117 protein-coding genes, 10 pseudogenes and 1 other annotated feature (1 of these 128 running past the window's edge) are annotated in these 108,158 nt (G+C 66.6%); of the genes and pseudogenes, 61 read left to right on the top strand and 66 right to left on the bottom strand.

The genetic code is table 11. From position 1 onward, the window contains the following. From ACYCO6_RS17585 to ACYCO6_RS17565, 5 genes are all read left to right on the top strand, one after another. Window positions 1-742, top strand: partial view of an RNA-guided endonuclease InsQ/TnpB family protein gene (locus ACYCO6_RS17585; protein WP_459773270.1) — the 3' portion only. The gene continues 314 nt to the left of window position 1, outside the view; only the last 742 of its 1,056 coding nucleotides appear in the window; its start codon lies off the left edge, out of view; it ends in the stop codon at window positions 740-742. A 167-nt stretch (window positions 743-909) separates the two neighbouring features. Further along, window positions 910-1,173 carry a hypothetical protein gene (locus ACYCO6_RS17580; RefSeq protein ID WP_459773269.1) on the top strand — a complete coding sequence of 88 codons (264 nt, stop codon included), beginning with the start codon at window positions 910-912 and terminating at the stop codon, window positions 1,171-1,173. 77 nt (window positions 1,174-1,250) lie between these two features. Further along, entirely contained in the window at window positions 1,251-1,514 is a 264-nt protein-coding gene (locus ACYCO6_RS17575) for a hypothetical protein (protein ID WP_459773268.1), read from the top strand. A gap of 219 nt (window positions 1,515-1,733) precedes the next feature. Next, window positions 1,734-1,922, top strand: coding sequence for a zinc-ribbon domain-containing protein (locus tag ACYCO6_RS17570; protein WP_459773266.1), 189 nt, complete (start codon window positions 1,734-1,736; stop codon window positions 1,920-1,922). A gap of 1,032 nt (window positions 1,923-2,954) precedes the next feature. Further along, on the top strand, window positions 2,955-3,218 hold the full coding sequence (locus tag ACYCO6_RS17565) for a hypothetical protein (RefSeq protein WP_459773265.1): 264 nt from the start codon (window positions 2,955-2,957) through the stop codon (window positions 3,216-3,218). 215 nt (window positions 3,219-3,433) lie between these two features. On the opposite strand, the gene ACYCO6_RS17560 is transcribed toward ACYCO6_RS17565, so the two are convergent. Continuing rightward, window positions 3,434-3,973, bottom strand: a complete 540-nt coding sequence (locus ACYCO6_RS17560) for a hypothetical protein (RefSeq protein ID WP_459773263.1) — start codon at window positions 3,971-3,973, stop codon at window positions 3,434-3,436. Between the two features lie 354 nt (window positions 3,974-4,327). Here ACYCO6_RS17560 and ACYCO6_RS17555 point away from each other — a divergent pair, with 354 nt between their 5' ends. The 4 genes and pseudogenes from ACYCO6_RS17555 to ACYCO6_RS17540 form a co-directional block, all read left to right on the top strand. Next, window positions 4,328-4,789: a Ros/MucR family transcriptional regulator gene (locus ACYCO6_RS17555; RefSeq protein WP_459773261.1), complete on the top strand. Its 462-nt coding sequence runs from the start codon at window positions 4,328-4,330 to the stop codon at window positions 4,787-4,789. Window positions 4,790-6,198: 1,409 nt separating this feature from the next. Beyond that, window positions 6,199-6,441, top strand: a pseudogene (locus ACYCO6_RS17550) (IS110 family transposase); the annotation flags it as partial. Between the two features lie 61 nt (window positions 6,442-6,502). Then, window positions 6,503-7,687: an IS110 family RNA-guided transposase gene (locus tag ACYCO6_RS17545; RefSeq protein WP_459773400.1), complete on the top strand. Its 1,185-nt coding sequence runs from the start codon at window positions 6,503-6,505 to the stop codon at window positions 7,685-7,687. Window positions 7,688-7,986: 299 nt separating this feature from the next. Further along, window positions 7,987-8,772 (top strand): annotated as a pseudogene (locus ACYCO6_RS17540) (IS110 family RNA-guided transposase); the annotation flags it as partial. A gap of 187 nt (window positions 8,773-8,959) precedes the next feature. On the opposite strand, the pseudogene ACYCO6_RS17535 reads toward ACYCO6_RS17540, so the two are convergent. Then, window positions 8,960-9,247, bottom strand: a pseudogene (locus ACYCO6_RS17535) (hypothetical protein); the annotation flags it as partial. Between the two features lie 44 nt (window positions 9,248-9,291). On the opposite strand from ACYCO6_RS17535, the gene ACYCO6_RS17530 reads away from it, so the two are divergent. Further along, a complete protein-coding gene (locus tag ACYCO6_RS17530; RefSeq protein WP_459773259.1) occupies window positions 9,292-10,692 on the top strand; it encodes an IS30 family transposase in 1,401 nt (466 codons plus the stop codon). A 7-nt stretch (window positions 10,693-10,699) separates the two neighbouring features. Here ACYCO6_RS17530 and ACYCO6_RS17525 read toward each other — a convergent pair. From ACYCO6_RS17525 to ACYCO6_RS17515, 3 genes and pseudogenes are all read right to left on the bottom strand, one after another. Then, window positions 10,700-11,631, bottom strand: a pseudogene (locus tag ACYCO6_RS17525) (IS3 family transposase); the annotation flags it as partial. Continuing rightward, window positions 11,234-11,350 (bottom strand) — a sequence feature (AL1L pseudoknot). (Overlaps the previous pseudogene by 117 nt.) A gap of 56 nt (window positions 11,632-11,687) precedes the next feature. Then, a complete protein-coding gene (locus ACYCO6_RS17520; protein ID WP_459773258.1) occupies window positions 11,688-11,900 on the bottom strand; it encodes a hypothetical protein in 213 nt (70 codons plus the stop codon). A 125-nt stretch (window positions 11,901-12,025) separates the two neighbouring features. Beyond that, entirely contained in the window at window positions 12,026-12,154 is a 129-nt protein-coding gene (locus ACYCO6_RS17515; protein ID WP_459773257.1) for a hypothetical protein, read from the bottom strand. On the opposite strand from ACYCO6_RS17515, the gene ACYCO6_RS17510 reads away from it, so the two are divergent. The 6 genes and pseudogenes from ACYCO6_RS17510 to ACYCO6_RS17485 form a co-directional block, all read left to right on the top strand. Beyond that, on the top strand, window positions 12,149-12,391 hold the full coding sequence (locus ACYCO6_RS17510) for a hypothetical protein (RefSeq protein ID WP_459773256.1): 243 nt from the start codon (window positions 12,149-12,151) through the stop codon (window positions 12,389-12,391). The genes ACYCO6_RS17515 and ACYCO6_RS17510 overlap by 6 nt on opposite strands. 362 nt (window positions 12,392-12,753) lie before the next feature. After that, the gene (locus ACYCO6_RS17505; protein ID WP_459773254.1) at window positions 12,754-12,933 is read left to right on the top strand and encodes a hypothetical protein; all 180 of its coding nucleotides are present in this window, start codon (window positions 12,754-12,756) and stop codon (window positions 12,931-12,933) included. Window positions 12,934-13,341: 408 nt separating this feature from the next. Further along, a complete protein-coding gene (locus ACYCO6_RS17500) occupies window positions 13,342-14,046 on the top strand; it encodes a hypothetical protein (protein ID WP_459773252.1) in 705 nt (234 codons plus the stop codon). A 745-nt stretch (window positions 14,047-14,791) separates the two neighbouring features. After that, window positions 14,792-15,034, top strand: coding sequence for a hypothetical protein (locus tag ACYCO6_RS17495; RefSeq protein ID WP_459773251.1), 243 nt, complete (start codon window positions 14,792-14,794; stop codon window positions 15,032-15,034). Window positions 15,035-15,045: 11 nt separating this feature from the next. Continuing rightward, a pseudogene (locus ACYCO6_RS17490) lies at window positions 15,046-15,306 on the top strand (site-specific integrase); the annotation flags it as partial. A 93-nt stretch (window positions 15,307-15,399) separates the two neighbouring features. Beyond that, window positions 15,400-15,873 (top strand): annotated as a pseudogene (locus tag ACYCO6_RS17485) (tyrosine-type recombinase/integrase); the annotation flags it as partial. Window positions 15,874-16,125: 252 nt separating this feature from the next. On the opposite strand, the gene ACYCO6_RS17480 reads toward ACYCO6_RS17485, so the two are convergent. The 3 genes from ACYCO6_RS17480 to ACYCO6_RS17470 all read right to left on the bottom strand — a co-directional run bounded on the left by ACYCO6_RS17480 (window position 16,126) and on the right by ACYCO6_RS17470 (window position 17,045). Continuing rightward, window positions 16,126-16,323 carry a hypothetical protein gene (locus ACYCO6_RS17480; protein WP_459773249.1) on the bottom strand — a complete coding sequence of 66 codons (198 nt, stop codon included), beginning with the start codon at window positions 16,321-16,323 and terminating at the stop codon, window positions 16,126-16,128. 44 nt (window positions 16,324-16,367) lie between these two features. After that, complete coding sequence (locus ACYCO6_RS17475) at window positions 16,368-16,736, bottom strand: DUF6481 family protein (protein ID WP_459773247.1); 369 nt, start codon at window positions 16,734-16,736, stop codon at window positions 16,368-16,370. A gap of 99 nt (window positions 16,737-16,835) precedes the next feature. Next, on the bottom strand, window positions 16,836-17,045 hold the full coding sequence (locus ACYCO6_RS17470) for a cold-shock protein (RefSeq protein WP_459773245.1): 210 nt from the start codon (window positions 17,043-17,045) through the stop codon (window positions 16,836-16,838). A gap of 497 nt (window positions 17,046-17,542) precedes the next feature. On the opposite strand from ACYCO6_RS17470, the gene pqqA reads away from it, so the two are divergent. Further along, entirely contained in the window at window positions 17,543-17,632 is a 90-nt protein-coding gene (gene pqqA, locus ACYCO6_RS17465) for a pyrroloquinoline quinone precursor peptide PqqA (RefSeq protein ID WP_147727216.1), read from the top strand. 238 nt (window positions 17,633-17,870) lie between these two features. Here the strand turns inward: pqqA and ACYCO6_RS17460 are convergent, their stop codons facing one another. Further along, on the bottom strand, window positions 17,871-18,092 hold the full coding sequence (locus ACYCO6_RS17460) for a DUF6894 family protein (protein WP_459773243.1): 222 nt from the start codon (window positions 18,090-18,092) through the stop codon (window positions 17,871-17,873). A 633-nt stretch (window positions 18,093-18,725) separates the two neighbouring features. Further along, window positions 18,726-19,190, bottom strand: a complete 465-nt coding sequence (locus tag ACYCO6_RS17455; RefSeq protein WP_459773241.1) for a Ros/MucR family transcriptional regulator — start codon at window positions 19,188-19,190, stop codon at window positions 18,726-18,728. A 269-nt stretch (window positions 19,191-19,459) separates the two neighbouring features. Here ACYCO6_RS17455 and ACYCO6_RS17450 point away from each other — a divergent pair, with 269 nt between their 5' ends. Both ACYCO6_RS17450 and ACYCO6_RS17445 read left to right on the top strand, forming a co-directional pair. Further along, complete coding sequence (locus ACYCO6_RS17450) at window positions 19,460-19,714, top strand: hypothetical protein (protein WP_459773240.1); 255 nt, start codon at window positions 19,460-19,462, stop codon at window positions 19,712-19,714. A 4-nt stretch (window positions 19,715-19,718) separates the two neighbouring features. Further along, the gene (locus ACYCO6_RS17445; protein ID WP_459773238.1) at window positions 19,719-20,006 is read left to right on the top strand and encodes a hypothetical protein; all 288 of its coding nucleotides are present in this window, start codon (window positions 19,719-19,721) and stop codon (window positions 20,004-20,006) included. A gap of 131 nt (window positions 20,007-20,137) precedes the next feature. Here ACYCO6_RS17445 and ACYCO6_RS17440 read toward each other — a convergent pair whose 3' ends face one another. From ACYCO6_RS17440 to ACYCO6_RS17430, 3 genes are all read right to left on the bottom strand, one after another. Beyond that, a complete protein-coding gene (locus ACYCO6_RS17440; RefSeq protein WP_459773236.1) occupies window positions 20,138-20,377 on the bottom strand; it encodes a hypothetical protein in 240 nt (79 codons plus the stop codon). Window positions 20,378-20,609: 232 nt separating this feature from the next. Then, on the bottom strand, window positions 20,610-20,849 hold the full coding sequence (locus tag ACYCO6_RS17435; protein ID WP_459773235.1) for a hypothetical protein: 240 nt from the start codon (window positions 20,847-20,849) through the stop codon (window positions 20,610-20,612). Then, complete coding sequence (locus ACYCO6_RS17430; protein ID WP_459773233.1) at window positions 20,846-21,160, bottom strand: DUF5681 domain-containing protein; 315 nt, start codon at window positions 21,158-21,160, stop codon at window positions 20,846-20,848. Before ACYCO6_RS17430 ends, ACYCO6_RS17435 begins: the two co-directional genes overlap by 4 nt. A 420-nt stretch (window positions 21,161-21,580) precedes the next feature. On the opposite strand from ACYCO6_RS17430, the gene ACYCO6_RS17425 reads away from it, so the two are divergent. From ACYCO6_RS17425 to ACYCO6_RS17415, 3 genes are all read left to right on the top strand, one after another. Continuing rightward, window positions 21,581-21,814, top strand: a complete 234-nt coding sequence (locus tag ACYCO6_RS17425) for a hypothetical protein (RefSeq protein ID WP_459773232.1) — start codon at window positions 21,581-21,583, stop codon at window positions 21,812-21,814. 464 nt (window positions 21,815-22,278) lie between these two features. Further along, a complete protein-coding gene (locus tag ACYCO6_RS17420) occupies window positions 22,279-22,626 on the top strand; it encodes a hypothetical protein (protein WP_459773230.1) in 348 nt (115 codons plus the stop codon). 86 nt (window positions 22,627-22,712) lie between these two features. Further along, entirely contained in the window at window positions 22,713-22,943 is a 231-nt protein-coding gene (locus ACYCO6_RS17415; RefSeq protein ID WP_459773229.1) for a hypothetical protein, read from the top strand. A 57-nt stretch (window positions 22,944-23,000) separates the two neighbouring features. Here ACYCO6_RS17415 and ACYCO6_RS17410 read toward each other — a convergent pair whose 3' ends face one another. The 5 genes from ACYCO6_RS17410 to ACYCO6_RS17390 all read right to left on the bottom strand — a co-directional run bounded on the left by ACYCO6_RS17410 (window position 23,001) and on the right by ACYCO6_RS17390 (window position 24,402). Beyond that, on the bottom strand, window positions 23,001-23,126 hold the full coding sequence (locus tag ACYCO6_RS17410) for a hypothetical protein (protein WP_459773227.1): 126 nt from the start codon (window positions 23,124-23,126) through the stop codon (window positions 23,001-23,003). Window positions 23,127-23,348: 222 nt separating this feature from the next. After that, entirely contained in the window at window positions 23,349-23,570 is a 222-nt protein-coding gene (locus tag ACYCO6_RS17405; RefSeq protein WP_459773225.1) for a hypothetical protein, read from the bottom strand. After that, complete coding sequence (locus ACYCO6_RS17400) at window positions 23,567-23,809, bottom strand: hypothetical protein (protein WP_459773224.1); 243 nt, start codon at window positions 23,807-23,809, stop codon at window positions 23,567-23,569. Before ACYCO6_RS17400 ends, ACYCO6_RS17405 begins: the two co-directional genes overlap by 4 nt. Beyond that, entirely contained in the window at window positions 23,806-24,120 is a 315-nt protein-coding gene (locus ACYCO6_RS17395; RefSeq protein WP_459773222.1) for a hypothetical protein, read from the bottom strand. The genes ACYCO6_RS17400 and ACYCO6_RS17395 overlap by 4 nt, the downstream gene beginning before the upstream one ends. Window positions 24,121-24,129: 9 nt before the next feature. Further along, window positions 24,130-24,402, bottom strand: a complete 273-nt coding sequence (locus tag ACYCO6_RS17390; protein ID WP_459773220.1) for a hypothetical protein — start codon at window positions 24,400-24,402, stop codon at window positions 24,130-24,132. 27 nt (window positions 24,403-24,429) lie between these two features. Between ACYCO6_RS17390 and ACYCO6_RS17385 the strand changes: the two genes are divergently transcribed. Next, window positions 24,430-24,798 (top strand): hypothetical protein, encoded by a 369-nt coding sequence (locus ACYCO6_RS17385; RefSeq protein WP_459773219.1) that lies wholly within the window; start codon window positions 24,430-24,432, stop codon window positions 24,796-24,798. 257 nt (window positions 24,799-25,055) lie between these two features. Next, window positions 25,056-26,400: pseudogene (locus ACYCO6_RS17380) on the top strand (IS1380 family transposase). A 392-nt stretch (window positions 26,401-26,792) separates the two neighbouring features. On the opposite strand, the gene ACYCO6_RS17375 reads toward ACYCO6_RS17380, so the two are convergent. The 4 genes from ACYCO6_RS17375 to ACYCO6_RS17360 form a co-directional block, all read right to left on the bottom strand. Beyond that, window positions 26,793-27,329, bottom strand: coding sequence for a hypothetical protein (locus tag ACYCO6_RS17375; RefSeq protein ID WP_459773218.1), 537 nt, complete (start codon window positions 27,327-27,329; stop codon window positions 26,793-26,795). A 1,344-nt stretch (window positions 27,330-28,673) separates the two neighbouring features. After that, window positions 28,674-28,949, bottom strand: a complete 276-nt coding sequence (locus ACYCO6_RS17370; RefSeq protein ID WP_459773216.1) for a hypothetical protein — start codon at window positions 28,947-28,949, stop codon at window positions 28,674-28,676. A 159-nt stretch (window positions 28,950-29,108) separates the two neighbouring features. After that, window positions 29,109-29,342 (bottom strand): hypothetical protein, encoded by a 234-nt coding sequence (locus tag ACYCO6_RS17365; RefSeq protein ID WP_459773215.1) that lies wholly within the window; start codon window positions 29,340-29,342, stop codon window positions 29,109-29,111. A 108-nt stretch (window positions 29,343-29,450) separates the two neighbouring features. Continuing rightward, on the bottom strand, window positions 29,451-29,690 hold the full coding sequence (locus tag ACYCO6_RS17360; RefSeq protein WP_459773213.1) for a hypothetical protein: 240 nt from the start codon (window positions 29,688-29,690) through the stop codon (window positions 29,451-29,453). Between the two features lie 99 nt (window positions 29,691-29,789). Between ACYCO6_RS17360 and ACYCO6_RS17355 the strand changes: the two genes are divergently transcribed. The 4 genes and pseudogenes from ACYCO6_RS17355 to ACYCO6_RS17340 form a co-directional block, all read left to right on the top strand. After that, window positions 29,790-29,978 carry a hypothetical protein gene (locus ACYCO6_RS17355; protein ID WP_459773211.1) on the top strand — a complete coding sequence of 63 codons (189 nt, stop codon included), beginning with the start codon at window positions 29,790-29,792 and terminating at the stop codon, window positions 29,976-29,978. A gap of 70 nt (window positions 29,979-30,048) precedes the next feature. Further along, window positions 30,049-30,291, top strand: a pseudogene (locus ACYCO6_RS17350) (IS110 family transposase); the annotation flags it as partial. 61 nt (window positions 30,292-30,352) lie between these two features. Next, window positions 30,353-31,537 (top strand): IS110 family RNA-guided transposase, encoded by a 1,185-nt coding sequence (locus tag ACYCO6_RS17345; RefSeq protein WP_459773400.1) that lies wholly within the window; start codon window positions 30,353-30,355, stop codon window positions 31,535-31,537. Between the two features lie 299 nt (window positions 31,538-31,836). After that, window positions 31,837-32,622 (top strand): annotated as a pseudogene (locus tag ACYCO6_RS17340) (IS110 family RNA-guided transposase); the annotation flags it as partial. Between the two features lie 441 nt (window positions 32,623-33,063). Here ACYCO6_RS17340 and ACYCO6_RS17335 read toward each other — a convergent pair. From ACYCO6_RS17335 to ACYCO6_RS17325, 3 genes are all read right to left on the bottom strand, one after another. Then, window positions 33,064-33,411, bottom strand: coding sequence for a hypothetical protein (locus ACYCO6_RS17335; RefSeq protein ID WP_459773210.1), 348 nt, complete (start codon window positions 33,409-33,411; stop codon window positions 33,064-33,066). A gap of 1,186 nt (window positions 33,412-34,597) precedes the next feature. Continuing rightward, on the bottom strand, window positions 34,598-34,858 hold the full coding sequence (locus ACYCO6_RS17330) for a hypothetical protein (RefSeq protein WP_459773209.1): 261 nt from the start codon (window positions 34,856-34,858) through the stop codon (window positions 34,598-34,600). A gap of 801 nt (window positions 34,859-35,659) precedes the next feature. Continuing rightward, window positions 35,660-35,860, bottom strand: a complete 201-nt coding sequence (locus ACYCO6_RS17325) for a hypothetical protein (RefSeq protein ID WP_459773207.1) — start codon at window positions 35,858-35,860, stop codon at window positions 35,660-35,662. 95 nt (window positions 35,861-35,955) lie between these two features. Between ACYCO6_RS17325 and ACYCO6_RS17320 the strand changes: the two genes are divergently transcribed. Further along, window positions 35,956-36,324, top strand: coding sequence for a hypothetical protein (locus ACYCO6_RS17320; RefSeq protein ID WP_459773206.1), 369 nt, complete (start codon window positions 35,956-35,958; stop codon window positions 36,322-36,324). A 1,341-nt stretch (window positions 36,325-37,665) separates the two neighbouring features. Continuing rightward, complete coding sequence (locus ACYCO6_RS17315) at window positions 37,666-37,800, top strand: hypothetical protein (protein WP_459773204.1); 135 nt, start codon at window positions 37,666-37,668, stop codon at window positions 37,798-37,800. An 87-nt stretch (window positions 37,801-37,887) separates the two neighbouring features. Here the strand turns inward: ACYCO6_RS17315 and ACYCO6_RS17310 are convergent, their stop codons facing one another. Further along, window positions 37,888-38,442, bottom strand: coding sequence for a Ros/MucR family transcriptional regulator (locus ACYCO6_RS17310; protein WP_459773203.1), 555 nt, complete (start codon window positions 38,440-38,442; stop codon window positions 37,888-37,890). A gap of 237 nt (window positions 38,443-38,679) precedes the next feature. Beyond that, a complete protein-coding gene (locus ACYCO6_RS17305; protein WP_459773201.1) occupies window positions 38,680-38,919 on the bottom strand; it encodes a hypothetical protein in 240 nt (79 codons plus the stop codon). A gap of 286 nt (window positions 38,920-39,205) precedes the next feature. Between ACYCO6_RS17305 and ACYCO6_RS17300 the strand changes: the two genes are divergently transcribed. Beyond that, window positions 39,206-39,922: a carbonic anhydrase gene (locus ACYCO6_RS17300; protein ID WP_459773199.1), complete on the top strand. Its 717-nt coding sequence runs from the start codon at window positions 39,206-39,208 to the stop codon at window positions 39,920-39,922. A gap of 82 nt (window positions 39,923-40,004) precedes the next feature. Here the strand turns inward: ACYCO6_RS17300 and ACYCO6_RS17295 are convergent, their stop codons facing one another. Together ACYCO6_RS17295 and ACYCO6_RS17290 are read right to left on the bottom strand one after the other, a co-directional pair. Continuing rightward, a complete protein-coding gene (locus tag ACYCO6_RS17295) occupies window positions 40,005-40,214 on the bottom strand; it encodes a hypothetical protein (protein ID WP_459773197.1) in 210 nt (69 codons plus the stop codon). Between the two features lie 118 nt (window positions 40,215-40,332). Then, a complete protein-coding gene (locus tag ACYCO6_RS17290) occupies window positions 40,333-41,013 on the bottom strand; it encodes a glutathione S-transferase family protein (protein WP_459773195.1) in 681 nt (226 codons plus the stop codon). 297 nt (window positions 41,014-41,310) lie between these two features. Between ACYCO6_RS17290 and ACYCO6_RS17285 the strand changes: the two genes are divergently transcribed. The 3 genes from ACYCO6_RS17285 (at window position 41,311) to ACYCO6_RS17275 (ending at window position 43,260) form a co-directional block, all read left to right on the top strand. Continuing rightward, window positions 41,311-41,730 (top strand): hypothetical protein, encoded by a 420-nt coding sequence (locus ACYCO6_RS17285; RefSeq protein ID WP_459773194.1) that lies wholly within the window; start codon window positions 41,311-41,313, stop codon window positions 41,728-41,730. Window positions 41,731-41,906: 176 nt separating this feature from the next. Continuing rightward, complete coding sequence (locus tag ACYCO6_RS17280; protein WP_459773193.1) at window positions 41,907-42,107, top strand: hypothetical protein; 201 nt, start codon at window positions 41,907-41,909, stop codon at window positions 42,105-42,107. Between the two features lie 73 nt (window positions 42,108-42,180). Further along, entirely contained in the window at window positions 42,181-43,260 is a 1,080-nt protein-coding gene (locus ACYCO6_RS17275) for an HD-GYP domain-containing protein (RefSeq protein ID WP_459773191.1), read from the top strand. Window positions 43,261-43,953: 693 nt separating this feature from the next. On the opposite strand, the gene ACYCO6_RS17270 is transcribed toward ACYCO6_RS17275, so the two are convergent. Further along, complete coding sequence (locus ACYCO6_RS17270; RefSeq protein WP_459773189.1) at window positions 43,954-45,537, bottom strand: GGDEF domain-containing protein; 1,584 nt, start codon at window positions 45,535-45,537, stop codon at window positions 43,954-43,956. A gap of 165 nt (window positions 45,538-45,702) precedes the next feature. Between ACYCO6_RS17270 and ACYCO6_RS17265 the strand changes: the two genes are divergently transcribed. After that, window positions 45,703-45,918, top strand: a complete 216-nt coding sequence (locus tag ACYCO6_RS17265) for a hypothetical protein (protein WP_459773188.1) — start codon at window positions 45,703-45,705, stop codon at window positions 45,916-45,918. 273 nt (window positions 45,919-46,191) lie between these two features. Here ACYCO6_RS17265 and ACYCO6_RS17260 read toward each other — a convergent pair whose 3' ends face one another. Both ACYCO6_RS17260 and ACYCO6_RS17255 read right to left on the bottom strand, forming a co-directional pair. After that, a complete protein-coding gene (locus tag ACYCO6_RS17260) occupies window positions 46,192-47,067 on the bottom strand; it encodes a bestrophin family protein (protein WP_459773187.1) in 876 nt (291 codons plus the stop codon). An 820-nt stretch (window positions 47,068-47,887) separates the two neighbouring features. Continuing rightward, window positions 47,888-48,070, bottom strand: coding sequence for a hypothetical protein (locus tag ACYCO6_RS17255; RefSeq protein ID WP_459773185.1), 183 nt, complete (start codon window positions 48,068-48,070; stop codon window positions 47,888-47,890). Window positions 48,071-48,135: 65 nt separating this feature from the next. On the opposite strand from ACYCO6_RS17255, the gene ACYCO6_RS17250 reads away from it, so the two are divergent. Further along, entirely contained in the window at window positions 48,136-48,561 is a 426-nt protein-coding gene (locus tag ACYCO6_RS17250; protein ID WP_459773183.1) for a hypothetical protein, read from the top strand. 158 nt (window positions 48,562-48,719) lie between these two features. Here the strand turns inward: ACYCO6_RS17250 and ACYCO6_RS17245 are convergent, their stop codons facing one another. The 8 genes from ACYCO6_RS17245 to ACYCO6_RS17210 form a co-directional block, all read right to left on the bottom strand. After that, on the bottom strand, window positions 48,720-48,920 hold the full coding sequence (locus tag ACYCO6_RS17245) for a hypothetical protein (RefSeq protein WP_459773182.1): 201 nt from the start codon (window positions 48,918-48,920) through the stop codon (window positions 48,720-48,722). A gap of 1,139 nt (window positions 48,921-50,059) precedes the next feature. Then, on the bottom strand, window positions 50,060-50,539 hold the full coding sequence (locus ACYCO6_RS17240; RefSeq protein WP_459773180.1) for a cache domain-containing protein: 480 nt from the start codon (window positions 50,537-50,539) through the stop codon (window positions 50,060-50,062). A 124-nt stretch (window positions 50,540-50,663) separates the two neighbouring features. Next, window positions 50,664-50,966, bottom strand: coding sequence for a hypothetical protein (locus ACYCO6_RS17235; protein ID WP_459773178.1), 303 nt, complete (start codon window positions 50,964-50,966; stop codon window positions 50,664-50,666). A gap of 103 nt (window positions 50,967-51,069) precedes the next feature. After that, window positions 51,070-51,297 carry a hypothetical protein gene (locus tag ACYCO6_RS17230; RefSeq protein ID WP_459773176.1) on the bottom strand — a complete coding sequence of 76 codons (228 nt, stop codon included), beginning with the start codon at window positions 51,295-51,297 and terminating at the stop codon, window positions 51,070-51,072. Between the two features lie 124 nt (window positions 51,298-51,421). Further along, a complete protein-coding gene (locus ACYCO6_RS17225) occupies window positions 51,422-52,843 on the bottom strand; it encodes a hypothetical protein (RefSeq protein WP_459773174.1) in 1,422 nt (473 codons plus the stop codon). Between the two features lie 69 nt (window positions 52,844-52,912). Further along, window positions 52,913-53,359: a GtrA family protein gene (locus ACYCO6_RS17220; RefSeq protein WP_459773173.1), complete on the bottom strand. Its 447-nt coding sequence runs from the start codon at window positions 53,357-53,359 to the stop codon at window positions 52,913-52,915. After that, complete coding sequence (locus ACYCO6_RS17215) at window positions 53,349-54,311, bottom strand: glycosyltransferase (protein ID WP_459773172.1); 963 nt, start codon at window positions 54,309-54,311, stop codon at window positions 53,349-53,351. Before ACYCO6_RS17215 ends, ACYCO6_RS17220 begins: the two co-directional genes overlap by 11 nt. Before the next feature lie 474 nt (window positions 54,312-54,785). Beyond that, window positions 54,786-57,095, bottom strand: a complete 2,310-nt coding sequence (locus tag ACYCO6_RS17210; RefSeq protein ID WP_459773170.1) for a PAS domain-containing sensor histidine kinase — start codon at window positions 57,093-57,095, stop codon at window positions 54,786-54,788. 268 nt (window positions 57,096-57,363) lie between these two features. Between ACYCO6_RS17210 and ACYCO6_RS17205 the strand changes: the two genes are divergently transcribed. The 4 genes from ACYCO6_RS17205 (at window position 57,364) to ACYCO6_RS17190 (ending at window position 60,729) form a co-directional block, all read left to right on the top strand. Then, complete coding sequence (locus tag ACYCO6_RS17205; RefSeq protein ID WP_459773169.1) at window positions 57,364-57,762, top strand: hypothetical protein; 399 nt, start codon at window positions 57,364-57,366, stop codon at window positions 57,760-57,762. Window positions 57,763-57,786: 24 nt separating this feature from the next. Then, a complete protein-coding gene (locus ACYCO6_RS17200) occupies window positions 57,787-58,614 on the top strand; it encodes a DUF4344 domain-containing metallopeptidase (RefSeq protein ID WP_459773167.1) in 828 nt (275 codons plus the stop codon). A gap of 483 nt (window positions 58,615-59,097) precedes the next feature. Then, window positions 59,098-60,276 carry an AraC family transcriptional regulator gene (locus ACYCO6_RS17195; RefSeq protein WP_459773166.1) on the top strand — a complete coding sequence of 393 codons (1,179 nt, stop codon included), beginning with the start codon at window positions 59,098-59,100 and terminating at the stop codon, window positions 60,274-60,276. A 108-nt stretch (window positions 60,277-60,384) separates the two neighbouring features. Next, entirely contained in the window at window positions 60,385-60,729 is a 345-nt protein-coding gene (locus tag ACYCO6_RS17190; protein ID WP_459773164.1) for a GCG_CRPN prefix-to-repeats domain-containing protein, read from the top strand. Between the two features lie 81 nt (window positions 60,730-60,810). Here the strand turns inward: ACYCO6_RS17190 and ACYCO6_RS17185 are convergent, their stop codons facing one another. Both ACYCO6_RS17185 and ACYCO6_RS17180 read right to left on the bottom strand, forming a co-directional pair. After that, window positions 60,811-61,236, bottom strand: a complete 426-nt coding sequence (locus ACYCO6_RS17185; protein ID WP_459773163.1) for a hypothetical protein — start codon at window positions 61,234-61,236, stop codon at window positions 60,811-60,813. 115 nt (window positions 61,237-61,351) lie between these two features. Further along, window positions 61,352-61,789 (bottom strand): hypothetical protein, encoded by a 438-nt coding sequence (locus ACYCO6_RS17180; RefSeq protein WP_459773162.1) that lies wholly within the window; start codon window positions 61,787-61,789, stop codon window positions 61,352-61,354. Window positions 61,790-62,378: 589 nt separating this feature from the next. Here ACYCO6_RS17180 and ACYCO6_RS17175 point away from each other — a divergent pair. Together ACYCO6_RS17175 and ACYCO6_RS17170 are read left to right on the top strand one after the other, a co-directional pair. Beyond that, window positions 62,379-62,882, top strand: a complete 504-nt coding sequence (locus ACYCO6_RS17175) for a DUF892 family protein (RefSeq protein ID WP_459773160.1) — start codon at window positions 62,379-62,381, stop codon at window positions 62,880-62,882. Between the two features lie 223 nt (window positions 62,883-63,105). Then, window positions 63,106-63,720, top strand: a complete 615-nt coding sequence (locus tag ACYCO6_RS17170) for a hypothetical protein (protein WP_459773158.1) — start codon at window positions 63,106-63,108, stop codon at window positions 63,718-63,720. Between the two features lie 84 nt (window positions 63,721-63,804). On the opposite strand, the gene ACYCO6_RS17165 is transcribed toward ACYCO6_RS17170, so the two are convergent. Then, window positions 63,805-65,211 carry a TAXI family TRAP transporter solute-binding subunit gene (locus ACYCO6_RS17165; protein ID WP_459773157.1) on the bottom strand — a complete coding sequence of 469 codons (1,407 nt, stop codon included), beginning with the start codon at window positions 65,209-65,211 and terminating at the stop codon, window positions 63,805-63,807. An 88-nt stretch (window positions 65,212-65,299) separates the two neighbouring features. After that, the gene (locus ACYCO6_RS17160) at window positions 65,300-65,593 is read right to left on the bottom strand and encodes a hypothetical protein (protein ID WP_459773155.1); all 294 of its coding nucleotides are present in this window, start codon (window positions 65,591-65,593) and stop codon (window positions 65,300-65,302) included. A gap of 237 nt (window positions 65,594-65,830) precedes the next feature. Here ACYCO6_RS17160 and ACYCO6_RS17155 point away from each other — a divergent pair, with 237 nt between their 5' ends. Genes ACYCO6_RS17155 through ACYCO6_RS17140 form a run of 4 tightly spaced genes read left to right on the top strand, consistent with a single transcriptional unit; the run spans window position 65,831 to window position 70,025 of the window. Then, window positions 65,831-66,055 carry a hypothetical protein gene (locus ACYCO6_RS17155; RefSeq protein ID WP_459773153.1) on the top strand — a complete coding sequence of 75 codons (225 nt, stop codon included), beginning with the start codon at window positions 65,831-65,833 and terminating at the stop codon, window positions 66,053-66,055. A 4-nt stretch (window positions 66,056-66,059) separates the two neighbouring features. Then, a complete protein-coding gene (locus ACYCO6_RS17150) occupies window positions 66,060-67,031 on the top strand; it encodes a peptidyl-prolyl cis-trans isomerase (RefSeq protein ID WP_459773152.1) in 972 nt (323 codons plus the stop codon). Window positions 67,032-67,036: 5 nt separating this feature from the next. Further along, window positions 67,037-68,053, top strand: coding sequence for a HupE/UreJ family protein (locus tag ACYCO6_RS17145; RefSeq protein WP_459773150.1), 1,017 nt, complete (start codon window positions 67,037-67,039; stop codon window positions 68,051-68,053). A 22-nt stretch (window positions 68,054-68,075) separates the two neighbouring features. After that, window positions 68,076-70,025 (top strand): DUF3604 domain-containing protein, encoded by a 1,950-nt coding sequence (locus ACYCO6_RS17140; RefSeq protein ID WP_459773148.1) that lies wholly within the window; start codon window positions 68,076-68,078, stop codon window positions 70,023-70,025. A gap of 153 nt (window positions 70,026-70,178) precedes the next feature. Here the strand turns inward: ACYCO6_RS17140 and ACYCO6_RS17135 are convergent, their stop codons facing one another. Beyond that, window positions 70,179-70,331: a hypothetical protein gene (locus ACYCO6_RS17135; protein WP_459773147.1), complete on the bottom strand. Its 153-nt coding sequence runs from the start codon at window positions 70,329-70,331 to the stop codon at window positions 70,179-70,181. Window positions 70,332-70,473: 142 nt separating this feature from the next. Between ACYCO6_RS17135 and tnpA the strand changes: the two genes are divergently transcribed. From tnpA to ACYCO6_RS17120, 3 genes are all read left to right on the top strand, one after another. Beyond that, on the top strand, window positions 70,474-70,881 hold the full coding sequence (gene tnpA, locus ACYCO6_RS17130) for an IS200/IS605 family transposase (protein ID WP_459773146.1): 408 nt from the start codon (window positions 70,474-70,476) through the stop codon (window positions 70,879-70,881). 177 nt (window positions 70,882-71,058) lie between these two features. Continuing rightward, window positions 71,059-71,187: a hypothetical protein gene (locus ACYCO6_RS17125; RefSeq protein ID WP_459773144.1), complete on the top strand. Its 129-nt coding sequence runs from the start codon at window positions 71,059-71,061 to the stop codon at window positions 71,185-71,187. Window positions 71,188-71,190: 3 nt separating this feature from the next. Then, window positions 71,191-72,315: an RNA-guided endonuclease InsQ/TnpB family protein gene (locus ACYCO6_RS17120; RefSeq protein WP_459773142.1), complete on the top strand. Its 1,125-nt coding sequence runs from the start codon at window positions 71,191-71,193 to the stop codon at window positions 72,313-72,315. A 392-nt stretch (window positions 72,316-72,707) separates the two neighbouring features. Here ACYCO6_RS17120 and ACYCO6_RS17115 read toward each other — a convergent pair whose 3' ends face one another. The 5 genes from ACYCO6_RS17115 to ACYCO6_RS17095 all read right to left on the bottom strand — a co-directional run bounded on the left by ACYCO6_RS17115 (window position 72,708) and on the right by ACYCO6_RS17095 (window position 78,568). Continuing rightward, complete coding sequence (locus ACYCO6_RS17115; RefSeq protein ID WP_459773140.1) at window positions 72,708-73,757, bottom strand: patatin-like phospholipase family protein; 1,050 nt, start codon at window positions 73,755-73,757, stop codon at window positions 72,708-72,710. A 124-nt stretch (window positions 73,758-73,881) separates the two neighbouring features. Continuing rightward, a complete protein-coding gene (locus ACYCO6_RS17110; protein ID WP_459773138.1) occupies window positions 73,882-75,357 on the bottom strand; it encodes a GntP family permease in 1,476 nt (491 codons plus the stop codon). A 73-nt stretch (window positions 75,358-75,430) separates the two neighbouring features. Next, a complete protein-coding gene (locus tag ACYCO6_RS17105) occupies window positions 75,431-77,545 on the bottom strand; it encodes an alkyl/aryl-sulfatase (RefSeq protein ID WP_459773137.1) in 2,115 nt (704 codons plus the stop codon). 96 nt (window positions 77,546-77,641) lie between these two features. Continuing rightward, window positions 77,642-77,884 (bottom strand): hypothetical protein, encoded by a 243-nt coding sequence (locus tag ACYCO6_RS17100; RefSeq protein ID WP_459773136.1) that lies wholly within the window; start codon window positions 77,882-77,884, stop codon window positions 77,642-77,644. Window positions 77,885-77,956: 72 nt separating this feature from the next. Further along, the gene (locus ACYCO6_RS17095) at window positions 77,957-78,568 is read right to left on the bottom strand and encodes an HdeD family acid-resistance protein (RefSeq protein WP_459773134.1); all 612 of its coding nucleotides are present in this window, start codon (window positions 78,566-78,568) and stop codon (window positions 77,957-77,959) included. 715 nt (window positions 78,569-79,283) lie between these two features. On the opposite strand from ACYCO6_RS17095, the gene aqpZ reads away from it, so the two are divergent. Then, complete coding sequence (gene aqpZ, locus ACYCO6_RS17090; RefSeq protein WP_459773132.1) at window positions 79,284-80,018, top strand: aquaporin Z; 735 nt, start codon at window positions 79,284-79,286, stop codon at window positions 80,016-80,018. 606 nt (window positions 80,019-80,624) lie between these two features. Here aqpZ and ACYCO6_RS17085 read toward each other — a convergent pair. Continuing rightward, the gene (locus ACYCO6_RS17085) at window positions 80,625-82,610 is read right to left on the bottom strand and encodes an adenylate/guanylate cyclase domain-containing protein (RefSeq protein WP_459773130.1); all 1,986 of its coding nucleotides are present in this window, start codon (window positions 82,608-82,610) and stop codon (window positions 80,625-80,627) included. A 559-nt stretch (window positions 82,611-83,169) separates the two neighbouring features. On the opposite strand from ACYCO6_RS17085, the gene ACYCO6_RS17080 reads away from it, so the two are divergent. Both ACYCO6_RS17080 and ACYCO6_RS17075 read left to right on the top strand, forming a co-directional pair. Further along, window positions 83,170-84,534 (top strand): cytochrome P450, encoded by a 1,365-nt coding sequence (locus ACYCO6_RS17080; RefSeq protein WP_459773129.1) that lies wholly within the window; start codon window positions 83,170-83,172, stop codon window positions 84,532-84,534. A 352-nt stretch (window positions 84,535-84,886) separates the two neighbouring features. Continuing rightward, entirely contained in the window at window positions 84,887-85,279 is a 393-nt protein-coding gene (locus ACYCO6_RS17075; RefSeq protein ID WP_459773127.1) for a response regulator, read from the top strand. A gap of 20 nt (window positions 85,280-85,299) precedes the next feature. On the opposite strand, the gene ACYCO6_RS17070 is transcribed toward ACYCO6_RS17075, so the two are convergent. The 5 genes from ACYCO6_RS17070 to ACYCO6_RS17050 all read right to left on the bottom strand — a co-directional run bounded on the left by ACYCO6_RS17070 (window position 85,300) and on the right by ACYCO6_RS17050 (window position 90,301). Then, window positions 85,300-86,517 (bottom strand): RNA-guided endonuclease InsQ/TnpB family protein, encoded by a 1,218-nt coding sequence (locus ACYCO6_RS17070; protein ID WP_459773126.1) that lies wholly within the window; start codon window positions 86,515-86,517, stop codon window positions 85,300-85,302. 542 nt (window positions 86,518-87,059) lie between these two features. Beyond that, complete coding sequence (locus ACYCO6_RS17065) at window positions 87,060-87,320, bottom strand: hypothetical protein (RefSeq protein ID WP_459773125.1); 261 nt, start codon at window positions 87,318-87,320, stop codon at window positions 87,060-87,062. Window positions 87,321-87,975: 655 nt separating this feature from the next. Next, window positions 87,976-88,377 carry a cupin domain-containing protein gene (locus tag ACYCO6_RS17060; RefSeq protein ID WP_459773124.1) on the bottom strand — a complete coding sequence of 134 codons (402 nt, stop codon included), beginning with the start codon at window positions 88,375-88,377 and terminating at the stop codon, window positions 87,976-87,978. Window positions 88,378-88,506: 129 nt separating this feature from the next. Further along, window positions 88,507-88,959, bottom strand: coding sequence for a hypothetical protein (locus ACYCO6_RS17055; RefSeq protein ID WP_459773123.1), 453 nt, complete (start codon window positions 88,957-88,959; stop codon window positions 88,507-88,509). 928 nt (window positions 88,960-89,887) lie between these two features. Further along, the gene (locus tag ACYCO6_RS17050) at window positions 89,888-90,301 is read right to left on the bottom strand and encodes a thioesterase family protein (protein ID WP_459773121.1); all 414 of its coding nucleotides are present in this window, start codon (window positions 90,299-90,301) and stop codon (window positions 89,888-89,890) included. A gap of 241 nt (window positions 90,302-90,542) precedes the next feature. Between ACYCO6_RS17050 and ACYCO6_RS17045 the strand changes: the two genes are divergently transcribed. Continuing rightward, window positions 90,543-92,012, top strand: coding sequence for a short-chain fatty acid transporter (locus ACYCO6_RS17045; protein WP_459773119.1), 1,470 nt, complete (start codon window positions 90,543-90,545; stop codon window positions 92,010-92,012). A gap of 564 nt (window positions 92,013-92,576) precedes the next feature. Here ACYCO6_RS17045 and ACYCO6_RS17040 read toward each other — a convergent pair. After that, window positions 92,577-92,804 (bottom strand): hypothetical protein, encoded by a 228-nt coding sequence (locus ACYCO6_RS17040; protein WP_459773117.1) that lies wholly within the window; start codon window positions 92,802-92,804, stop codon window positions 92,577-92,579. A 434-nt stretch (window positions 92,805-93,238) separates the two neighbouring features. On the opposite strand from ACYCO6_RS17040, the gene ACYCO6_RS17035 reads away from it, so the two are divergent. Continuing rightward, window positions 93,239-93,433 (top strand): hypothetical protein, encoded by a 195-nt coding sequence (locus tag ACYCO6_RS17035; RefSeq protein ID WP_459773115.1) that lies wholly within the window; start codon window positions 93,239-93,241, stop codon window positions 93,431-93,433. A gap of 13 nt (window positions 93,434-93,446) precedes the next feature. Here ACYCO6_RS17035 and ACYCO6_RS17030 read toward each other — a convergent pair. Next, window positions 93,447-93,842, bottom strand: a pseudogene (locus tag ACYCO6_RS17030) (hypothetical protein). Between the two features lie 259 nt (window positions 93,843-94,101). On the opposite strand from ACYCO6_RS17030, the gene ACYCO6_RS17025 reads away from it, so the two are divergent. Together ACYCO6_RS17025 and ACYCO6_RS17020 are read left to right on the top strand one after the other, a co-directional pair. Continuing rightward, window positions 94,102-94,935, top strand: a complete 834-nt coding sequence (locus ACYCO6_RS17025) for an outer membrane protein (protein WP_459773114.1) — start codon at window positions 94,102-94,104, stop codon at window positions 94,933-94,935. Between the two features lie 881 nt (window positions 94,936-95,816). Next, entirely contained in the window at window positions 95,817-96,119 is a 303-nt protein-coding gene (locus ACYCO6_RS17020) for a DUF6894 family protein (protein ID WP_459773111.1), read from the top strand. 403 nt (window positions 96,120-96,522) lie between these two features. On the opposite strand, the gene ACYCO6_RS17015 is transcribed toward ACYCO6_RS17020, so the two are convergent. Both ACYCO6_RS17015 and ACYCO6_RS17010 read right to left on the bottom strand, forming a co-directional pair. Then, window positions 96,523-96,669 carry a hypothetical protein gene (locus tag ACYCO6_RS17015; RefSeq protein WP_459773109.1) on the bottom strand — a complete coding sequence of 49 codons (147 nt, stop codon included), beginning with the start codon at window positions 96,667-96,669 and terminating at the stop codon, window positions 96,523-96,525. Window positions 96,670-96,784: 115 nt separating this feature from the next. Next, a complete protein-coding gene (locus tag ACYCO6_RS17010; protein ID WP_459773108.1) occupies window positions 96,785-97,174 on the bottom strand; it encodes a Flp family type IVb pilin in 390 nt (129 codons plus the stop codon). A gap of 497 nt (window positions 97,175-97,671) precedes the next feature. Between ACYCO6_RS17010 and ACYCO6_RS17005 the strand changes: the two genes are divergently transcribed. Together ACYCO6_RS17005 and ACYCO6_RS17000 are read left to right on the top strand one after the other, a co-directional pair. Next, on the top strand, window positions 97,672-97,983 hold the full coding sequence (locus ACYCO6_RS17005; protein ID WP_459773107.1) for a hypothetical protein: 312 nt from the start codon (window positions 97,672-97,674) through the stop codon (window positions 97,981-97,983). Between the two features lie 846 nt (window positions 97,984-98,829). Then, entirely contained in the window at window positions 98,830-99,396 is a 567-nt protein-coding gene (locus ACYCO6_RS17000) for a lytic transglycosylase domain-containing protein (RefSeq protein WP_459773105.1), read from the top strand. Between the two features lie 739 nt (window positions 99,397-100,135). Here ACYCO6_RS17000 and ACYCO6_RS16995 read toward each other — a convergent pair. Next, window positions 100,136-100,357, bottom strand: coding sequence for a DUF6894 family protein (locus tag ACYCO6_RS16995; protein ID WP_459773103.1), 222 nt, complete (start codon window positions 100,355-100,357; stop codon window positions 100,136-100,138). A gap of 780 nt (window positions 100,358-101,137) precedes the next feature. Beyond that, on the bottom strand, window positions 101,138-101,383 hold the full coding sequence (locus tag ACYCO6_RS16990; protein ID WP_459773101.1) for a hypothetical protein: 246 nt from the start codon (window positions 101,381-101,383) through the stop codon (window positions 101,138-101,140). Window positions 101,384-101,634: 251 nt separating this feature from the next. Here ACYCO6_RS16990 and ACYCO6_RS16985 point away from each other — a divergent pair, with 251 nt between their 5' ends. Beyond that, the gene (locus ACYCO6_RS16985; protein ID WP_459773100.1) at window positions 101,635-102,822 is read left to right on the top strand and encodes a winged helix-turn-helix domain-containing protein; all 1,188 of its coding nucleotides are present in this window, start codon (window positions 101,635-101,637) and stop codon (window positions 102,820-102,822) included. A gap of 13 nt (window positions 102,823-102,835) precedes the next feature. Here the strand turns inward: ACYCO6_RS16985 and ACYCO6_RS16980 are convergent, their stop codons facing one another. After that, on the bottom strand, window positions 102,836-103,732 hold the full coding sequence (locus ACYCO6_RS16980) for a LysR substrate-binding domain-containing protein (RefSeq protein ID WP_459773098.1): 897 nt from the start codon (window positions 103,730-103,732) through the stop codon (window positions 102,836-102,838). A 108-nt stretch (window positions 103,733-103,840) separates the two neighbouring features. Here ACYCO6_RS16980 and ACYCO6_RS16975 point away from each other — a divergent pair, with 108 nt between their 5' ends. Together ACYCO6_RS16975 and ACYCO6_RS16970 are read left to right on the top strand one after the other, a co-directional pair. Beyond that, window positions 103,841-104,548 carry an SDR family NAD(P)-dependent oxidoreductase gene (locus ACYCO6_RS16975; protein ID WP_459773097.1) on the top strand — a complete coding sequence of 236 codons (708 nt, stop codon included), beginning with the start codon at window positions 103,841-103,843 and terminating at the stop codon, window positions 104,546-104,548. A gap of 260 nt (window positions 104,549-104,808) precedes the next feature. Next, entirely contained in the window at window positions 104,809-105,081 is a 273-nt protein-coding gene (locus tag ACYCO6_RS16970) for a hypothetical protein (RefSeq protein ID WP_459773096.1), read from the top strand. A 317-nt stretch (window positions 105,082-105,398) separates the two neighbouring features. Here ACYCO6_RS16970 and ACYCO6_RS16965 read toward each other — a convergent pair whose 3' ends face one another. The 3 genes from ACYCO6_RS16965 to ACYCO6_RS16955 all read right to left on the bottom strand — a co-directional run bounded on the left by ACYCO6_RS16965 (window position 105,399) and on the right by ACYCO6_RS16955 (window position 107,799). Further along, window positions 105,399-106,334: an NADP-dependent oxidoreductase gene (locus ACYCO6_RS16965; protein WP_459773606.1), complete on the bottom strand. Its 936-nt coding sequence runs from the start codon at window positions 106,332-106,334 to the stop codon at window positions 105,399-105,401. A gap of 89 nt (window positions 106,335-106,423) precedes the next feature. After that, the gene (locus tag ACYCO6_RS16960) at window positions 106,424-106,864 is read right to left on the bottom strand and encodes a cupin domain-containing protein (protein WP_459773095.1); all 441 of its coding nucleotides are present in this window, start codon (window positions 106,862-106,864) and stop codon (window positions 106,424-106,426) included. A gap of 293 nt (window positions 106,865-107,157) precedes the next feature. Continuing rightward, window positions 107,158-107,799: an HD domain-containing protein gene (locus ACYCO6_RS16955; RefSeq protein WP_459773605.1), complete on the bottom strand. Its 642-nt coding sequence runs from the start codon at window positions 107,797-107,799 to the stop codon at window positions 107,158-107,160. Window positions 107,800-108,158 lie beyond the last annotated feature (359 nt).

The following is a 108,158-nucleotide window of genomic DNA, read 5'->3' as shown; positions in this document are numbered from 1 at the left end:
CGTCGTGTTCGACGGCGAGGCCTTCGTCTTTCGCGGCGTCCGCTACGAAGCCATGCACCTGCGGGACGTACTGAGGCCGGTGATGCGGTTCGGCGCAGGCAGCTTCAACGCCGACGCCAAGGGCTGCTGGTACGTCAATCTGCCCGTCGAGGTGAAGTGCCGCGATCCGCGGCCTGAGAACGCGGTCGGGATCGATCTGGGCCTGAAGACGCTCGCGACCCTTTCGACCGGCGATCGGATCGAGATGCCGCGCTTCTACCGCGAGAGCGAGCAGGCGCTCGCCAAGGCGCAGCAGGCGCGCAAGACGAAACGGGCGCGGGCGATCCAGGCCAAGGCGCGCAACCGCCGCAGAGATTTCCTGCACAAGGCCAGCACGGCCCTGTGCGCGGAATACGGGACCATCGTCGTCGGCGATGTCAGCCCGTCGAAGTTGGCCAAGACCACGATGGCGAAGTCGGTGTACGACGCCGGGTGGGCGGGCTTCCGGGAGCAGCTTCGGTACAAGTCCATGAGGAATGGCCGAAGGTATCTGGAAGTCTCGGAGGCCATGAGTTCGCAGACCTGTTCGACATGCGGATCGCGAGATGCGCCGTCGCGGCCGAGAGGTATCGCGGGTCTGGGTCAGAGGAGCTGGCGCTGCGACGAGTGCGGAACCCTGCACGACCGGGACCACAACGCCGCGCTCAACATCCTCCGTGTCGGTCTGGACACGCTGGCAGCAGGAGCCCCCAATGCAGGATGAGGCGAAGAAGCCCCCTCCTTCAGGGCGGGGAGCAGTCACCTTTCCACCCTTCGCCAGACGGTCCATCGTGGCCGCGCGCCCGTTGCTGCGTGCGCAGATGGGCAAGGGCCGGCCGGTCGGCGTCGAACTCCCCCCCCTTCACGCCGTTGTGCCGGCGGAGGCGCACCATGGTCCCCATCCACCTCGCCGCGGCCGGCCTCGTCCTCACGCTCAGCCTCGGTGCGGCCCGGGCGTCCGATGATCGCGAGCGGACCGGCAGCATCGACGCGTCCCCGACCGTCACGGCGGACTCGGCGCGCAACGCCGCCGGCGAGACCGCATCGGTTATCCTTCCGGAGCAGAGCGTGACTGCGCCGGCACCGGCATTCCGGCCTCTGCCGCCGCTCAAGCCGTTGCCGAAATGGGATCCGCACGTCTGCATCGGCTGCTGATCGGCCACGGCCGGGCGGAACCTGGCGGGCCGATGATGCGTCGGCTCCGAGAGCCCCTCAATCGTCGAGAGCATCGCATGCGCATCATCACCCTCGTCGCGCTCGGCCTGTCGTGGTCCGTCGCGACGCCCGTCCTAGCACAGGTGCGGCAGGGCAACCCCAACGCCGCGAACCAGTCGATGGAGTACAACAGCCAGCTGCGCTCCCTGCGGCAGGAGCAGACGACCCGGAGCGACCAGCTCCGGATGGATGTCCAGCGAAACCAAGCCGCGACGCCGGCCCCGAATACCGGGCCGAACGCGATCGGCCCGGTCGGCGGGACGGGCGTGATCGGGCGCTGAGAGCACAGCCCGCGTGGAAGCCGTCCCCGCCGCGGGACGAGAGCTGCTGCGACGGGGAGCGACCGGCGTCGCGACGGCGGCAGGGCCTGCGCCCCGGCGCTCGCAGGGGCGCAGGCCCTGCCGGGCGCCTCCAGCAAGGCTCGACCGCATCCTGACAAGCTTCCGGCCACGGCCGCCCCATATCCCTTCGATCGCAGCTCGGGCCGAGAGGGCTGAGCCATGCCGAAGTGCAGGACCTGCGGCAATCCGATCCAGGCGACGGCCAGGATCTGCCGGCGCTGCGGTGCCCTCACCGGCGTCGGCATGCCGGCGAAAGAAGAGCCGGCCATCCTCAGCTGGCTCGCCTTCCTCCTCATCTACGTCGCGGTGGCCGTTTTCCTCCTGCTGACCGAGTGGCTTCTGCCGTGACGCATCGCCCATGCCGTCGCCCCGGAACGATACCCGCGTGGATCCAAGGGTGCGGATAAGTGCCGAACCAGGACCCCTTCCCGAAAGACGGCAACATCCTCAACAAACAAACGTTTTTATCCAGGGGTGGGGTCCCCATCGGCGCCGACCGGGACCCTGCTCCTCTCCCGATTTTGCTAGTGATAACAACGCGCTACCTTGACTTTGGCCGAGGTCCCGCTTCAACGCCGATCCACATCTCGTCTGCAAACACATCTCTCGGCCCTCATCGGGCCGCAACAGGTCGTTTCGGGCCGCCGCAAGGGCGTCCGGTCCACAAGGCAAAGCCTCATCGTCGCGGGAATTGGCGTTCCCGCTTGACGCCCGGGGGCGTCTCATGGCTTGTGAGGGGAGCTTACGGTCCTCACAGACCTTTCGATTTCGACGGCCCTCCAGTTTGGCGACTGGGGGGCCGTTGGCTTTTCAGGGGTCGACTTGCGGCGGCGTGGTCTCCTGATGGTGCCGGCGACTCGCGCGAGGCGCGCGCCAGCCGGACATGGCATGTCGGCCGGGCGGCACGGTTAAGTCAACGTCGGGGGGCGATCAGCGCGTCCATGGCTGCCGAACCTCGAACCGTCGCCGAAACTGCGCAAGGCCGGCACCATCAGCAGCCAGGAGGTCGTCGCGGCGATTGCCGCCTACATGCTCAATCCGGCGGCCGGGCCTTACCGCTTCATCAGCGGCCACAGCCTTGATCTCGCGGCCCTCGTGAACGCGTCACCGGCCTTGCGATGTTGGATCGATCCAAACCGCTTGAGGCTGCGTTCCGGATAGCGCTAGCCACCGTCATGATGGCAGCTCACCCGGTTGCGCCGTAGGTTGGCGATCCTTCAGCCTCTGCAACGTTTCCCGCACCTGCGCGACGGACGGCTTTCATGCTATGCTTGTCTCGTGCGAGCTTTCGGACGTTTGGCATCGCGTCCACGGCCGGTTCAAAGCCATGAGCGCCCAACTGCGAGCATCCGAGACACCCCTGTCGACCGGAGTGTCAGCATGACCGAGATGCACATCACCCATTTCCGCGTCCTTGAGGCGATGGCGGCGGTGGAGCGCGAGGTTGGAGACCGGCTCGGCTTCGGGCCAGCGCGTTCGCTCACGCAAGAGATGGCGGTGTACCTGGGCGCCGAGGCCGCGGTTGAGGCGTGGGCAACTGCCAAGCACGATCAGCCGGAGCTGGAGCCTCGTAACGATCTAGAGCAGCTGTGCTCCGAGTTCATCGTGCTCCACGACGCCGAGGCCGCGAGCTGGACGCACTAGCCGCATAGGCAGTCCGGCCGTTGAAGTCGCCGCGAGCTTCTCGCTTCAGCTTGAGGGCGAGGAGGATCATGGGCCGGCTCCGGCGCGGTGCGGCAAGCTAGGGCGGTATGCCGAATGACCCATGAATGCGAGCCTGTTTCTGTTTGCACAGGCCCCTCCTGCGAGCGTCCTGACCCGACGCCTGAGTTTCCGCAGCACCGTCCCGCAGCTGGGTATCACCCCACGTTCTCAGGCGCCTGCTGTAGACCCAACCACCCCTTCATCTTCGCAGGCAGAGAGGCAGGGCGCTTCTTCTCCGACTTGGCTCCGCCACGAGCTGCGTCCAGTCGGCTTGCCGCCTCCTCCATGCCGAGCGGATCCGCCTGCCGCCCGATAGCGAGCGCGCCTGCCAAAACCCACAGCCCTGTCTCGAAATCGAGATTGCCGAGGAACAGCTGCGTTGAGCCGATACGTGCGTCGATGTAGCGGGCCCGCCTTTGCTCAACCTCGGGCGTATCCGCACACGCCAGCCGCGTCACGAACGGCATCAGGCGCTGCCGCTGCGCATCCGTCGCCTCATCGTTCAACCGCATGGCCAATTGGCAGATCGGGCGCGAGAAGCAGGCTGGCAAGCGATGAACCGAGACGACGGGCCGGTACGGGAAGCCGCACGCCACGACCGCAGCCTCGTTGATACAGGTCCCTCCATCAGGTCCGGGGAAGGAATGCGAGCCGCGAAGAAGCTTCCAGTTCAGGATGTGATCGAAGTCGCCCATGGTGGCTATCTCCGTAGCCGCCCCCACACGGAGCCTCCTCCCGTGCGGGTGGGCCGTCAATCACTCCGACGCCGTAGTCTTGGAGGGAACTTCAGCATCTCCGTCTGTACCTGCGCGGCGTGCGGTGGCCCGCGGATGCTCTCGGGTATCCTCGCTGCCGCCACTCATTGGCTGCCCGAGACAAAATTATAATAAACTTAAAACAAATCCTTCCGCTTTCTAAGCACGCGTCGACGGTGTGCGGAGTTCATATCGATGACCTGATCGGTTGCGCGCAACTCGATTATCGGGCTTGCTTTTGCGGTACATTTGCATCATCGGCCAAAGCCTTGGGCAACTGCAGGAGCGAAAGCCTTGAACGCGGAAGAACAAGAAGCCGGCCTCAACTTCACCGATCTGGCCGCCGAGATCGTCTCAGCCTACGTCTCGAACAACCCTGTGCCACCAGCCGAGCTGCCGGCCCTGATCGCGAGGGTTCACGAGGCGGTTTCCAATCTCACCGCCACGGGCAGTGCGGGTGCTGCGGCTCCGGACGCCGAGATCGAGAAGCCGACACCCGCTCAGATCCGTAAGTCGATCCGAGACGACGGGATCGTCAGCTTCATCGACGGAAAGACCTACAAGACGCTCAAGCGTCACCTGAGCAGCCATGGGCTCGACCCGCGCAGCTACCGCGAGCGCTACGGCCTGCCTGCCGACTACCCGATGACTGCTCCGAGCTATGCTGCCCAGCGCTCGGCGCTCGCCAAGGCCATCGGCTTGGGCCAAGTGGGTGCCATGGCCGCGGGCAGCCGAAAGGGCCGAAAGGCTGCCTGATCGCGCCGCCTTATTGGCCTCGCTGCGGTGCACGGCCGAAGGTCTGGGCCCAGGTCAGTATGACGATATTGCTGACCGGGGCTTGCGACGACACTGCTGCGGGTTCGGCGAGGACATCCTGAGCCGAACCCAGACGCTTCCGGCCGGAAGCTCCGATCCAGCGAACGATCCGATCCACAGGCCGGCGACGCCACCTCACCCGGGCTTGACGGGCTGCTCTCGGCGGGCGGGTGCAGAGGGCGTCACCAGCGCGTTTCGCGTTAGCCATAAGCTCGCCCTCAGCCCCACTCACGATCCGCGGTGTGAGCGATGAGAACAGCCGCCCATGGACCCTGAGCGCAGCCTCGCACGTGCAGGATACCTCTGATACCCGACCCCAGACTTATCCCGGTGTTCCAGAGACTTGCATGCGCCCCCCAAACGGGAGTGGCGTCGGTGGCCTGGAGCCGCACCGGATGGGCGGGCGGCGTTCGTGATGGTGTCGCACGGTCTTTGCTAGGGTGGCAAAGTCGGGTTTCCTCCGACCTCCACGCTCGCCCCCAAGCTTCACGCCCCCACTAGGCTGGAGGCGGGCGTGGATGCTGAGATCCGGCTCGGCAAACCGGGAGATTTCCGGTTTGCGAAATCGTTTCGCATTTGACCCCGTGGGAGTAAGGTTTTGGGTGTCAGCGGGATGGGTCGCTGACCTCCACGCCCGCTACGCGACCTCCTTTGCCCAAAGGCCGAGCGGGCGGGCGTGGATGCTGTCACGGAGAAAGTCGCCAGAGAGCCGGCCGCCCCAGGTGCGCGAGCGGTGCAGGCGTGGCAGCATAGTTTCGAGCCCGGCTTATCCTGCTGGCTCGGAGGCATGGCATGATCGCCCTGACACCCCGGCGACGCTACATCCTGGAGTTCACCGGGGGCGCGCTGTTCGTCCTCTTCCTCTGTTTTATGGGCTGGCAGCTTGCGCCGGTTCACTGATCTGCCCAGCCTTGAGGCTCTCCCCATATCCAGGGAGCGCCGTTCGTGAGGGGCGGCAAATCCGCCACGGTGACGGATGCGACGGTTTCCGCGTAAGCCTGCCGGTGTCGGCGGCGGGATGGGTCGCTGACCTTCCACGCCCGCGCACCAACGAGGTGTCGCTCAACCCTTAACGGGCGGGCGTGGATGCTCTGATCCGCCCGAGCCCCGGCAGCAGCGCTGCCACCGGCACACCGTGAACCGCTCCGGGTTTTCCGGAGGCCGTTTGGTTTGGGTCAGGCGGCCAAGGCTTGGACCTCGGCCTGGGCATAATAGCGTGCCTCCGCCTCGGCGGGAGGGATGTGGCCGATCGGTTCGAGCAGCCGACGGTGATTGATGGCCTGGATGCCCCCACTCCGGCGGAAGCCGGTACTCTGGGCCCGGAGCTTTCACATCTGCCGGAGCAGTCCATGGATCCGATCGCCATCGTCGGCCTCGATCTGGCCAAGCGCATCTTCCAAGTTCACGGCGCACGCGCCGATGGCAGCGTCGCGCTACGCAAAAAGCTGTCGCGACCGCAGGTCCTCACGTTTTTCGCCCAGCTGCCGGCCTGCATCGTCGCCATGGAGGCCTGCGCTTCGGCACACGAGTGGGGACGTGCGATCCGTGAACTGGGGCACGAGGTCCGACTGATCGCGCCGGCGTACGTGAAGATCCCATGAGGAGGTGGCGATCAGGCGGCGCTTCAGCAGGATGGACGGCCTGACGCTCTTCATGGAGGTGAACGTGAGCCTTTCTCCTGATGTTGGCGGTGCGCCCGAGCCTATCCGGGTCGATCTCGCGGCGATCTTCGTCTCGCTCGAACTCAGCCGCGCAACGTGGTTGGTGACGTCGCTCTCTCCTGGAGCCGGCCAGAAGATGTCCCGGCACGTGGTGCGCGGTGGTGATGCCGCGGGCCTGCTCAGCCGACTGGCTGACCTACGGGCGCGAGCTCGGGCGCGCACCGGCAAGCTGTTCCCCGTCGTGGTGATCCAGGAGGCCGGGCTCGACGGCTTCTGGCTGCACCGCGTGCTCGAGGGCAAGGGCATCGAGAGCCACGTTGTTGACGCCGCCTCCGTCGCCACCTCAAGGCGCAGGCGACGGGCCAAGACCGACCGGATCGATGGCGAAGCCCTGGTCCGTACGCTGCTGGCCTACAAGCGCGGAGAGCCGCGCGTGTGCGCGATGGTCCGGGCGCCCACGCCTGAGGAGGAGGATCGCCGCCGGCTGTGCCGCGAACTTCGAACGCTCATCAGCGAGCGTGTCCGGCACGTCAACCGGCTCCGAGGCGTGCTGTTTGCGCAGGGTATCACCGACTACGATCCCCGTCGGTCGGACAGGCGCGAACGGCTTGAGGCGTTGCGGACCGGCGATGGCCGGCCGCTCCCGCGGTACCTCAAGGCGATGATCGAACGCGAACTCGGTCTTATCGAGCTGCTGATCGAGCAGATCGATGACGTGCGCGCCGCGCGCGACGCACTCGTGGCGGCCGAGCGTGCGGCCACACCACAGCGTGCGGCAGCGGCCATGCTTCTCGACTTGAAAGGTGTCGGTCCCGGCTTTGCCGGTGTGCTCTGGTCTGAAGGGTTGTTCCGGCGCTTTGAGAATCGTCGCCAGCTTGCCGCCTACGCGGGCTTGGCGCCAACGCCTTGGCAGAGTGGCTCGATTGATCACGAGCAAGGCGTGTCGAAGGCCGGCAATCCACGCCTGCGCGCGACACTTGTCGAACTGGCCTGGCTCTGGCTCCGCCATCAGCCAGGTTCGGCCCTGTCGCGCTGGTACCACGACCGGGTCAAGCGCACCGGCGGGCGCATGAAAAAGATCGCCATCGTGGCTCTCGCCCGCAAGCTTCTCGTCGCGCTCTGGAAGTATGTGACGGCAGGTGTGGTCATCGAGGGCGCTGCGATGAAGAGCGTCTGACCGAGAGCGACTGCAATCCCTCTCAATCCACCGAGGCACGAGAAGCCTTGGCGGATCCAGGTGGACGAACCGACGAACGGTATGGCCTCAGCCGCCGCAGTTAAGAATGGTCTCGTCCTCCTGAGCTCGGCCCGCCGGATGCGGGATCATGGTGCAGCCGAGATCGATCGGCGACCGCATGTGAGCTTGAGCGCGTCCGCTGCGGCCGCTTCACCCATCGGGCTCGGACCTGCGATCTGGAACACGCCAGGAGATCACTCATGACCGGATGAGATCCCTTGCACATCGACTCCTCATGTGAGCCGTTCATCAAGCGGCAGAAGAACGATGCCGCCGACGCGCAGGCGATCGCCGAGGCCGCCTCGCGCCCGACGATGCGCTTCGTTGCGATCAAGAGCGAGGCTCAGCAGGCGCGAGCCATGATCTTTCGGACGCGCGACCTTCTGGTCCGGCAGCGCACCCAGCTCATCAATGCGTTGCGCGGCCATCTCGCCGAGCACGGCATCGTGGCGCCGCAGGGAGCGACCAACGTGCCCCAGCTCGCCCAGGCGCTTGGCGACGTCACGACTTCGCTCGATCCGCTCATTGCCGATCTGAGCCGTCTCTACCTCGACCAGATCAAGGATCTCGACGCGCGGATCTCGGAGTTGGAGAAGCGGGTCGCGCGGGAAGCCAAGCGATTTGGCACGCCGTCCCGCCTCATGACGATGCCGGGGATCGGGCCGATCACCGCGATGGCGATCGAGACGTTCGCGCCGCCAATGGCGACGTTCAAGCGCGGACGCGATTTTGCAGCCTGGCTCGGCCTCGTGCCGCGGCAGTTCTCTTCAGGCGGAAAGCAGGTCCTGGGTCGCGTGTCCAAGATGGGTCAGCGCGACATCCGGCGTCTCCTGATCATCGGCGCCATGACGGTCATCCGCTGGTCGATCCGTAAGGGAGCGCCGGCAGGCTCCTGGCTGGCGCGGATGCTGCCACGCAAGCCGCGTCTGGTCTTGGCCATCGCTTTGGCAAACAAGATGGCCCGTGCAGCCTGGGCGATGCTGATGAAGAACGAAAATTACAAGGCTCCGGTGCCGGCGGCTTGATCAGGACATCAAGCCGCCGTCGCACCGGTGTGGCGGGCAGGAAGGTCGAAGAGAGGTAAGGACGGAACGATCGGTCAGATCGGGATCAGGAAAAGCAAGACTGGTTGACGAGCCACGAGCTCGCGTGTGTTGATCTGCACCTGATCCGCGCATCTCCATACTGGCCCGCGGCATGGACAAGGCCGCTTCATGAGGCCTGAGACATGACCGCACCCGATCCCCCGTCAGAGCCGCTCGACGCCCTCTTGCGCGACAGGGGGCATCCAGACATGAACCAGTCGACCCATTCGAGCGTGGCGTACTCGACCGCCTCAAAGGACCGCCACGGCCCGCGTCGATGGATGACCTCCGCCTTGAACAGGCCGATCACCGTCTCGGCGAGAGCGTTATCGTACGAATCGCCGACGCTGCCGACGGAGGGTTCGACGCCCGCCTCGGCCAGGCGCTCGGTGTAGCGGATGCTCACATATTGGGTGGATTCAAGTGGTCGTCGCAACAGCTTGGCGGAGGGCGGTTGCGATGGTGGGTCGACAGCGTTCGGAGTGCGCGCTGCGCGGTAAATTGAGGTCGCCCGGCCGACCCGGCGTCGCCTCGCGAGAGGCCCGACGACAGTTCTGGGCGTTCATCGCTGCGGGTCTGTGGAGTGAGGACGCGGCGATGAAGGTCGGGATTTCTCAGCCGGTCGGCTCGCGCTGGTTCCGCCGGGCCGGTGGGCTCGCCCCCTCCCACCTCGCGCCATCGTCCAAGCCACTCTCAGATCGCTACCTGTCGTATTCCGAGCGTGAGGAGATCGCGCTGTGGCGGGCGCAAGGTTTGGGCGTGCGGGAGATCGCGCGTCGCTCGGGGCGAGCGGCCTCGACGATCTCCCGGGAACTGCGGCGCAACGCGGCGACGCGCGGCGGCAACCTGGCCTACCGGGCGACGACGGCGCAGTGGCACGCCGAGCGGCCGGCGCGTCGTCCCAAGCCTGCCAAGCTCGCGGCGAACCCGGCGCTGCGAACCTACGTGCAAGATCGGCTCGCGGGTGCCGTCACCGCCCCGGGCGGTATCGCCCTGGCCGGACCGTCGGTGCCTTGGAAAGGGCGGCGGCACGGGCGACGCCAGCATCGGCGCTGGGGTATGGCGTGGAGCCCGCAGCAGATCGCAGCGCGCTTGCGGCTCGACTTCCCAGGCGATGAGACGATGCGCATCAGCCACGAGGCGATCTACCAAGCACTCTACGTCCAGGGTCGCGGCGCGCTGCGACGCGAGCTGACCGCTTGCCTGCGGACGGGGCGAGCGCTGCGGGTGCCGCAGGCACGAACCCGCAGGCGCGGCAAAGCCTTCGTCACGCCGGAGGTCCTGATCAGCGAGCGTCCGGTGGAGGCGGCGGATCGGGCGGTGCCGGGTCACTGGGAGGGAGATCTCATCCTCGGGCTGCGTAGTTCTGCGATCGGCACGCTGGTGGAGCGCGCGACGCGGTTCACGATGCTGCTGCACCTGCCGCCAATGGAAGGGCATGGGACGGGCACTCGGGAGAAAAACGGGCCAGCGCTGGCCGGACATGGCGCGGAGGCGGTGCGCACTGCGATCGCGCGCACGATCACGACGCTGCCCGAGCAACTGCGGCGCTCGCTGACCTGGGACCAGGGATCGGAGATGGCCGAGCACGCGCGGCTTCGGATCGACACGGGCCTGCAGGTCTACTTCTGCGATCCGCGCTCACCCTGGCAGCGGGGGACCAACGAGAACACCAATGGGCTGCTACGGCAGTATTTTCCCAAAGGCACCGATCTTGGCGCTCACAGTACGAGCGACCTCGCGGCCGTAGCCGCAGCTCTCAATAGCAGACCACGCAAGACACTCGAGTGGCGAACGCCCGCCGAGGCACTGGACGCCGTGCTCCGATCCGTTCAGGAGGGCGTTGCGACGACCAGTTGAGACCGGGTTGCGATCCGCGATCCGAGTGACAGACGAGGCCGCTGCCGGCGAAGGGGCGGCGCTCGTGCAGGGCCTGCTCCAGAGCATCGAGCACGAAGTCTGCCCGGGCCGAGCGCGACACACGCCAGCCCACGATCCGGCGGGCGAAGACGTCGATCACGAAGGCCGCATAGACGAAGCCGGCCCAGGTGGCGATGTCGGTAAAATCCGCCACCCATAGCCGGTTCGGGCATTCGGCCCTGAACTGCCGATTGACCCGGTCGAGCGGGCAGGCCGCCGCCGGATCGGGAACGGTGGTGCGAACCCTCCGCCCCCGGACGACGCCAGCCAAGCCCATCGTTCGCATCAGCCGGACCACCGTGCAGCGCGCCACAACGATCCCTTCGCGGGTGAGCTGCCGCCAGACTTTGCGCACGCCGTAGACCCGGAAGTTCGCCTCGTACACGCGCCGGATCTCGACCATGAGTGCCGCGTCACGCTTGGCTCGAGCCGGCAGCCTCTCGGGATCGGCTCGTCGCGCGGCATGGGCGTGGTACGTCGACGGGGCGATCGGCAGAACCTTGCAGATCGGCTCGACCCCGTAGAGCGCACGATGATCGTCGATGAAGGCGATCATGACCGGAACCGGCGGTCGAGCTCCGCCTGGGCAAAATACGCGCTCGCCTTCCTCAGGATCTCGTTGGCCTGCCGGAGCTCGCGGTTCTCCCGCTCCAGCGCCTTGATCCGCTCGCGCTCATCCGTCGTCGGTCCGGCCCGCACGCCCCGGTCGCGCTCGGCCTGGCGGACCCAGTTGCGAAGCGTCTCACCCGAGCAGCCGATCTTGGCGGCAATCGAGCGGATCGCTCCGTACTGCGTGTCGTGCTCGCCTTGGTGCTCCAGCACCATCCGCACCGCGCGTTCGCGGACCTCGGGGGAAAACGGTGGGGTATGCTTCGTCATGGCTCCATCCTCGCAAGATCTGGAGCCTCCGAAAATCCCGGTGCGGTTCACCGGGCTCAGCCGCTTTGCGCACTCTCCAGCGCCATCTCAGCCGTGCGGGCGAGGCTGCGCACGCGAGCCACCACATAGCCGGCCTCGATCAGGTTCTCCCGCGCGAGCGCCCGGTCGGTGATCGAAGTGGCCCGTGTCACGGCCCCGAAGGCTGCTTCGGCCACCTTGTGAGCAGCCTCGGCGATCTGCAGGGTCTCCAGGGCTTCCCTGTGCATCATGGCGATAGCGCGCGCGAGATGGGCCGCATCGGTTTGGGTTTGAGCCGCCTGACGCTTGGCCCGCCCGATCCGCGCGACGCAGCGACCGTCCTCTGTCGCAAGTCGAAGGTGCGTAGCCGGTCCAGTCACGCCCGTACCTCACCCTCATGAAGGTTGATCGTCACACCCGCCACGCTGGCGGCGCTCAGGAGCAGCGGCAGCACGTGCTGCGGGATGTTCTCGCGGCTGAAGCCGTCGAACGCCCTGACATGCACCGCGAGCCCTTCGGTCGTCGTGCCCGGAATGGCCCGGACGCGCGCTCGGGCCTCGTGCAGCTCGCGCGTCCGGTGCTGCAGGTGGGCGTCTTCGACCTGCGGGTCATACGCGTCGGCAATCGGCAGGAGCCCGCGCCAGCGCCGCAGGAGGTGCGGGGTTCGGCCCGCCGGCCCGAGATCCGCGACGGCATGCTCGATAGCCTTGCGGAGCGCAAAGCCGGTCCAGGCTGGTGGTAGACCCCTTCGGCCGCGGGCTTGCGCGAGGGGCGCCGGCGGAAGCGCCCGCCGAAGTGCAATCGGCCCACTTTATCCCAAGACCGGCACAGGGCATTCTCCTCGGCGTTGAGCATTAGCGCGTCTGGGATCGGGCCTTCATCGCTATGCGTTGCCCGATAGCCAGTGGGTGTGCTCAAGGCCAACGGCTACCAGAACGCTACGCTCGTGGTTCTCGCAGCCGCTCTCGTTGCTGGGGCCGTTGTCGCTGTCGTTGTGGCCAAGCGACGGTAGCCATCCCCCGCCTCGTTGACGGAGCGCTGAAGGCGAAGCGATCCTGACGCCTTGAACAGCCTCTACCCCCGGCCTCCCCGACAGGATCCTCCATGTCCGTACTGCCGCCCAACGCTCGCGGTCACTTGGCGACGAAGACAGCCAGGGACACCGCACGCCAGGAGAACGCGAAGCTCGCCTTGGTGGAGGTCGAGGCGGATCGGCAGGCGGCCGACGAGCGGACGGCGCAACTGCGGGCCATGCGGCTGGCGAGGGAGAAGTCAGCCCGCTGACCGTGCAACGGCCAGGGCCACCTGCGGCACGAGGACCCCAAAGGGACCAAATGATAACATCGAGGCTATCCAGGCTGGCCGTTTCACTTTTTCTTTTGATTGGTAGCTCTACGAATACGGTTCTTGCAAACTATTTCTCTGATTTTGAGCATCCGACAGCTCAGCTAAATCATGTGTACTCGCTTGCAGCAGGTACCCGCGTCTGCCGTGACGCGCAGACACCAGAACGTCCTATGGAGCGATGCTCGGTTCTGAAAAAATCTATTCCGGTCAGGGTACTATCCGCAATTCACAGGTTTGATAGATCCTACTATCTGATTAAACCACTCGACGGCCGGCTGCCGAACTATTATGTCTATCGTGAAACTCTCTCCGACTGAACTGTAGCCAAAGCAGGCGGGTCACCTCGTGGAAGAGACGCTGAAGGCGAAGGGGCCATCGACAAGCCGTGCTATATGGTTCCGCATGACAACCCTCGCTCTCAGACTTCCGCTGCCTGTCAGCATCAGAAAAGAGCCAGCGAGGCCCGAGGACGCCACCGGTCACAATACAGAGTACGCCTACTGGTCCAGCGCTCGCGGCTGCCGATCGCGTACAACCTATCACGATCTGATCGTGTGGGTTCTCGTGGTCTTCACTGCGCTTGGGCTCTCGCCCGTTTCCGCACTTGGGCAACATCTGGAGATCCCTGCCTCCGAGGTCGGGCCCCGTGTCGCCGCCGCATCGGCTCGCTTCGGCGAACCCGTCAGCTCGGGAGCGCCGACCTGTGGTGTGCCGCAGCATCAGTCCGGTACTTGCTCGTGGAACCTCGGCCCTCAGCTCTCCCTCACGGCGAATGCATACGACTCGCAATCAGCGGCAACGGTTATCGTCATCCGCTGGTCCCACGCGGATCCGAGTGATAGCGCCACGCGCAAGATGTTCGACCAAACATGCCGTGCACTCGTGGCTGCCCTGTTGCCTGAGTGGCCGGCCGCCAAGGTCATAGGGTTCGCGGACGAATTGATCGGTTCTGCGCAGCGGGATCGAGTGGCGAATGCCGAAGGGATCGAGTTCGCCCTCTACCTCTTCTCGGGGTGGACCACCTGCGAGGCGCAACTGGCGAATGACTAATTCCGAGCGCCAGCCTCGGTACCGCCATGCCGGTAGCCATCCCGTCGGAATAAGTTGCGCCCTCGCTGCCCAGGGATTTGCTATCGGAACGTCCAGCCCGTCCTCCGAGGGCGTGTGTCTCAAGCTGCCGGACGGCGCTCGTACCGCCACGCCGCGACTGCGTTCTTTCTCGCCTCGAAGGTCTCGCGAAGCCGCGTCCCCGGAGCGCCCTGGCGCTCTGTCCCAAACCCGTGGATCAGCACGGCATCCGGTCCAAAGGCCCGCCGCATCTCAGCGCGCCAAAGCCGGTCCGTAGTAGCGAGCATGCTCTCAGTCTCGGCCAAGCGGGTGGTGTCCATAGCGACCGTCCTAAAGCTCACCCCGCTAGAGGACAACGCGTCGATAGATCCGGAGGTCCAGCCTGTGATCAGACCGGGCGGCGGGGCCGAGCCGGTCTTCAGGATAGCGCCTGGGGATGCAGCGAGGGCGTGCCTTTGAACCGCGCTGGCAGAAGCGGACAGCCATCGTGGCCCCTGCGATGCACCAGCATCAGTCTGCCCTGTCCGGTGTAATTGCCGTTGATCATTACGAGCCCGTGGCAAGCCGGGCAGCGCTTCGGTATCGTTGCGTAGACGCCCTTCGCCTCGACGAGGCTGACTGAGCGCCAGACGCCTTCAGGACGCCAATCCAGAGACGACCGTAAGGCCACCCTTGTTTCGATCACCGGGCCCGGCGCAGCCTTGCTGCCTAATGATGGAGCTTCACCATGGATGTCGTCGTGACGCCGACCGGGTCTGAAGGCACGTCGTGGAGCCTGAAGGACCGGCTCGGCCGCCTGCTCGGCGCAATCGAGCTGTCCGGTCTCGCGACCGGGTTCGAGATCAAGCCCGAGTTGAGCGGCGGCTTGCGAGCTGTGCCAACTTTTCACGCGACCCTCAACGACGCCATGACGGCTATCGCGAAGCATATGCGTGGCGAGTGCTCGCTCGATAGCCGGGATTGGGATTGAGAGCGGTGCCCATGCTCCCCGCGATCATCGAACCTGTCGAGGCGATGCCGCCCACCCAGGCGGACGACGACGCGCAGATGATCCGGCTGTGGCTCGCCCGATCCGCGAGCCCGAACACCCGCCGCAACTACGCGCGCGAGGCGCGGCGCTTCCTGGCGCATGTCGGAAAGCCGCTCGGCTCCGTGCGGATGGGCGACCTTCAGGACTACATCGCAGGCCGGCCCGGCTCCTCGGCGACGGTGGCGCTCACCGCCGCAGCGCTCAAGAGCCTGTTCGCCTTCGCCCAGGAGGTCGGATACCTGCGCTTCAACATCGGCGCGGCCGTGAAGGTGCCGCCGATCAAGAACACGCTGGCCGAGCGCATCATGGCCGAGGCCGACGCGCTGCTGATGATCCGGCAGGAGCCGAGCTTGCGAAACCGCGTGCTGCTGACCGTGCTCTACGGCGGTGGCCTGCGCATCTCCGAAGTCTGCGGCCTGCGCTGGCGGGATCTCGCGGCCCGGGACGAGGCCGGGCAGGCGACGGTGTTCGGTAAGGGCGGCAAGACCCGGGCGGTGCTGCTCTCGGCCGCGACCTGGGAGGTGCTCTCGGCCCTGCGCGGCGAGGCGCCGGCCGACAGCCCCGTATTCCGGTCGCGGAAGGGCGGAGCGCTCGATCCGAGCGCGGTCCATCGGGTCGTGAAGGCCGCGGCGGCGCGCGCTGGCCTGCCGGTCGAGGTCTCGGCGCACTGGCTCCGGCACGCCCATGCCTCGCACAGCCTCGACCGCGGCGCACCGATCCACCTCGTGCAGGCCACGCTCGGCCACGCCTCGGTCGCGACGACGGGACGCTATCTGCACGCCCGGCCTTCGGAAAGCTCGGCGAGGTTCTTAGGGGTGTAGGCTGGTATGTCGCCAGGATCGCACGGAGCTATGGTGCTAGCACAGCAGCAACGTGCCGATCTGGCCCGGATCATGGACCAGTCTGGCCACCGGGATCCCCGGACCGTGGTCGGGTACATCCGGCGGGCGAACGCGTTCAAGGGGCACTCAGGGAGCAGGTTCCTGTAGGCAGCTTGGCCGCTCTACAGGAACCCGCTCGGCTGAAGCTGCTCAGGAGGCGAGAACGAGTTCGTCCTCTCGCACAGCACGCTCGCCGCTTGCAGATTTGATCCGATATGTCGGCTCACCGGCCCGATCATCCGGCATAAGCCGCACCACCTCGAAGCGGCCGTCGATGATCGTCTGCTTGCCGGCGTAGCTGGTCCCAAGCTGCCGGACGCTCTGGCCGACCTTGAATTTGTGAGACATCTCTCGTCCTCCAGAGTGTTGGCGTTGTGCGGATCGGGGCCGGCCTACCGGCGGGCCTTGGCCTTGCGGGCAGCAAAGCGTGCGTCGCGTGCAGCCTTCTGCTCGGCAGCGAGGGCCGCCTGCCGTTCCGCCTTCTCGGCAGCCTGACGGACGAGTTCGGCCTCTGCACGCTCCCTTGCAGCAAGGGCCTCGGCCTCACGTTCAGCCTCGGCTGCCAAACGGGCTATTTCCCGCTCGCTGATCCGCACGTCTCGCGCCTGAACGACAGCGCGTCGCGCAGCCTGCCGCGCGAGGACGGCCGGATCATCAGCTGCAGGGCGTGCGCGGAACTGGGCGAGTGTGGCCTGTCGCGCTTTGGCAATCGCCTCAAGACGATCAACGAACTGATTGGTTTTGAATTGGCCCACGTACATTCCTTATGCGCACCACGGCTCAGCCAGGGTGGCGAGAAAAAGATGAAGCCGCTCCCAGGGGAACGGCTTCGAAATTCGTCAGAGGCAGACGAGTGAGGCTCAAGCAGCCTGAAGGCTGCCGGCTGACTGCTTACCGGTGCGGCGGTCGGACTCCATCTCGTAGGAGACCTTCTGCCCCTCGACGAGGTTGCGCATCCCGGCGCGCTCGACAGCGGAGATGTGGACGAATACGTCCTTGCCGCCGTCATCCGGCTGGATGAAGCCGAAGCCCTTGGTGTCGTTGAACCACTTAACGGTGCCGATGCTCATAGGTATTCCATATCATTCTAGGCAAGAAAATAGGTCGAGCGCATGCACCGCACGCGCCCGGTCGCCGATGGTCGAAAATGGGAGAGATGCAGAGCGCCCGCCCTGTTGAGGCGATACGGCCGAATATCTGGCCAAAAGTCGATTTATCGTCTGTACGCCATCGGCGAGATAATCACAACCACAAATCGGCTTCAGGGAAAATCTCTCTGGAGGCTCCGATATCTCGCGCCGATGAACGGCAACGTGCTGGTGCGTCGGGGCAGGTGCTGGTGCACCCTACTCTTCTGGGGCCAGAAAGGCGCCCTATTCCACGAACCTTAACGGTTGAAAGCTGCGCCGGTCATGCGGGGCTCGGATGAGGCAAAAAGAGATACAAATTCCGATAAAATAAATATGTTGATTTATTAAAAACTTTGAGGCAACGATCAGAGATGGAAGTTGCGCCGCAGCTTCATGTTCTTATGATCCTCTTATGAGAATTTACTAGGAGAAACATTATGGCCTGGTCTGCCCCTATCGTTCAGGAAGTTTGCGTCGGCATGGAAGTCACCAGCTACGAGTCGGCTGAGATCGACACCTTCAACTAAGGGATCGGCGGAGGGCCGCGGGCCTTCACCATTTCGGTGCCGGAAAAGCCGCCTTAGGGCGGCTTTTTTCGTTCTCGCTGCACACGCTTCCTCGACAGGCTCATGACCATGAGCGCGCCGGGTCCACACGGTGAGGCGATCGACCCAGACGGCGGCTCGGTGACGATGCGGCGGGGTTAGCGCCCGAATGGGGCGGTCGGAGAGCGGACGTCTGGAGATCGTCAGGCCAGGAGCCGCTTCATCGCTTGATCGGCAGGCGCCCCACAATGGTTCCCGCTTCATCTCGCACGATCAGTGTCCAGGGCTGATCCGAATCGGCTTCAGCTACCTTGTCCGCCATGTCGGCGATGACGTTTCTCGCCTCGGCGAGTGCCTCATCGAGGTCCGCAGCCTCGACGCCCTCCCGATCCGAGATCGTTTCCACGCCGTTCGATACGTCGAAGAAGTAGCGCGGTGCCACGGCCAAGCTCCCTGATGCACGGTCGTCACGAGAGCGAGCGGTACGGCCGCCTACGTACTTTGACTTTACAATAGGAGGGTTGCTGCGAAGGGCAAAGGTATCCGATGGGCCGCATGGGTACGTATTCCGGCTTGTCAACACTATAAAAAAGCGGCCTATTCAATGTATCTGTGCGTCGGCGTCCCCGCATCACACCTATTTAGAGTGATGCACTGAGTAGCTAATAACTAACTTAGGGGATTACAATGCTTGCTACATTAGAGCAGCTGCCACAAGCCGTGGAGATTACGTGCGATGCGGGCAAGCATAAGTTGCGCGCGCACATCGCTAAAATGATTGCGAAAATCCCAAGCGGCGGACGTCCCTCGACAAACAATGGCAAGCAAGATGTTGAGCCCGGGTTAGCCTAGGCTACACATTACATCTCCGTTGAATACCGCAGCTTAATTCACGTATTGCGGCTTCTTCTCGACTTCTGCTCACTGCGCCTAGACTGACCTGCGCTGCGGCTGGATCGTTCGAGGGCGTCGCTTGCCGTACCGGCCATCGGCAAAACCGCAGCGGGCGCAGCTGCTTCGGCTACGCCCCTGCAGGCTCCGCAGCTTTCCCGGGCCGGCCGGCGCGCTTCGGCTTCTAAGAGATCGCCTCATTGGCAGCGGCAGCCTTCAGAGCCGCCTTCCGACGCAGCTGCCCTAGCCCGAAACTGTGCGCCAGCGCGGAGCGCGCCTCGGAGTAGCCAGCCGCCGTCATCGGGTAGTCGCGCGGTAGACCCCACTTCTCGCGGTACGCTTCGGGTGTGATGCCCCTCAGCGTCAAATGACGCTTGAGCGCCTTGTAGGGCTTGCCGTCCTCGAAACTGATCAGCGCCTCGTGCGTGATCGACTTCCGGATCTGCGCGGGCGTGAACTTCTGGGCGGGCGGAGCTTCGGTTGCCTTACGATTGCCGAGCCCGGCGAGCGCGGCGTGCGTGCTGGCGATCAGCGCCGGCAGTTCTGTCCCTTGAACGTTGTTATAGGCCACATAAGCGGCGACAATATCCGCTGTCAGCGCAATGTAATCGGGAGCGGTCGCCTCGGGAGCTGGAAACATCGCATTCATGGCGCACCTCTCTGTGATTAGGTAGCGTTATCTGTCAGTTTTGATACAAAAACAATACATATTTAAGGGGCTTGGCCAACTGAAGAATGAGAAATCTCAGAGATGCAGCCGGTCGATGTTGATCAAGCGGCACGAGGCGTCACCGAGAACGTCGTCTGGGCCTCTGGCATTAGCAGGAGTGACAGCACCTCGGTTTGGCGCGACACTCGGTTGAGCACATCAGGCGACCAACAGCCTGAGCAGTTCGGAAGGGGGCAGCGGAGTGCGCCATGCCACGCTACTGCTTCGATGCCCTGCTCGCCGTGTCGATGACGACGGCGCTCTCTAGTTCGCCAGCGTTCGCGCAGGTGATAGCGGATCCCCCTGTCGGCTCCTCAGAGGCCAGCGAAACCATGTCGACGGCCACGGACGCCATTCCGGAGCGCGTGCGGACCTATGATCCTGACGTGACCGGCGGCATCAAGGTCCGCAGCGACTTGGCGGATAAACCCCACAAATCGGCTCCGCGACCAAAGCCGCATTGAGACGATGCACGGACCCGATGCTGAGAACGCTGCAAAGGTGATCGCCGAGAACGTCGTCTCAGCTCTTGAGCGGGACCATGACGGGGCAGGGGCCTTTCTGGCGGGCGGCCGTGACATGGCCGTGGGCGGCCTGATGCGCGAGCTGTTGGGCGTCATGCCGACTGAGAACAGCGATGTGCTCGCCGCAGCCTGCAACCGCTTCCTCGACAGGGTGGCGACCATGAGCACGCCGGGCCCGCGGGTCGAGGCAGTCGATCCGGACGACGGCTCCGTGACGATGCGGCAGGGGTAGGCAGCCCCTCACTGCGCTCGGACCGAGCCGCACTGCGGCTGGATCGTGCGGAGGCGTCACTTGCCGTAGTGCCGTCTGGACGGCCTGCTCTGCCGGGCGACGATTGGCGCGGCAGAGGTTCGGCAACAGAGTTAGCGAGCCAATGACCCGGTCACCTCGGGCTCGGCCACCTTGGCGATGGTCCGGGACAGCTCGGCCGCAGGGACGAGGCGCGGTGTGGTCGCCAACTCAGAGACAGACCGCACAGTGGCCGTCGAGCGGGCCTGCTCGCGATAGAGCGGAGGCGTGATGTTGATGCGCTCATCGGCCATCACGGTGCCGATCATCGGCAGAGTGGCTAGAGCGGCGAGAATGAAGGTGCGAACGGTCATGGTGTTGATCCCTCATGCGTTTCGGGATTGATCCCGGCTTCAAGGGGATATGTGTGCTGCACTGCAGCATCATTCAAACAGGCGCAGTCAATAGTAGGCATCGATGGCGTCAATGATGTCGGCGAAGAGCCTGATAGTTGGAGGCAGGCTTCTCGGCCGGCAGCAGGCGCACGATCAGCCCGCCGGTTCGCGGGCTGCAGCTCTTCACGCGAGCTGAACGCCAGAGCGCACCTCAGTGCTCGGTGACGTACCGCGCCACCCACTCCTCGTCCGTCAACTTCGGGCTGGTGAGGTAGAGCACGCCGTTGCGGACACTGGCCTCGCCCTCCGCAACCAAGCGCTCCCAGTCCACCAGGGCGTCAGCGACTTCCCAATCGTCCATAGGACGATCCGCGAGAAGGACGGTCGGCGCACCGGTGCGGCGGCCAGTCTCGATGCGGGCGAGGCGCTTGATCAGGTCGGTGATCCTCATCTGTCGGCCCTCCAGAATGCTTCGATGACAGCCCGGGAGCGCGCGCGGACCATCGTGTTCGGGTCGGTGATCGGCGGTAAGGCGAACGGCACGTGGCGGTCCCGGCGCGGCGGGCACAACCCTGTCGAGGCACAGCCGCATGGCCGGGCCGTCACCGTCCAGCGCCATCTCGAGGCCTTGCGGGTCAGAGCCTCGGACTCGCCGTCTAGAAGGGCTTCCATGGCCAGCGTGGTGCGGTGCCGTGCGCCCTTGGGGCGTCCCGCGGGATTGCCGCTCCGCCCGGGCTGAAAGCCTGGTTCGCCCGTCGTCATGGCTCCGCTCTGGTGAGATCTAGGTCCGTTGGAAAAACAGCCGAACAACAATGTGCGCCGGCACCGCGTCACCTCTGTCTTAACCTATCAGTCTCGCCGGTTACCATAGATTTCGTCTATGATGGCACGAGACGACAGCGCACACATCGAGGCGGCAATGGCGAAGGGCACGACGGCGGACACGGTGACGGCAGCACAGGCGCTGATCGGTGCCGGGCTCGAGGCGGCCCTGGAGGGCGTGGTTCGGGAGCCTGGACGTCGGCCTGAGCAGGTAACGGGAGCGGTTCGTCAGCCCACCGGCAGAGGTGCAATGACGACGCATAAGCCGGCAATGCACCGCGATCACGGCTTTCGACTGCCCGCCGTACTTTCAACTGGTATACAGCTGATCCCGAGCTAATGCGGCGCAGGGACACGGCCATGAAGGGTCTGCTGCTGAACGCGCTGCTCAGGCTGGGACTGGGGCGCTTCGGCTCGGTCTGGTGGCTTCTGCTGTTTCTGCCGCTCGTGGCCGCCGAACTCGCCTACGGCGTCTATGTCCACCATCTCGGCCTGAATGCCGGCTTCGTACGGCGCGGCGCCGCCCTCCTAGTCTGCGGCCAACTCGGGTTCCTTATCGGAGCTCTCATGCGACCCATGCGCGGCGAAAGGTAGGGGTCGCCCGGAAGCCGCTCAGCGCATCAATTTTGCGTTCGAGACATACGGGTTTCAAAACTGTTTTGGACAGTCTCTTGCTTCTCGGCATGGAAGCAAAGAGCTGAGGTCATGAGCTCACTTCGGAGTAACACAGAGCCACCGCAGTCTCGGCCAACGGCTGTTTGCGCGCTACGGCTCGGCGGCCATCCTGATCGTGGTCTTGCTCCTGGTGATCGGCTGGATTGGCTTTCTTGGCTGGGCACTGATGTGGTTGCTCGGTCGACGGTAGCTACGGAAATGGCCGTGCGGCACAGCCCCAAGTGCTGCTCGCAGGAGGCTGAGCAGGCGATGGGCGGCCCGATCCAGGACGCCATCAGCCCGTCGGCGGCGCTGCACTGACAGCGGCCAGCGCGCGGATCCGGGCGATTGCAGCCGCGGCGCCCTACTTTCCGTCCTGCCGTCGGTGATCACGAGGAGGATGGGTGGCCACGATCAACCCAGGCGGCCTGCCGCCGATACTGGCGACACTGCTGTCTCCATGGCTGGACGCCATCGAGGCATCTGAACCCGGTTTGGGCGATCACGTGATGGCAATCGCGGAACATTGCCTTGAGACCCTCCAGCGCAGGATCGAGCTGACGCCTGCGCTGGAGCAGGCGTTCGTCGATGCGCGAGCGATGACCGATATGCTGGCAAGCGCCATAGACGGCGGGCGCGTCGTACCGCCCTGGGTCCGGAACGGAGCGCGCGGGGCGCTCGCCAGTTTGGCCGAAGCTTTGCAAGGCGCGGAGCCCAACGCGATCACCATAGAGTTGGGGCTCGGCTGGTAGGTAGCCGCTATTACGGTCGCGCTCGGCGGTGAGCCGGAACAGGCGCCTGCCGAGACTGTTGTCCGCTCGTTTATGGGAGATTGGCCGTGAAGCATCTTCTTGCAAGCACGCTGATCGCATCCGGTCTGCTCAGCATCCCCGCCCTTCCGGCCGTTGCACAAAGTATTGACGTCGGACCGGGCGGCGTGAGGGTCGATCCGCGCTCGCCGCGAGAGCGCGACCGAGACGAGATCCGTCGCGAGGAGTTCCGCGACGGGCGGGGCGATGCGATCCGCCGTGAGGAGCGCCTGCGCCGCGAGGACGACGACGATGATTGATCCCGCCTAACTTGCCTTCGGTGACGTACCCTGCGCCGCTTCAGCCCCCTCCAGCGCCTAGAACACGGCGCGGCCGATGACGTCGGCGAAGCCGCGGCGGGGCTCACCGTCCGGCATGACCAGGACGCTCTTGAAGCCGATGGCGGGCGGACCCGTTACGACGACCTGGAATACCTCGGGCATGATGGTCGGCGTCCGGATCGACCGACAGGGCGCCGACCCGACCGTAGGTGGTGACTTCCTCGCGGTCGGCCTGCGGCCTCAGCATCTGGGGTGAAGGCGAGGACGTTCATCATGACCGGGTCCTCCGACGGCGGGATAGGGCAGAGTTTCTAACGTAGTCGCTCATCTGCGGATCCCTTCGAGGTCGGACCAACGGCGTTCGAGGACAGTCCGGTGGTCGGCCTAGCGGCCCGGAATCGCGCTGAGGCGGTCCGTGGCGGGCGCGAGCGCTCCTGGGCCACTGGACTTCAGAATTTCGGCTCCGTGCCGCCGTGACGCCGATTTGAAGGCCCGAGCGGCACGTCCGGTCGCCGCGCCCGCCTCGATGTCAGCGAGCAGCTTCGACGTGGCCTCCTCGGCGAGCGAGAACCAGCCCTGGATCGCCGTGATCTCAAGGGGGCTCACAGGATGTGCGCCGTGATGCCGGACCACGCTGCGGCCAGGATCGCAGCGCGGGCAGCGGCTCGCCTTGGGTCTGTGGCCGTGATCTCGCGCCGTATGGCCTCAAGGGTTGCAGGGCCGCCGGCTGCATGCGCCTCGCGTCCCTTGCGGGTGAGGGCACTCCGGAAGGCGAGGCCGGCCGGGGCGTTGGGACCGTGGCGCTCAATGCTCTCAACGAGGGCGAGGATGCTGGCGGCGGTCATGCCTGGGCCTCCATGTGTGCTTCCAGCTTGGCCTCGAACGCGGCCACCTCCTCGTCGGTGAATGCGACGGCGTTGCACCACTGCATGTGGATCGCGAGCGGCATCGCGCAGGACGGCACCGTGTAGACCCCGAGCGCATCGCGACGGATCTCTTCGCCCTGTTCGACGATCAGGCCGGCGTCGAGCAGGTTGCGCAGCGTCCTCGGGGAGCAACGCGGGGGCTCACCGCAGCCGATCCGGTCGAGAGCGCGGCGCTCGGCGGACGTGCGGCCCGGATGAGGCATACGGGCGGGGTCGTGCTTGCGGGGCATGAGGCTCCTTCAAGCTGCACGGGTAAGGGCGGCGTAGCTCGCCAGGATCTGGCGGCGGTCGGTGGCGGTCAGCGCGTCGAGGACGCGGATCGCGGGCTCCAGCGCGGTCGGGTCCATCTCAGCCTGGGCGAGGAGCTGGCACAGAGCGGCGTCGCGCGGGCCGGTCTGGAGGTGGCCGGTCTGGCGCAGGGATCGGAGCCGTGCTCGCAGCTCGGCAGGGCATGACAACACCTCGACGCCCGAAGCCCGTCGGGATGCGTTGTCTTCTACGACAGGGCGCATCTGCCGCTGCTCACCCAGGATACCCCGATGAACATCATCAGTTGGTTGATCTCCAAGATTGTCCATTTCTTTCTTGGCAGCGAATATGAGCGAAGAAGCACCGCCATGGCTAAAGAGAAAGAGGCAGGGGCTTACGTGGGCGAAGCCGCGACAAAGGCCAGGAATTTCGAAGACGACTATCATGCCGCCACAATTATGCTGAAGGCGCGAATGGATAAGAGCTTCCCGGACAACTACCACGCAAGGCTGAGTTCCGGCGAGAACAGCCCCTACGATTACGGAGAGGATCGCGCACTTGCCGTTGACACTACGTCGACCGCGATAGCTATGGCGCTGCGGGACGGAGCCACAGTGAGGCAGGCGGCTGAGGCGGGCGCGGCGAGCGTGGGTATCTAACCTAGCTAGCAGGCAGCGCCTCGGCTGCGGCACTCCACCTCCTGTGGCTGGTCAGCAGGCGCGGGACGGGGCGCAGGCAGCGGAGACGGGCCTTGCGCTCGGGCGGGGTCGAGGTTGGGCGCGAACGGGCCCTAGCCCATCTTATTCACGAGGGCAGTGGATCTGAGGTGGCGAGCGTAGCGTAAGACATTGATGTGGCTTAGGGATTGGGTGCTGACGCCAAGGCCTGTGACCCCATCGAGCCCGCCACGCCCGCCATGTCCAATCTTGACGCGCTTCCGTTCGGGTTTCCATCCGTCCGGGGCAAGAAGCTCACAGCCGCCTTCGACGGCGGACGCCTTACCTCGGACGGTGGCATCCTGCTGTTGGCTCAGGCCGCCCGACGGCTCGGCATCGCCGAGAAGCTCGCCGCCGTGATCCCGGATCGACGCGATCCGAGCCGGGTGCTGCACCCGCTTTCCGAGATCCTTCTGGCCCGCATCCTGGCCATCGCCTGCGGGTATGAGGATGCCGACGACCTCGACCACCTGCGCGCCGATCCGGCGTTCAAGCTCGCCTGCGGACGCCTGCCCGAGAGCGGCGCGGACCTGATGAGCCAGCCCACCGTCTCCCGGCTGGAGAACACGCCGGGCCTGCGTGACCTGATCCGGCTCGGGCGGGTGCTGGTCGATCTGTACTGCGCCAGCTACGCCAAGCCGCCAGCCGCCGTCACCCTGGACATCGACGATACCTGCGACGTAGTCCACGGCCAGCAGCAGCTGTCGCTGTTCAACGCCCACCACGATGACCGCTGCTTCCTGCCGATCCACGTCTACGACACCGCCACCTCGCGCCCGGTGGCGGTGATCCTGCGGCCGGGCAAGACGCCGTCGGGCCGCGAGGTGCGCTCTCATCTGCGCCGCCTGATCCGGGCGATCCGCCGCCACTGGCCGACGACCGCGATCACCATCCGCGGCGATGGCCATTACGGCCGGCCCGAGGTCATGGTAAGGTCGCGAGGACAACGGCGTGGCTTACGTCTTCGGGCTGACTGGCACCAAGGCGTTGGCGGCCAAGGTCGAGGCGACGGCCGATCACATCCGGGTGGTGCGGGCCGTCGACGACATGGATGCGGTGCGCGGCTTTGCCGAGACCACGCATGCGGCCAAGTCCTGGCGGCAGCAGCGCCGCGTCGCCGCCCGCATCGAGGCGACCCGGCTCGGCCTCGACATCCGCTACGTGGTCACCAACATCACGACCGGCACGCCCGAATGGCTCTACGCCGAGCTGTACTGCGCCCGCGGACAGGCCGAGAACCTGATCAAGCTGCACAAGAGCCAGCTCGCCTCGGACCGCACCTCCTGCCGGCACCCCGCCGCCAACCAGATGCGGCTGGTTCTGCACACCGCCGCCTACTGGCTGATGCTCACCGTGCGGGACGCCATCCCGAAGGCGCACCGCCTGGCCTAGGCCGAGTTCGCCACGATCCGGCTGCGGCTCCTGAAGCTCGGCGCTCGTATCCGAGAGAGCGCTGCCCGCGTCCGCCTCGCCTTCGCCGCCGCCTGCCCGGAGGCTGACTTGCTGCGCCACCTCGCAGGGGCTCTGGGACCGGCACCGGCTTGAGCCACGGGGCTGGGACGCCCCGACGAGCCCGCTCCCGTTCCTCCAGCCCTGCCGAAACAACCTGGATCCACAGCGTCGAAGGCGCAGCGATCACGCGCGGCCACATCGCAAAAACTCGATCCGTCGCATGCCGGATGAATAAGAGGGGCTAGGCGTCGGCGGTGGGGATCATCGGGCAACCCCACTTTGGGCGCGATAGGGGTTTGACGGGTTCGAGGGGTTCGTTTCAGCCACTACCGGTAAACTGTCGCGTGCGCTCGCCTGTTCAGGCGGACGAGGTTCACTGACAGTTCCCCGCGTTAGGATGAAACAAACCCCTAAAACCCCGCAAACCCCTATTTCAGCGCCGCGCGCGCACGCGCTGGTGCCACTGGGGCGGCCGCAGCGCACGGTCAGAACTCCGACTGAGCGCGTGCGTCAGACGTCGAGACGACATCGGAAAAGGGGTCGTTAGCTTCAGCGCCTTCGACCCTTCGGAGGCTGAACCTGCTACCGTTACTGCTATCGGCCTTCATCTCGATCCAATATCCGCCGACGACGCGGCCCTTGATCCGGGACAGCCACTTGCCGAGGCGCCGGCTGTTCACCGCGCCGCCGTCGCCGGCCTGCCGTAGCGGCAGGTCGCGAAACTCCGGGGCCCGGAACTCCTGCACGTTGTAGTCGAAGCTCGACCCTGGTCCCTTCTCGCAGGCGGTCTTGATGATGGCGTTCGCTGTGTAGCCGCTCGACAGGCTCAGGTGCTCGCACCAGTGCTCGAACAGCTCGCGGATGGCGGACAGTTCCGGGTCCTCCTCGCGTGCAGTTTCCATGCTCACGACCGGATCGGCATGGCCGAGCCAGACAAGCGGCGAGCGCACCATGGCGGACCAGTCCTCGTAGCTTCCGAGCGAGCCGCAGACGGTCGGCGAGCCGGCGACTTGGTAGGCCACGCATCACGGTGAGCGCGGCGGCGACGTAGCGGGCGGGGCTATCCGGTACTCAGTCCACTTGAGCCCGCCCGGTTCGCCGAGGCGGGCTTCTTTATGTCAGCCACTCTCATAGGAGGTCGAGCGCCCACGCGATGCCAAGCACCCCGACGGTGCCGACTAGCAGCACGGCTACGAGGTACGGCGCAGTGGAGTCAGCGAGTCCATCTGACATCCTGTCCTCGCATCCCACCCCGCGCGCCCACCCTCGCGGCGCAGGCATCCGCACAAGCGCCCTCTTGGCACTCCGGGGGCGGCCCCTATCACGGCATCAGATTTCCGACCGCAGGGCCAAACCTGACCGCCATCGCAGCCGCGAGCAGGGCATACATTGCCCAGCGAAACCCGAGATCGGGATCGTGAGGCGGTGGCAGTAACAGTCGCCGGTCCATAGTCCGGCCTCTTCGCTCAGCAATGCAAAGGTGGCCGGCCGGGAACAAGGTCCCGGAGCCGGCTATTTGCCTCGTACGGGGCAGCATGGCGTGCTGCCCCGCGTGCCCTCATGGGCGTTTCCTCCCTAGACTCGGGCCGCTCATTTTGGGCGGTCCTTTTTTGTCCAGGTCTACATTAACTTGTGAGAATTCGATTGGTTCTTGACAATCGTGCGGGATGGCCAGGCTTGGCAACACATTTAGCTGCCCGCGATCATTCCCCTGCTCACGGCAAAATGGATCACTTCAGCTTCTGTCATTGTGAAGTCGCCCATTTTCCAGTGCTGAAACTCATCACCGCATGGGGTGATCGTAATCCCGTAGGCACGTAGGGCCGCCACAGCAGCCAGGACAGAGGTAAGGTTGGCGGCCGGCGGTCGCCCCATCCTTATAACGTGGAAAGGATTCCAATCCCGTCCGCGAAGCCAAGTGAGCAGGTGCTTGTACATGGCGGCTACCGGGATCGGTTCAGCATCACCATGAGATAGGGCGCGAGCGGGGGGCGGATCAGGCGGCCTGCTGCTTATCCCCGGGATGAACTCCGCCCTGCTTACGCTCGATGGCGCCGTTCGCATCGTCTGCGCACTGCGCCGGCCACGGATACGTTGATGCTGAGCGGGACGCCCGCCCAACCCAGATGAGGCGCGAAGTGACAAAGCGCCCTCGGCCGATGGTGAAGCCGAGGCCGGGCGGGTGACCGCTCGGTTGGGCCATGCGGTCGGCGGCGCATCTGGCGCGAGCGGATGACCGCTCAACGCGGCATCCGGCCGCCCTCTCGGGAACCGTTCGTCCGCAGGCGGGTCTACGTGGCATTCACGGGATTACTCCACCTTCAGCCCGCCCGGTCCGCCGCAGCGGGCTTTTTCGTGCGCGCCCGTCACACGTCGTTCGCCGCGTCCACCGCGTCCAGGAGATCGGCAGCGTCGCCGGCTACCCCGGCCCCACGCCGCTCCAACTCGACCGTCAGGGCACGCGCGATGACCCTGGCCGTCGTGACACCTTCGTCGGGCGACAGGCGCTTGGTCTGCAAGCGCCGCTCGCGATCGATACAGGTGTAGACGTGCGCCGCGACCCGGCCGCCCGCGTCGATCACCTTCACAGCCCCCTCCAGGACGAAAATGCGGAGCGGGAGCTGGAGGTCGAGGTCAGACATACATCTGGCTACAGCTGGACGTGAGGGTAGGGAAGTGCCCCACGCCCCTCCGGGAACCGTTCCGCCGCCTTCCGCGTCGATATGGCGACCCTGATGAGAAATGAGATGCGCGGTGCCCGCCCGGCCGATCCGGGCGGGCTTTCTTGTGACGGTCGCCGGTCAATCTCGGTCTCCGTCAGGAGCAAGACGCATCTCGATCAGTCCGATGTGCGCACGCACTTCCATCGCGCGAATGCGGTGATCCCGTGCGAGGATCCGCAACAGCTCGGCCTCGCCGTAGCGCCCGTCTTGCTCGAAAGTCTCGGCCTTGCGCGCACCCCGCGCCGCTAGATCCTCGTGCGTGGCGATCCGGCAGTAGAGGGCGCGCACCAGTTCTTGGACGTCGCGCGGCATATCGGACCCCATAGGCGATCCTATAGGAGCAACGTCGCGCGAGATGATCAGGTTCACAGGAGCCGCTGGCCCAATCCAGGTTCGACGCAGCAAAGCTCCGCGAACTGATCAAGCTTGGCTTTCTCCAATCAGCTCAGGGTAAATGCGCGCAATGAAGCTGTAATCCCACAACGGGAGACAGCCCTCGGAGCCGACGATGTTCACCGCCAGCTCGCCGCGCCCATCTTTCTCGACCTGAACAATCTCGGGCAGATCGCCTTCCGCGCATGCGGCAGGCTTCGCTACATACCAACCGGGCTCTGTAGGCGTTTCTCCGGCGGCGATGGGGACAACGGCGGGGGAGGTCATCGGTGCGGACCCTCGAGCAAGTCTGACGCGATCCTGGCGATGAAGATCAGCCGCGTGGCATCGTGGCGGCCTGACCAGTGACGCGATCGGAGACGCGCCATGGCTGAGGCGAATTCTAACTCGGTTGTCCTCTTCGCGGAATATTGGACCGCGATTGAGCGGCAGGCGTTCCTCACCTGCGGGCTGGCCGAGAGCCTGAAGTCGGTCGCCTGGTGCGGCGGCAGTCTATCTGCGCTCGACGTCGCCGGGATCGTGGAAGCGCTGCAGGTGCACGCCGGCGGGGCGTGATGGTGTGGACGCCCCCGGCGGCATCAGCGTGCCAGAGTGGTGGTGTTAGAGCCCACTCCAGGAGGCGCCCATGAACCAGGTGAGCACCGTCGGCCTCGACCTCGCCAAGCACATCTTTCAGCTCCATGGGGCTGACAGCGCAGGCGCCGTGGTCTTTCGCAAGAAGCTGCGCCGTGGCCAGGTTCTCGCCTTCCTGGCAACCCTCCCGCCTTGCACGGTGGCCCTGGAAGCGTGTGGCAGCGCTCACTTTTGGGGACGCGAGATTGCCAAGCTCGGCCACGGGGTGAAGCTGATCGCGCCGGCGTACGTGAAGATCCCATGAGGAGGTGGCGATCAGGCGGCGCTTCAGCAGGATGGACGGCCTGACGCTCTTCATGGAGGTGAACGTGAGCCTTTCTCCTGATGTTGGCGGTGCGCCCGAGCCTATCCGGGTCGATCTCGCGGCGATCTTCGTCTCGCTCGAACTCAGCCGCGCAACGTGGTTGGTGACGTCGCTCTCTCCTGGAGCCGGCCAGAAGATGTCCCGGCACGTGGTGCGCGGTGGTGATGCCGCGGGCCTGCTCAGCCGACTGGCTGACCTACGGGCGCGAGCTCGGGCGCGCACCGGCAAGCTGTTCCCCGTCGTGGTGATCCAGGAGGCCGGGCTCGACGGCTTCTGGCTGCACCGCGTGCTCGAGGGCAAGGGCATCGAGAGCCACGTTGTTGACGCCGCCTCCGTCGCCACCTCAAGGCGCAGGCGACGGGCCAAGACCGACCGGATCGATGGCGAAGCCCTGGTCCGTACGCTGCTGGCCTACAAGCGCGGAGAGCCGCGCGTGTGCGCGATGGTCCGGGCGCCCACGCCTGAGGAGGAGGATCGCCGCCGGCTGTGCCGCGAACTTCGAACGCTCATCAGCGAGCGTGTCCGGCACGTCAACCGGCTCCGAGGCGTGCTGTTTGCGCAGGGTATCACCGACTACGATCCCCGTCGGTCGGACAGGCGCGAACGGCTTGAGGCGTTGCGGACCGGCGATGGCCGGCCGCTCCCGCGGTACCTCAAGGCGATGATCGAACGCGAACTCGGTCTTATCGAGCTGCTGATCGAGCAGATCGATGACGTGCGCGCCGCGCGCGACGCACTCGTGGCGGCCGAGCGTGCGGCCACACCACAGCGTGCGGCAGCGGCCATGCTTCTCGACTTGAAAGGTGTCGGTCCCGGCTTTGCCGGTGTGCTCTGGTCTGAAGGGTTGTTCCGGCGCTTTGAGAATCGTCGCCAGCTTGCCGCCTACGCGGGCTTGGCGCCAACGCCTTGGCAGAGTGGCTCGATTGATCACGAGCAAGGCGTGTCGAAGGCCGGCAATCCACGCCTGCGCGCGACACTTGTCGAACTGGCCTGGCTCTGGCTCCGCCATCAGCCAGGTTCGGCCCTGTCGCGCTGGTACCACGACCGGGTCAAGCGCACCGGCGGGCGCATGAAAAAGATCGCCATCGTGGCTCTCGCCCGCAAGCTTCTCGTCGCGCTCTGGAAGTATGTGACGGCAGGTGTGGTCATCGAGGGCGCTGCGATGAAGAGCGTCTGACCGAGAGCGACTGCAATCCCTCTCAATCCACCGAGGCACGAGAAGCCTTGGCGGATCCAGGTGGACGAACCGACGAACGGTATGGCCTCAGCCGCCGCAGTTAAGAATGGTCTCGTCCTCCTGAGCTCGGCCCGCCGGATGCGGGATCATGGTGCAGCCGAGATCGATCGGCGACCGCATGTGAGCTTGAGCGCGTCCGCTGCGGCCGCTTCACCCATCGGGCTCGGACCTGCGATCTGGAACACGCCAGGAGATCACTCATGACCGGATGAGATCCCTTGCACATCGACTCCTCATGTGAGCCGTTCATCAAGCGGCAGAAGAATGACACGGCCGATGCGGAAGCGATCTGTGAGGCTGCCCAGCGCCCGACCATGCGGTTTGTGGCCCTCAAGAGTGCGAACCAGCAGGCCGACGCCGTTGTATTCCGCACGCGGGACCTGCTGGTTCGCCAGCGCACGCAAACCATCAATGCGCTCCGCGGTCACCTGGCCGAGTTCGGGGTGATCGCCGCCAAAGGGCCGGTCCATACCTCCAAGCTCATTGCGGCCATCGAGGATCCCGCCTCCGATCTGCCCCAAGCGGCGCGAGGGATCCTGGCCGTGCTGGTCGAGGAGCTCAAATCTTTGGACGAGCGCGTCGCCGTGCTCGACCGCGAGATCGCCCGGCATGCGACAGAGAACTCCGTCGCGCGTCGGCTGATGACGGTCCCGGGGATCGGGGCTGTGACAGCCGCAGCTCTCACGGCGCTCGCCCCACCGGCCGAGACGTTCCAGCGCGGTCGCGATGTCGCGGCTTGGCTCGGGCTGACCCCGGTTCAGCGCTCCAGCGGGGGCAAGGAGCGGCTCGGCCGGACATCCAGAATGGGCGAGCGTACCCTTCGGCGCTTGCTGATCATCGGTGCCAGCGCGGTGGCACGCTGGGCCGCGCGCAAGGGCGTCCCGGCAGGCTCGTGGCTGGGGCGCATGCTCGCCCGCAAGCCGCCGATGCTGGTGCGGGTGGCTTTGGCCAACAAGATGGCCCGCATCGTCTGGGCGCTGCTGGCGCGCGGCGGAGTTTATCGAGCTCCGGTCACGACGGTGTAGGCGTCGTCGCGACCGCGAGGCTGTCGAGGCGTGGGAGGGTCACAGGAGAGGGATGGCGCTAGGGTCACGGAGACGGGATCGGGAAAACCAGCTTTGCGACAGGCGCCTCGAGCGCGTGGGCGTGCATTGGACCTGATCCGCGAACTCCCATCCGGGCCTGCGGCGTGTGAGCCGCATCACAGGCCGCACACATGTCAGCACCTGACCACGTGCCACACCGCTCTCGAAGATTTCTCTTGCTCCTCAAGGGGCGTCCACACATGTCGCAAAAATTTTTGCCATAGAAAATTGTGCTCCCGGCACGGGCGTACCCCGGTCCGATGGGACGATCTCAGGCCCGGCAAACCCCTTCGCCGACCTGGTCGAAGTGGGTGAGCAGGCATTCTAGCGCCTTGTTCAGAGGAGATTTTTTCGGCCGTTGAACGTTTGCGACACGCCCCTTCAGCCCGCCCGGTTCGCTGCGGCGGGCTCTTCCTTTTCGGCTATTCGACGATGCGCCGCATCCCAGGCGGCAGGTCCGGCCTCGGCGTCCGTGGGCTCTCTTGAAAGGGCCGCTGTTGAGCGCGTCCAGGATGTCTCTTCTCCAGCGGAACAGAAGGTCCAGCTGATCAGGGATGGCGGTAGGCCAAGGCGCAAGATGTCCAGGCCGCAGCGAGGTTTCTGTGTCTCGCCCTGGACCAGACGCGTCAGCGCGGTGGTCGCCGTCTCATAGCAGCCGAGCAGATCCTGCTCGAAGAGCACGGCGAAACATCCCCGCTTGCCGATCCGGGTCCATTCGATACGGAACACCCCCTGATGTGTCTCGTACAGCCAGCAGCCTCTCAGCATCAGCGGTTCCTCCAAGGTTTTATGGAGAAACGATGAGCCCAGGAGCGCGGATCCGGATCGGGCTTCAGTCAACCTGATCAGCTCTTGCGCGCAATAGCCGCCTCGTACCGCTTAGCCTGAAGCCGCATCAGCCCGGTAATGACTGCGAGGGAGCCTCGGTAGACAGTCCAAGTGCCATCGTGCGTTGGCAATAGCCGGATCATGAGCGCTCCCCCGTAGTTGAATTACGCAGAAGCTTAACCATTCGTTAACCGTTGGCAAACGGGGGTCGCCGGCTACGGATCCCCTGAATGCCAGCCCATGGTCACGGGGCCGCGCGATCGCAACACCTCCGCAGGTGAACGGCTCCAAAAGGTGTCCGAAGCGTCCGCAGTCCGCGCGGCAGCCCGGGTCGCCAGGCGGCCTTCTTTACGCCCTCAGGCGGCGAGATCGGCCAGCCCAACGGCCTCGCAGTGTCGGATCGCAGCCGCCAATCGCTGATGCTGGCGGCCTCGCAGAACACCGCCTTCGCGGCATCAACTGCAGCTTCCTCGGAGAAGGCGGACACGACGACCTGCCGCTGCAGGACGTAGTGGTCGTGGCCGCGACCATCTGGAACGACCTTGTGAAAGGTGACGAGGAACGTGCGCATGTCTCCGGGGCGCTAAGCACGCGAACGGGCCGCCCCCATGGGCAACATGAGGGCAGCCCCGCGTTGTAGTAGGAAATTTGGTGCGCTCCTCCTTCTAGCCAGATAATCGGTCAAATCTGGCAGATCACACCATGTTCCCGTCCGCTTTCGTACAGAAAACATCGCAGAACTATCCCGCTTCTTGCTGTCAAATGCATCTTTGCCGTTAGCTGAGCTGCATCAAGGCGCGTGTGCCGGAGCACCTCTGCCAGCAGTGAGTCGTGACAGCTTACCTCCAGTCGGTGAAAACAATGCTGCTAGGAGGAACGACAATGGAATGGCTCGTGATTTCTGCGTTCTCGACCATCGCCTCAATGGCTGTAGTGACGACCGTGCTGACGCTGATGGCGCTTTAGCAGCAAACAGCCGCCCCTCTCGGGAGCCATCCGGCTTCGGGCGGGTCTACCTATCGTCAGTCCGGAGAAACCTCTTCAGCCCGCCCGGCCCAACCGCGGCGGGCTTCTTCGTGCGCACCCGTCACGCCTCGGTCGCCGCATCCACTGCGAGCAGGAGATTGTCAGAGTCCCCGGCTACCCCGGCGCCGCGCCGCTCCAGCTCGACGGTCAGGGCCCGCGCGATGACCTTGGCCGTCGCGACGCCCTCCTCGGGCGACAGGCGCTTGGTCTGGAGCCGCCGCTCGCGCTCAGCCGCCGTGTTAACGTAGGCGGCGACACGGCCGCCTGCGTCGACCACCTTCACGGACTCGTCCATCACGACGATGCGGAGCGGGAGCTGCAAGCCGAGATCGCACATACGGCTGAGCTACAGCGGAACGTACGGGCGGGGAAGGCTCGTGCCCCTCCGGGAACCGTTCGACTGCAGGCGGGTCTACCGGTGTATCTCCTCTCAGACGAGACCACCTTCAGCCCGCCCGGTTCGCCGCGGTGGGCATTTCTTTAACCGATGCGCGGCATCATCCGCTCGGATCCGGAGTCACCCTCCCTCCGACAGTCGGATCTGAAGAAGCCCGCCCGGTTCGCCGCGGCGGGCTTTCTTCGATCCGGGCGAGGCAGCCTACGGCACGCCGTCGCACCGTCTGGTAGTCGACCGTAACTACCTAGGTATCGCCTCGTCCCACCCCCGGTGGGGCTTATCCGACCTGATTGCTACTTGGCCCGCCCGGATCGGCCGGGCGGGCTATTTGCGCGCGCCCCATCGTTGCGCGGTTGCGCAGTTGCATGCTTTTCCGATGCTGCACCTAGGCGAGCCCCGAAATCGCGCGGCCCTGCGTCCTTGGGGTGGCGTTATAGGGACCCATGCCGCCGCCCATCCCGTCCGCCCGTCCGTTGTATAGCTAAGCTCACGGCAGGCGAGGGCGGGCGGCGGGCCTCAAGCCCGCCTGATCTGCCCGCGGGCGTCAGCGGGGCGTTGTGGCGATCTCAGGGGCACCCCATGGGCACTCCAGGCTCCCCATACGCCACGGGTCCCCTTCAGACGGGGAGGGCCATGCGGGGCCGCGCGAGCGCAACACCTCTCCAGGTGAGCGGCTTCAAAAGGTGTCCGCATGTCCGCACTGTCCGCACGGCGGTCCGCCAACCGTTAGGCCGAGGCCCCGACCATCCGAGCGCGCGCCTCCGTCAAGCGCTCTTGGGTCGTGCGGGTCGGCATGTCGGCGAGGACCTTCTCGACAATCTGCCGGGTCGCCGTCCGAGTTAGGCCGAGGTTGCGCGCGAACCCGTCGAGGCGGTCCATCATGTACTGCACCTCACCCTTGACGTTGCTGTTTGCGGGATCGGTCACAGCCTTTCCCTTCGCCGGAGGCGCCAGCAGGATCGCCGGGGAACGCCGATAGGGCATTTCCGTTTCGGCAACCGTTCGGCCGTACGGCCACCGGCATGTCCCACCTCCCGCCCGCCGTCGCCTCCTGGCGCGACCAGATCGAGCGCCTGTCCCCGCACGCCTCGCCCTGCCGGCATCTCGCGCCGACCAAGTGGACCGGGATCCGTGAGAGCGCGCTGGGCTTCTGCGACCAGTTCGGTGCCGAGGCGTACCGGCTCGGCTGGACAGCGCCGCAGCTGTTCGGCGTCCACCCGCAGCACGGCACGATCCGGGTGGACTATTGCGGCGCGCTGATGATCGGTGCCGAGCCGGTGCGCAGCGTCGAGGCCAACCGGATCCTGTTCGAGCGAACCTCAGCCTATCGGAACGGACCGGGCCAGCAATGGGGCGTGCCGGTCTGGAAGTTCGCGGCGAAGAGCGGCTGAGCCACGCGACCATCAGCATGCCGATCCGGCGCGAGCACCGCTTCTTCTCTCCAGATTGCCGGACGGCAGCAGCTCGCGCGGGCTGGCTCCTACTTCGAAGGCGTACTGGCCGGCGCAGGTGTCGATGTTGTGCCCTGCGGTGGTACGTCTTTAACCCTAGTCTGCTCGCTTGCCGGATCGACCACGCCCCGATCTTGGTAGAATGCAAATATCCCAATTCCAGCGACAAACAGCAGCAATGCCATTATCACTGTAATGCTGATTTTTTGGTCTTTTTGTCCAATTGATCGTGCCACTTAGCGTTCCTATTCGACACACAAAATTGCAGACCTGTAGGACGTGATCGCGGAGGTCGAGATGGCCGTCGGTGCGGAGGATGGCTGATGCGTATCGAAAGAGCCCCGCAGCTCGACAGCCGCGGGACTGAGCCTTCCGACCGACTGCTGCAGGGTCGGCATACGCGCTGCTACATGCGGGAGTGCCGCCCGTGATGGCGCCGGGACCGGCGATGGTGCCGAGTAGCATGCCGCCTGCCCATCAAACCGGTCTGGCCACCCATGGCTTTCTCGGAATTGCTTTTCACGCTGCCAGGGTTGTTCATGTTGCCTTGTGCGCTGCCGCCACCGCCGGGGGTCTGGGCGAGAGCTGCCCCTGCCATGGTGAGAGAGAGTGCGGCAGCGCGAGCGATTGTCTTTATCGACATGGCGTTTTCCTCCGACTTATCGTTATGATCGGCCGCGCGTGTAACTCCACGGCGTTTGATATTGTTCATCCACCCGGGGACCGCAGGCTTCCCGAAGGGATAGCCGTGAAATGAGCGAGGGGTGCACCGTTGTTCCCGGCGCACGAATGAGCGGCCGTTCGTCAGATCGCAGCTCAGCGACAAAGTCGATCGAGCGTTGGCAACGTATGAAGGCGAAATACTCAAGCTTCGGCGGCCTTGAACATCAGATCCGCCAATCCGCGATGTAATATGTTTCGCACGAGTGACAAATCTTTATTTGATTTACGCGACCCAATGGAACCAAGATTTCGAATGGAAAATTTTACAACGTCTATGCGCGCTCGCTTGAGCAATGTTGAAGGATGGGAGGCATGCTGATGTACATCGCCACCATTTATAACTCTGTCTCCGGCGAGCGGCCGCGGCGACACGATGTGCTTTTAATTACATGAGAGCTTGTAATGCCTAGGGCTACGAAGCTTCCAGCATGGCTTTCACGTCGTGGCTACCGAGATCGTCTGAAGCAGCGCTTAGCAATGACACTGTCTCAAGAGCGGAATGCCGAAACTGTGGCGCCGGAGCTTCTCTCATCTGAGGAACAATCTGCGGACGAGAACGTGCTTCTCTTTCCTCTGAGCCGCATTTTTGGCCGTCCTGCCGCGGCCTTGCTGCTCGGGCTCTGCCTGAGGGTTGCCTGCGAACTGGAGGGCGCTCAGGAGAGCACCATCCTGCAGATCACCGGAGCGGCCTGATCCGAAAGGCAATCTCCGAGACCCGGTAGCTGCGCAACGCGGAGGCCCCGACAAGGCTCGGGCCTCCGCGTTCTCACGAATGCCAGCTCACTCAGCAGCTGCGGTCATCGTCTTTCTCGGCTTGCGTGCCTTGGCGGGCTTCGCGGCAGGCTCAGCAGTCTTGTTACGGCCTCTGGTCTTCGGGGCCTCTGTGACGGTCTCGACCGTGGTCGCCGCCTTGGCTGCCGCCTTCTGACGCTGCTGGCCGAGCCCGAGGCTCTTGGCCAGCGCTGAGCGCTGCTCGGAGTAGCTGGCAGCGACCGACGGGTAATCCCGAGGCAGGTCGTAGCGCTCACGGTACTCTTGGAAGGTCAGACCATGCGTGCTCAAGTGCCGCTTGAGCGTCTTGTATGGCCTGCCGTCGATGAAGGAGATCAGCGCGTCGGGCCTGATCGACTTCCGGATCTGAGCTGGCGTGAGTTTCTCGACGGCTGGGGCTTCGGATGCGTTACCCTGGCCGAGGCGGTTTAGCGCGGAGTAGATGCTGGAGATCAAGGCCGGCAGCTCGGCACTCGGAACGCTGTTGTTCGCCACGTAGGCCGCCACGATACTCGTGGCCAGTTCCGTACGATTGTTTGTCGGGGTTACGGTGTTTTCGTCCATGTAACGCTCCTTTACGAGGTGAGCACACGAACGAGACAATTTGTTCCTAGAGTCAAGTGGTTTGCGCTAAATTCCGGAGCATAGCTCAAGTTTTTACGTTCGTCAGCCGACGCATCTCTAAGGATCGGGCGTCGGTCACCCCGTATTACGCCCGATTGGCCGCGGTACGACGATGAGCGCGCTCGATCTGTTTCTCTGCCGAGCCTAGGTCGGCTCGGCAGAAGTTCGTTAGCTCCATTAGCGGGCGAGCGATCCGGTGACCTCGGGCTCGGCGACCTTGGCGACGTCCTGAGGCCGCTCGGCCGCCGGGACGAGGCGTGGCGTGGTCACCAGCTCGGAGGCGGGATGCACGGCAGCGGTGGCGTGAGCCTGCGCACGATAGATCGGCGGGAATACGTTGATGCGCTCGTCAGCCATCGCAGTGCCGATCATCGGCAGGGCGGCGAGGGCGGCGAGAACGATGGTGCGAATGGTCATGGTGTTGATCTCTCATGCGTTTCGGGATTTGACCCCAGCGTCGATGGTCTATGTGTGCTGCACCGCAGCATCGTTCAAACAACTGCGGTCAATAATCGGAATCAATGACGTCAATGATGGCGGCGAAGAGCCTGATAGTTGGAGGCAGGCTTCTTAGTCGGCAGCATGCGCACGATCAGCCTCGCCGGGTCGCGGGCTGCAGCTCTTCACGCGAGCTGAACTCCGGCCCGCAACCAGAATTGACCCACACCCGTTTGGGCATTCTGATCCTCTCGGGAGGAGACACATGACCCAGCTCAGCCGTCGGCGCTTCGTCACCTGCGCTTGCTGCGCGTCAGTTGCTGACCTGACAGGCATGAGCATAGGCATGACCCCAGGATGGGCGGCCGCTGGCAAGCACACGGACTTATCCCCCGAACAGGCGCTCGCTCGGTTGAAGGAGGGCAATCAGTCCTTCATCACCGACGCGCCCTTCCGGCGCGAGAGCACGGACCGCGACCGGCGCATTGAGATCGCGCGCGGTCAGACGCCGTTCTGTGTGCTGGTGGGCTGCTCCGACAGTCGGGTGTCGCCGGAGCTGCTGTTCGGCCGCGGCCTGGGCGAGCTGTTCATCGTGCGCAATGCCGGCAACACGGTCGACACCACCGCGATGGGCTCGATCCAGTATGCGGTGGTGGAGCTGGGTGTGCCGCTGATCGTGGTGCTTGGCCACGAGAAGTGCGGGGCGGTGCAGGCGGCCGTCAGCGTGGTGAAGGAGAACGCCACCTTCCCCGGCAGCATCGGCCAGATGGTCGAGCCAATCGTGCCGGCGGTGCTGAAGGTACAGGGCCAACCGGGCGATCTGCTCGACAACGCAGTACGTGAGAACGTCCGCCGTACCGTCAATCGGCTCCGCACCTCGGAAGCTTTGTTCACGGAGCCGCTGAAGGCCGGCCAGCTGAAGATCGTCGGCGCCCGCTATGACCTCCGCGATGGCAGCGTCGACTTCTTCGACGAGGGCTGAGGCGTGAGGGCTGCGGGGCCGCCGCTACCATCGCCGACGCTATCACCGCTGGTATCGCTGAGCCCCGGCTTGTCCGGTTAGTTCAGCCCACGGCGCGGCCTCGGGTCCCCAACCGCTCTGCCTCGGCCCGCCACGCATCACACTCGATCTGCACCGCCTCAATGCGGGCGTACAGGTTTCCAGCGTCGATTGCGGTCTCGACCAGCATGTCCTGGGCGGCTGCTAGCTGCTCGCGCAGCTCGATGTTCTCCCGGGCCAGAGCGACGAGCAAGGCGGTCACGTCATCGCTCATCCCCGCCCCTGTGCACCGGATCCGAGCGGGCGCCGAACTCGCCCGCTACCCTCAAGCGCCGGGGTCCACGATTGATCCGGAGGCCAGCTCGCGCAGCAGCGGCGCGCACTGGCCTGCCTTAGGTCGCTGGGGCGAGGTGCTTGAACATGTGAGCGCGCGCCTCATCGTCCATCTCAGCCTTGAAGCTGAAACGATCCTTCAGGCTGAGAGCCCTCTGAGCGGCAGGTCGCGCGGCGATCTCGTCGTGGAGGCGCTTCACGTTGGGCAGCTTGTCCCAAGCGTCGTCTCCGAGCACGAACGGCAGCATCCGCGCCCAGCCCCACACGCCCATGTCGACGATGGTGTAGGTGTCGCCAACCATGTACTGGCGGCCGGACAGGTGGCTTTCCAGCACGCCGTAGTGGCGACGTGCCTCGTAGGCGTAGCGCTCACGGGCGTAGGGTACCGGCTCGGGTGCGAAGTGCCGGAAGTGCACAGCCTGCCCGGAGAATGGCCCGATCCCTGTGGCCACGAACATCAGCCACGACAGGAGCGGTCCCCGTTCGGCGGCATCTGCGGGCAGAAAGCGTCCGGCCTTTTCGGCGAGGTAGAGCAGGATCGCGTTGCTGTCGAAGACGGTGACGTCGCCGTCGACAATTGCGGGCACTTTCCCGTTGGGGTTCACGGCAAGAAATGCTGGCTCGAACTGCTGGCCGCGGCGGGTGTCCACCGGCATGGGCCGATAGTCCAGGCCAAGCTCCTCCAGCAGGAGCGCGACCTTGGTCGGGTTCGGTGACAGGTTGAAGTAGAACGTGAGCACCGCGCGCCTCCGCATCGCCAGCCCACTTCACTGCAGCGCCACGGGGGCGGTCAGAGGATATGGGGTCACGAGGACCTGAGCTTGTGCCGATCCGGTAACATCGGGGCAGCCCAGGCAGTCAGCGGGGTGTGCCAGACCTCTGGTGCAAGCGGAAGAGGGGTTCATCCCAAACCCTGGTGATGGGACGCGATCCGAGCGCGATCTAGAAACCGAGGGACGCTGCAATCGGCGCCGTGGATGCGGATCTAGCCGGAACTGCTACGCTTTCTTCACGGCGAGTGGCACAGTGCTACCACCATGCCGATCCGGCCCGAGCACCGTTTCTTCTACCCCATCGACTGGCCGCAGCTCTCGGGCGTGATCCGGTTCGGCCGGGCTAAGGGCCGCTGTGACGGCTGCGAGCGGCCGCATGGGCAATTGGTCTACCACCTCGACGATGGCCGCTGGTTGGACGCTGGCCGCTGGCGCGACGGCTGGGGCAGGCGGATCCGGATTGCTTCGGAGACTGACATCCTTGGCCTCGCCCGTCGGACCCGGGTCATCCTCGCCGCGGCCCATCGGGATCACGACACCTCGAACAACGCGGACGCCAACCTCGCGGCCTTCTGCCAGCGATGCCATATTATCCACGACCGGCCCGAGCACCGGAAACGGCGGTGGGCGACGCTGTTCCGACGCAAGGCGCTCGGAGATCTATTCGGCGGGCCATATTCCTAAACGAATGCGAGTGCCAAGGCTGTTTACCGATGTATTTACTACTGTTGATCGCCGTATTTTTACCGCGCTTTCGATAATCGGTAGCCGGGCCGGATCCTAATCAGATTTGAGCGGCTCCGTACGGTCTCGTTTACCCGCACCGGGCATACTAATCCTCGACAAAACGGGAGGTGAGTATGCCTAAGTTCAAATTTGCCGTGATCGCCGCCGCTCTCTTCGGGATGTTCGGCGCCACGGCTGACGCTGAGTTGTCGCTGGCGCAGCGCGGCGTCTTCACGGTCGAGGATGTATACAGCCAGATGGGCGGTCTGCCCTTCGAGCTGAGCACCGCCGTGCCGAACTCCCCCATGCCCCAGCGCCTCGCGGCTCGGTCGTAACGCTCGCCAAAGCTGCAGCTCGCACGCGGTCGCCTGCCGCACCGGCGAGACCATCACGCGCGTGGAGGAGCAGATGCAGGACGGACACGATCTGCGCGCCGTCGTGCTCGACGACGGCGAGTTGAACAATCTGGTGATGGTCGCCGCCCTGCAGCCTATCGCCGGCTGCGCCGCCCACGCCTTCACAGTGCCGGCCGAGGCGCTCGCCTTCGCCGCCGCTCATGCGGACGAGATCGGTGTATTCATCACCGACTATGAAATGCCGGGCATGAACGGCGTCGAGGTCATTCACGCGCTGCGCCGTAATCCGGACCTCGCGAGCCTGCCCATCATCATGGTGACGAGCTACGACGCACGGTCCGTGCGGCAGCAGGCGTTGGTGGCCGGCGCGACCGACTTCCTCAGCAAGCCCGCCGACCCCGTGGAGATCCGTGCCCGGGTGTCGAACCTGCTGGCCCTGGCGCGGGCCCACAAGGTCCAGCGCGATCACGCCGCGCACCTCGCTCGCGAGGTCGCTGCGGCAGTGGCCTTGGTTGAGGAGCGTGAGCGCGAGATCGTCTCCACCTTGATGCGAGCTGCCGAGGACCGAGACACGAACACCGGTAACCACATCGCCCGTGTCTCGGCCTACACCGGTCTGATCGCGGAAGCTCTCGGACTACCGGCAACCGAATGCCGCCTCCTGAGCCTTGCAGCGACCATGCACGACGTCGGCAAGATCGCGGTGCCCGATTCCATTCTGCTCAAGCCGGGGCCGCTCACGCCCGAGGAGCTGCGAGAGATGGAGCGGCATACCGAGCGCGGCGGGCGCATCCTGGGCGGCAGCACCTCTGTGGTCATGCGTCTGGCTGCCGAGATCGCGGTAAGCCACCACGAGTGCTGGGATGGGAGTGGTTACCCGCACGCGCTGAAGGGTGAGGCGATCCCGCTGGCTGGCCGCATCGTCGCGGTGGCCGATGTCTTCGACGCGCTCACAACGGAGCGGCCCTACAAGCGCGCTTGGTCGTCGGAGGAGGCGCGGGCCTACCTTGCTGAGCGTGCAGGCGCTCAGTTCGATCCGCAGGTCGTCGAAGCCTTGCTGCGCCAGTGGTCACAGGTCGAGGCGAGCCGGCGAGCGATACAGGGCCCGCAATCGGTGCCGAAGGTGGCCTGACGGCGGCGTAGTCCAAGACAGCACATCGATACACCGCCAGGGCCACCGGGCAGCGTCGTCAAGGGATGCAACCTCCTCGGCCCTGACGAACAAGCCGCTACGTGCCATCGTCTGCCCGCCCCGACAATCCGGCGAGAAATTTAGAACAGAAAAAGAACATGGACAGGGTTCACGTTCTGGTAACCATGCCGCAGCAGGCTCCCGGCAGCGACGGGAGCGCGACCCCCGAGCGCCGGCAGAGCAGCATCGACCCGGTACACCGGTGCGGCCTCGCTGTTGCAGTCGCTGTGGGCCCGCTCCGTCTACACCGGGGCGGGCCTTCTCGTTCTGGCGTTAGCCCCGCCTCAGCGGGCCACAGCGATCAAGCTTGAGGCACGCTCTCGGCAGTGGACGATTAGAGTTGCTGGACGCGTCGGGATGTGTCGCGATTGCGGTAAAAGTCCCAGAGCAGGAAGGCGGGGAACGGGAGCACGATGGCGAAGAAGATCCAATCGAACATCCGTGGCATGGGCGAGCCTCCTGAGGTCTATAGGCCGCCAACCCCCATCGGGCGCAGCAGATCCGACATGGGTCGCTACAGCCAGACATCGCCCAAGCGCAGCGACCAGATCACGTGCCCATTAGGGGGAGTGCGCAGGGTAGAGGTGAACCGCTGAGCGAGAACAGCGCTACATCACCCTTCAGGCGGCTTGATCAGCTCACGAGACGCAGGGTTTTCTTGCTCCGTTCAGCGGCACGAACTTGGTTCCGGCCTGCTCCTTTGGCCGCGTACAGCGCCGCATCCGTCTCCGCGATGAGTGCTGATGCGTTGTGCGCCAAGACCTCAGGAACACTGGCTACACCGCAACTCACCGTCAGCACCGCGTGCGGGCCTGCTGCGTGAGGCATCCTCCAACCCACCACCGCCATTCGGATCCGCTCGGCCACGACTATGGCGCCCACCAAGTCAATCTCGGGCAGGATGACTGCGAACTCCTCGCCGCCGATGCGACAGGCCATGTCACTGGAGCGGTTGGCGGCCGCCCGGATCGAGCCGGCGATCAGCCGAAGTGCCTCGTCGCCGCGCTGATGGCCGTAAGTGTCGTTGAAACCCTTGAAGCAATCCGCATCGATCAGGATCAGCGACAGCGGCCGCCGGCCCCGCACTGCACGGTCCCATTCCTGTGCTAGCACCTCGTCGAAGCGCCGTCGGTTGCCGAGGCCGGTCAGCGCATCGGTGGTCGCCTGCGCCGCGAGATGAGCATTGGCAGCGACCAGCCTCGTCTCGGCCAGTTCACGACGGCTCAACTCGCGGCGAAGAAGCCATGTCAGGCCGACGGTGACACCGCACAAGCTGAGCAGCACCATTCCAAGGCCGAGGGCTTTCTGCCACCATTCGGCGTAGATCGCGGACGGTTCGACGGCGATGCTGAGGGTGAGGGGCTCCAAGCCGAGGCGTGCGAAAGTGAAGTGACGCTCGCCATTCCCGAGCATCGCCGGCCCGACGAAGCTGCCCTCTCGCACTGCGATCATGCGGCGGTAGCTCGGAGTATCAGCCACACTCGTGCCGATTGCGCTCTGATCGAAGGGCTCGCGCATCAGGACGATGCCCTCCGGTCCGTAGAGCGTCACGGTTCCGGCATGCTCGGCGTCGACCGAGGCGAACAAGCGGCGCAGGTAGTCGATCTTGATACCGCCGACGACGACGCCGGCAAAGGAGCCGCCCGAGTTCAGCAGGCGCCGGGAGAGCATGATCATATGCTGGCCGCTCACCCGCGAGACGGCGGGCGGGCTAATGTGCAGACCGTCATCATCAGGATGGGCGAGGAAATGGCGGAAATACTCGGTCTCAGACCGGTCGAGCCCCTTCGGCACCAAACGATCCGAGCCGGCGACGACGACGCCGTGTGTGTTGAGCAGCAGCAGGAACGCAAAGCCCGGTGCCGAGGCGGCACGATCAAATAAGATCAGTTGGCGCAGCTCGGGCGAGGCTTGTGCGACATCGGTTCGACCGAAGCTCTCGACGACGCCCTGCAGCGACAGGTCGTAGAGTTCGACGTTGCGGGCGATATCGCGGCCGAGCACCTGCACGAGGCTGCTTGCGGTCAGCTGGCTACGACGCTCGGCGTCCGTGCGCATCTGCCAGAGCAGAAGCGCGGCCACGCTGATCAGGCCGGCGATGGTGAGGAAGTTGGCAAGCGCCAGCCATCGGGCCAACGACGACCCGAGCCACGAGCGGTCAAGGTGCCCTGGCGGGCTGGTCTCAACGTGCACCACCTCGGGCCTGCGCGGCTTCATCTTTCCAGCGCAGCAAACCATGAACCGGTTGCCAATCGCTTAGCGCGACAAGGGCAATTTGTGCGATAGAAGACGACAGGCTCTGCGGCGCCCCTGCGCGTGTTGGCAGGACATGGCGACAATCGCGCGAGGTTCGCGAGGAGCCGCCGAGATCGGGTACGTCCTATGGGCAAGATCGAGGAACAGCGGCATGTGCTGCTGCGCAACCTCGCGACGCATGCTGGTCCGGCGAGAGCCCGGCTGCGTCTATCCCTCCCCGACGCGGCACGTCTGGCCGGCCTCGCACCGGAGGACCTCGCCGCCATCGAGAATGGCAGCGGCTGCACGCTGCCGCTCGCGACGCTGACACATTTGGCTTTGTCCTTGGCCTCACCGAGGTAGGTGTGCCACGTCGTCAGCCGCCTGGGATGCAGTAGCCGGTTCACGAGTGGTGGAGATCTCTACCGACGTGCGCAAGCAGGTCGACGCTGCGCTGTTCGCCATATCGGTCCGGTCGTATGACACCACAGCACAGCTCAGCCCGCGCCACCACCCGCGAGAATTCTCGTTCGGGCTGATCGGTTGAGGTCGCCCGCTGCCCCTCGGCAGCCTTTTTCCTTCCATCGAGGTGGCTCCGGCGCGGCGCCCTCAATGAGGGCCGCACGGCCGGGTCATCTATGGGAGGACACCGTGGCGGGCGCGGATCGGCTTGGGTGCCGGCTCGCCGATTGATTGAAGAAGGTCGATCTCGATGGTGCGGGTCATCGCGAGCATCGGCAGCGCGTGTGGGCTGTCTGCGAACGGGTCCTCCAGATCCAAACCGATCTCGTCCAGGGCCAGGAACAGAAATCCGACTACGGTCGAGCCCAGCGGGGTGATCCAACCCAGTTCCTGCACCATGGACAGCGGCAGCAACAGGCAGAACGCCCGGACCAGAACGCCCGGCACGGCCGAGAACTGGATGGCCAGGGGGGTGTTGCGGATGCGCTCAAGCCCGCCCTGCGCATTGGCCATGTCGGATAGGATGCGGTCGGCGGACGCGAGCAGCGCGGGGTGAACCGCGCGCTCCTCGGCCAAGTGTCGCAACTGCCCTTCGATCTGTTGCAGGATCGCGTTGGGGACGTTTCGGCGCCCCTGGATGCCGGCGGCCAAGTCCGGTGTGAGAAGCCGCTCAAGGTTCGCCGCAACGTCATTTCCGTGCAGGGCGCCGCGCAGCGCGTGGCCATAGGCCACCATGGCTCGGGTCAGGTCGGGCGCGCCGCCGAACAGCGTCTCCATCTCGCGCGAGAACGAGCGGGCATTGTTGGTCACCGCGCCCCACAGGGTGCGCGCCTCCCACCAGCGCGCATAGGCAGCGTTGTTGCGCACGCTGAGAAACAGCACGAGGGCGGAGCCGATTAGCGAGGTTGGCAGGCTGGGCTGATCCATCCAGGGCCGGTGCGCGGTCTGGAAGACGACCACGACGAGCACATCCCAGGCGAAGAGGACGAGGAGCGCTCGCAGGCCCTCGCGGAGCAGCTGGATGAGCCCAGTACGTCGATCAACGATCATGGCCGTCGCGCGAGCTAACCGACAGAAGGCGGATAAACTAACAAGCTTCGCGGCAGCGGCACCCAGGAAAAGGGCCTTTGGTTTCGCACGATTGGCAACGGTAGGGGATTGCCGCCCGCCATCACGTGCTTGCTCGTTCCCCGATCCTGCCGTGTTCGTTCTTTCGTCCGGCCGCAGACCATCAGCGCATGCCGCGATCCCCTTGAATTCTCGACAGGGCTGATCGGTCGAAGCCGCGGTTGTGGAATGCCCCTTGGCAGTAAATGGCTGCCCTGCAGGGGCTTTGCTCCCAGCCCGTGGCTGTCCTGACGATTTGCTGTTGACGGGACAGCTACACAGGCTGGCCGAGACCGAAGCTTAAGCATATACGTAAATTGCATTCGTGACGCGGTCATGCCCCAATTCGGGAAAAATTAATGACTTGTTAACCATTGCCGGCGCTGGTTCGGCTGGTTCAAAGGAGCCTGTTCCATGATCTCAACCGGTCTCCTCGTCGTGATCAGTGCAGCGCTCAGCGCGGCTGCGGCGGGCGCTGTGAGCGACCCCAACGCGCGCGACAGATAGCGCCTCTTTGGTTGACGTGGCGGGGTGTGACGCCCTCGCGACAGGTCCGATTTCTCGCATTCAGGGTCGACGATAGCCCTCGAACCGGCACAGTTCAGCTGCCACACTGACCGGACTGCACGTCGCCTCCGGTTCTCGCGATGCTCATCACAGCCCGCACCTTTTTCCTTCAGAACCGCGAGGGTAGCGCGGTGCTTGGGTCCTCCGCGCTGTTCATCACAGGGGCTACGATGCTCATCATGCTGCTCGGCTGAGGTTAGAGGTCCTGCCGTCGCCGCAACCGCAGCGCCAGGATCAGCGCACCGGGCCAGAACACGAGGCTGAGCAAGGCGACTGGCACAACGGCGCGACCCTTCCACCATGTGATCGCAACGGGCAGGAACAGCCCTAGCGCCGCGACCGCGAGGAACGCCCAGAACTCAAGGTCGGACATGTCCATGTGCGTTCCGTAGAGCACTTCCACCGCTACGCTTTCTTCACGGCGAGTGGCACAGTGCTACCACCATGCCGATCCGGCCCGAGCACCGTTTCTTCTACCCCATCGACTGGCCGCAGCTCTCGGCCGTGATCCGCTTTCGGCGCGCCGGCGGGCGCTGTGAGGGCTGCGGACGGCCGCACGGGCGGCTGGTCTACCACCTTGGGGACGGCCGCTGGTGGGACGCTGAAGGCGGCCGGTGGCGTGATGGATGGGGCAGGCGGATCCGGATCGCTTCGGGTGCCGATATCCTCGGTCATGTCCGCCGGACCCGGGTTATCCTAGCCGCTGCCCATCGGGATCACGACACATCGAACAACGCCGACGCCAACCTCGCGGCCTTCTGCCAACGGTGCCACATGATCCATGACCGGCCGGAGCACCGACGTCGTCGATGGCTCACGCTGTTCCGGCGGAAGGCGCTGGCCGACCTATTCGGCGGGCCCTACGCTTGAGCGAGCCACTACGCGACCCGGTTGATGGCCGATAGTGGCCCGATGATTGGGACAGGCAGTGAGGATGCCGATGCGGTGCTCGTTCACGGACACCACATCGAGCAAAGCGTTCATGAAAGCGCTCGCATCATCGCTACCATGAACCGCTAAAAGGGGTTCTAGGCTGCGATTTTCCTCAAAAGCGACGTCACTTTATCGAGCGAATTCCCGATCATATCAGCGTGATATTTTATCTCATCAACGTTTAATTTTTTATTCGAATGTGAAGACCACCAAATACCACCGTCAATCGAGCGCATGAGGTCGGTAAAGCGCTGCTGTTGCAGCGCCAGTGCGTCTATGGCGTCTTGATTTGTCATGGCGTTTACCTCCGGTTGGCCCTGAACATACGCCTGCTGAAGCAGGCGGGCGAGGATCTCGCGGACAACCGCGGGCTGCTGTTTCTTCCGGTGAGCACATGCGCAGGAGCGGGCAACCGCCTAGGGGCTCAGGCAGATCGCGCCGTGTCGTTCGGCATACCGCCCGCCCACAGACCTTCAGCGCATAGCTCTACCCGCGCCACCACCCGCGAGAGTTCTCGTTCGGGATGATCGGTCGAAGTCGCCCGCTGCCTCTCGGCAGCCTTTCGACGGTTTTGTATCCACAACCTGCCTCTGTGGATTTCTCCTATCCGTGGGGTGCAGCGTTTTGCACCCTATGCTGCCCAAGAGCACCGGGGCCGCGGAGCGCCCTGCCCGCCTGAGCCAAGCCAGCCACTCCCGGCTGACGATCCGGAGCACGTTCGGGTCTGATTTTCGGCCCTGGTGACGCCGCTCCTGGATGGTCAGCAGCCCATCGCCCTCGGCCAGCCGGATTGCTCCTTGAGCCAGTCGCCGGCAGACACCGGCCCGCGCCGCGATAGCGTCGATGCACAGCCTACAGGCCCCGTTCCGGGCCACCTCGTCCCCGACGATCCGCAGCACCGCCAGTTGCCCCTGCGTGAACCTGCTGGCGAGCGCGGGCGGCATCGGCCCGGAGCAGGCGAGCCGACGGCGCCGCTCAATGGCCTTGGATCGCTCAGGAGCCCGCTGGGGGTGCGGATAAGCGCCGAACCGGGACCCCTTCCTGAAAGACGGCAACATCCTCAACAAACAAACGTTTTTATCCAGGGGGGGGCCCCCATCGGCCCCGACCGGGACCCCGCTCCTGTCCCGATTTTGCTGGTGATAACAACGCGCTACCTTGACTTTGGCCGGGGTCCCGCTTCAACGCCGATCCACAATCAAGGGCATTGCTCACCGGCTCGTGATCGCCCGGACCGATCCGGAAACATTCCCGCGACCTTGGCCCGGCAGGGTCGACCGCATGCCCCTTCCCGCCGCACAAGCCGTCGTCGTCCTGTCCTGCGCCGTCGCAGCCGCAGCGATCTACCTGAGGGCGCTCCCGCAACAGGTCAGGACCCGGGGCGGCTCCCCTCAGCGGCGATAGGCAAGGCGTTCCGGCCTACCGGAACGCGGGGTCAATCGACATAGACGCCGGCGCCGATGAGCGCCTCGACGTCCCCGACCCGCGTGGCGCAGACGTAGCTCCATTTCACGGTCGGGACCGACTGACCGGGCTTGGGGAACATGTAATCGACCCAGCCGGATCCGAACCGGCTGACGACATCCACGAAGTCCCTGTGGAAGCGTTTCCCGTCAGCGTCGCGCTCGTCGAGCAGGTCCCGCCCCTCGCGGTTCGGATGGGCGGCGTTGAACAGCACGACTCCCCGCATGTCGACGACGAACAGGTAGACGTCGCCGTAGCGCCACGGGCTGCCCTTCCGCCGGAACTCTTCGAAGGCCCGGCTGCCCTGGTCTTCCAGAACCTCGGCCGCCCGCGCGACCAGGGTCTCGATCTCCGAGGCCTGATGTGACGCCGGCGGGTTCCTCTTCCCGAAGGCGGGAAACGTTGCGCTTAGAGCCAGTAGAACCGGCCATATCAGCAGGGCCTTGAACATGCCGTGCCTCACCGACTGAGCAGAGCGCCTGCGCGATAGGCCCGGACCGTGGATCGGGAACTCCGTTTCCGGCGCCCCATCGCGACCGGAGCGTGCTGCCGTCACACGGGACCAGCCGCGCGCGTCAGGGGCGGACCTCGAAGACGCGATCCTGGCCGCCGGCACGCGGCCGCAGGCTCGGCCACCACTGGCGTTTGCGAGGGGCGGGCGGGCTGACCGTGCTGGGACGCACATCGAACGCGAGGCGGTTGCGGTGCCGCTCGATGATCCGGCCGAGATGCCTGAGCGCCACGAGCCCTTGCATCGCCATCAGGCGACGCCCTTCGCAGGCGCCATCGCGGTCCAGCCGATGAACGGTCTCCTCAGCGCGCGCGATCAGCTCCTGAGCCTCTAAACAATAGCGTTCCACCTCGGCGAGATCTGGCATCTCATCCTCCACTCCGATCGCATCTCAGAGTTCGGAGGCGGGTGGTTACCGCCGCTGATGGCGGGGCACATCATCCATTTGGATGGTGGTGACAAAATGCCCGCTACACGTCCGGCAGGGGCCGCCCCTTCACGACCACCCGCGGCCACCGGTCGAGGCCGATCGGCATCAGGACGGCGATCTGAGGCGGCACCTCGGCCTCGCCCAGGAGGCTCTTGAGCGAGATCCGGCAGACTTCCTCAAGCTCGGCCCGGGTGCGTGCGCCCGAGGTCTTGATGTCGGCGATCAGGAGTGCCGCGATCTCGCGGGCGAAGGCATCGCCATCCAACATGCCACGCTCCAGTTTCGACCGGGCTGAGCATAGTCTCCGGCCGGCACATCGGGCATCAGGACAGAATTGCGTATCCACATACCGATTGTGGATGCTTGACCGCAGGGCAGGGGGCGCAACCCGATCAGGGACTGCCCCGCCCTCGCCGGGCGCCATCGCGCAGGGCGACGAGGCAGAGCAGCGCGGCCATGGGCAAAAGCCACATCACGCGCGCTTGGTAGCGGTCGAACACGCCGGAGAGCGTCGCGCAGACGAGGGTGTCGCCCAGGATGCAGGTCGCGAAGAACAGCGGCAGCGCGGCGAGCGCCCGATCGCCCCGGGCGATGGCCGCCATGCAGGTCGCCGCCGCCAGGACCCAGGCCAGGGCGACCACGATGGCGTCGACCGTACGGATCAGGCCGTGGGGCACGGCGTCGCGCATCTGGGCGCTCGCCTGGAACGCCGCGCGCGCCTGCGGGCCGAACTTCAGCCCGATGATCTCCGAGATCGTCGTGTAGGGCGGGAAGGCGGAGGACACGTCGGTGTCTGGGGCGTGGGCGCCGAGGGCGCGCCAGAGATTGCCGGCGATCATCGCCGCCACGGCGCCCGGCCGCGACAGCAGGGTGGCGCGGACGATGACCGGGGATTCGGCGCTCATGCCGGCGAAGCCCCCCAGGCGGTCGAGATGGCCGGCTTCCCAGAGGAACTCGTTCGCGGTCGCCGGCAGCGTCTCCACCTGGGCGCAGATCCTGTACCCGGCCCCGGGGCAGGCCTCCCGGAGATAGGCCCGGGCGGGTCCGTACTCGATCAGGTTCGCCAGGAAGAAGGTCTGGCCCGCGGGCGAGACCGCCAGCGTGTGGAACACCACCCGGTTGTAGGCGCCGTAGGCGCAGACGGTCAGCACGACCGGGATGCCGAGGATCGCGCTCCGCAGACACGTCCGGCGCCAGGGCTGCCGCAGCCACCGGCTGAGGAGCGCGAAGACGGCGATCGCCCCGCAGGCGAGCACGAGGTGCGAGAGGTGGACCGCCACGGCCACGCAGGCGAAGCCGACGAGCCCCACCTGCAGGGGCCGGCCGAAGCGTTCGAGATGGAAGCCGATCAGGTAGAACGCGAGGAACAGGTACGCCGTGAAGATGTCCGGCATCAGGAACCCGGCGAACCAGGGCAGCGCCGAGAACGCGCCGAGGAACAGGATCAGGCCCGCGAAGGTGAGCGGCCGATTCCGGAGCGGCAGGACCTGCACCAGCAGGTGGATCAGGACGCTGCCGATCAGGGCCTGCGCGATCACGGGGGCCCAGACGAACCGGTTCAGATGGAAGCCGAACAGGAACAGCCCGTAGAACGGGCTGCGATAGAGCCGCGGCGTGAAGATCAGGTAGTCCGACGTATCCTGGAAAACGAACGGGAAGCCGTTCAGGAGCGCCGGCACGAGCAGGACCAGCATCCCGGCCGGGATCAGGATCCAGGGCGCGGCGGATGCGGCCCGCAGGCGGCTCATGTCGGGCGGGGAGGCCCCGGCTCCCGGCGCGGCGGCGAGACCGGTGGACCGGGATTGAAGCGGCATCGATGGCACGGCGTCCCCCTTGTACGGTCCTGCGGGTGGGCGGGCGGTCCGGGCGGCTCCGTCATCGTCTCACCGGGGCCGATCCGCGAGCGGCAGGGCGGTCCGGGAGAAGACGAGGATGCGGGCGCCCGCGTAGTTGAGGGCGAGGGCGACCGCCGAGGCCAGCGCCAGGGCCGCCAGGGGTGCGGAGAAGGGTGGCGGCAACCGGAAGATCGCCAGGGCGAAGACCAGCATGTTGCAGGCGAATCCGAAGGCCTGAACCATCAGGTAGCCGACGAAGGCCGGCAGGATCGGCCTGCCCCGGCGGTCGGCGAAGCTGATGCTCCGGTTCAGCAGGAACGTGACCAGCACGGCGAGGGCGAACGAAATCCCCCGGGCGGGGATCGGCCCCCAGCCGAGGCCGCGGATGCAGAGCGCCATGATCCCCGCATCGGTGATGAAGCCGATTCCGCCGACGAGGCAGAACCGCGCGAACCGGTCCGCCTCGTTGCGGGGTGCCCGCGCCTCAGGGGACATCGAGCTGCCGGGCCACGGAGAGGTAGAGCAGGCGCTTCAGCTCCTGCCGGGTCCGGGTCGTCAGGTCCAGGATGATCCCGGTGAAGAAGGTCAGCACGCTCAGGATCACGATGCCGAGGCTCAGGATCGCCGTCGGCAGCCGGGGCACGAGCCCGGTCTGGGCGAAGGTGACGAGGATCGGCGCGACCAGCACGAGGGCGGCGAGCAGAAGGGCCACGCTGAGCGCGCCGAAGAACTGGAGCGGACGCTCGTCCTTCATCAGGCGCAGGATCAGGTAGAGGATGCGGGCGCCGTCGCGATAGGTGCGCAGCTTGCTCACGGAGCCGGCCGGGCGCTCCGCATAGGCCGTCGAGACCTCCGCGGCGGGCATGCGCAGCTCCAGCGCGTGGACCACGAGTTCGGTCTCGGTCTCGAAGCCGCTGGACATCGCCGGGAACGACTTCACGAAGCGGCGGGACATGACCTTGTAGCCCGAGAGCATGTCGCGGAACTCGCGCCCGAACACGCCCTGCACCAAGCCGGTGAGGACCCGGTTTCCGAGGCGGTGGCCCGGACGGTAGGCCTGCTGCGAGACCTCCACGCGGGCGCCGTTGACGAAGTCCAGATCGTCCTTGAGCACGCGGCCGACCAGGAACGGCGCCGCCGCGGCGTCGTAGGTCCCGTCCCCGTCGACTAGGATGTAGATGTCGGCCTCGATATCCCCGAACATCCGCCGGACGACGTTGCCCTTGCCCTGCCGCGCCTCGACCCGGACGATGGCGCCGGCAGCCCGCGCGACCTCGGCGGTGCCGTCGTTCGAGTTGTTGTCGTAGACGTAGATGTGGGCCGTCGGCAGCGCCGCCCGGAAGTCGCCGATGACCTGGGCGATGGTCAGGCTCTCGTTGAAGCAGGGGATCAGAACGGCCAAGCGGGGCGGGCGTTCGGTTTCGGCGACGAGGCCAAGAACGGACATGGCGCGGCTCCGGCGCTTCCTGTGAGGCTCGCCACCAGCGTGCGGCCCGCCCGGATCGGCCACAAGCGACCACGAATCCGGATCGGGCAGCGATTTAGGCGTATCCTCGCCCCCCGAACCGGTGAGGGCTACGCCGTTGGGGGTAGCGTCCCGGCGGCTCGAAGCGCCCCCGCCCCCTCGGGCGCGCGGCGTTCCGGGCCGACGCCACGGGCCTCGTGAACGGCGGGCAGGCGGCCGTGCCGATCTCGGTCTGCCTCGGCTCGGTGATGAAGGGGCGTCCCTTCGTGGACCGCGCGGGCTCCTGGAGGTGGCCCCCGCGCATGGCGGAGGCCTCGGCGGACGTCCCGCTCGACCGGCCCGATCCTGCCGCGATCCCAGTGCGCGGCGACCAGCCGGCGGCCGCGCAGGTTCGGACAGGGGTCGCTTCGCTCTGTGAACGAGCGGTGCCCGTACGACACCGGCGAACGCGCGCGCTTACACCGGGTGAGAGACCGGCATCTCCATCCGGCAGCGCACGCCGTCCGGTCCGAGCGTGTACTCGACCGTGGCCTGCAGCGCGTAGGCCAGCGCCTCCTGGATCAACTCGGTCCCATAGCCGCGCCGCTTCGCACTGTCCGACTGCACGGGCACGCCGCTCTCGACCCAACACAGCGTCAGGCGGCGGCGCTCGCGCCGATCGAGCACGATCTCCCAGGTGATGCTGAGACGGCCCGTGTCGTCTCTGAGCGCTCCATGCTTCACCGCGTTGGTCGTCAATTCATGAACGGCCAGGGCGAAATTCTGCACCTGCCGCACGGTCAGATGCACCTCTGGACCGGCGACGCTCACGCGACCGGACCCCGCGTCCACATGGGCCGCCAACTCGGCCCGCACCAGCGCCCCCACCTCGACCGTGTCGCTGCCGAACTGGCTGAGCAGCCCTTGCGCGCGACTGAGCGCATGCAGCCGCTGCTCGAACGCCTCGACCGGACTGCCTTGCCGCAGCGTTCTGCCCAGGATCGCGGCGACGACGCCGAGCAGGTTGCGCGAGCGGTGCTGCAGTTCGTTGATCAGCACGTCCTGGCGCTGAGCCGCCTGCTTGGCCTCCGTCGCATCCTCGGCGATGCCGCCCACCCTCTGAACGCGGCCGTGTTCGTCGAAGAGCGGAAAGGCGGTGACCCTGACCCATCGGAGCGTATCGTCGGCAGACCGCTGGATGCGGAACTCGTACACGCCCACCCTGCCGCTGCGCGCCTGCTCCATGTGCGCCAGGGCGGTATCGCGGTCCTCCGGCACGATCAGCGCGGCCCAACGCTTCACGTCACCCAGGAGGGACTCGACCGGTACGCCGTAGATCGTCGCGAGGGCCGGGCTGGCGTATTCCATGGCGAGGGTTGCCGCGTCCCTGATCCACAACCCGTCGGCTGACGCCTCGGCGAACTGCCGGAAGCGCTGCTCGCTCGCGCGCAGCGACGCCTCGGCGCGGGCACGCTCGACCGCCGCCCAGGTGCGCTCGGCGATCTCTGCGACCAGCGCGATCTCGGCGTCGGTCCACGGGCGTGGATCGGCGTTCTGCACGCCGAAGCCGGCCACCAACCGGCCCTCTTTGATCAGAGGGACGCCGAGGCGGGCGCGGGCACCGAACGCGCGCCAGACCGCGTACAGCGCCTTCGGTGTGTGTTTGGCGTCCGTATCGGGGACCGCGACGATGCGACCAGCCCGGAGTTCGTGCACATCCGGCCCGAACTGTTCGGCCGGGTGACGGCCCACGAAGCTGACCGCATCCGGCGCCCGATACTCGCGCTCGACGACGACGAATTCCTGCCCGGCCTCGAGCACGAACTCGGCATACAGGGCACGGCTGACCTGCAGGTGCTCACCGAGGAGACGCACGGCCACGTCCTGGATCGCGACAGGGTCGGCCAACGGTCGCAACGCGTCGCTGAGCTTGAGCAGAAAGGTCTGACGCTTCTCAGCCTCCTGCAAAGCGCGTTCGGCGTGCTTTCGAGCGGTGACATCCTCGTAGAGAACGGTCAGGCGGTCGCCGCCGCGCGGATAAGCGACGACCTGGAACCAGCGGCCCAGCGCGGCGACTTCGTACTCGATCCGTTCAGGCTCGCCGCGCCGCACGACCCGGTCGAAGGCTTCGTACCACCACGGTTCGAGGTCCGGAAAAAGCTCGTGGGCGGTGCGGCCCCTCGCCTTGGCGGCGGGAATGCCGAACAGCCGCTCGAAGGCGGGGTTGAGCTCAAAGTAGATCTGGTCGAAGGCACGACCCTTCGCGTCGCGGAGCAGGCCGAGGTCGCAGTAGCCCTGGCCCATGTTGTGGAACAGCGAGCGATATCGCTCCTCGCTCTCGCGCAACGCAGCTTCCGCCCGGGCGCGGCCGCCGACCTCAGCGCCCGTCATGTGCACGTAGGCGACCCGCCCGTCAGTCTCGCGCACGGGCGTGAGCAGCGCGTCGAAGACATCGTTGGCGCCCCCCTCACCGCGCGTGTCGAGCGGCTGTCCCACGACCCGGACCGTCTCGCCCGCGAAGGCGCGCTCGTAAAGCGGGGCCACCGTGGCCCAGCCCTCCGGGAAGCTCTCGGGGAGCGGGTGGCCGAGCGCATTCGGATGGCGATCGCCGTAGAGCTTGGCGGCAACCGCGTTGTAGACGAGAACGCGCCGGGGGCCGCAGACGAGCGTCGCGACGAGCGGACTGGCCAGGATCTGCTCGACCATGAGCTTGAGGCGCTCCGACCACCCGCCGGTCGGCCCGAGCGGTGTCGCAGCCCAGTCGAGGGCGCGGATCCGCCGAGCCATCTCGCCGTTTCCGTACGGCCATTCCGACATCGACACGCCACCCCAGCAAGACCGGCCTCAGCATGTCGGCTTGTGGAACGCGGGGCAACGACGGCCATCCACCCTGCGCCGACCGTGATGGGCCGTGATGGCGCTGCCTGCGGGCGCACGTGCGGTCGATCCGGCCCGGCCGAGGTCGCGTTCGATCAAGCACGCGTCTGCGAAACACTTATCCTCCACGCGATTGCACGTCTCCGCTCTTCGCGGCGACCCTGGGTCGGAGGTTTCCATGGCGACCGGATTTCGAAACACGCGCCGAATATTATCACGCGCCGCTTTCGGTGTGATCGCAACGCTGGCCTGTACGTCGATCCAGGCGCAGCCGCTCGTCCTGCAGGTGAATCCGCGCGGTCCGACGACCGGGGGAGAGATCGTGCTCGGGGGCGAACCGGTCACGGTCGCGGCCCTGTTCGAAATGGGCCCGCGCTACACCGCGGAGAACGGGTTCGGCCGCCGGGTCGGCATCGGCAGCGCCGTCCCGTCCTGGATCGAGATGGGATCCTTTCGCAACCAGTCGATCCCGGGCCTGAATCCCTCGGGCGAATACGGCTACTTCATCTCGCCGGACGACAAGGCTGTGGTCGTCGATCTCGACTCGCGCCGGATCGTGCGCGTCCTGCCTCATTGAGGCGCGAGGTCCGGAGGACGCCGAATGCGGTGCGCCGTCGGCCTCGTGGCCAGCCTTGCGCTCGCCATCGGCGCCCTCCCGGCCCGGGCGGACCGGCCCGGGGGCGCGGCGATCCGGATCGCCTATCAGCGCCCCCTGCACGCGGAGACGCGCGCCATCTACCGCGACCTCAAGGCGCGCCGCGTGCTGGAAGGTCTGCAGGCGATCGTCGGGGGCGTGCGCCTGCCGCGCTCGCTCACGCTGCGGCTGTCGGTCTGCGGCGGCGAACCCAACGCGTGGTACGCACCCGAGAACCGGACCATCACGGTCTGCTACGAGTACGTTCAGGATGTGCGCGACCGTGCATCCCGGATCGTATCCGCGAGTGGGGTGACGCAGCGCGACGCGACCTTCGGCCCCGTCGCGCAGGTCTTTCTCCACGAACTCGGGCACGCCCTGTACGATCTCCTCGACGTGCCGGTGCTCGGCCGGGAGGAGGACGCGGCCGACCAGTTCGCCGCCCTCGTCCTGCTTGAACTGCCGCCCGCGCAGGCCCGGCACGCGATCGACGGCGCAGCCCACCTCCTGCGCAGCCAAGCCGCCGAGGAGACGCCCGACCAGACGGTGCTCGCCGACGACCACAGCCTCACCGCCCAGCGCCTCTACAACCTGCTCTGCCTCGCCTACGGTGCCGACCGCGACACCTTCGGCTACCTCGTCAAAGGCGGCGCCCTGCCCAAGGCGCGCGCCGCGCAATGCGGGACCGAGTACGACCTCGCGGCCTACGCCCTGCAGAAGCTCTTCCGGCGCCATCTGCGCGATGGCCGGATGGGGCGCGCGCGCATCCGGCGCGCCTTCCGGTGGATGTTCTGAAGCGGCGCGCAGACCGGCCGGCGCTGATGTCTCCGCCGCGTGTCGGAACCGAGCCCTGCAGCCTGTTGCACGCAAAGTCACGGGCGGGCGCTGCCCGATTTCGGTCCGGAACCGCCGGCCGCCCAGCCTGCGTGACCGGGGCCAGAGTCCCGGCACATGGCGCGCGGAGAGGAGGCGTTTCGCGCCGCCGGACCATCCCGGCCGCATCCGGAAGGGGCCCGCGCCGGGGGGCCGTCGCTTGGGAACCGGGATCGATCCTGATCGCTCCTGCGAGTTTCTGAGGGTCGACACGGCAGGTCTTCGGCTGCCGACGCGGCAATCCACGCGGGCGCTATCGGGCTGTCGCGCCCTGTCGAATATTGTATTCCTTTCCCAAGATCGTGAGCGGTTATCCCGACACAAGAGAACATTGATCCAGCGCAATGTGCTCACTCGGACAATCCCGTGAAATCGCCCAGCTTTGGGGAGAATGGGATTTCTGCGATGGCCCATCGCCTTGCTCTCGCGCTCGAAGACTCTTGTGATTTCCTCGACTCTTCCCGGCCGCGGGCTGCGGCCCAGAACCCCACCGCCGACAGCCTCCATGGCAGCGTCACGAGCGCGACCTGTGCCGTTCTCTCGGAACTCGGCGCGGATCCCGTTCGCCTCCTGCGCGAGGCGGGTTGTGCACCCTGGGCGTCCAGGGACGATGGCGGGCCGATCTCGAATGCCGCGCTCGGCCGGCTGCTTCAGCTGGGTGCGAGCCGCACGCGGTGCGGCCATCTCGGTCTGCTCGTGGGACAGCGCATCGCGCTCGCCAAGCTCGGGCCGAGCAACGGCCTGATCCGGAACGCGGAAACGGTCGGCGATGCCCTGCATGTGCTGGAGACCCGGCCCTGGGCCTGGACGTGCGGCTCCGCGGTCAGGCTCTGCGTCGAGGCCGACTTGGCGCTGCTTCATTATTTTCCCTACGAGGCCGGCGCGACGGCGGTGGGCCTCCAATCGGAGGGGGCGCTCGCCACCGTCGTCAATGTCGTGCGCGCGCTGTGCGGCGCGCACTGGTGCCCGTCGGAACTCCTGCTGCCGCGGGCGCCGCCGGATCACACCGATCCCTATTGGCACTTCTTCCGCGCGCCCGTCCGGTTCGACCAGGAATGGGCGGCCATCGCCTTCCCGTCACGCCTTCTGGAGCAACCGATCGCGGGCGCAGATCGGGCGGCCCACCGGATGGCGGAACACCGCATCCAACAGTTCGGGGCCGCAGCCCCGCTCCAGATGTCGGAGCAGCTGCGGCGGCTGCTGCGCGCGGAGTTCATCCAGAATCCGTGGTCCGGCAAAGCCGTCGCGCGCCATCTGGCGGTGCATCGGCGCACCCTCAGCCGCCGCTTGAGGGCCGAAGGCACGAGCTTCCGGTCGGTCGCCACGCAGATCCGGTTCGAGACGGCCAAACAGCTCCTGACCGATACCAACATGACGTTGGCGCAGATCTCCGCCTGTCTGGGCTTCTCCGAAGCGGCGGCGTTCACGCACGCGTTCCGACGCTGGTCCGGCATGACGCCCAGCATCTGGAGACACGCGAGCCGGCCTCCGGAAGCGCCAGCCGATCCGATGTCCATGCCCGTCCGCCATCGTGGACGCGATGAACGGACCAGCCATTCAGAACCTGTCTGGGATGCGTTCTAGCATTCACCGGACGCCGGCTGTTTTGTGAACCGACAGACAAAGATCGGCGTTCAAATCCGATCAGAACTCGTCGCCACCTCATCTCAATTGTCGAATTCAGGAGATCCCATGAAACCGACACGGATGATCTCGCTCGCAACCCTCACGCTGGCTGCCTTGCTGGGCCTAAGTTCGCCCGACACGGGCGGCCTCGGCATTACGGCTGCTCAAGCCGCCGGCGGGTGTGGACCCGGCTTTCATCGGGGTCCCTATGGTGGCTGCCGGCCGAACGTCTACGGCGCACCGGGCTATTACGGGTACCGGGGTGGCGGGGTGTACGGGTACCGGGGCGGGGCCGTCTATCGGGGTGGGGCCGTGTATCGCGGCGGCCGGGTCTATGGCGGCCGGGCCGTCTACGGACGCCGCGTCGGCGGGTACCGGGCTGGGTTCCGCGGCGGTGGCTTCCGCCGCTGACCGCGTCGGATGATCCGCGCGCGAGCCGTACGCCCGGTCGCCTCGCGGCCGGGTACGGCTTCGAGTCCTTGATGGCGCGCCCTAATAGGCGCGATAGACCGGCCGGTAGGATGGGGCCGGGGGAGCGCCGTAGCGCGCGGAGACCGGGACCCTGACGGCGGCCGGCGCATTCAGGTCGGACGGCAGAAGGGCGGCCCCGGCGGACACGAAGCCCGCCAGCGCACGGATATCGTCCGGTTGCCGCGGATCGCGCGAGATGCGGTCCGTCTCCCATTGAAGCCGCAGATTGCAGGCCCGTGAGGGCAGGCCGCCGATGGGGGTGCAGGCGTCGTGGCGCGCGCAGGCCGCGTCGAGCGCGTCGATGGGCGGCAACGGGGCGTTGTTGCCGATGCCGCAATAGTTGCCGTGAAACAGGGCTGCCGGCTGCTGCAGGCCGGACGATTGTGCCAGCGCGGGCGCGCTCAGGCAGGTTGCGAGGAGGAGCGGGGGGACGATTCGGAAGGTCATGGCTTTGACCGAACCCATTCTGAGGCCAGCCTGCCGGAACGGGCCGCTCGGGCCACCAGCTCTGGCCGGATGATCGGGGGCCGGGGCCTCTCGCCTCGGCCCTGTCGCAGGGAGGTCAGTACGGGCGGCAGACGCCCGCATAGGCATCGTAGTAGGCGTAGGCTCCGCAGCGGCCGTAGGTGGCGCCGTAGCCGGCGGCGGCCGCGGCCCCGACGGCCGCCGCGCCCAGGCCGTAGCCGTAGGGACGGACGCCGTAACCGTAGCGGCCATATCCGTACCCGTAACGGCCGACCCCGCCGTAACGGCCGACTGCGCCGTAGCGGCCGACCGCGCCGTAGCGGCCGCGATAGCCGCCCGCCGCCCCGCGATAGCCGCGGAACCCGCCCGCCCGGACGCCGTGGAAGCCACCGCCTCGGAAGCCACCGCCTCGGAAGCCCGCCCCGTGGAACCCGCCGCCCCGGAAGCCGCCGCCGCCAAAGCCGCGCGCGTCGGCCCCCACACCACTCATGATCAGGGCGGCACAGGCCACCACCGCAATCCGCAGAGTTCTCATCGGATAGCCTCCGTTCTGGAGAGGGACCTGCCGAGGGGAGCGCGAGCCGGACGCGAGGCCCTCTGCCCCTCGGATAAGCACTGATCACACGCTAACGCCGAGCTGCCGACGCCGCTTGATCCGAGGGGACGTGCGCCCGGTGAACGGTCGCGGCAGACCTGTGTCGCTCCCGCGGCCGCGGGTCGTCCTGTCCGGGCACCCGCACCCGAAACCGGAACCGCAAAGCTCTTCACCCAGCACGCCGCTTCTGCACGGTGCCCGCGCCGATACGGTTCTGCCGTTTGCCCGCGTCGAATTCCCGGTTGCCGAGACGGAGCTCCCGGTGCGGCGGTGTCTCGCCCGATCAAGCATGGGATCGCCACGGACGCATAATGCGTCGTTCGCTTCGGTGCGGTGAGGCGGGGGTAACCTGCCGACCCTGCATCGCCCGATCAGAGCGGGACCGATCGCGGCTTCACGACGATCGGCGCATTCCGCTCATCCCGGCGACCGGCAGAATGCTGCCTCCGGTCAGGCCAAGGGCGCGCGAAGCGGTCTCGGCATTCGAGAGATGCCTCGATTCAAACCGATGCAGCGTGAGGAGATTGCCATGCCGGTCAAGACACCGAAGGAGCTTTTCGTGCGCATGCTGAGCGATGCGCGGCATCACGCGGCACGCGCGACGAAGATTTACGAGGAGCTGGGCCAGGTCACGCAGGATCCGGCCATCCAGGAGGCCCTCCAGTCGCGCGCCTTGATCCAGGAGAAGACGCTCCAATCGCTCGACCGCTGCTTCGAGCTGATCGGCGAGAAACCGATTGCCGCCAACGGCCGGCTTCAGGACGTCTTCCTCGAGGATTTCCGGCGTGAGCTGGCCGAGATCCAGACCCCGGCCGCCAAGGCCCTGTACGTCCTGATCAAGGCCAATCACCTGATGCATCTGCGCATCGCCGAGTACGTCGCCCTCGTGGCCATGGCCGATGTGAGCGGTCACTTCGGGGTCGGCGTCCTGCTGGAAAGCTGCCTGGCGGACAAGATGGCCTTCACCGAGCGGACCCGCCGCCTGATCCGGCGGACGATCGAGAGCAAGCACGCCGTCAAGCTGGCCGCCTGATCGCGACCTGTCAGGCCCCGTATCGGGCAACCGATCCGGGGCCTCGGGCGCGGGTGTGGATCCAGTCCGCTGGCCCATGCGCGCGGCGCGAGGGCAGGGGGGACGTGACGACGGCCGGAAGCGGCGCATTCGGCGGCCGCCCGGGCGCTTCCTAGGCACGGACAGGAACAACCCGTCGGCGCGCGCCGGATCGTGAGCGGACGGGAACCGCAGAGGACGAACCATGCCCCCTGTCTCTTCTCAACAGGCTGCGTCCGTCACCCCCGGTCTCCGGGATCTGCCGCGTGCCGGCGAGGGCACGCCGTCCCGATCCCTGAAGCGACGGGCCGCCGCCGAGGCGAAGCGCTACCTCGCCTTCGCCACCTACCTGATCGTCGTCTTCGGCACCCTGATCCTCTTCAGCATCAACATCTACGCACGGATCGATCAGGACATTCCGCACTATCCGAGCTACCACTTCTACGCGCTCGGGCTGATCAACGCCCTGGTTCTGGCCAAATTCATGCTGATCGCCGAGGCGACGAAGCTCGGGTCGCTCAGCCTCGGCCGGCGCATCAAGCGAAAGCCCCTCGTCTACGTGATCCTGTACCGCGCCCTCCTGTTCACGGCCGTCCTGGTGGCGGCCTACGCCCTGGAGGAGGTGCTGGTCGGGGCTTGGCACGGGAAGGGACCGGGCACCGTCCTGCCGGAGATGGCCGGCGGCCCGCGCGGCGTGCTCACCTTCGCGTGGGTGATGTTCGTGGCGCTGCTCCCGTACTTCGCTTACCGGGAGATCGGCCGCGTGCTGGGCGCCGGGCGCCTGCGCACCCTGCTCCTGCGCGCACCGGGGGCCGAGTAGCCCCGCTCGCAAAGACCGTGGCGCCCCGAAGGCCCGGCGGCAGCCGCCGTGCGGCCCGCCCTGACGCCCCGGCCCGGCCTGCCGTCAATGCGCGACCACGAGCGTCGGCGTGGTCGGGACCGCCGTCTCCGGCCCGAGGCTTGCCCGACGCCGGTCGAGGGCGTGGCGCGCATGCGCGAGGGCCGTCGAGAAGGCCGACAGGCAATCGGCGCTGACGGATCCGGACGGACAGCCCAGCATCGCCGCGACGAGGTCCCGGAACTCGCCCTCGAGGGCGGCGAGCTCTGCGCGGTCGGCGCAGGGCGCCGCGTCGGCGATCTCGACCAGGCGCCGGATCGGGCGCCACTCCGCCTCCGATCGACGCCGGGCCCAGCCCGCCGAGGCGGCGGCGAGGAGCGATCCGGCGAGGCTGATCACCAGACCGCCGAGATAGAAATACTGCTGGGCTTGGTCGAAGAAGCTCTGGTCGCCATTGCTCAGATAGGCGGCGACGCCCGGATGGACGGGCAGGATCGGGCTCTTGTCGTCCGGATCGGGCGCCTCGATCTGCGTGGCGAGCGGCGTCACCGCCACGAGCTTAGCCTTGGTGGTCAGGATCGACCGGGCGATCGCTGCCGCCACCACGTTGGGCATCAGCTCCGACGCGGCGAACCGATAGGTGACCGCCAACGTCGTGACGGAGTCGCTCGGCGTAGCCGGCCTCGCCCGGAACGCGCCCACGGGCACGTCGACCGACTCGAATCCCGGGAACCGCTTGCCGATCGCCTCCGCCTCGTCGAGCCCGAGGATGCCCGGGGTGCCCTTCGTGGCGCGCGCGACCGCGGCGACCACGTCGACGACCTGGCCCGGCGCCATGGGACCGACCGCCAGGATGGCGGCCAGCTTCTTCTGCCGGACGGACTGGGCCAGCTCGTCCACCGGCAGAAACGTCCGGCCGACCTCCTTCGCGGGGATGTTGAAGTAGCTCAGCACCGTGTCGAGGACGCGCGCGTTGGTGTCTTGCAGCGGCCCGGCCACGAGGCCGACGGTCTTGCCCGCCAAGTTGGCGACCGACGACACGGGACTGTGCGGGGGCAGGACGAAGGCGACGACGTCCCTGCGCAGGATCACGATGGTCTGGGCATTGGCGGGCGCCGCTGCGTCGCTGCGCACGATGGCGAGGTCGGTCCGGCGCTCCTCCAGCGCCTTGGCGCTCCCCGCGAGGTCGTCGACCCGCACGAGGTCGAGATTGACGCGGGGATGCTGCACCTTGGAGACGGACGCGAAGGCCATGATGAAGCGCTCGGCCGTGCTGCCGGGGGGCCCGATCGTGATGCGCAGGTCGGCGTGCGGCGACCAGACATGGGCAAGCCCGAACCCGCCGGCGGCGACGAGCAGGATGGCGACGGCCACGAGGGCCCGGCTCCACCGCCTGGGCGGCCTGGCGCGGCGGGCCGGGCCGCCCGGTCCTGCCCGGTCGGGATCGACAGCGACAGGCTTGTGATCCTGCATCGTGACCTCACACCGGGGCCTCGGAGCGACCCTGCGGGTCCCGCGGGCGCGGCGCCGGCCCACCCGCGGGCGCGCCGTCCGGAACCGTTCAGCAACCGTCGCAGGCGCCCCCGCGCTCCGGAAGCCTGCGATCGATGCGGCGATCACGCCGGTCCCGGTGCCGCTCCTGCGTCCCGGGTTCGGCGCCCGGCGGAGGCTCGCTCACGTCGAGCGGAGGCGTGGTGATCGCCTCGCGCTCGAGGCGGTTGAGCTGGGCGTCGCTGGGGATGGTGACGCTGCCCTGCGCGAGGCGGACACGCGCTTCGACGCGGGTGGATCCAGCCGCGACCCCGGCGGGAAGGGCGAGCATCAGGACGGCGGCGCAGGCCCGTGAGATCGTCATGGGGGCCTCCTCGGCAGCCCTGAACGGACGGAACCGCTTCATCCTAGCCCGTATCGGCGGGCGCTCCTTGACCAAACCGGACAGGGAGCGGGCAAACCGCTCTTCTCTTGCCGTGTTCGGGAATGTTTTGCGACGGGGTGTCTCGCGCAATCAAGCGCGCGCGCCGAATTCCCGAATGATGCGGAGGCACATTCGAAGACCGGGCGACAGGTTCCCGGCCGGAGCGAGGATCGAGCCATGACTATTTTGAGCTGGCGGCTTGCGCGGGGCGGGCTGATCGCCGCCGCCGCATTCGGGGCAGGCCTCATGACCGATGCGCAGCCATCCGGGCAGTTCAGCGGCCTCCCCTCCGTATCCCAGGCCGAGGCGCGGATCGGGCGTCCGGCGACCGCGACGAGCGTCGCCGGCGTCGCCCGTCGGACGTCCCGACGGACGGCGCGGCGCGTCGGGCGCTACTATTAGGGTCATGCCTTCGCGCGCCGAACCGGCTCCCGCCGCTGCGGCGAGTGCTCCGGTCGGGGCGGAGAATGCCGGTCCGGGGAAGGGCAAGCGCGGTGCGTCTCAGCTCGCCGCGCTGGTGCGGGAGCCGCTCGTGCACTTCCTGTTCGCGGGCGCGGTGCTGTTCGGCGGCTATTCCTGGCTGAACCGCGGCGCGCAATCCGAGCCGGAGCCGATCCGGATCGGGGAGGGCGAGGCGCGCTGGGTCCGCGAGACCTTCTCCAGCCAGTGGCGACGGGACCCGACCCCCGACGAGATGCGGGATCTTCTCACGACGCTGCGCGACGAGGAGCTTCTGGCGCGCGAGGCCCGAGCCCTCGGCCTCGACCAGCACGACACGGTGGTGCGGCGGCGCTTGGCACAGAAGCTCAGCTTCCTCGTCGAGGACACGGCCCGTCTGGCCGAGCCGGGCGAAGACCAGCTCCGGCAATTCTACACGGACCATGCCGAACGCTACCGAAGCGCGCCCAGGATCTCCTTCCGACACGTCTTCTTCAGCCCGGAGCGCCGGCCCCACGCCACCGCGGAGGCCAACGCCGCGCGGGCCCTGCTCTCGTCCGCCGGCAGCGACGCGCGGCCCACGGTCGGCGACCCCCTGGCCCTCGACGACGCCTTCACCGACCTCGACCCCCAGAGCCTGGCCAGCCTGTTCGGTCCCGACTTCGCCCGGAGCGTCTTCGCCCTGCCGGTCCGGTCGTGGAGCGGGCCCGTCCGATCCGCCTACGGCACGCACCTCGTGCGGATCTCGAGCCGCACGCAGGGTGAGGTGCGGCCCTTCGCGGAGGTCCGGGGCGCGGTCACGGAGGCGTGGTACGGGGCGCGGCAGCGCGCCCTGAAAGACGAATACCTCGGCGCGCTGCGCGCGAAGTACGGCGTCGTCTGGGACGTGAGCGCGCGACCGGTCCCCGCGGACGCGCCCGCTCGGCCACCGGGCCCGTGAGCCCGATGACGCCCCGTCGCCGAAGCCCGCGCCGCCTGCCGGCCCACGTCGCGCTTCTCGGAGCGCTGAGCGTGCTGGCATGCCCGGTCGGTTCCGCGCACGAGATCCGGCCCGCCTATCTCGACGTGCAGGAACGGACCCCCGGTCTCTTCGACGTGCTGCTCAAGACGCCGATGCGGGGAGATCTGAGGTTGGCCCTGACGGTCAGCTTCTCGGGCCGGGTCGAACCCGTATCGCCGGTCCTCGCCCGCAGGACCGGGGAGGCCCTGGTGCAGACTTGGCGCATCCGCGCCGAGGAGGGCTTGGCCGGTCAGAGCATCGGGCTCGTCGGCCTTGAGAACACGGTGTCCGACGCCCTGCTGCGCGTGACCTTCGCGGATGGACGCTCCGTCGACCATCGGCTCACACCCGCGGCCCCGCAGGCCACGATCGCGGCTTCGCCGAGCCGGATCCGTGTCGCCGGCACGTACCTCTCGCTGGGCGTCGAGCACATCCTGCTCGGGTTCGACCATCTCCTGTTCGTGCTCGGCCTGATCCTGATCACGCCGTCGGCCCGTCAGCTGGTCTGGGCGATCACGGCCTTCACGGCCGCGCACAGCCTCACCCTGACCGCGGCCGCGCTCGGTTTCGTCCACGTGCCGCCCAAACCCGTGGAGGCGGTGATCGCCCTCTCGATCGTGTTCGTGGCGGCCGAGATCCTGCGGGCCCGCGCGGGTCGGGCCGGGCTCGCCGCCCGGGCTCCCTGGCTCGTCGCCTTCGCGTTCGGGCTGCTGCACGGTTTCGGCTTCGCCGGCGCGCTGAGCGAGATCGGCATGCCCGCCGGGCACGTCCCGGTCGCGCTGCTGTTCTTCAATCTCGGGGTGGAGGCAGGCCAATTGCTCTTCGTCGGCGCCGTGCTGGCGCTGGCCGCCCTGTCGCGGCGCCTGTGGGGCCCGCCGCCACGCTGGACCACCCGTATCCCCCCTTACCTCATCGGAACCCTGGCGGTGGCCTGGGTCATCCAGCGCGTCGCCGCATTCTGAAACCCGATTCTGGGAGGCTGCCTTGGCTCAGCGTGTGATCCGGAAGCTCGCGCTCCTCGGCCTGACATTCCTGCCCGTCGTCCATCCGGCACGGGCTGCCGACGATACGGCGGCCGATGCCGGCACGCTGACCCAGGACGCCGCCGACAGGCTCTACCCGGCCAAGCGCGCCTACTCGCCCTATGCCGACCGCACCTTTCCCAGCCGGCCGTTCTTCGGCGACACGCACCTGCACACGTCCTTCTCGTTCGACGCCGGGGCCTTCGGCGCCCGGCTCGGACCGCGCGAGGCCTACCGCTTCGCCAAGGGCGAGCAGGTCACCGCATCCTCCGGTCAGCCCGCAAAGCTGTCGCGGCCCCTCGATTTCCTGGTCGTGGCCGACCACTCGGACAATCTGGGCTTCTTCCCGGACCTGCTGGCCGGCAAGCCGGGGATCCTGGCGGATCCGACCGGCCGGAAGTGGCACGACATGATCGTCAACGGCCAGGGGGCGGCCGCGGCCATCCAGATCATCTCGGCCTTCTCTCAGGGCACCTTCCCCAAGGCGCTGATCTACCGGCCGGACGGGGGAGCCTATCGGTCGGCCTGGCAGGAGATCGTGAAGGCGGCGGACGAGGCCGACGATCCCGGCCGGTTCACGGCCCTCATCGGCTACGAATGGACCTCCAACACCGGGGGCAACAATCTCCACCGCAACGTCATCTTCCGCGACGGCGGCGCAACCGCCGGCCGGGCCGTGCCCTACACGACGATGGCGCCCTTCGGCAGCGACAACCCGCGCGATCTCTGGGCCTGGATGGCCGCCTATGAGGACAGGACCGGAGGCCGGCTGCTGGCGATCGCGCACAACGGCAATCTCTCCAACGGCCGCATGTTTCCGGTCATCGAGCCCGGCACCGACCGGAGGATCGACCGCGCCTATGCGGAGATCCGGGCCAAATGGGAGCGCCTCTACGAGGCGACGCAGATCAAGGGCGACGGCGAGACCCACCCCTACCTGTCGCCCAACGACGAGTTCGCCAATTTCGAGCGGTGGGACAAGGGCAATCTCGACCTGAGCGTCGCCAAAACCCCGGCCATGCTCCCCTACGAGTACGCCCGCTCGGGGCTGAAGTTCGGTCTCAAGCTGGAGGCCGAGACGGGGGTCAACCCCTACAAGTTCGGCCTCATCGGCTCGACCGACGCCCATACCGGGCTGAGCGCGGTCGAGGAGGACAACTACTTCGGCAAGACCTCCGCGATGGAGCCGAACGCAGAGCGAAGCAGCCGCGTCTTCGTCAAGGGCGCGGCCGGAACGCTCTACGAGTGGGAGACCTCGGCCTCCGGCTACGCCGCCGTGTGGGCGACGGAGAACACGCGCGCGGCCCTCTTCGACGCGATGGAGCGTCGCGAGACCTACGCGACGACGGGCCCGCGCATGCTGGTGCGCTTCTTCGGCGGGTACGCGTTCGACCAAGCCGATGCCCGGAGCAGGAGCCCCGCGCGTGCCGGCTATGCCAAGGGCGTCCCGATGGGCGGCGACCTCGGCCCTGCGCCCGCCGGCAAGGCCCCGACCTTCCTGGTGGCGGCGCTGAAGGACCCGATCGGGGCCAATCTCGACCGCTACCAGATCGTCAAGGGCTGGTTGGACGAGCGAGGCGAGATGCAGGAGAAGGTCTACGACGTCGCGTGGTCGGGCGCGCGCAAACCGGCCGAGAACGGCAAGCTGCCGCCCGTCGGCAACACGGTCGATCTCGCCAGCGCGACCTGGAGCAACACCATCGGAAGCCCCGAACTGATCGCCGTCTGGGAGGACCCGGATTTCGATCCGCGACAGCGGGCGTTCTACTACGGTCGCGTCCTCGAGATTCCGACGCCACGGTGGACCGCCTACGACGCCAAATATTACGGGCTGAAACTCCCGCCTGACGTACCGACGTCGCTCCAGGAACGCGCCTATACGTCGCCGATCTGGTATTCGCCTGCCGAGTGAACGACGGCTGCGCGAGCCTTCGGGCGGGTGAGGGCGTCCCGGACGTCCGACCCGGGCCCTCGTCTCACGCGCGCCCACCGAACAGGCTTTGCTCGCGGTGGGCGAGCGCTCAGGGATCTGCACACGGTCGCGCGATCGCGGCCGCGATCGAGCCTACATCTTCCGCTCGTGACGGATGCGCTTCTTCTTCGGGAGCGCCTTGTGGCGGCCGATGGTGACGCCGGCTTTCGATACCGTCGGGCCGGCCAGTGCCTTGGCCTTCACGGGGCCGGCGGGCGCCGCCTGCGCGAACGTGGCGAAGGTCAACAGGGGAGGGCGGACAGCGCCACCCGAAGAGCCCGGATCTTGTCCATCAAATTCTCGCGCAGGGGACCGTCGGCGGAAGCCGACCGGGGGAATGCGCGCCTCCTTATTTGACGTTATGTGCGTGCAGCACATATAACACGGCATGAGCGGCGCGGGTGCACGATACGCCAGGAACGCGGGGGCTGTGTTCAGCCTGAAGTTCCACGCGGTCTGGTGTCCTAAGTACCGGCGCAAGGTGCTCACAGCCCCCTATGATGACCGCCTGAAAGAGATCATCAACGAGATCGCCGCAAACCGGGACATGACGGTGCACGCCCTCGAAGTGTTGCCCGACCACGTTCACCTGTTCGTCGAAGCCGATCCGCGCTGGGCGCCCGCCGAGATCGTCGGCAAGTTCAAGGCGGTGTCGTCCCGGCTGTTGCGCGAGGAGTTCCCCGCGTTGCGCTCGCGGCTTCCGACGCTGTGGTCCCGCTCCTACTTCATCGCAACGGTCGGCGCTGTCTCCGAGGCTACGATCCGCCGCTACATCGATGCGCAGAAGGGGGTGTGAATGTCTCGTCCTTCCGAACAGGCGATCACGATCATCTGCGACGGTGGATGCGGCAAGTCGCAGAGCGTTCGGCCGAGCAGCATCGACAGGCGGTACACGCGCATCGGCTGCGGCCGATGCGAAGGTTGGGACAGGATCAGGGCGTCTTTCGACGACCCGCGGCCGGACACGGTCCTCGTGCACGACTTCCAGGTGGCGGGCGGTTTCAAGGGCTTGCGGCTGCGGATCGCCACGGTCGAGGAGCGAGCGTCGATGACGCAGGCACAGGCGCTCGTTCGGATCGCCCAAGACCAAGGGCTCATCTGATCCGTGTCCGTCCGCAGCTACAAGTATCGGCTTCGGCCGAGCCGAGCGCAGAGCGTCGTGCTCGACGCGATGCTGCGGGACTTCTGCGGCCTGTACAACGCGGGTCTGCAACAGCGCGTCGAAGCATACCGGCGTCGCGGCATGAGCCTGCGCTATGGGCATCAGGCGGGCGAGCTGAAGGCGTGCCGCGCCGCCGATCCGGACGGGCTCGGGCGCTGGTCGTTCTCCGCCCTGCAACAGGTACTCCGCCGGCTCGACCAGACCTACGCCGCGTTCTTCAGGCGCGGACGCGGCTTTCCCCGCTTCCGGGCCTCGGCCCGGTTCCACAGCGCGACCTTCCGCGTCGGCGACGGGCTGAGGATCCGGACGGATCGCCGCTTGGGCGTGGTCGGCGTGCCAGGCTCCCTCAAGGCCGTCTGGCACCGCGATCTTCCGCCCGACGCCCAGCTCGGCACCGCGATCCTGACCCGCCAGCAGGGCAGGTGGTACGTCGTGCTGTCCGTCGAGGCCGCGTTCGCGGAGACCTGTGGCATCGGCACGGTCGGCATCGACCTGGGCCTGAACAGCCTGATCGCCACGAGCGACGGCGAGACGGTCGCGATGCCCCGCTTCGCTCGGCGCGCGCAGAAGGCTCAGCGTCGCCGTCAACGGGCGCTCGCCCGCTGCCAGCGTGGCAGCAGGCGTCGTCTCAGGGCCAAGGCGCGGTTGGCGGCGGGTTCAGCCAGGATCGCCCGCCAGCGGCGCGACCACGTGCACAAGCTATCGCGATCCCTGGTCTTGCGCTACCGGGGCATCGCGTTCGAAGACCTCAACATGGCCGGGCTCACGAAAGGCATGCTCGCCCGGTCCGTCCACGACGCCGCGTGGTCTCTGCTCGTCCAGCTCACGACGTATAAGGCTGAAAGCGCCAATGCGTCCGTCGTGTTGGTCGATCCGCGCGGCACATCCCAGACGTGCCCCGACTGCGGGACCGTCAAAGCCAAGACGCTGGCCGAGCGCCGACACCGCTGCGAGTGCGGTACGGATCTCGATCGTGACGTTGCGGCGGCGAGGGTCGTGCATCAGCGGGCCTTCGGCTCGGGCCGGGATAGCGGCCTTCGGCGCACAAGCCAGCGGGTTGCCGCATAGCTGCGCCGAGAAGCCGCCTGCGGAAGCGGGCGGAGTTGTCACGTGCGTTCACTCCTCTGTCCATGTGCGCCGGGCCGGGGCGTTTCCGATGCCGGCCGGACGCGACGGGCGGTTCGGGGCATGAAGGCGCCCCCGATATCGGGACGGTCTGAACACGGGGTGCCGCGCCACCTCTCGAGCGCACCGGCCTGAAGAGACGTGGGCAGGTCTTCAGCCGCCTGGGCGGCACATCGCCACCTGCGGACACCCGAGACCGAAGTCCGTTGAAGATTCAGTGCAGTATCGACCCGAAACGCGACAAATTCAAAACTCAACGATCGCACATTTATCCTAATCAAGCTCCAGTGGGATCAGTCGAACCTGCCCGGAAGGTCTTCCGGGCAGCGGCAGCGTCACACGCCTTCGAGCAGCCGGTCGAGGTCGAACGAAGGGCGGCGGCCCAGATCCGCCCCATGGTCGTTCAGGAAGGCCTCGGCGCAGCGGCGCCCCTCGTCCCGCAGCATCGTCAGGAACGCCCATTCCGCATTGAGCTTTGATGAGGAACCGAGGCCCGCGACCACGTCGCTGGCGATGTGATGCATGCGCATCGCGGCCCATCTGGCGCATTCCGAGTTGTCCGCGGGCGCGACCTGCCGCAGCAGGGCCATCATCCGCAGCTCCTTGAGCAGGACCGCGTTGAACGAGACCTCGTTGAGCCGGTTGAGGATCTCCCGGGCCGAGGTCGGCGCTTGCGCGCGCTCGACCGGATTGACCTGCACGATGATCGTATCCTGCGACTCGCACTCGCGGACGAGGGGCGTGATCGTCGGATTTCCGGAATAGCCCCCATCCCAGTAGTAGGCGCCGTCGATCTGGACCGCCTGGAACAGGGTCGGCAGGCACGCCGAAGCGAGGAGCACGTCGGCCGTGACCTCGGCGTTTCGGAATACCCGCCCCCGGCCCGTGTGAACATTCGTTGCGGTGACGAAGAGCTTGATCCGGCTGCACGCGATGCGGCCGAAATCCAGCCGCGCGCCCAGGATCCGCCTCAGCGGATTGAAGCCTTGCGGGTTGAGGTCGTACGGGGAGAACACCCGCGCCATCAGATCCGCGGCGAGGTACATGGGCGCGTGATCGAGGGTCCAGCGGCCGAGTATCACGTCGAACGGGCTGCGCTGGAGCGGGCTAAACCGCGCCGCGCGCGAGACGGCGTCCCAGAAGGCCTGGAGCGCCGCGCGCGCGCCCGCGGCCCCGCCCTGCTCGTAGCCGTCGATGAGGACGGCCGCGTTCATGGCGCCGGCCGACGTTCCGGAGATGCCGTCGATCCTGAGCGATGGCTCCTGCAGAAGGCGGTCGAGCACGCCCCAGGTGAAGGCGCCGTGGGCGCCGCCACCCTGCAGGGCCAAGTCAATCAGAACCTGGTCGCGGTTCTGATCTCCTGAGGTGATTGCGCCGATGGACATGTGACTTGGTTCCTTGTCCAGCTGCCAGAAGTCTCAACATCGCGGCATCCTGGCACCTTGGACTCGGTCGCCAGCGATACCATCGACTTTCGAACTGCCCCTGGACGGCATGCACGAGCGTCCTTCAGAATGCTCCGAGGGTCGAACCGAGGGCGATCAGCACGATCAAGGCGATCAGGGCTCCCACGATCCCCACCATGACGATGTCGAAATAGCCTTCCTTGTGCGTCACTCTGCAGAGGGCGAGCAGCGTCACGACGGCGCCGTTGTGGGGCAGACCGTCGAGGGTGCCCGCCCCGATCACGGCGACCCGGTGCAGCAGCGCCGGGCTAATCCCCTGCTCGCCGGCTAGTCGCAGGTAGGTGTCACCGAGGGCGTCGAGGGCAATGGTCAGACCGCCGGTGGCTGAACCCGTCAGCGCCGCGAGCACGTTCGTCGCGACGGACAGCGAAACGAGGGGGCTGCCGCCGATCGACAGCATCCAGTCCCGGACCACACCGAAGGCCGGCATCGCCGCGACAACCGCGCCGAAGCCGACGAGGCTCCCGATGGTCACGACCGGCAAGGCGGAGGCGTTCACGCCCGCATCCATGCTCTCGCGCAGCGCCGGCAACCTGCTCCAATTCAGGAGCACGAGCGCGACGATGCCGGCGATGAGCGCAGTGATGACCGACCAGACGCCGCCGACGGCCATCGACGACGTGCTCCCCCAGCGCTCCTCTGCCAGGAAGGCCGTGTCGAGCCTCGGCAGCACGGCCAGGGTCATCCCGAGATTGACGGCGGCCACCACGCCGATGGGCACCGCCGCAGCCCAGAATGGCGGGGCCGCCTCGCTGCGGTGACCGTGCTGCGCCTCGACCGGATCGAACTCGCGTGCCGTCGTGACGAGCTCACGCAGGCGCTGATCGTCGGCCTCTGCCGGCGCGTTCGGGGCGGGGCTGTAGCCCTCGCCGGCCCTGCGCGCCGCCGCCTCGCGCCGCCCGAGCCACCACAGCCCGAACGCCAGCATGATGGCGGAGGCGAGAAGGCCAAGACCGGGTGCGGCGAAAGGCGTGGTGCCGAAAAACGGCATCGGGATCGCGTTTTGAATCGCTGGGGTGCCGGGAAGCGCCGACATTGTGAACGTGGAGGCACCGAGCGTGATGGCTGCGGGCATCAGCCGGCGCGGCACATCAGCCTGTCGAAACAGGGCGTGCGCCATCGGCGCCAAGACGAAGAACGCGACGAACAGGCTGACACCGCCATAGGTCACGGCGGCGCCGGAGAGGACGACGGCCAGCACGGCACGGCGCACACCCAGCCGAGCCGTGAAGGTCTCAGCGATCGCGCGCACCGATCCGGAATCGTCCATCAGTTTGCCGAACAGGGCACCGAGCAGAAACAGGGGAAAGAACTGAGCGAGGAACTGGGCGCCTGCGCTCATGAAGGTCTGGGTCCAGTGGGCGAGGAGCGGTTCTCCCGCGAGGAGCGCGGCGACGATCGATCCCGCCGGAGCCAGCAGCAGCACGCTCCAGCCGCGATAGGCGAACCACACCAGTAGCCCGAGGCCGACCAGGATGCCGAGCAAGCCGAGGCTGGTGCTGGACGTCGAAGCAGTCATGCGCAACTTTGGGAGAAGCCGAGAGCGAGCCGGGGCTCGGAGCCATCGAGAGGGTCGGGTCGAGCAGCCTCGGCTACTCGACGGCCACCCGGCCGGGATCGGCCCGGTACGGATCGGCCTGCACCGCGTTCGCGGCGCCCCGCGCCTTGGTGCCGGGCAGGATCTCGAAGCGCGGGTCGAACTCCACCATCGTGGCGGCCAGGCGGGTCAGGATGCTCGCGTCGCCCTGAACCTGCGCGGTCCCGTCGGCGATCTGCGCCTCCAGGGTCTTGGCGCCGACCATCGTCTGCTCGAGATCCGAGCGGTTGATGGTCAGGGTCAGATCGGGCCTTTCGGCCTGGAAGCCCGCGATGTTGGTCAGCGTCGCATTCTCCAGCTCGACGATGAACCGCTCGCCGTTGTCCGGCGTGATCAGGTTGATGGTGAAGCGCATCCCCTCCGCCTTGCGGCTGTCCATGCGGATGCCGAGGAAGTTCAGGAACAGCTCGGTCGTCATCGCCCGCACCACGTCGGGGCTGCTCGAACTTGCCGTCGCTCCTTCGGGAATGCCGGAGCGAAGCTCGTAGGCCCCGGCCAGGAAGCTGTTGCGCAGGCCCGGGTTCTCCTGCTGGTAGCCGATCTGCTCGAAGATGTCGGCGAGGAGGTCCTTGGCGGCCTGGTTCTGCGGCTCGGCCTGGACGAGCTTGTTCACGATCTCCTGGGCCAGAAGGTACTGGCCGGTGTCGTGCAGGCGCCGGCCCCGGGCGAGGATCGCCTCCGCGCCGCCCATCATGTCGACGTAGAGGGGTGCGCTCTCGGACGGGGGCAGCGGGATCAGAGTTGCCGGGTTGCAGTCCCAGAAGCCGAGATAGCGCTGGATGACGCCCCGGCTGTTGTGCTCCGGCGACCCGTGATAGCCGCGGCAATGCCACGTCTGCTGCAGGCTCTGCGGTAACGCGTAGACGGTGTGGATCTCGTTGATCGTCACGCCCTGATTCGCGAGGTGGAGCACCTGGTTGTTCATGTGGGCGTAGAGGTCGCGCTGCGCCCGCAGAACCTCCTGGACCCGCCCGTTGCCCCAGCGGGGCCAATGGTGGGAGGCGAACATCACTTCGGCCTCGAGGCCGAACCGGTGCAGCGCCTCGTTGATGTATTTCGACCAGTTGAGGGGGTCGCGCACCGGGGCGCCCCTCAAGGTGTAGATGTTGTGCAGGGACGCGATGACGTTCTCGGCCATCCAGAGCGCCTTCATGTCCGGGATGTAGGTGTTCATCTCCCGCGGCGCTTCGGTGTTGGGCGTGTTCTGGAAGACCATCCGCACGCCGTCGACCTCGAAGGTCTCGATCGGCTTCTCCACGGATCGCGTCGGGGCGATCAGGCCGCTCGTGCCGGCCGAGACGCGCTGCCCCAGGCCCTGCCCGACATAGCCGTGCGGCGCGGCCGGCAGGAGCAGCCCGTACTGGTAGAAGAGCCGCCGGTTCATGGCATTGCCGGCGTAGACATTCTCCGCCACCGTGTGGGCCAGGAAATCGGCCGGCGCGATCACCGGCACCGCGCCGGAGCGCACATCCTCCTCCTTGAGGAGGCCGCGCACGCCGCCCCAATGGTCCCCGTGGGTGTGGGAGTAGATCACGGCCGAGATCGGCCGTCCCTCACCCACATGGTCCTGGAACAGCGCCCAGGCGGCGCGCACGGTCTCCTGGCTGACGAGGGGATCGAAGACGATCCACCCGGTCCGCCCCCGCACGAGGGTGAGGTCCGAGAGATCGAAACCCCGCACCTGATAGATGCCGGGGACGACCTCGTAGAGCCCGTAATTGTTGTTCAGGCGTGAGATGCGCAGCAGCGACGGGTGAATGCTGTCGAACTCGTCCTGCTCCTCCAGGAACCGGAACTGCTGCATGTCCCAGGCCACGTGGCCGCCATCGGCCGGGATGGTCATGGCGGCCATGGGGGCGATCAGTCCCCTTCGCTGCTCCTCGAAATCCGTGTCGTCCGCAAACGGCAAACTGGCCCCAGCCCGACGCAGCACCTCGCGCGTGAACCTCGATGGCGGCTTGCCCTTCGGGTGGAAGTGCTCCGGCAGAGGAAATTCCGCGCCGGGCTCCGTGCCGCGGGCGACGCTCGCCTCCACCATGAGGCAGCCGGCCGCGGAGAACGCGGCTCCGACGGCGGGGAGGGTCTTGATGAACGCGCGTCGCGTCGACATCGGTCAGCTCCATCCCGGATGCGGTGACTTGCGGCGAGACGACCGGGCTGCGCCGGCCGCGGCGACCGCGGCCCGTTCGGCTCACGGGCGCATCGCTCAGCGCCAGGCACAGACCCGGCGTCCGCGTCGCCACCAGCAAACCCTGCGACGGCGCCGACGCGGGACGACGACCACGGCCTGTGCCTGCGCGACGGGCGCGCCGCTCGGATCACCGAGGGGCTCCACCCTGAGGGGCGCGGCATCCACGGCACGCGGCACCGCAAGCAGGCCCGCAGCCGCCAGGGCGGCGGACGAGAGGCCGCCGAGTACGGCGCGACGATGCATCGGTCCCATTGCCATCCTCCGGCTCTCTGTCTGATGTCCATGGTCAGGTCGAGGGCTGGCGGACATCCGCGTGTCCGCCGCCGAGCCTCATCGGGCCGCCGAGCCGATACCGGGCGATGCTATCGCCGGCGCGATAGGCGGCTTGCCGAACAGACCGATCCAGGCCCACGACAGTCCCGCGGCGATCAGGTCGCAGGAGACGAAGAGGCCGATCGCCCACAGGCCCGAATAGGGCCATTGTGCGATGATGGCGGCGCCCAGAAGCATCGAGAGCACGGCGAACAGGATCACCGTGGCGCGCGACATCTGCGTCTCATGGACGATGGCCCAGATCGCGCGCGCCACGCCCGAGGCGATCAGGGTCAGGCCGAGCACGAGCGTGAGCGCGAGCGAGGCTTCGAGGGGACGGAACACCGCCCAGAGCCCGCCCACCAGATAGAGCAGCCCCGCGAGGAACCGAACGGCGCGGGAACGCCAGACCTCGACCTCCGCGGGTTTGGCGAGCGCCTCGACGATCTCGGCGATGCCGGCCGCGATCAGGAGGATGCCATACCAGAGCGTACTGGCGATCGTGAGGGTCACCACCATGAACAGGCCCACGATGCCGAGGATCAGCAGCAAGCTGCCGACCGCGATGAACCACCCGCGGGCACGCCCCGCCTCGACGTTCAGGGTCCCAAAGGTTGCCGTGCTGCCCATACGACACCTCCTATAGATCTCGTGAAGTGTTGAATCGTCTCGCCTTCATTTCACAATCGAAGATTAAACTTCCGAACAGACTGGAGCCGCATTGATTCATGTCAAAGGGCCTCAGTTACAGTCTACACCGCACCGGCATCGATGAACGGTCAAGCACCGCCTGCGCGGCGGATGCGCCTGAAATGCAACGGCCCGGCAGGCGCAAGCATAAAATCGGCACCTTATCGTCTGCGTGGCCAAACCGGACACCGCCCGACGCGAAGAGCTCTCCTGGGAGCGCCACCGGCGCAGCGCGCGACAAGGTAATGGGTCAGCGGCGCTGGTCGAAGGCTGGACAAGGCGCTCGGATCCGATCCCGCTCGACCAAGCCCTTCTGGTCGTGTTCGAGCGAATCCGCGGCGCCTTGGAACCGGGCTGGAACCATGCCCGCGCGAAGGTCCTGCACCCCGGGTGCCGGGTGCCCGAGAAGCCCGGGATTGACCTAGCTCAAACCGGGCCCTGCAGTTCTGCGGTACAAGGGCTTGTCGCGCGTCGGCCGCAGGATGCAGCCAAGCTCATCGCACGTGTCGGCTGTCCAGCATCTGATGTTCCATTCCGCGATCTGAAATCGATGCGGGCCGCCCGATCGGCCCGCCGGGGATTCCGGTACGACACCCGTTCCTCTCGGGCGAACGGGCTCCGGGGTGGCTGCCCCGCCTGACCGCAGGAGGCTTCCATGGACATCCGCAAATGCGCTGCCGAGGGCATCGGCACCTTCTGGCTCACCTTCGCGGGCTGCGGCAGCGCCGTCATCTCGGCCGCGTTCCCGCAGGTCGGAATCGGCCTCCTCGGCGTCGCGCTCGCGTTCGGCCTGACCGTCGTCACCATGGCCTACGCCATCGGCCACATCTCGGGCTGCCACCTCAACCCGGCCGTCACCTGCGGTCTCGCGGCCGGCGGCCGCTTCCCGACCCGGGACATTGCTCCCTACGTCGTCTCGCAGGTGATCGGCGGCCTCGTCGCCGCGGCCGTACTCTACGCCATCGCGAGCGGCGCGCCCGGCTTCGACCTGGCCAAGGGGTTCGCGGCCAATGGCTACGGCGAGCACTCGCCCGGCCAGTACGGCTTCATGTCGTGCCTCCTGTCGGAAGTCGTGCTGACCATGATGTTCCTGTTCGTCATCATGGGGGCCACGCACGGCAAGGCACCCGTCGGTTTCGCGCCGCTGGCCATCGGGCTCTGCCTGACGCTCGTGCACCTCGTCGGGATCCCGGTCACGAACCTGTCGGTGAACCCGGCGCGCAGCACGGGACCCGCCGTGTTCGTGGGCGGATGGGCCCTCGCCCAGCTCTGGCTGTTCTGGGTCGCCCCGATCTTCGGCGGGGTCCTCGGCGGCGTCCTCTATCGCTGGCTGAGCGAGCAGCCCTCGGTCCAGATCACCGGCATGGCTCCGCCCGCTCCGGCGGAGTGAGCGCAGCGGCCGCTCGCCGAAACCCGCCCGGGGGCGAGCGGTGGCGCGTGCAACCGGTCGCGACCGAACCAGCGGCCCGGCGACCGGCGACGGCACGGTCCTCGTGCCGGGCGGGACCTTCCGCATGCACTCGGACCGCCCCGATCCGGACCAACGCCTGAAGGGTCCGACCGCGGGCCCGAAGCCGTTCGCCCTGCGGGCCGCCCCTACGCGCGAGCGAACATCGCATCGAACACCCATTGTGCGTGGTTTTGCCCGCAACCCTGTCCCGCTCTGGCGATCCAAGCCGAAGCCGCCAAAGTCCTGACGATCTTCCGGGACTTTCCACCCCGCCAGCGTGCGGCGCTTCAGCGTCGATCAGATCATCGAGCCGATACGGAAGGCCGCGGAAGCCGCCGGCCCTTGATTCTTGCCGCGCACGCCGCGGGACGTGCCCGCGAGACGATCGAGACAGGACTGGCGCATCGCGACAGGACCACAGGAGGCTTCCGGCGCGCATTGCTCTCAAGGCCGGAACCGGAACGATGCGCTATCCAACGATGCGCCATCCCTTGGCGATGCCTCCTCTTGCCCCGAAAGCCGGCAGACACCTTTCGGGACACTGCGCTAATCCGTCGAACCTTCAGGCAGGCCGGCCATACGGGCGCCTTCGACGATGTGCTGATATTCTTGGACGAATGTGGGATTCCGCGAATAGTCAGCGTTTGCCAGAATGTTGACCGTGTACCCTGGATTCAACTTGAGAACGTTCTCGATCGCGTCTCTCGCCTCCTCCTTGTGGCCCAGCCATGCATGGGCCACAGCGAGATCGATATAGGCGAAATAATAGGGCACATGTCCGACAGACTTGTTGCACCACTTGATCGCTTCTTCCCACTGCTTCAGATGGGTATGGGCGTGACAGATGTAATACTCCCACGCGTTGAGAAGTGGGTCTTTCGGGCTCAGCCTGATCGCCTTCTCCACATACGCGAATGTCTTGGCAGCCTTGCCGGCCCAAAGATTGGTGATCCCGGCAAGAGCATACGCTATGGCCATGTTCGGATCGTACTCGGTGGCGATCTCGATCTCCCTCAGGCCCAACTCGAAGTCTTTCGTTGCCCGAAGCACCTCGGCCTTCACGTAGTGAGCCATCGGGCTCTGCGGGTTAGCGGCGAGACCCTCGTTGGCTAACCGGAGGGCGAGTTGGCTGTCGGCCACCGTGTCCTTGCTGACCCTCGTATTCACGGCCTGCGCGATCGCCCGTGCCAATCCGATCTTCGCCTGAGGATTGTTCTCATCCACTCGCAGGCTTTGCTCGAACTTCGCCCGGGCCTCCAGTGTATTCACGGGTGTCCGCGGCCGGTTCATGGCGGCCCAGCCGAGCATGTTGAGGTCCGCCGCCGTCGGATTGACGGCACCCTCGCGTAATATTCTCAGACCTTCCGCCTGACTGAGCTGGATATCCAAAGTTCGCGCGAGCCTGGCAACGAACTCCGCCTGGATCTCCCCGAGACGGCTACGCTCGCCCTCGAAACGGTCGGCCCAAAGGTGCGCTCCCGTTTCGGTGGAGATGAGCTGCGCGTTGAGAATGACGTGATCTCCGGTGCGCCGCACGCTTCCTTCGAGAACGTAGCGCACGCCCAGGTCGCGGCCCACTTGCTTCACATCGACGGCCTTGCCCTTATAGGTGAAGGCCGTATTCCGTGCGATGACGAAGCTTCCGGCAAGATGCGACAGATCGGTCGTCAGATCTTCCGTCAGACCATCCGCGAAGAAGTCCTGTTCCGGGTCGTTGCTCAGGTTCGCGAACGGGAGCACGACCAGAGACAGGGGCGGGAGCGGCCTGGGCGGCAAACCGTGCTGCACAGCAAGCGTATGCGCGGCCTTCGGGGCCGGTGTCGGCCAGACGGACCACGCCACCACACCTGCGGGCACAAGAGCCACAGAGGCCATCACCAGCGCCAGCCGGCCAAGCCCGAGGCGGCGCCGCGGCCGAGGCGCGGCCTCCGGGGGCGAGAGAGCCATCCCGCCTCTCGCCTCGGGGAGGTCGTCCGGATCGTCCTCCTCGTCGGGCTCGGCCATCGACTGGACGGCATCGGCCGACAGGGCGAAGACGCCGATGGGCCGCGCGATGTTCTTCAGATCCAGCTTGCCCCGGTCTTCGAAGCGGTAAGGCAGCTTGTCCCGGACTTGATCATGAACGGATCGTGAGACGCACAGCCCCCCTGGCTCGGCCAACGGCTCCAGGCGTGCGGCGACATTGACGCCGTCCCCGAACAGATCCCCGTCCGGCTGGGCGATCACGTCACCCACGTTGATGCCAAAGCGGAGCCTGAAGCGTCGCTCCTCGGGCAAGGACGACTCCCAATCCGCCATCACCCGCTGGATGCGAACCGCACAGGATACGGCTCTGAGGGGGCTCGGGAACTCGACCAGGAGGCCATCGCCCATGGTCTTCACGATGCGGCCTTGAGCAGCCTCGATCGCAGGATCCGTGACGGCGCGGCGAAGAGCCTTGAGACGGCGGACCGTGCCCGCTTCATCGGCGCCCATCAGCCGGCTGTAGCCGACGATATCGGCAACCAAGATCGCCGCAAGACGCCTGCCCATCGTGCTACCGCCCTACGCTCGAGGAACGCAAACGTGGCGTTTCGTTCAGAAACCATAACATGAGCGCACGCCCGGCGGGCAAGACCAGGGGCGCCATTACCGATCTTCGACGCACAGGCGCGGATTGTCGCCGATTCGAAAACAGCATCGCGCCGCCCTGTACTTTCGACCAAGTCAGGAGGCGCTCGCTGCTGACCTGCCCCCCGAAGCTCCCGCCATGCTCGTATGGCTCGGAGCCGGACTGGAGCCCCGGCCTGACCTGTTTGACGAGCCTGAAGGGGGGCGCACCGCCTCGAGCGCCGGGAGCACTTCGCGTGGCGGTGAGCGACGTCGTCAATACCGACTGACGGCCTTCAGCCCTGGATCGCGGTGACCGAACGCTCCGCGGGGACCCGCCACCCTGCGGGACATGCACTGGCGGTGGATGGGCGCGATATCGTGACCTCAAGCAAAGCCATTGCCCGTACCCACGAGCCAATCCCGGTTTCACGGTGCGCCTTTGCCGGGCCTTGCACGGATCGCTAGTATAGTCGCGAGCCTCGGCGCGGGAGTGTCGCCGTTGACCACGCTGTCGCCCGTCGTCGATCCTCCTGCTGCCTCGAAGCTGCCAGGACCAAAGGGGCTTCCACTCCTCGGCAGTCTGCTCGACCTCCGCCGCGACCCGCTCGGCTTCTTCACGGATTGCGCGCACCGCTACGGTGATCTGGTCGCTTTCCGCGTCGGCCCGCGCCGCGCATTGTTTCTCAACAATCCAGACCTGATCGACCGCATCCTCGTCACCGAGCACCACGACTTTCCCAAAATCAGCTTCCTATGGCGGCAGTTCACGGCTGTCTTCGGCGAAGGACTGGTGACCAGCCACGGCTCTCTCTGGCAGCGCCAACGTCGCCTGTGCGCCCCGGCCTTCGCCCCGGCGCGGCTGGCGGCCTACGCCGCGGTGATGGTCCGAGCGACAGAACAGATGCTTGACCGCTGGCGCGTCGGCGAGGTCCGCGACCTGCACGCCGACATGATGGCGCTCACCCTTCACATCGTAGCCGAGACGCTGTTCGGCGTCGGCATCGAGGCGGACATTTCCCGCATCGAGGCCGCCGTTGCCGACCTGAGCCGCGAGATGGCCGCGCGCATGGTCCGGCCCATCCTTATCCCCGACGCCGTGCCGCTGCCCGGCCATGTCCGTTACCGGCGCGGACTGACCTGCATCGAGGACGTGGCAACACGCATCATCCGCCAGCGGCGAACCGCCTCTTCCACCGGGCAAAACCTGCTCGATGCGCTGATCGAAGCGCGGGATGAGACGGGTGCACCGATGTCGGATCACCAGCTTCGTGACGAGGCGGTCACCTTCCTGCTCGCGGGACACGAAACGACGGCTCTGGCGCTGACCTGGGCCTTGTACCTGCTCGGGCAGCATCCTCAGGCAAGCGCGGCTGTCGCCGCCGAAGCAGATGCCGTGCTGGGTGAACGCCCTGCCACATTCGAGGACCTGCAACGCCTCACCTTCGCCGAGCGGGTCGTGAACGAGAGCCTGCGCCTGTACCCACCTGCATGGCTCATTGGACGGGAGGCGGGGCGGGCCTGCGCGATCGGCGGCCATTCGATCCCGGCGGCCACACCCTTGTACACGTCCCCGTGGGTGCTGCACCGCGACCCGCGCTTCTGGGCGGAGCCGTTGGCATTCCGACCCGAGCGCTGGACCGAGGATCGGGAGCGGCGCCGACCGCGCTTCGCCTACATGCCGTTTGGCGGCGGTCCGCGGGTCTGCATCGCGCAGCGCTTTGCGGTGATGGAGGCGGTGCTGATCCTGGCCTCGATGGCGCGCCGTTGTCGTCTGGCTCCTCCGCAGGAGGAGCCTGTGGTGCCTTTTCCGTCGATCACGCTACGCCCAGCAGGGCCGGTACGGCTCCGCGTTCATGCGCGGTGATGTACCACCCGGGTCGGGCCGATATTGCCGCGTCTGAATTGCAGAGCTTCAGAAGTCCCGCGCAGAAAATGTAATCCGCGACTGAACCCAGCCGGATTGTCGCAGTTGGAAACATAGGTGCGAGTGGGGTGTCCCCGCCCGCCCTGACGAACGCCGCGGCCGCTTGCAGCGGCTCTGCAATATCGGGTGAGGCGTCCGGCGCTTTATTGCACGCGTGCCAGCCCATTCAGTTTAGCCAAGTCGCACCACTGCTCCACCACTTGGAGCATGGCTGTCAAAAAGATCCATTTGTCGAGGACGCACCGGCCGCCAAGGTGGCGGGCTCGGCTGGTCCCCCGGTGAGGAGATGCTGATGGGGCAGGCACTTATGTCGACGCGCACCGCCCTCGTTGTCGAGGATGATCGCGGCGTTCGCGATCTTGCTGCGGCTATTCTGGAGGAGACGGATCTCCAGGTGGTCGAGGCTGAGAGCGGAGAGCAGGCCCTTCATCATCTCAAGCAGCACGCTGATGAAGTCGCGCTGATCTTCGCCGACGTGCACATCCCCTGCCTGCTCGATGGTGTGGATCTCGCGAGAGCGGTTCACACGCGATGGCCCTGGATCAAGGTCGTCGTGACGTCAGGCGCACCCGGTGACCGGCTGGCGCATCTTCCCTCCTCGGCCACCTTCCTTCCAAAGCCATGGTGCGCTCTGGACGTGCTGGTGGCGGCGGAACAGGCGTGCGAGCAAGCCGCCACCCAATGAACGACCCCATTCCAAGCCGCTCACGCGGCTCTGGATGAGGTTACCGGCCTGTCGGCCGCGGCCAGTTCCTGACCGATGGTCCACAGCACCCAGGCCGAGGCTTGGTCGCGGGTGATCACCCGCCCGTCCGGCAGCACATGGGTGCGCTCGCCCAGGCTCTTCTTCCGGACGAGGCCCGAGACCGGGCATGTCTGGCTGGGCCTGTGCTTGCGTGGATCGACGAGAACGAGTCGGCTGCCGGCTTCTTCCGCTTTGCAGGCCAACTGGGAGAGAAACGACCCGGGAGCCGTGTCGAGGATCGCCCGGTTCAGACCGGCCTTCTGACGGACCTGCCTGCCCGGCTCCTCCGCCGTGCCGCGGGCGGAGCGGGTCAGGGTGCGGATCGCGAGGTCCTCCGTGACGATGATCGCGTGCTTGTGCACGAGCTGCGCCGTGACCTGATGCGTCCGGTCCCTGCGCCGGTTGGCGAGGCGACGCGAGCGCTTGGCCAGCAGCCGCTTGGCCTTGAGAGCCCGTTGCGAGCGCCTGCCGCGCAGCGCCCGCGCCAACGAGCGTTGCACCGCGCGCAGCCCGTCCCGCTCCGCCTGCTCGAACCGCGCGTTCGCGACTTCGCCGAACTGCATCGGCCCGGTGCAGGTCGTGGCGTAGGTCTCCACGCGCCAGTCGATCCCGACCACGCCGATCCCCGCCTCGCGGTGCGGCTCGCACGCGACCACGAGCGAGAGCCACCACCCGTCCGCTTTGCGCTGCACGTCGCAGCCGATGACTGCGCCGGGCGTGCGAGCGAGGCCGCGCGCGTCCATCGCGCCGATGCCCGACACGCGCAGCACGCCGTGCCGCCACCCCGCGCCGGGCGTGAACCGGAAGCCATCGCCGTGGTGCTTGAACCCGAAACCGGGGAAGCGGTCGCGGCCCTTGAAGCGGGGGAAGCCCGGTATCTGCCCGGCCTTCACGCGCCGGAAGAAGTTCTGGAACGTCCGGTCGAGGCGCTTGAGCGTGACCTGCAACGACTGGGCGTTGAGCCCGCGATAGGCCGGGTCGTCGAGCCGGATCGCGGTGACGGACTTGCACTGGTCGGCAAACGAGATTGAGCGCTTGGCCTTGCGCCACGCCGCGATCCGCTCCTCCAGCGCGGCATTGTACAGCGCCCGGTGCAGATCGCAGGCACGTTCCAGCGCCGCCGCCTGGGCGGCGTCGGGATAGAGCTTGTATGTCACGCGGCGGTAGACGGGGGCCATCGCGCAGAACTTATCGTGAACGGATGTCGGGTCAATCCGCGCTCACGCGCGTTGCGCCTTCACCCCCAGCCAAAAGCTGGCGCAGTCTGGCTCGAGCACTGGTGCAGGATCGGTAGGGACGGCCACGAACGTCTTCAACACTGAGACCGGTCCGAAACGCGGAAGAACCGGCGCTGATGCCAGTCAGGCCGATAGCGCCTTCCGCGTTCGCTGTCGCGTGCGTGCACCCGGTGGCCGCGCCAAGTGAGTCGCCGCAGGCGCGGTTCCCTCACGCCGGACCGCACCATCCCGGGCTGCCTCGGGTCGTTCACCCCGATTGCTGAAGCGCTCATCGCGGACCTGCGTGCTGACGGTTCGCTCGGGCGCTTCGCGCCACCTCCGGCGCGTCCTGCGACACCGCCGGGTTCCGCGCGGGAATCGACGGCCGACCACCTGCTCATGGCCCACGGGTTCGCGGAGCGGGGCCGTTTCGCCTCAGTCGGAAGTGACGGTCCGTCCAGACCCGGGCACCCTCGGTCGGAACGGCCGAAGTCCGTCAAGCTTCAGTTCACGGGGCACCCCTCGGCTTCCTGCCGCCGACGTCGCTCCGCATCTTCCTGTGCCTGCTGCTGCCAGCTGTCCTCGGGCGGCGTCACCACTACGCGGGCCGAGGGCAATCCCATGGCCGCCGGACGGCGGGCCCTCATCGGCAGCGAACCTGTCGTTTGCCGGTCGTCGCAGCCCGCCTCAGGCTGATCGCCCTGGGCGAGCGCCGGGCTCGCGCACACGACCATCGTTGCGACGAGCGCAAGGAGCTTCTTCATCCGTGAGGTCTCGGTATGCCATCGCGTCATCCGATGACGGCGAAAGAGAACCCGCCGCAGCCGGGGCTGAGCGGGTTCAGAGGGTCGTCTCGGGGGCGGGCTACCTACCGCGGATGCGCGGCAGACAGCATCGCCGGCTCGGCAGGTCAGAAGCGCGCGCAGGTCATGCAACCGCCACGCTCGGCCCTGCCGCTTGATCTGAGCTCAGGGTGGCGGGGAAGCGTGCCGATCCCACGGGCGGAGACAGCGTCCGCCCCCGCGTGGGAAGCGCCAAGTTGCAGCCTGTCGAGCAACCCGTTCAAGGGCGCGGTACCGAGCTGGGTGCGCACGATGGTACGGGTGGATTGGGGGCGGCACGACGCGCGCGAAAAGGGAGGGGGACGCCTGGACCGGCAGTCATCACCGTCCTGCCGCTCGATCACCTGGCTCATTCTTGGTGTCCGCAGCAGCGTTGCTCCGGCAAGGACTGCGCCCTTGTGGATGACGCCGAACGAGTCGAGGGTGGCTCCCGAGCACTGCGGGTCCTACCGGGGACAATATCTGCGCCGGGACAGCTGGGCGCATCAGCTCGCTCCCCTCAGGATCCTGGCGGCGCCGCACGCAGCCCTGACCGATGCGCCCATCCGCGGCAGCCTTCGTTACCGCCCCGCTTCCGTCAGGGAGCCGGTTCCTGGAGTGGCTTGCCCTTGTCGACAACGTACACGGACAGGATCTTGATCGTCTTGTCGCCTACCACCGTGTAACCGGCATGCGGCACGCCGCGCTTGTTGATGCCGCGCTCGCCCGCCGGGCGTTCCTTCGGCTGTTGTCCCTGCATCTGCGCCACGCCGCCCTCAAGCACGTAGTATGCTTCCTCACCGTTGTGGAAGTGCCGGCCCGAGGTGGCGCCCGGTGGGATCTCGACGAGTTGCATGACGATCTCGCGGCTGTCGTCGCCGGAAATGGGCGTGCGGCCGAGTTCCGTGCGCCTTACCTCCTGCGCTGCAGCGATCCGCATCGGAGACAACGTGCCAGCCGCACAGAGCACTGCCAATGTAATGCCGTGACGTCGGCGCATCGTGTCATCCTCCCGCTTCTCCAAGAGGATGCCGCGGATCGAGACCGTCAGGAATGCACAGAACGCTCCTGACGGTTACAGGCCCTGCGTCCGCTTCACCTTCAGCGCCTCTTCACACGGTGGAGGGGCTCACAGGCATCCAACGCGCTTCAACGCGCCAATCAGCTTCCGCCCGATGCGATAACCATTCAATGCGTCGGCGCCGAGGATGCGGACAGTCTCGGTCGTGCCAGTCCGCTCATACAGAAAGACCTGATAGCTTGGCTCAAGTTGTCCGGGACTGAGGGTGCCCACTTGGCCGCAGAACTCGACCTCATGCCCGGTTTCTGTGGATATGCGCCTGATGTTGCGGAAGCGGATGATCAAGGCATCGGGAAACTCAGCCGCTACCCTTGCGCGCATCTCCGCTTCCGGTCGCGCACCCAGGGTCGGCGTGTCCGGCGTATCCGGCGCGTCCAATCCGAAGCCTTCCTGAGCGCATATGACGGACTGCGTGAGTAGGAGCGCTGCCAGAGCACCGAGAAGCGCCCTTCTCATTCGAGGTAACCCCTTCGCCTGCAGGTGCTCGGTGAGGAGCTTCACGAGAGGCCTCCTGGCACTGATCGACAGACACAGTGCCGGGACGAACTCTCCGGATCAACGCTGGCACCCGATTGATAGCCGTGCGGTCGGGATGCGCGCGAGGCGGGCAAGCCGCGAGGACATGGCCGCCCAGCATCCGCCCGCCGAGTCGTGGCACCACGACACGGCTCGATGTTCCGGATGCAGGTGCAACGACGGATGCAGACAAGCTTGCAGTCGCGGCCGCCCCATATCTCTTCGATGACTGCTCGGACCGAGAGGGCTGAGCTATGCCGAGGTGCAGGACGTGCGGGGCCCCGATCCAGAACACCGCCAGGATCTGCCAGGTCTGTGGCGCCCTGACGGGCGTGAGCATGCCATCGAGCGATGAGCCGATAGGATTCGGCTGGGTTCCGTTCATCGCTGCTCTGGGGATCTCGGTTGGCTATCTCCTGCTGGTGGATTGGCTTCTGCCTTAGCCCGAGGGGATCCCAGGGCGCCTTCGCATGCCCGCCGGATCGCCCCCCACGCCTGACGCCTTGGCCCTGGATCGAATGACGCGGCCGCGCGGTGAACAGTAGCCTCAACGCCTGTGCGGCACTCTACGCCCGACGCGTCCTGACACACCCCTCGTCCATGCCGATACCCGCCACACGCGGCACCGGCACTCCGCGATCCTGAGACGATGGGCTTTCCGCTCGTCCCGCCGACGATCCGCGCCCGCTCCGCCGAGGCGATGGCGCAGATCCCGCGCGCGCCTCAGCCTCCGCTCGTCCGTCTGCCGATCTCCCGGCCATAGGGTCGTTCGGCTGCAGTCACGCTTCCTGACGCGCGAACTGCAGCGCGTTGCCGCGGTTCAGCCGGCCTCCTTGAACAGCGAACCGTCGTTCGCAGTCCGCGCCTTCCACTCCGGTGGGGCGTTGACGTGAACCTGATCGTGCGTCCGAGGCTATACGCCTGCCGATGACGCGGGCCGCTTGGCGGCGAGTCGATTGCCGAGGCGCCCCAGGTCGACCACCATCCGCTCGTGCGTCCCAGCCCCGATCTGCTCTGCCTCATCCCAGGCCGCGACTCGGAAGTGGATATGACGTCCCGCCACGCCCACCACCTCGGCCTCTGCTCGCACGCGGTGCCCGACAGGTGTCGCCGCCGTATGGCTCACGTCGACCTTCGTTCCAACGGCGCTCTCGCCGGGATCGAGGAATTCGCGGACGGCGTTGAGAGCGGCGTTCTCCATGGTCAGGATCATCATCGGTGTGGCGAAGACGGGCGGCAGGATGTTGTCCTTGAACTGGCTCGCCAGATGTGGGGGACCGACCAGCATCGCGAAGCTGCCCTTTGCACCCAATGGGATGTTTTTCATGCGCTCTCTCCGGATCCGCGCCCGCCGAACGAGCGTGATCACCTGCGACATAGCGCAGAGCTGACGCATCGCAGGTGCTGGCGGTCCAGATCTGGCGCTTTGGACCGCCGGCCCTGCCTGGGCTTGCAACGATCACGTCGCTGTCATTGCGCCACCTGCAGCGGACTTTCCGTGCGCAAAGCCTTACGCCATTGCCCTCTTGCAAGGGCCGGCCGTGAGAGGCGGGCTCAGGGAAACGCTCATGAAAACGCTGCCGGCCGATACCAGCCGATCCTCAGGCACTCGATCGCCCGACGGACAAACCGATACGACCAGTTCTCTCGCGCGGCTCGGCATCCGGTTCACCGCCTGGGCCGAGAAGTGGTTCCCGGACGCCTTCATCTTCGTGGCGATCGCCGTGGTGATCGTGGCGCTCGGCGCCCTGGCGAACGGGGCTCCAGCGGCCTCCGTTGCCAAGACCTTCGGTGACGGCTTCTGGAGCCTCATCCCGTTCACGATGCAGATGACCTTCGTGACGATCGGCGGTTACGTCGTCGCCACCTCACCGCCGGTCCAGGCTCTCATCGACCGTCTCGCCAGGATCCCGCGGACGGGGCGCGGGGCGGTGGGCGTCGTGGCCGCGGCCACCATGCTGTCGTCTTTCCTGAGCTGGGGCCTCAGCCTGATCTTCGGCGGCCTGCTCGCTCGGGCGATGGCCCGCCGGACGGAGCTGCGCATGGACTATCGGGCCGCCGGTGCGGCGGCCTATCTCGGCCTCGGCGCGACCTGGGCGATGGGCCTGAGTTCCTCGGCCGCCCAGCTCCAAGCCAATCCGAAGAGCCTGCCGCCCAACGTCCTGCCGATCACCGGCGTGATCCCGTTCAGCGAGACGATCTTCCTCTGGCAGTCGATGCTGATCGCCGCGATCCTGTTCGTGATCTCGATCGTGATCGCCTATGCATCGGCCCCGACGCCGAAAGCCGCCGTTACCGCACAGGACCTCGGCGTCGACGTCTCAGCAGAGGAGGACAGGCTCGGCCAGCCGACTCAGCCCGGCGAGAAGCTGGAGCACTGGCCGCTCCTGAATATCCTCCTCGTCATCCTGGCCGGTGGCTGGATCTGGGAGGAATTCGCGCGGCAATCCTGGATCGCGGCGATCTCGAACCTGAACACCTATAACCTGCTGTTCATCACGCTAGGCCTGCTGCTGCACTGGCGGCCGAAGCGGTTCCTGGTGTCGGTGGCGAAGGCGGTGCCGGCGACCGCCGGCGTCTTGATCCAGTTCCCGCTCTACGCCTCGATCAGCGCGATCCTCACGGGTGCCAAAAACGCCTCGGGCCAGACCCTGTCTGAGGTGATCACTCATGCCTTCGTCAGCTTCAACACGACGAGCAGCTTCCCGCTCTCGATGGGCGTCTACTCGGCGGTGCTCGGCTTCTTCGTCCCCTCGGGAGGCGGCAAATGGCTTCTCGAAGCGCCCTACGTGATGCAGGCCGCGAACGAGCTGAAGGTGCATCTCGGCTGGGCCGTGATGGTCTACAATGCGGCGGAAGCGTTGCCCAACCTGATCAACCCGTTCTGGATGCTGCCGCTGCTCGGCATCCTCGGGCTGAAGGCGCGCGAGATCGTCGGCTTCAGCTTCCTGCAGCTCCTGATCCATCTGCCCGTGGTTCTGTTCCTGCTCTGGGCGCTGGCGTTCACGCTGACCTACCACCCGCCCGTCATGCCCTGAGATGTGATCAGCGGCCCAAAGGGGCCGTTCGGCTCCCCGGCACAGGCACCGCTGGGCCAGCGGCGAAGTCGTCAGCGGCACTTGCTGACGTCCTCCGCCTGCCGCGCACGGCGTCGCAGAGCATGCCGATCGCGGCGTGCCGGGCGCGCTTCGGCGTGCCGCAGGACGACCCGACCCCGGCCCCGCCAGCTACTCCGAGCAGCGCTCCGCAATGGCTCGCAGTATCGGCCTGGGCCAGCCGCGCCAGAAGACGGCTGCGAAATCCGCACGCCCGGTCGAGACCGCCGCCGAGGCCTCGGACGCGCCGGCGCAGGAAGGCCGCTTGAGGCGCTCGGCCCGACTGAGCTGGCGATGGCCGTGCCGTCCCTGCTACAGCGGTAGCTCCCCTTGCTGATGCGCCCGGGGTGTTCGCGACCCCCACGGCGCTGTTGCGGGCGGACACGCGGCGACAGGCGGTGTGCGGGCCAGTTCCCCGCGCACCGCCCGTGATGCCTCGGCCGGGCGGTCGCGTGAGGGTCGGCGTGGCGGGGGAACTGGACACCGCAAGCGCCGGCCCATGGCCTGTCACTGCAGCTGTCGCGTGACGGCGTTGGCGCGGATCCAGCCGGGCGCCAGGATGTCGCCGGCCTCGGTGATGATCCACGGCTTCGCATTCTCCGTCTGGATCGCCTTGGCCGCGGCGGCCAGGGCCGCGCGCAGGGTCGGGAAGCTTCGCGCGTCGGCCGTGCGGGCCGGGGCGTGGCCGGGCCAGAGGGTCAGTTCGGCGGGCCTGTCGAGGTCGGCGAGGGTCATGAATGCGCGTTGGTTGGTGGCGGGGCGGGGCTATGCCGAAGGCCTGCCGCGGCCGGTAGACGGTAGCGCGCCCGGTTCGTGAGCGGGCCATGCACGGCCACCTCTTGCCGGACGCGAGGCGAGACCTAGCCCCGGCCTACGACCTTGGCCCCCGGTCGCGGCACGCGCACCTCAACCATCTCTCCGGTCAGGGGATTGAGGATCAGCATGGCTGCGCGTCTCCGATGGGTGTGACGGGAGAACGTCGGCCGATGGCGGCGGGATCACGGCATCCGGTGCAATTGCGCACACGTGGTGAACGGTTCGTTCACCCTGCTCCCTGGCTCGTTACCGATCCCACAGCTGACCGCGAGGGTCGTCAGGCTGAGAGCACGGCCTAACTTAATCGGCAGCAGCCCCGGCGCGCGAGGGCGCGGAAGACAGGGAGAAGCGAGATGGCTGGCCACGGATCCGGTGAACGTGCGGCGCTCGATGCCGAGGTTGAAGCGACCCAGGCCACCATAGCGAAGCTCCGAGAGGCAGCCGAAGGCACGCCGCCCGGACACAGTTCGAGGGTTGCACTGAAGAAGGCAGAAGAGAAGCTTTCCGACTTGGTCAAGCAGCTGACCCGGCGTGACCAGACCGGCTGATGCGTTCTCACGCTTAAGGCCCGCCCAATAGGTCTCCGAGCGCCTTGCGCCGGAACAGCGTGCGCCAACCGTCTCCGTCGGTGCTCCGGCCGGTCGTAGATCATGTGGCGTCGCTGGCGGAAAGCCGCGAGGCTGGCGTCGGCGTTGTAGGCGGTGTCGTGGTCCCGATCTGCGGCTGCCAGCACCACCCGGGTAGAGCGCGCGGTCTGGAGGACGTCGACCCTGTCAGCCCCGAAGCGGATCCGTCTGCCCCGGCCATCGCGCCAGGTCGACGCGCCAGCATCCACCAGCGTCCATCGCCAGATGGTCGACAATCCGCCAGTACGGTCGTCCGCCCGAACCGGATCAGAGCCGAGAGCTGCGGCCAGTCGAGCGGAGCTGAGGGTCCCGTAAGGGCTCTACGGTGCAGGGGGCCCAGCCGGTTCAGCCTGTAGCCGATCGGCCACAACCGGCGTGCGCTGTGGTGGCAGCCTGCAACCAAAACGTCGCCGAGATGTTGGGGCACTCGGCCTCGTACAGCGCGATGTATTTCTCTGATTCAAATCATCTTCATAGATGATTTACTATATCAGCTTGCTCGTTCCCGCTCGGTGTGTCCGTAAAACTACAGCCATTTTGCTCAGAGGTCGGTAGTCATATCGCCAGATCGAAACTCTGGATCCGACGTGATGACCAAGCTCCTGGCCTCGCTGGCCGCTTTCACCGCTCTCACCGCCGCCGCCTCCGCGGCCGACCTGCCGCGCCGGGCTGCGCCCCCGCCGGTCTTCACCCCCGTCCCGGTCTTCACCTGGACCGGCGCCTACTTCGGTATCAACGCCGGCTACGCCTTCGACGCCAGCAACCGCAACACCGGCTCGGCCTTCGCCGTGCCCTTCCCCTACGCCGCTCCGGGCACCGTTGCGGTGTTCCGCGACCGCAGCCAGGACGGCTTCTCCGGCGGTGGCCAGATCGGCTACAACTGGCAGCTGACCCCGGGCTCGGGCGTGGTCATCGGCTTCGAGGCTGACGCCCAGTACCTCGACTTCGGCCGCAACCGGAACAACGCCTTCGTCAGCGGCGCGATCGCGCCCGGCTACTACGTCACCGACCCGCGCGGCCTATCGAGCCTCGACTTCTTCGGCACGGTGCGCGGCCGCCTCGGCTACGCCTTCGACCGCACCCTCGTGTACGGCACCGGCGGCTTCGCCTACGGCTCGGGCAGCGCCGACCGCTCCTTCGGCGGCTTTGCCGGCAACGACAGCTTCCGCACCGGCTGGGCCGTCGGCGGCGGCATCGAGTACGCGCTCCCGACCGACTCGTTCCTGAACTTCTTCCGCTCGTCCGCCGTGACGCTGAAGGTCGAAGGCCTGTACGTGAACCTCGACCGCAACACCCGCAATCAGGGTGCGTTCGTGATCAACGCCGCCAACAACTTCCCGGTCGTCTACAGCGGCGTCGGCCGCCGCAGCGACGAGTTCGCCGTCGTCCGCGCCGGCCTGAACTACAAGTTCGGCACGTACTAAGATCGGAGCGAGCTGCTCCCGGCCGCTGTGCCGGGAGATGCGGCGGCGGGCGAGGGGTGCTGGTCCTCCTCATCGCCCTCCGCCGCCGAAGAGCAGCCATCCGGCTGACCTTCGCATCCCCAGCCCGATCAAACTGGCCGCGAGGTCGGCGACACCCCGGGAGCGCCTGCTCCCGGGGTGTTTCTTCGTTCCGGGATCCGATCCAGGGCAGATCAGCCGATGGCCCAGACCAGCGGGAGCGCGCCGGCCAGGAACAGGGCTGAGGACAGGAGCACGGCGAGGCGCTCGCGATGGTAGAGGACGAAGGCGCGAGGGCTGACGAACATGGCGAGGCCGGATCGGAAGAGAACGCATGACACTCGCCCCCGAACCTTGACCGATCAGGGGCGCACTGCGCTGTCCACAAATGATCGTCGACTCGTGTCACCGGCGGGCCACATCCTTTTGGATGTGCTCAGGCGCACGTCGCAGACCCCACATCGAGCGTAGCCCTTTCTCGTGGCTGCCATCGCCCCCTCGGCGGCCCGATCCAGCGGCGCAGTGACTCGTCCGGGTTGCTGCGCCGTTGTCGTTGCAGGCTACCCGCAAAGCTGACGGCAGTCCCCGCGAGCGGTCTTCATCTGCCGGAGGCTGGCACGGCACGAGGTTTGTGAACCTCAAGGGGGCTGAATGTCGGAAAATCTCAGTCGAGGCCGCTCGCTGCTTCGCGGCAGCCTCGCGACGGCCGCGCCACGCCACCCGCCATAGCCCTGTGCCAGCGTGCCAGCGCAGCGTCGGCCCCGCTTCCCGCTCGTGACAGAGAGGTCAAACGGTGCAACACTCCCCCTGACAAAAAGAGGCACGGCGAAGCCCGAGCGATGAAGGGGGCGCGGAGGAAAACCGTGCCGCACTACTTCTTCGATGTCCAATCCCCGCGGGGGTTGGTCTGCTTGGACTACCAAGGGCTCGATTGCTCCGATGACAACGCTGCGCTGGTGCTTGCGCGCCACGGTGCGGGCTTCACGTCATCCCGCGATTGCGAGCGCAACCCGCAGCTTAAGAAATACCGCTTCGCCGTAGCTGACGCAGACCACAACCTGCTCTTCACGGTGCCCTTTACGGACCTGCTTCCCGACGAGGAGCCTCCTCCGACAGCCAGGAAGCGTCGTCCCGGCGGTTCGTCGAGGCGGACCGGGGACGCGTGAGACGGACGGGCTTGCGGAACTCCTCGGTGGCGGGACAGAAGGTCCAGCTCACCACCGACGGCGGCAGTCCCAAACGCCGGATGTCCAAGCCGCAGCGAGGTTTCTGCGTCTCGCCCTTGATCAAGCACATTAGCGCAGCGCTGGCCGTCTCGTAACAGCCGAGAAGATCCTGTTCGAAGATCACGGCGAAGCAACCCCGCTCGCCAATCCGGGTCCATTCGATACGAAACACCCCATGGGGTGTCTCGTAGAGCCAACAGCCACTCAGCATCGGCGCCTCCTCCCGTGTTTTCAGAGGAAACGATGACCTGATGGGTACGGATCCGGACTGAATGTCAGCCCGTTCGGTCGGCTGCGGTGCGCCACTTGCCCGGCGGCAGGTCCGGCCCAGACATTCGTGGGCTCACCCGGTGGAGCCGCTGGGCCCCGACCTCGGCCTCACGGTCACCAGCTCCACGATCCGCTCAACGGCCTTGTAGAGTGAGCCCTGCGGCTTGGCGCGGGTCAGCACCTCGATGCACTGCGTGCGCGGGCGACCGGCCTGCCTCAAGGACGCGCGCCTCCTCAGCCCAACGAACACACCTCGTCACACCGTCGTCCGCCCTCCGGCCCGCCGCGGGATCCAGAACGGTCGGTGAGGGCGACCCGCGTTAACGATTTGCCAATCATGCCGCTGCAGGTTGCCGCCCGCGACGAGAGCGCGAGTCCCGAACAGCAATCGGGCAGCACCGTCCAGGGGCACGAAGTGCGGCCTCGTCGTCACAGTCGCAGCAAGCCCGCTCCCGTGACCACGGGGCGGGCTTTGCTCGTCCAAGCCTTTGGGTGGACTGCCAGCGTAGCCTTGCTGTGCGCCGCAGCAGAACAGCCGCCGCGCATCGATCGACAGCGTGTTGATTCAGATCCCCGGCAAGTGCGCTGAATTTGCTGCTCAAACTACTGCCGACCGACCGAAGCGACCCAATGATTACCACAGTAATAAGCGCCGCGATCGTTCCGCACTCGATCGCTATTGCGCCACTTTCATCGAGGATGAGGGATTTGATGGTGTGCCGCACACTTCTACACCCCCCGGCTGCGGCACTCTGAAGAAACAATCTCAAACATAAACTAAATTCAACCGCAGATACAATCCAGCAAACGGCAAGGATAGATCAGAGGCACTCAAATTGGCGCACCAAGATTTCGTGCCCGAGTTGATTTTGAGCGTGGAAGTCGCTCCGCCATCGCCCCGAAGCGGGTGAAATGCCGCGCCAGCTTCGGCAGGCCGATGGGGCGAAGCAAGGCAGAAAGGTCCAAGCCGCCTGCTCTGGAACCGTTTGGCGCCCGCACGCGTCTCTGGAGTTCCCTTGACGCGTGCCCCACTTCGGCCCGCCCGGCTAAGCCGCGGCGGGCCTCCTTTTCCGCGATCCGATCGCTCGCACATACGTCGCTGCCGGCCTTCGCCCAAGGCGAGGCGACCCACATCGTGCCACAGCGGTCGCTCCGACACGGGGGCTATGATCGTCACGGCTCAGCGCGCAAACATAAAGGTAGCCCTCAGGATCTGACCATCGTGCGCGGCAGGGCTCTGATCGGAGAGCCCCGTCAGCAAGCCGACAGGCTCGGGCAGGAAGTGAGCCGAAGCCGTCGACGGGCAGAGGAGGCGCGCAAGCTCCTCGACGCCACGAAGCCGAAGAAGGGCGGCGCGCAGGAGATCTCAATCGTCAACGATTGTATCCAGCTTGGATTCGGTCAATTGCGCGGCCAGAGCTTGGCTGACTGCTTGCGCCGCTTTTCGCGGAACCATAACCGCAGCGTCTTTGCCGTCCGCAGCCCGGAAATGCAGGACGATTGTGTCGCCACCGTCGATACTTTCAGCCCGTGAGAAGCAGCGGGTCGACAGGATGGCGGGGACGGTATCGTTGCTCTGAGTCACGCATCCTCGCATCCAGCGTGCGTTTGGACCACCGTAACGGAGATTCGGCTCAAACGGTGGCACGTTCACGCTTTCGTGAAAGGCGGAGACCGCGCAGATCCCACGGGCAAACCGTACAATCGCCCTCCTTGCTTCTGACGCGCGCCTTTTCCCGTTTTTGGACTGCAAATCCTGCACATTCCGGCCGGATCAAGTCCGACAGACGAGCATGCCATCGGGTCTCACCAACAACTCAGGCATCATCGAGGTCCAGACCGTGTCCTCAGGATCATGAGTTCTCGGTCCTGAATATGCGAAACTTGCTCTGATTTCTGTGATGTTGCTGCAACGGCTGCCAGCGCGCCGGCTTCATCAATGCAGGCGACATTTCATTGTTGCCGGCGGAAGTTCGGCCGGAGTCGATCGAGGCGGATCTCCGCAGCGTTGCCGCCCGTTGCGCCGGACCTGACCTCGGTGTCGTTTGGCCGAAATCACTCTCGTGGTAGAGTTGCTCCGAAATCTGCCTGTTGTCATGACGATCACTCTCTGACAGCAGCCGGGACAGCGCTCGCCAAGGCAAGGATGCAGGATCTTTCGCCCATTGATCAGCGTGAGTTCTGGGCTCGAGCCCATCGCGCCGCCCTCCGCAGGCGTGCGCGGTCGATAGTTCGGAGAGGGAGTCGGTACGCCGTCCTCACGGGCGCGGTACTTCTGGGGACCGGGCTGACGGTTCTTCCTCCACAACTTGAACTCGCAGCGATACCGCCGAGCGCCGTTCAGGTACCGACGCCGCGGCCGCCCCACTTCGTCGCGATCATGTCCGCGGAAGGCGTCGCAGCCAATTTCATCCGGGCCAGCCTGAAGGCTGCGCGCGGGGAGGCAGCGATCCCAAAGTTCATCGGCACGCTCGAAGACACTTGGCTGAGCGCCTTCTACGGCGACAAACAGAGGCTGAAAGAATTCATCGAGCACACGGCTGCCGCCAGTGGCCTGCCGGCCGATTTCTTCCTGCGGCTCCTGAAGCAGGAGAGTGGGCTCGATCACCGCGCGGTCAGCCGTGCGGGGGCTCAGGGCGTCGCGCAGTTCATGCCTGCGACAGCAGCCGAGCGGGGCTTGGTTGATCCGTTCGATCCGTTTGAGGCCATACCGAAAGCGGCCGAGTTCCTGCGCGAGCAGCGCGCGGCGTTCGGCAGCCTGGGCTTGGCAGCGGCCGCCTACAATGCGGGCCCGCAGCGCATAAGAAACTGGCTCGCCGGGCGTTCACCGCTGCCGCAGGAGACCAGAGCCTACGTCGTAAAGATCACAGGTCGCTCGGCTGAGGACTGGCGACAAGGGGGCGATGTGCTCGCCATCGCTGAGCCGGTGATCCGGAATGGCTGGTGATCGCGACTGGAGAGCCACGACCTCCACCCGCGGCAGCCTCTCTCTCGACGTCACGCAGAACCATGGGCGGCCGAGGACGAAAACGGATTAGGCAAGGCGCTGCTGAGCCGATGGAAACGAGCAGCGCAGAGGCGGCGACGGCGCATCCCGGCAGAATCGCCGCAGGGCGGTCGGTGTCGGGACACGGGCTGACGCTGGAGAACACGCAGAGCGCCATCGCTGGCCGGGCCTTTCGCCTTGGCGGTCCGCAGCGAGCGAGCGTTATTTGCTCACTCCAACGGCGCCACCTTGAACTCTAAAGCCAGGACAAACACAGAATTGGAACAGCAATTTCAGCCAATATCGCTATAGCCAGCGCGATCAGAAGCAACTGGTCGGCGAACCCGACCATGCTCAATTCTACAGGCGGGAAAGACTCATCGAGCGGAACATTCAGATTTGAGCGCCCTTTGAAACACTGGGCTTGATGCACGCAATTGCGCATAGCAGTCCCTCGGATCATGAGAGGGTAGGACCCGAACGGTTCGGGTCCAGCTAAGCTTAGGAGTACAACCGCCGCTATTGTCTGTCTACCTTGCAGTGCACTCACAGAAATTGCATGCCTTCGCAGTGGCAACGAATCATGGCAGCGACTGCGGAAAACTACGTAATGATGGGAACCGTCAAGCTAGCCTTTGCGTCTATAGGGGTTTCGAAGCAGCCGCAGGCTTTGGGCCGCTCGATCTGGCCCCGAGGCGCGCTACTTCCTGATGGGTAATCGCGCGACCAATGACCCGGCAGCGTCTCGCACGACCAGGATCCAAGTCTCGCCCGGAACGGCTTCAGCGAGTTCATCAGCCATTTCGACGATCACGCTTCGAGCCTCTTCAAGAGCAGAACTCAAGTCATCGGCCTCAACGCCTTCTTCATCGCGGATCGTCTCTGCACCATTCTCGATGTCGAAGTAGAAGCGTTCTGCCACATCCGCCCCCTGAACGGCATCCGTTCGGGACGCGGTGCCGATTAGGCCACATGACCCCACGAAGTTTGCCGAGAAAGCAATCTGAACATCAGACGCCCCTCAACTGAAGCCCGGCACCCAAAAGAGGGTGTCCTATCCTAATTAGGACAATCGACATGCCGGCCGCTGAAGACGACGCAAACCCGAAAGTTCTCAACCAGAGCTTGCAGCGGAAGGAGAGAATACACGCACACATAAAGCGCTTACTATCCAGAGCGATGACGGCCGCGTCGAAGCCGAATGACGGCACGAAGCCCTGAGGGCGCGGATCGCGTCGACGTAAGCAGGTCATGCGGGGCGCCGGGAGTGACGTGACGGACCACAGAAGAGCAGGTGTCGAGTCTCCGCCCGCCTGCGTGAGCTACGACAGCTCGCCTCCAGTGCCTCGTCCGCGAGGCGGCGGAAGTCCGGTCATTCGCTCGTTCCGCTCGGCAACGGCGCCTTGCCGTCTCCGCCCTGACCTACCCCGACACCGAGCGACACATTCACGGCGCCAGTCGTGTCGGCCCTTGCCTTGGTCTCGCTCAAGGCGTGCTGCGGCGCTGTCGCCCATTCACCGCCCGCCTCTCGGCGGCAACGTGCAAGACGCCATCGGAGCGCAAGTCCGGCCCCTGTTGCGCGGCATCGCCGCCGCGCTTACGCCCCAGGTGACGGTGTGATCGGGCCGTTCACTACAATCGAGGCTTCGACCCCTACGACGTGGACCATGGCGGGGCACAGGTCTGTCGGTATCGGACCTCGTCACTCCTCGAGGTTCCGCGCGCTCTCCACCTGCATCGCGGGTTCGAACCGCCCGATGAAGCGGCCGCGATCCCACAATTCTACGCTACGCTCGTCGGTCATGCCCCGCGCAGTGGCGATCGCTTCGGCATCGTCATAGGATTGAATAGCCTCCGCTCCATCGATGCGGTCTTCACCACCCAACCAATACACCCGGTAGCGGGCACCCTGCCTGGCTTCATCGCCGATCTGCGCGCAAACGGTCATGGTTGTGCTCCGAAAGCGGCTGCCCTCTTGCTGCCGAATCGGCCAAACTGCCGACGATGCGCTGATCCTGTGACGTGGAATCCTCTGCAGAAACAACCTGAATCAAGAGGGCGCACAATTTTCAGTTGTTGCGCTGCGAAACAAGCGGTCGAGCTCCGGCCACGTCTGTGGGCTGGTGGCGCATGCCGGAGTCGTCCTGTCATCCAACCGGGCTCGGACCTGCGCACGATCGCCCGCATACGCCCGGGAGAATGATCCTGACGGTGGAATTGTCGAATGCGGAGGCACGCCGCATCGCGCTCGATGCCCAGGGTTTCGGTACGCGGTCTCGCCCGGCCGACGTCGGCGCAGTGCGGATGCGCCGTGAGATCGGGCGCCTGGGCCTTCTCCAGATCGACAGTGTGAACGTCCTGGTCCGTGCCCACTACATGCCGCTGTTCTCGCGCCTGGGCCCGTACGACCGCGGCACTCTCGACGCCCTGGCGGTCGCCACCTCGAAGGCGTTCTTCGAGTACTGGGGGCACGAGGCGTCGCTCCTGCCGATCGACTGCCAGCCCCTGCTGCGATGGCGCATGGCCCGCGCCCTCCGAGGCCAAGGCATCTGGCGGCGACTCGAGCCGTTCGCAGGGGAGCGGCGCGCGGAGGCCGACGCCCTGCTCGCCCGCATCGAACGGGACGGAGCGCTGGCGGCCTCCGATGTGGCCGGCGGCAGGGCGGCGAAGGGCATGTGGGTGTGGAGTTCCGCCAAGCATGCGCTCGAATGGCTGTTCTGGGCGGGCCTGGTCGCTTCGACGCATCGCCGGGGCAGTTTCGAACGCGTGTACGACTTGCCCGAGCGGGTTCTGCCTGGCGCCATCCTTCGCCGGCCTACGCCGGACGGCGTGGATGCCCGGCGGGAGCTCGTCGCGCGCTCGGCGAAGGCGCTCGGCGTGGCGACGGCGCACGACCTGCGCGACTACTTCCGCATCGCCCCCTCGGACGCCCGGCTGCCCATCGACCAGCTCGTCGAGGCGGGAACCCTCGTTCCCGCGCGCGTCCGCGGATGGCGGCAGCAGGCCTACCTGCACAAGGACGCCCGGGCCGGCCGCGGGCACCAAGGCGCGGCGCTTCTGTCGCCGTTCGATCCGGTCGTCTGGCATCGTCCGCGGATCGAGAGGCTGTTCGGGTTCAGGTACCGCCTCGAGATCTATACGCCCGCCCACAAGCGCGAGCACAGCTACTACGTGCTGCCGTTCCTGCTAGACGGTGCGCTCGTGGCCCGAATCGACTTGAAGGCGGACCGCAAGGCCGGCGCGCTGATCGTCCAGCGCGCCCACATCGAGCCGGGCGCGCCGTCCTGCACGGCGGGGCGACTGCTCGCGGAGTTGCGCTCGCTGGCATCCTGGCTCGGCCTGGCCAGCGTCGCCTTGACGCCGGCCGTCGGCCTGCAGAGCCCGTAGGGCCGCGCCGACGTCAGCCGTTCACCGTCGCGTGTGCGGCCAGGTGGTCGACGAAGGCGCGGATGCGCAGCGCCAGCCGGGCGTGCCCGACAAAGAGGGCGTGGATCTCCTCGGCATCCCCGGGATTGAACGCGTCCAGCACCGGTACGAGACGGCCGGCGGCGATGTCCGCGGACACGTGGAACCGGCCGAACCGCGCGATGCCGGCGCCGCCCAGCGCCATCAGGCGCACGACCTCGCCGGAATTGCCAAAGAAATTGCCCTGGATCGGGCGCTGGCTGACGCCGGCGCCGACGCGGAACGGCCACGTGTCGACGGAGCGCCGGAAGCTGAAGTTCAGGCAGTTGTGCCCGGTCAGGTCATCCGGGTGCTCGGGCGCCCCATGCACCGCCAGGTAGGCAGGCGACGCCACCACGACCATCCGGCTGGATCCGAGCCGGCGGGCTCGCAGACGGGTGTCGCGTAGCGGGCCCACGCGGATCGCGACGTCGGCCTGGGTTGCAGCGAGGTCGATCACCTCGTCGGTCAGCGCCAGATCGACGCTCATCCGCGGATGCTCGGCGAGGAAGCGCGGCAGGATCGGCAGGACGACATGCGTGCCGAACGGGACCGAGGCGCTCACCCGGAGCCGGCCACTCGGCACGGCCGCATCGTCCGTGAGGCCGCGCTCGAGCGCCTCGAGGTCCGCCATGAGCTCGGCCGCTTGATCGCGGTACCTCTCTCCCTCCGGCGTGAGGGTCAGGGCGCGGGTGGTCCGCCGGAGCAGGGCGACGCCCAGGCGTGCTTCAAGGCGCGCCACCGACCGGCTGACCGCCGACGGTGTCTGACGCAGGGCTTTTGCCGCCGCAGCGAAACTGCTGCGACGCGCGACCTGAAGGAATGCCTCCATCTCGCCCAGCCGGTTGTCCATGGGCCGCCTCATTCGTGCTTTCGAGGCACGACCGTCGTGCTCAGGTGCGCTCTATTCACCAATCACCGCCGGGTCCATCTCCTTCGGACGAGGGACAAGGAGGTCACCATGGATCTGCGGCTCAGAGGACGAAGCGCTCTGGTCACCGGCTCGACCGCCGGGATCGGCCTCGCGATCGCGAAGCGTCTGGCCGTCGAGGGGGCGGAGGTGGTCGTCACGGGGCGACAACAGGTCAAGCTCGATGCCGCCGTGGCGGAGATCCGCGAGGTCGGACCGGTGCGGGGCATCCTGGCCGATGCCGGCACGGCCGGCGGAGCCGCGACGCTGGCCAGAGAGGCGCCCGAGGTCGACATCCTGGTCAACAATCTCGGAATCTACGAATCCAAGGACTTCGCTGCGATCACGGATGCGGACTGGCACCGCCTGTTCGAGATCAACGTCGTGTCCGGCACCCGCTTGGCGCAGGCCTATTTCCCCGGCATGCGCGAGCGCGGCTGGGGACGCATCGTGTTCGTCTCGAGCGAATCCGGCCTCGTGCCACCGACCGACATGATCCACTACGCGGTCACGAAGTCCGCCCAGCTGACGATCGCGCGCGGGCTGGCGCAACTGACGAAGGGCAGCGCCGTCACGGTGAACACGGTGATGCCGGGCCCCACCCGCTCCGAGGGGATCGCCGACTTCCTGAAGAGCGTCGCCTCGAGCCCGGACCTTTCGCCGGAGGCGATGGAGGCGGAGTTCTTCCGCGTGCACCGGCCGCTGTCCCTGATCCAGCGCATGATCGAGCCGGACGAGATCGCCTCGATGGTCGCCTGATCGCCCGAGCGTCCTCGCGGGCAACTCTGCAGACCTCGCATCCGTGCCGTCGGAAAGTTCTCGATCGACTGAATGCGGTTCATGTAAGGTTCATCATCCGCATTCCAGCGCTCGATCCGAGAATTCCGCTGCCACTGATCAAGATGAAGAAACGTCAAGGAGGGGAGTTCCACTAAATTTCGTGTCCTGTCCCCTTTTAGGCCGCGAACCACCGCTTACATTTGCGTTGCGGTTACGATGCCGCAAAGGGAATGAATACGATGGTGAAGCGTGTCGCTATGGCCGCTATGGCGGCAAGTGCCCTCATGGTCGCCAGCCAGGCGGCCGAGGCGAAGGGCTGTATCAAGGGTGCCATCGTCGGCGGCATCGCCGGACACTACGCCGGGCACGGCGTGCTCGGCGCGGTCGGCGGCTGCGTGGCTGGTCGCGTCCTAGCCAACCGGCAGGCTCAGCCTCAGCAGACCGCCCCCTCCGTGACCGGCAACGGTGCGATGCGTCCGGGCCAGGGGGCGGGTGGCTACGTCAGCCACTGAAGTCGGACCGGCACCGCGTCACCGCGCGGTGCCCCTTACCCGCCATCGGTTTCCGGACCTCCGATACCGGGCTCCGGATCGAGACCGAGTAAGCGATCCGTGCAAGACAACCCAACGGCTTCGCGGAACGATAGCCCTGCTGGGAAGATGACTGACCCCGATCACCGGAGCGCTCGATGACGATCGCGATGGGGTCGGCGCCGATCTCGCGCACAGCTTTCGTTCAGGACGCCAATCCTTTCCCTGACCGGCGCCATGCCGCCGGCCGGCGCAGCCAGGGAACAACCGCAAGCTGCATAAGCGCGCTTGCCGACAGTTCAGCCCGGCCGTACCGCAAGGACGATCTTGCCCATGGGCGCAGCTTGCTCTCCTTCGAGCATGAGGTGGGCTTCGCGTGCCCTCGCGAGCGGGAGGATCGCCCCAATCCGCGTCCTGAGTTGATCGCCGTCGATGAGGGCGGCCAACGCGAAGAGATGCTCGCTCGTGACGCGCACGAGGAAGAATTCAGCGCTAACCTCGCGCTCCTCCGCACGCGCCCTGTCGGGCTGCGAGACTGCAGACACCAGCCGGCCGCCTCGGCGCAACACATTGAACGAGCGGGTTTGCGTCTCGCCTCCGACGAGGTCGAGCACGGCGTCGACCGCCTGCACCTCGTCCTCGAACCGTCGCGCGCGGTAGTCCACCACTTGGTTGGCGCCGAGTGACCGAACATACGCGAGATCGTCAGTACCGGCCGTCGCGATCGTGTGGAGGCCGGCTCGATGGGCAAGCTGCACGGCATAGGCCCCCACGTTGCCGGCCGCGCCATGGATGAGCACGGTCTGGCCCGATTGGAGCCGGGCGTGCTCGAACAATCCCTGCCAGGCCGTGACCCCGATCACCGGCACCGACGCCGCCCGCTCGTGCGTGAGCGAGCGCGGCTTCCTGGCCAGCATCGCGGCGGAGGCGACGGCGTACTCGGCATAGGCGCCCACGAACCTGGGGTTCGTCACGCCGAAGACTTCGTCGCCCGCAACGAACTCGGTCACACCGGGGCCGACGGCGACGACGACGCCCGAGAGATCCGAGCCCAAGGTCAGGGGCAGAGGCTGCGGCAGGACGCTCCGTCCGGCTCTGATCCAGCCATCCCAGGGGCCGACGCCTGCAGCATGCACTCTGACGAGAACCTCACCCATGCCCGGATCGGGCCGAGGCACGGGCTCGAAGCTCATCACCGTCGGCGGGCCGAACGCGTGCACCCGCCACGCCATCATCGTTGCATGGTCCGTATCGCCGTCCGAAACCCCGGGTGCCATGCCGCGCTCCTTCTCTCTCCGGTTGCCCCCGTGCTCGCGGCCCGGATCTACGGCGTTGTCGCCGCTGCCGGATCGGGAACGGTCAGCGGCTTGTCCTGAGCATCGACCACGAACACGGCCAGCATGCTGGCGGCCTCACTGTCGCTCGCGTTCTCGCTCACCCGGTGATGGGCACCGGGCTCCTCGTAAAAGCCTTCGCCGGCGCGATAGACTTTGGCAGCCTCATCGCCCACGCGGCTGCGAATCGCGCCAGTCAGGACGTGCGCGTAGATGAAGGCCGAGGGGGCATGACGATGTGCCGGCGACTTGGCACCGGGCGGATAGGTCACGACGACGGCGACGAGGTTCTTGCCTGGAACGTTGGGGATCGCGTGGGCGAAGACCGGCTTTGCCGTCTCACGCTCGTGCGCCTGCCCGGGTGGCAAACCGAGGGATGCCAATGCCACGACCGACGCGATTGCGGTGGTCCTGGCGGAGTTGCGGCTCATCCCTGATGCCATCAGACACTCCCGATCATCCGTAATGGTTCAGCTTGTCGAGACGTTCTTGGAGCTGCTTTCCACCTGCTACCGAAGCATCGGACCCGCCAGGCTGCCACGCGTCGCCGAATCGGGCGAGACCACAGCAGTTCATGGCGTCTCCGATCGCGCGCAACTCCCCGCGGCTCAGGAATCTTCGCTCGCGTATCGATGTTGGCGCACTCAGTGCAGCAGGCTCTGGATCGCTCCCGACACTGTCGAGACGGGGTTCGGCCCCGCTGGTCCGGGCCGGCCAATCAAGCTCAATGCGGCCAGGGTGAGCCGAGGATGATGCTGCAGAAGTTCATCCGCGTGTAGCTTGGATCCTTGAGCGCCAGCACGTCCGCCTTGACGTTGCCGAAGGTCGTGTCCGGCTTCCTGATCGTTCCTTGAGCAAAGTGGTCGATGACCGCTTCCTTGAAGTTGCGCTCACGCGGATGATGCGCGCAAACATGATCCCGCTGCTCGTGCGTGAAATCCTGGTACGCGATGCCGAGTACGTCCATTTCGACCCCGGCCGTCACCAGGGCGATGGTCGGACGCATGTGTTCCGGAACGCCCGGCGTGGTGTGCAGGGCGATAGCCGTCCAGACGTCCTCGACGTCACGCTCCGGAACGCCGTAGCTCTTCAGGAAGTCGCGGGCGGCGTTAGCTCCATCAACCTCGAAGCGCAGGTCCTTGCTCGCGTAGGCGTCGGTCAGCCCCATGTCGTGGAACATTGCGCCGATGTAGAGCAACTCGAGATCGTACTTCAGCTTCCGGCGGTCTCCGGTCAGCGCGCCCCAGAAGAAGACCCGGCGGCTGTGGTTGTAGAGCAGATCATCTTCAGTATCGCGAACCAACTGTGTCGCGGCCCGGGCCATCGCGCTGTCGGGTACGCGTATGCCCGCAACAATTTCCGGCAGGTGCAGATTATCGGTCATTGTCGTCGCTCCCATGGTGATCGGTTCGATTACAGCGGTGAGACGCGAGCGGATCGCTGGCCGGGAAGCTGCCGGGGGGCGCTCGGTCGCGCTAGTATCCGGATGGCCAATCAAAGCCGCCGAACAGGTACAGTCGCACGCGTCCACAGATTGCGAGAGCTTCTCGGACGAGACGCCCCCCTACCTGCTTTGGAACACCGCACGCCTCTTCTGAAAGATAGAGATTTTATTCGAGCGAATATTTGGCTGCCGGTTTGCTCAGCGCAACAGGGCAGAGTATTCGATCTCTGCCAACCATACCGGCTTTTCCGCCAAGCGGTCGCAGCGCCATGACGGGCGGT

It is taken from the genome of Methylobacterium sp. CM6257, assembly GCF_054611515.1.
The sequence above is the reverse complement of the archived record's forward strand: the minus strand, read 5'-3'. Positions and strand labels throughout refer to the sequence as shown.

Excerpts from the sequence above, each read along its gene's own strand:
- ACYCO6_RS17170 (WP_459773158.1), top strand. The coding sequence starts at position 63,106 with ATGCCCCCTGTCTCTTCTCAACAGGCTGCGTCCGTCACCCCCGGTCTC.
- ACYCO6_RS17050 (WP_459773121.1), bottom strand. The coding sequence starts at position 90,301 with ATGAAAAACATCCCATTGGGTGCAAAGGGCAGCTTCGCGATGCTGGTC.
- ACYCO6_RS17475 (WP_459773247.1), bottom strand. The coding sequence starts at position 16,736 with ATGTACGTGGGCCAATTCAAAACCAATCAGTTCGTTGATCGTCTTGAG.
- ACYCO6_RS17110 (WP_459773138.1), bottom strand. The coding sequence starts at position 75,357 with ATGACTGCTTCGACGTCCAGCACCAGCCTCGGCTTGCTCGGCATCCTG.
- ACYCO6_RS17440 (WP_459773236.1), bottom strand. The coding sequence starts at position 20,377 with ATGACCGTTCGCACCTTCATTCTCGCCGCTCTAGCCACTCTGCCGATG.
- aqpZ (WP_459773132.1), top strand. The coding sequence starts at position 79,284 with ATGGACATCCGCAAATGCGCTGCCGAGGGCATCGGCACCTTCTGGCTC.
- ACYCO6_RS17255 (WP_459773185.1), bottom strand. The coding sequence starts at position 48,070 with ATGGACATGTCCGACCTTGAGTTCTGGGCGTTCCTCGCGGTCGCGGCG.
- ACYCO6_RS17510 (WP_459773256.1), top strand. The coding sequence starts at position 12,149 with ATGCACCGCGAGCCCTTCGGTCGTCGTGCCCGGAATGGCCCGGACGCG.
- ACYCO6_RS17145 (WP_459773150.1), top strand. The coding sequence starts at position 67,037 with ATGACGCCCCGTCGCCGAAGCCCGCGCCGCCTGCCGGCCCACGTCGCG.
- ACYCO6_RS17320 (WP_459773206.1), top strand. The coding sequence starts at position 35,956 with ATGTCCCACCTCCCGCCCGCCGTCGCCTCCTGGCGCGACCAGATCGAG.
- ACYCO6_RS17260 (WP_459773187.1), bottom strand. The coding sequence starts at position 47,067 with ATGATCGTTGATCGACGTACTGGGCTCATCCAGCTGCTCCGCGAGGGC.
- ACYCO6_RS16980 (WP_459773098.1), bottom strand. The coding sequence starts at position 103,732 with ATGGACAACCGGCTGGGCGAGATGGAGGCATTCCTTCAGGTCGCGCGT.
- ACYCO6_RS17430 (WP_459773233.1), bottom strand. The coding sequence starts at position 21,160 with ATGACGACGGGCGAACCAGGCTTTCAGCCCGGGCGGAGCGGCAATCCC.
- ACYCO6_RS17250 (WP_459773183.1), top strand. The coding sequence starts at position 48,136 with ATGCCGATCCGGCCCGAGCACCGTTTCTTCTACCCCATCGACTGGCCG.
- ACYCO6_RS17445 (WP_459773238.1), top strand. The coding sequence starts at position 19,719 with ATGCACGGACCCGATGCTGAGAACGCTGCAAAGGTGATCGCCGAGAAC.
- ACYCO6_RS17155 (WP_459773153.1), top strand. The coding sequence starts at position 65,831 with ATGACTATTTTGAGCTGGCGGCTTGCGCGGGGCGGGCTGATCGCCGCC.
- ACYCO6_RS17210 (WP_459773170.1), bottom strand. The coding sequence starts at position 57,095 with ATGGCTCGGCGGATCCGCGCCCTCGACTGGGCTGCGACACCGCTCGGG.
- ACYCO6_RS17455 (WP_459773241.1), bottom strand. The coding sequence starts at position 19,190 with ATGAATGCGATGTTTCCAGCTCCCGAGGCGACCGCTCCCGATTACATT.
- ACYCO6_RS17450 (WP_459773240.1), top strand. The coding sequence starts at position 19,460 with ATGCCACGCTACTGCTTCGATGCCCTGCTCGCCGTGTCGATGACGACG.
- ACYCO6_RS17575 (WP_459773268.1), top strand. The coding sequence starts at position 1,251 with ATGCGCATCATCACCCTCGTCGCGCTCGGCCTGTCGTGGTCCGTCGCG.
- ACYCO6_RS17175 (WP_459773160.1), top strand. The coding sequence starts at position 62,379 with ATGCCGGTCAAGACACCGAAGGAGCTTTTCGTGCGCATGCTGAGCGAT.
- ACYCO6_RS17480 (WP_459773249.1), bottom strand. The coding sequence starts at position 16,323 with ATGTCTCACAAATTCAAGGTCGGCCAGAGCGTCCGGCAGCTTGGGACC.
- ACYCO6_RS17310 (WP_459773203.1), bottom strand. The coding sequence starts at position 38,442 with ATGGACGAAAACACCGTAACCCCGACAAACAATCGTACGGAACTGGCC.
- ACYCO6_RS17035 (WP_459773115.1), top strand. The coding sequence starts at position 93,239 with ATGGCTGGCCACGGATCCGGTGAACGTGCGGCGCTCGATGCCGAGGTT.
- tnpA (WP_459773146.1), top strand. The coding sequence starts at position 70,474 with ATGAGCGGCGCGGGTGCACGATACGCCAGGAACGCGGGGGCTGTGTTC.
- ACYCO6_RS17085 (WP_459773130.1), bottom strand. The coding sequence starts at position 82,610 with ATGGGCAGGCGTCTTGCGGCGATCTTGGTTGCCGATATCGTCGGCTAC.
- ACYCO6_RS16990 (WP_459773101.1), bottom strand. The coding sequence starts at position 101,383 with ATGACCGTTTGCGCGCAGATCGGCGATGAAGCCAGGCAGGGTGCCCGC.
- ACYCO6_RS17240 (WP_459773180.1), bottom strand. The coding sequence starts at position 50,539 with ATGTTCAAGGCCCTGCTGATATGGCCGGTTCTACTGGCTCTAAGCGCA.
- ACYCO6_RS17280 (WP_459773193.1), top strand. The coding sequence starts at position 41,907 with ATGCCTAAGTTCAAATTTGCCGTGATCGCCGCCGCTCTCTTCGGGATG.
- ACYCO6_RS17285 (WP_459773194.1), top strand. The coding sequence starts at position 41,311 with ATGCCGATCCGGCCCGAGCACCGTTTCTTCTACCCCATCGACTGGCCG.
- ACYCO6_RS17300 (WP_459773199.1), top strand. The coding sequence starts at position 39,206 with ATGACCCAGCTCAGCCGTCGGCGCTTCGTCACCTGCGCTTGCTGCGCG.
- ACYCO6_RS17275 (WP_459773191.1), top strand. The coding sequence starts at position 42,181 with ATGCAGGACGGACACGATCTGCGCGCCGTCGTGCTCGACGACGGCGAG.
- ACYCO6_RS17215 (WP_459773172.1), bottom strand. The coding sequence starts at position 54,311 with ATGTCCGTTCTTGGCCTCGTCGCCGAAACCGAACGCCCGCCCCGCTTG.
- ACYCO6_RS17070 (WP_459773126.1), bottom strand. The coding sequence starts at position 86,517 with ATGGCCCCCGTCTACCGCCGCGTGACATACAAGCTCTATCCCGACGCC.
- ACYCO6_RS17180 (WP_459773162.1), bottom strand. The coding sequence starts at position 61,789 with ATGAGAACTCTGCGGATTGCGGTGGTGGCCTGTGCCGCCCTGATCATG.
- ACYCO6_RS16970 (WP_459773096.1), top strand. The coding sequence starts at position 104,809 with ATGGTGAAGCGTGTCGCTATGGCCGCTATGGCGGCAAGTGCCCTCATG.
- ACYCO6_RS17570 (WP_459773266.1), top strand. The coding sequence starts at position 1,734 with ATGCCGAAGTGCAGGACCTGCGGCAATCCGATCCAGGCGACGGCCAGG.
- ACYCO6_RS16985 (WP_459773100.1), top strand. The coding sequence starts at position 101,635 with ATGATCCTGACGGTGGAATTGTCGAATGCGGAGGCACGCCGCATCGCG.
- ACYCO6_RS17470 (WP_459773245.1), bottom strand. The coding sequence starts at position 17,045 with ATGAGCATCGGCACCGTTAAGTGGTTCAACGACACCAAGGGCTTCGGC.
- ACYCO6_RS17105 (WP_459773137.1), bottom strand. The coding sequence starts at position 77,545 with ATGTCGACGCGACGCGCGTTCATCAAGACCCTCCCCGCCGTCGGAGCC.
- ACYCO6_RS17360 (WP_459773213.1), bottom strand. The coding sequence starts at position 29,690 with ATGACCTCCCCCGCCGTTGTCCCCATCGCCGCCGGAGAAACGCCTACA.
- ACYCO6_RS17165 (WP_459773157.1), bottom strand. The coding sequence starts at position 65,211 with ATGCAGGATCACAAGCCTGTCGCTGTCGATCCCGACCGGGCAGGACCG.
- ACYCO6_RS17045 (WP_459773119.1), top strand. The coding sequence starts at position 90,543 with ATGAAAACGCTGCCGGCCGATACCAGCCGATCCTCAGGCACTCGATCG.
- ACYCO6_RS17365 (WP_459773215.1), bottom strand. The coding sequence starts at position 29,342 with ATGCCGCGCGACGTCCAAGAACTGGTGCGCGCCCTCTACTGCCGGATC.
- ACYCO6_RS17520 (WP_459773258.1), bottom strand. The coding sequence starts at position 11,900 with ATGATGCACAGGGAAGCCCTGGAGACCCTGCAGATCGCCGAGGCTGCT.
- ACYCO6_RS17435 (WP_459773235.1), bottom strand. The coding sequence starts at position 20,849 with ATGAGGATCACCGACCTGATCAAGCGCCTCGCCCGCATCGAGACTGGC.
- ACYCO6_RS17295 (WP_459773197.1), bottom strand. The coding sequence starts at position 40,214 with ATGAGCGATGACGTGACCGCCTTGCTCGTCGCTCTGGCCCGGGAGAAC.
- ACYCO6_RS17150 (WP_459773152.1), top strand. The coding sequence starts at position 66,060 with ATGCCTTCGCGCGCCGAACCGGCTCCCGCCGCTGCGGCGAGTGCTCCG.
- ACYCO6_RS17040 (WP_459773117.1), bottom strand. The coding sequence starts at position 92,804 with ATGACCCTCGCCGACCTCGACAGGCCCGCCGAACTGACCCTCTGGCCC.
- ACYCO6_RS17505 (WP_459773254.1), top strand. The coding sequence starts at position 12,754 with ATGTCCGTACTGCCGCCCAACGCTCGCGGTCACTTGGCGACGAAGACA.
- ACYCO6_RS17345 (WP_459773400.1), top strand. The coding sequence starts at position 30,353 with ATGGAGGTGAACGTGAGCCTTTCTCCTGATGTTGGCGGTGCGCCCGAG.
- ACYCO6_RS17220 (WP_459773173.1), bottom strand. The coding sequence starts at position 53,359 with ATGTCCCCTGAGGCGCGGGCACCCCGCAACGAGGCGGACCGGTTCGCG.
- ACYCO6_RS17305 (WP_459773201.1), bottom strand. The coding sequence starts at position 38,919 with ATGACCATTCGCACCATCGTTCTCGCCGCCCTCGCCGCCCTGCCGATG.
- ACYCO6_RS17000 (WP_459773105.1), top strand. The coding sequence starts at position 98,830 with ATGTCCGCGGAAGGCGTCGCAGCCAATTTCATCCGGGCCAGCCTGAAG.
- ACYCO6_RS17205 (WP_459773169.1), top strand. The coding sequence starts at position 57,364 with ATGGCGACCGGATTTCGAAACACGCGCCGAATATTATCACGCGCCGCT.
- ACYCO6_RS17235 (WP_459773178.1), bottom strand. The coding sequence starts at position 50,966 with ATGCCAGATCTCGCCGAGGTGGAACGCTATTGTTTAGAGGCTCAGGAG.
- ACYCO6_RS17060 (WP_459773124.1), bottom strand. The coding sequence starts at position 88,377 with ATGCGCCGACGTCACGGCATTACATTGGCAGTGCTCTGTGCGGCTGGC.
- ACYCO6_RS17410 (WP_459773227.1), bottom strand. The coding sequence starts at position 23,126 with ATGCCCGAGGTATTCCAGGTCGTCGTAACGGGTCCGCCCGCCATCGGC.
- ACYCO6_RS17395 (WP_459773222.1), bottom strand. The coding sequence starts at position 24,120 with ATGCCCCGCAAGCACGACCCCGCCCGTATGCCTCATCCGGGCCGCACG.
- ACYCO6_RS17565 (WP_459773265.1), top strand. The coding sequence starts at position 2,955 with ATGACCGAGATGCACATCACCCATTTCCGCGTCCTTGAGGCGATGGCG.
- ACYCO6_RS17195 (WP_459773166.1), top strand. The coding sequence starts at position 59,098 with ATGGCCCATCGCCTTGCTCTCGCGCTCGAAGACTCTTGTGATTTCCTC.
- ACYCO6_RS17190 (WP_459773164.1), top strand. The coding sequence starts at position 60,385 with ATGAAACCGACACGGATGATCTCGCTCGCAACCCTCACGCTGGCTGCC.
- ACYCO6_RS17545 (WP_459773400.1), top strand. The coding sequence starts at position 6,503 with ATGGAGGTGAACGTGAGCCTTTCTCCTGATGTTGGCGGTGCGCCCGAG.
- ACYCO6_RS17390 (WP_459773220.1), bottom strand. The coding sequence starts at position 24,402 with ATGCGCCCTGTCGTAGAAGACAACGCATCCCGACGGGCTTCGGGCGTC.
- ACYCO6_RS17095 (WP_459773134.1), bottom strand. The coding sequence starts at position 78,568 with ATGGGCAGCACGGCAACCTTTGGGACCCTGAACGTCGAGGCGGGGCGT.
- ACYCO6_RS17225 (WP_459773174.1), bottom strand. The coding sequence starts at position 52,843 with ATGCCGCTTCAATCCCGGTCCACCGGTCTCGCCGCCGCGCCGGGAGCC.
- ACYCO6_RS17400 (WP_459773224.1), bottom strand. The coding sequence starts at position 23,809 with ATGACCGCCGCCAGCATCCTCGCCCTCGTTGAGAGCATTGAGCGCCAC.
- ACYCO6_RS17385 (WP_459773219.1), top strand. The coding sequence starts at position 24,430 with ATGAACATCATCAGTTGGTTGATCTCCAAGATTGTCCATTTCTTTCTT.
- ACYCO6_RS16965 (WP_459773606.1), bottom strand. The coding sequence starts at position 106,334 with ATGATGGCGTGGCGGGTGCACGCGTTCGGCCCGCCGACGGTGATGAGC.
- ACYCO6_RS17160 (WP_459773155.1), bottom strand. The coding sequence starts at position 65,593 with ATGACGATCTCACGGGCCTGCGCCGCCGTCCTGATGCTCGCCCTTCCC.
- ACYCO6_RS17185 (WP_459773163.1), bottom strand. The coding sequence starts at position 61,236 with ATGACCTTCCGAATCGTCCCCCCGCTCCTCCTCGCAACCTGCCTGAGC.
- ACYCO6_RS17425 (WP_459773232.1), top strand. The coding sequence starts at position 21,581 with ATGAAGGGTCTGCTGCTGAACGCGCTGCTCAGGCTGGGACTGGGGCGC.
- ACYCO6_RS17065 (WP_459773125.1), bottom strand. The coding sequence starts at position 87,320 with ATGAAGAAGCTCCTTGCGCTCGTCGCAACGATGGTCGTGTGCGCGAGC.
- ACYCO6_RS17100 (WP_459773136.1), bottom strand. The coding sequence starts at position 77,884 with ATGGCAATGGGACCGATGCATCGTCGCGCCGTACTCGGCGGCCTCTCG.
- ACYCO6_RS17560 (WP_459773263.1), bottom strand. The coding sequence starts at position 3,973 with ATGGGCGACTTCGATCACATCCTGAACTGGAAGCTTCTTCGCGGCTCG.
- ACYCO6_RS17495 (WP_459773251.1), top strand. The coding sequence starts at position 14,792 with ATGGATGTCGTCGTGACGCCGACCGGGTCTGAAGGCACGTCGTGGAGC.
- ACYCO6_RS17530 (WP_459773259.1), top strand. The coding sequence starts at position 9,292 with ATGGTGGGTCGACAGCGTTCGGAGTGCGCGCTGCGCGGTAAATTGAGG.
- ACYCO6_RS17355 (WP_459773211.1), top strand. The coding sequence starts at position 29,790 with ATGGCTGAGGCGAATTCTAACTCGGTTGTCCTCTTCGCGGAATATTGG.
- ACYCO6_RS17115 (WP_459773140.1), bottom strand. The coding sequence starts at position 73,757 with ATGTCCATCGGCGCAATCACCTCAGGAGATCAGAACCGCGACCAGGTT.
- ACYCO6_RS17580 (WP_459773269.1), top strand. The coding sequence starts at position 910 with ATGGTCCCCATCCACCTCGCCGCGGCCGGCCTCGTCCTCACGCTCAGC.
- ACYCO6_RS16960 (WP_459773095.1), bottom strand. The coding sequence starts at position 106,864 with ATGAGCCGCAACTCCGCCAGGACCACCGCAATCGCGTCGGTCGTGGCA.
- ACYCO6_RS16975 (WP_459773097.1), top strand. The coding sequence starts at position 103,841 with ATGGATCTGCGGCTCAGAGGACGAAGCGCTCTGGTCACCGGCTCGACC.
- ACYCO6_RS17265 (WP_459773188.1), top strand. The coding sequence starts at position 45,703 with ATGGGCAAGATCGAGGAACAGCGGCATGTGCTGCTGCGCAACCTCGCG.
- ACYCO6_RS17025 (WP_459773114.1), top strand. The coding sequence starts at position 94,102 with ATGACCAAGCTCCTGGCCTCGCTGGCCGCTTTCACCGCTCTCACCGCC.
- ACYCO6_RS17200 (WP_459773167.1), top strand. The coding sequence starts at position 57,787 with ATGCGGTGCGCCGTCGGCCTCGTGGCCAGCCTTGCGCTCGCCATCGGC.
- ACYCO6_RS17075 (WP_459773127.1), top strand. The coding sequence starts at position 84,887 with ATGGGGCAGGCACTTATGTCGACGCGCACCGCCCTCGTTGTCGAGGAT.
- ACYCO6_RS17245 (WP_459773182.1), bottom strand. The coding sequence starts at position 48,920 with ATGACAAATCAAGACGCCATAGACGCACTGGCGCTGCAACAGCAGCGC.
- pqqA (WP_147727216.1), top strand. The coding sequence starts at position 17,543 with ATGGCCTGGTCTGCCCCTATCGTTCAGGAAGTTTGCGTCGGCATGGAA.
- ACYCO6_RS17270 (WP_459773189.1), bottom strand. The coding sequence starts at position 45,537 with ATGAAGCCGCGCAGGCCCGAGGTGGTGCACGTTGAGACCAGCCCGCCA.
- ACYCO6_RS17230 (WP_459773176.1), bottom strand. The coding sequence starts at position 51,297 with ATGTTGGATGGCGATGCCTTCGCCCGCGAGATCGCGGCACTCCTGATC.
- ACYCO6_RS17370 (WP_459773216.1), bottom strand. The coding sequence starts at position 28,949 with ATGTCTGACCTCGACCTCCAGCTCCCGCTCCGCATTTTCGTCCTGGAG.